This window comes from Bacillus sp. FSL H8-0492 (genome assembly GCF_038006145.1).
Classification (GTDB): domain Bacteria; phylum Bacillota; class Bacilli; order Bacillales; family Bacillaceae_G; genus Bacillus_A; species Bacillus_A mycoides.
This window is the reverse complement of the sequence record NZ_JBBOUP010000001.1, coordinates 3,826,841-3,942,183: the sequence shown is the minus strand read 5'-3', so window position 1 is coordinate 3,942,183 and position 115,343 is coordinate 3,826,841. Positions and strand designations below refer to the sequence as shown.

The 115,343-nt window shown below is 34.8% G+C and carries 114 protein-coding genes, 1 tRNA gene, 3 pseudogenes and 2 riboswitches (1 of these 120 cut by a window edge); of the genes and pseudogenes, 85 read left to right on the top strand and 33 right to left on the bottom strand.

The genetic code is table 11. From position 1 onward, the window contains the following. A protein-coding gene (locus tag MHH66_RS20240) for an L-lactate permease (protein WP_078184110.1) crosses the window boundary here: on the top strand, positions 1-260 show its 3' end. 1,240 nt of this gene lie to the left of the window's left edge; the window shows 260 of its 1,500 coding nt (coding positions 1,241-1,500); its start codon lies beyond the left edge, outside the window; it ends in the stop codon at positions 258-260. A gap of 142 nt (positions 261-402) precedes the next feature. Beyond that, positions 403-1,086, top strand: a complete 684-nt coding sequence (locus MHH66_RS20235) for a DUF2278 family protein (protein WP_078184111.1) — start codon at positions 403-405, stop codon at positions 1,084-1,086. A gap of 14 nt (positions 1,087-1,100) precedes the next feature. Here MHH66_RS20235 and MHH66_RS20230 read toward each other — a convergent pair whose 3' ends face one another. After that, positions 1,101-1,934, bottom strand: coding sequence for a hypothetical protein (locus tag MHH66_RS20230; protein WP_078184112.1), 834 nt, complete (start codon positions 1,932-1,934; stop codon positions 1,101-1,103). A 200-nt stretch (positions 1,935-2,134) separates the two neighbouring features. Here MHH66_RS20230 and MHH66_RS20225 point away from each other — a divergent pair, with 200 nt between their 5' ends. Together MHH66_RS20225 and MHH66_RS20220 are read left to right on the top strand one after the other, a co-directional pair. Next, positions 2,135-2,917, top strand: coding sequence for a zinc ribbon domain-containing protein (locus MHH66_RS20225; RefSeq protein WP_078184113.1), 783 nt, complete (start codon positions 2,135-2,137; stop codon positions 2,915-2,917). 19 nt (positions 2,918-2,936) lie between these two features. Beyond that, entirely contained in the window at positions 2,937-4,169 is a 1,233-nt protein-coding gene (locus MHH66_RS20220; protein ID WP_078184114.1) for a TcaA 3rd/4th domain-containing protein, read from the top strand. Between the two features lie 44 nt (positions 4,170-4,213). Here the strand turns inward: MHH66_RS20220 and MHH66_RS20215 are convergent, their stop codons facing one another. Further along, positions 4,214-4,645: a hypothetical protein gene (locus tag MHH66_RS20215; protein WP_078184115.1), complete on the bottom strand. Its 432-nt coding sequence runs from the start codon at positions 4,643-4,645 to the stop codon at positions 4,214-4,216. A 199-nt stretch (positions 4,646-4,844) separates the two neighbouring features. Between MHH66_RS20215 and MHH66_RS20210 the strand changes: the two genes are divergently transcribed. From MHH66_RS20210 to MHH66_RS20200, 3 genes are all read left to right on the top strand, one after another. Beyond that, entirely contained in the window at positions 4,845-6,179 is a 1,335-nt protein-coding gene (locus tag MHH66_RS20210) for an FAD-dependent oxidoreductase (protein WP_078184116.1), read from the top strand. A gap of 100 nt (positions 6,180-6,279) precedes the next feature. Further along, complete coding sequence (locus MHH66_RS20205; RefSeq protein ID WP_078184117.1) at positions 6,280-6,768, top strand: GNAT family N-acetyltransferase; 489 nt, start codon at positions 6,280-6,282, stop codon at positions 6,766-6,768. A 239-nt stretch (positions 6,769-7,007) separates the two neighbouring features. Next, positions 7,008-7,418 (top strand): DUF3908 family protein, encoded by a 411-nt coding sequence (locus tag MHH66_RS20200; RefSeq protein WP_060751881.1) that lies wholly within the window; start codon positions 7,008-7,010, stop codon positions 7,416-7,418. 31 nt (positions 7,419-7,449) lie between these two features. On the opposite strand, the gene MHH66_RS20195 is transcribed toward MHH66_RS20200, so the two are convergent. The 6 genes from MHH66_RS20195 to odhA all read right to left on the bottom strand — a co-directional run bounded on the left by MHH66_RS20195 (position 7,450) and on the right by odhA (position 17,962). Further along, positions 7,450-8,040 (bottom strand): class I SAM-dependent methyltransferase, encoded by a 591-nt coding sequence (locus MHH66_RS20195; protein WP_078184118.1) that lies wholly within the window; start codon positions 8,038-8,040, stop codon positions 7,450-7,452. A 92-nt stretch (positions 8,041-8,132) separates the two neighbouring features. After that, positions 8,133-9,695, bottom strand: coding sequence for a SagB family peptide dehydrogenase (locus MHH66_RS20190; RefSeq protein ID WP_078184119.1), 1,563 nt, complete (start codon positions 9,693-9,695; stop codon positions 8,133-8,135). Positions 9,696-9,717: 22 nt separating this feature from the next. Further along, positions 9,718-11,667, bottom strand: coding sequence for a TOMM precursor leader peptide-binding protein (locus tag MHH66_RS20185; RefSeq protein WP_078184120.1), 1,950 nt, complete (start codon positions 11,665-11,667; stop codon positions 9,718-9,720). Then, entirely contained in the window at positions 11,664-13,583 is a 1,920-nt protein-coding gene (locus MHH66_RS20180) for a putative thiazole-containing bacteriocin maturation protein (RefSeq protein ID WP_002168868.1), read from the bottom strand. Before MHH66_RS20180 ends, MHH66_RS20185 begins: the two co-directional genes overlap by 4 nt. 125 nt (positions 13,584-13,708) lie before the next feature. Beyond that, positions 13,709-14,965, bottom strand: coding sequence for a 2-oxoglutarate dehydrogenase complex dihydrolipoyllysine-residue succinyltransferase (odhB, locus tag MHH66_RS20175; protein ID WP_078184121.1), 1,257 nt, complete (start codon positions 14,963-14,965; stop codon positions 13,709-13,711). A 129-nt stretch (positions 14,966-15,094) separates the two neighbouring features. Continuing rightward, a complete protein-coding gene (gene odhA / locus MHH66_RS20170) occupies positions 15,095-17,962 on the bottom strand; it encodes a 2-oxoglutarate dehydrogenase E1 component (protein ID WP_078184122.1) in 2,868 nt (955 codons plus the stop codon). An 826-nt stretch (positions 17,963-18,788) separates the two neighbouring features. Between odhA and MHH66_RS20165 the strand changes: the two genes are divergently transcribed. From MHH66_RS20165 to MHH66_RS20135, 7 genes and pseudogenes are all read left to right on the top strand, one after another. After that, positions 18,789-18,998 (top strand): helix-turn-helix transcriptional regulator, encoded by a 210-nt coding sequence (locus MHH66_RS20165; RefSeq protein WP_050000091.1) that lies wholly within the window; start codon positions 18,789-18,791, stop codon positions 18,996-18,998. 2 nt (positions 18,999-19,000) lie between these two features. After that, on the top strand, positions 19,001-19,378 hold the full coding sequence (locus tag MHH66_RS20160) for a hypothetical protein (RefSeq protein ID WP_002117153.1): 378 nt from the start codon (positions 19,001-19,003) through the stop codon (positions 19,376-19,378). Between the two features lie 28 nt (positions 19,379-19,406). Beyond that, a complete protein-coding gene (locus MHH66_RS20155) occupies positions 19,407-19,589 on the top strand; it encodes a DUF3976 domain-containing protein (RefSeq protein ID WP_002011459.1) in 183 nt (60 codons plus the stop codon). Between the two features lie 127 nt (positions 19,590-19,716). Continuing rightward, a pseudogene (locus MHH66_RS20150) lies at positions 19,717-20,079 on the top strand (hypothetical protein). 257 nt (positions 20,080-20,336) lie between these two features. Continuing rightward, entirely contained in the window at positions 20,337-20,507 is a 171-nt protein-coding gene (locus MHH66_RS20145; protein ID WP_078184123.1) for an SDR family oxidoreductase, read from the top strand. Positions 20,508-20,525: 18 nt separating this feature from the next. Further along, complete coding sequence (locus MHH66_RS20140; RefSeq protein ID WP_050000093.1) at positions 20,526-21,425, top strand: ABC transporter ATP-binding protein; 900 nt, start codon at positions 20,526-20,528, stop codon at positions 21,423-21,425. After that, positions 21,418-22,659, top strand: a complete 1,242-nt coding sequence (locus MHH66_RS20135; protein WP_078184124.1) for an ABC transporter permease — start codon at positions 21,418-21,420, stop codon at positions 22,657-22,659. The genes MHH66_RS20140 and MHH66_RS20135 overlap by 8 nt, the downstream gene beginning before the upstream one ends. A gap of 317 nt (positions 22,660-22,976) precedes the next feature. Here MHH66_RS20135 and MHH66_RS20130 read toward each other — a convergent pair whose 3' ends face one another. Together MHH66_RS20130 and MHH66_RS20125 are read right to left on the bottom strand one after the other, a co-directional pair. Beyond that, complete coding sequence (locus tag MHH66_RS20130) at positions 22,977-23,450, bottom strand: hypothetical protein (protein ID WP_078184125.1); 474 nt, start codon at positions 23,448-23,450, stop codon at positions 22,977-22,979. A gap of 445 nt (positions 23,451-23,895) precedes the next feature. After that, positions 23,896-24,543, bottom strand: coding sequence for a phage integrase SAM-like domain-containing protein (locus tag MHH66_RS20125; protein ID WP_340867159.1), 648 nt, complete (start codon positions 24,541-24,543; stop codon positions 23,896-23,898). Between the two features lie 1,030 nt (positions 24,544-25,573). Here MHH66_RS20125 and MHH66_RS20120 point away from each other — a divergent pair. The 13 genes and pseudogenes from MHH66_RS20120 (at position 25,574) to MHH66_RS20065 (ending at position 38,956) form a co-directional block, all read left to right on the top strand. After that, entirely contained in the window at positions 25,574-26,110 is a 537-nt protein-coding gene (locus tag MHH66_RS20120) for a hypothetical protein (protein WP_340867156.1), read from the top strand. Positions 26,111-26,343: 233 nt separating this feature from the next. Then, positions 26,344-27,969, top strand: coding sequence for a hypothetical protein (locus MHH66_RS20115; RefSeq protein WP_207553930.1), 1,626 nt, complete (start codon positions 26,344-26,346; stop codon positions 27,967-27,969). Between the two features lie 704 nt (positions 27,970-28,673). Next, positions 28,674-30,032, top strand: a complete 1,359-nt coding sequence (locus MHH66_RS20110; protein WP_078184128.1) for an LAGLIDADG family homing endonuclease — start codon at positions 28,674-28,676, stop codon at positions 30,030-30,032. A 37-nt stretch (positions 30,033-30,069) separates the two neighbouring features. Further along, a pseudogene (locus MHH66_RS20105) lies at positions 30,070-30,360 on the top strand (recombinase family protein); the annotation flags it as partial. 231 nt (positions 30,361-30,591) lie between these two features. Further along, a complete protein-coding gene (locus MHH66_RS20100; RefSeq protein WP_078184129.1) occupies positions 30,592-31,179 on the top strand; it encodes a hypothetical protein in 588 nt (195 codons plus the stop codon). Positions 31,180-31,373: 194 nt separating this feature from the next. Then, the gene (locus MHH66_RS20095) at positions 31,374-31,997 is read left to right on the top strand and encodes a hypothetical protein (protein ID WP_078184130.1); all 624 of its coding nucleotides are present in this window, start codon (positions 31,374-31,376) and stop codon (positions 31,995-31,997) included. Positions 31,998-32,025: 28 nt separating this feature from the next. Further along, positions 32,026-32,373 (top strand): recombinase family protein, encoded by a 348-nt coding sequence (locus MHH66_RS20090; protein ID WP_407060698.1) that lies wholly within the window; start codon positions 32,026-32,028, stop codon positions 32,371-32,373. After that, complete coding sequence (locus tag MHH66_RS28645) at positions 32,366-32,464, top strand: hypothetical protein (protein WP_407060699.1); 99 nt, start codon at positions 32,366-32,368, stop codon at positions 32,462-32,464. Before MHH66_RS20090 ends, MHH66_RS28645 begins: the two co-directional genes overlap by 8 nt. A gap of 259 nt (positions 32,465-32,723) precedes the next feature. Continuing rightward, positions 32,724-33,599: a DUF2726 domain-containing protein gene (locus MHH66_RS20085; protein ID WP_078184131.1), complete on the top strand. Its 876-nt coding sequence runs from the start codon at positions 32,724-32,726 to the stop codon at positions 33,597-33,599. Between the two features lie 114 nt (positions 33,600-33,713). Then, the gene (locus MHH66_RS20080) at positions 33,714-33,905 is read left to right on the top strand and encodes a hypothetical protein (RefSeq protein WP_078184132.1); all 192 of its coding nucleotides are present in this window, start codon (positions 33,714-33,716) and stop codon (positions 33,903-33,905) included. A gap of 344 nt (positions 33,906-34,249) precedes the next feature. Further along, complete coding sequence (locus MHH66_RS20075; protein ID WP_340867736.1) at positions 34,250-35,944, top strand: DUF262 domain-containing protein; 1,695 nt, start codon at positions 34,250-34,252, stop codon at positions 35,942-35,944. Between the two features lie 531 nt (positions 35,945-36,475). Beyond that, positions 36,476-38,233, top strand: coding sequence for a DNA/RNA helicase domain-containing protein (locus MHH66_RS20070; protein ID WP_078184134.1), 1,758 nt, complete (start codon positions 36,476-36,478; stop codon positions 38,231-38,233). Positions 38,234-38,602: 369 nt separating this feature from the next. Continuing rightward, positions 38,603-38,956 (top strand): nucleotide pyrophosphohydrolase, encoded by a 354-nt coding sequence (locus MHH66_RS20065; protein WP_340867153.1) that lies wholly within the window; start codon positions 38,603-38,605, stop codon positions 38,954-38,956. 283 nt (positions 38,957-39,239) lie between these two features. Here MHH66_RS20065 and MHH66_RS20060 read toward each other — a convergent pair whose 3' ends face one another. Further along, positions 39,240-39,998: a class I SAM-dependent DNA methyltransferase gene (locus MHH66_RS20060; protein WP_078184135.1), complete on the bottom strand. Its 759-nt coding sequence runs from the start codon at positions 39,996-39,998 to the stop codon at positions 39,240-39,242. Then, a complete protein-coding gene (locus MHH66_RS20055; protein ID WP_078184136.1) occupies positions 39,998-40,603 on the bottom strand; it encodes a hypothetical protein in 606 nt (201 codons plus the stop codon). The genes MHH66_RS20060 and MHH66_RS20055 overlap by 1 nt, the downstream gene beginning before the upstream one ends. A 744-nt stretch (positions 40,604-41,347) precedes the next feature. Here MHH66_RS20055 and MHH66_RS20050 point away from each other — a divergent pair. After that, positions 41,348-42,460, top strand: coding sequence for a tyrosine-type recombinase/integrase (locus MHH66_RS20050; protein WP_078184137.1), 1,113 nt, complete (start codon positions 41,348-41,350; stop codon positions 42,458-42,460). Positions 42,461-42,558: 98 nt separating this feature from the next. Here the strand turns inward: MHH66_RS20050 and MHH66_RS20045 are convergent. Beyond that, a tRNA-Val gene (locus tag MHH66_RS20045) sits at positions 42,559-42,631 on the bottom strand. A 191-nt stretch (positions 42,632-42,822) separates the two neighbouring features. Continuing rightward, positions 42,823-43,047: a hypothetical protein gene (locus tag MHH66_RS20040; protein WP_002188839.1), complete on the bottom strand. Its 225-nt coding sequence runs from the start codon at positions 43,045-43,047 to the stop codon at positions 42,823-42,825. Positions 43,048-43,330: 283 nt separating this feature from the next. Here MHH66_RS20040 and MHH66_RS20035 point away from each other — a divergent pair, with 283 nt between their 5' ends. The 6 genes from MHH66_RS20035 to calY all read left to right on the top strand — a co-directional run bounded on the left by MHH66_RS20035 (position 43,331) and on the right by calY (position 48,489). Further along, positions 43,331-43,558: a hypothetical protein gene (locus tag MHH66_RS20035; protein ID WP_000251865.1), complete on the top strand. Its 228-nt coding sequence runs from the start codon at positions 43,331-43,333 to the stop codon at positions 43,556-43,558. 154 nt (positions 43,559-43,712) lie between these two features. Further along, positions 43,713-44,999 (top strand): D-alanyl-D-alanine carboxypeptidase family protein, encoded by a 1,287-nt coding sequence (locus MHH66_RS20030; RefSeq protein WP_078184138.1) that lies wholly within the window; start codon positions 43,713-43,715, stop codon positions 44,997-44,999. 197 nt (positions 45,000-45,196) lie between these two features. Continuing rightward, positions 45,197-45,766: a signal peptidase I SipW gene (gene sipW / locus MHH66_RS20025; RefSeq protein ID WP_078184139.1), complete on the top strand. Its 570-nt coding sequence runs from the start codon at positions 45,197-45,199 to the stop codon at positions 45,764-45,766. Between the two features lie 64 nt (positions 45,767-45,830). Next, a complete protein-coding gene (locus MHH66_RS20020) occupies positions 45,831-46,418 on the top strand; it encodes a CalY family protein (protein ID WP_063217402.1) in 588 nt (195 codons plus the stop codon). A 164-nt stretch (positions 46,419-46,582) separates the two neighbouring features. Continuing rightward, positions 46,583-47,452 (top strand): DUF4047 domain-containing protein, encoded by an 870-nt coding sequence (locus MHH66_RS20015; protein ID WP_078184140.1) that lies wholly within the window; start codon positions 46,583-46,585, stop codon positions 47,450-47,452. A 443-nt stretch (positions 47,453-47,895) separates the two neighbouring features. After that, a complete protein-coding gene (gene calY / locus MHH66_RS20010; protein ID WP_002011472.1) occupies positions 47,896-48,489 on the top strand; it encodes a biofilm matrix protein CalY in 594 nt (197 codons plus the stop codon). Between the two features lie 81 nt (positions 48,490-48,570). On the opposite strand, the gene MHH66_RS20005 is transcribed toward calY, so the two are convergent. Together MHH66_RS20005 and MHH66_RS20000 are read right to left on the bottom strand one after the other, a co-directional pair. Then, entirely contained in the window at positions 48,571-48,894 is a 324-nt protein-coding gene (locus tag MHH66_RS20005; protein ID WP_002064339.1) for a helix-turn-helix domain-containing protein, read from the bottom strand. 79 nt (positions 48,895-48,973) lie between these two features. Then, positions 48,974-49,108, bottom strand: coding sequence for an anti-repressor SinI family protein (locus MHH66_RS20000; protein WP_002011474.1), 135 nt, complete (start codon positions 49,106-49,108; stop codon positions 48,974-48,976). Positions 49,109-49,449: 341 nt separating this feature from the next. Here MHH66_RS20000 and inhA1 point away from each other — a divergent pair, with 341 nt between their 5' ends. The 11 genes from inhA1 (at position 49,450) to MHH66_RS19945 (ending at position 62,584) form a co-directional block, all read left to right on the top strand. After that, positions 49,450-51,837: a M6 family metalloprotease immune inhibitor InhA1 gene (gene inhA1 / locus MHH66_RS19995; RefSeq protein WP_061688800.1), complete on the top strand. Its 2,388-nt coding sequence runs from the start codon at positions 49,450-49,452 to the stop codon at positions 51,835-51,837. Positions 51,838-52,008: 171 nt separating this feature from the next. Continuing rightward, positions 52,009-53,376, top strand: a complete 1,368-nt coding sequence (locus MHH66_RS19990) for an aldehyde dehydrogenase (RefSeq protein ID WP_063217404.1) — start codon at positions 52,009-52,011, stop codon at positions 53,374-53,376. Between the two features lie 236 nt (positions 53,377-53,612). Beyond that, positions 53,613-54,596 carry a spermidine/putrescine ABC transporter ATP-binding protein PotA gene (potA, locus tag MHH66_RS19985; protein WP_002011479.1) on the top strand — a complete coding sequence of 328 codons (984 nt, stop codon included), beginning with the start codon at positions 53,613-53,615 and terminating at the stop codon, positions 54,594-54,596. After that, the gene (gene potB / locus MHH66_RS19980; protein WP_002126118.1) at positions 54,593-55,441 is read left to right on the top strand and encodes a spermidine/putrescine ABC transporter permease PotB; all 849 of its coding nucleotides are present in this window, start codon (positions 54,593-54,595) and stop codon (positions 55,439-55,441) included. Before potA ends, potB begins: the two co-directional genes overlap by 4 nt. Before the next feature lie 6 nt (positions 55,442-55,447). Beyond that, positions 55,448-56,248, top strand: a complete 801-nt coding sequence (gene potC, locus MHH66_RS19975) for a spermidine/putrescine ABC transporter permease PotC (protein WP_002011483.1) — start codon at positions 55,448-55,450, stop codon at positions 56,246-56,248. 38 nt (positions 56,249-56,286) lie between these two features. Then, positions 56,287-57,336: a spermidine/putrescine ABC transporter substrate-binding protein PotD gene (gene potD, locus MHH66_RS19970; protein ID WP_063217405.1), complete on the top strand. Its 1,050-nt coding sequence runs from the start codon at positions 56,287-56,289 to the stop codon at positions 57,334-57,336. A 59-nt stretch (positions 57,337-57,395) separates the two neighbouring features. Then, on the top strand, positions 57,396-58,043 hold the full coding sequence (locus tag MHH66_RS19965; RefSeq protein WP_063217406.1) for a phosphatase PAP2 family protein: 648 nt from the start codon (positions 57,396-57,398) through the stop codon (positions 58,041-58,043). Positions 58,044-58,153: 110 nt separating this feature from the next. After that, complete coding sequence (locus tag MHH66_RS19960) at positions 58,154-60,346, top strand: MMPL family transporter (RefSeq protein ID WP_063217407.1); 2,193 nt, start codon at positions 58,154-58,156, stop codon at positions 60,344-60,346. 100 nt (positions 60,347-60,446) lie between these two features. Then, the gene (locus MHH66_RS19955; RefSeq protein WP_002011605.1) at positions 60,447-60,863 is read left to right on the top strand and encodes a hypothetical protein; all 417 of its coding nucleotides are present in this window, start codon (positions 60,447-60,449) and stop codon (positions 60,861-60,863) included. 100 nt (positions 60,864-60,963) lie between these two features. Continuing rightward, positions 60,964-61,887, top strand: coding sequence for an RluA family pseudouridine synthase (locus tag MHH66_RS19950; RefSeq protein WP_063217409.1), 924 nt, complete (start codon positions 60,964-60,966; stop codon positions 61,885-61,887). 91 nt (positions 61,888-61,978) lie between these two features. Further along, a complete protein-coding gene (locus tag MHH66_RS19945; RefSeq protein ID WP_063217410.1) occupies positions 61,979-62,584 on the top strand; it encodes a DUF1648 domain-containing protein in 606 nt (201 codons plus the stop codon). A 35-nt stretch (positions 62,585-62,619) separates the two neighbouring features. Here the strand turns inward: MHH66_RS19945 and MHH66_RS19940 are convergent, their stop codons facing one another. The 4 genes from MHH66_RS19940 to MHH66_RS19925 form a co-directional block, all read right to left on the bottom strand. Continuing rightward, entirely contained in the window at positions 62,620-63,450 is an 831-nt protein-coding gene (locus MHH66_RS19940; RefSeq protein WP_002030537.1) for a CAP domain-containing protein, read from the bottom strand. 455 nt (positions 63,451-63,905) lie between these two features. Further along, entirely contained in the window at positions 63,906-65,234 is a 1,329-nt protein-coding gene (locus MHH66_RS19935; protein ID WP_063217411.1) for a (Fe-S)-binding protein, read from the bottom strand. Continuing rightward, complete coding sequence (gene glcD / locus MHH66_RS19930) at positions 65,231-66,643, bottom strand: glycolate oxidase subunit GlcD (protein WP_002030532.1); 1,413 nt, start codon at positions 66,641-66,643, stop codon at positions 65,231-65,233. Before glcD ends, MHH66_RS19935 begins: the two co-directional genes overlap by 4 nt. Positions 66,644-66,760: 117 nt before the next feature. Then, a complete protein-coding gene (locus MHH66_RS19925) occupies positions 66,761-67,876 on the bottom strand; it encodes a CdaR family transcriptional regulator (protein WP_078184141.1) in 1,116 nt (371 codons plus the stop codon). A 288-nt stretch (positions 67,877-68,164) separates the two neighbouring features. Here MHH66_RS19925 and MHH66_RS19920 point away from each other — a divergent pair, with 288 nt between their 5' ends. From MHH66_RS19920 to MHH66_RS19880, 9 genes are all read left to right on the top strand, one after another. Next, positions 68,165-69,136: a YncE family protein gene (locus MHH66_RS19920; RefSeq protein WP_078184142.1), complete on the top strand. Its 972-nt coding sequence runs from the start codon at positions 68,165-68,167 to the stop codon at positions 69,134-69,136. Next, positions 69,133-69,804 (top strand): response regulator transcription factor, encoded by a 672-nt coding sequence (locus tag MHH66_RS19915; protein ID WP_061688809.1) that lies wholly within the window; start codon positions 69,133-69,135, stop codon positions 69,802-69,804. The genes MHH66_RS19920 and MHH66_RS19915 overlap by 4 nt, the downstream gene beginning before the upstream one ends. 3 nt (positions 69,805-69,807) lie before the next feature. Continuing rightward, the gene (locus MHH66_RS19910; protein WP_061675908.1) at positions 69,808-71,208 is read left to right on the top strand and encodes a sensor histidine kinase; all 1,401 of its coding nucleotides are present in this window, start codon (positions 69,808-69,810) and stop codon (positions 71,206-71,208) included. Positions 71,209-71,437: 229 nt separating this feature from the next. Next, positions 71,438-72,127, top strand: a complete 690-nt coding sequence (locus tag MHH66_RS19905) for a FadR/GntR family transcriptional regulator (protein WP_201053587.1) — start codon at positions 71,438-71,440, stop codon at positions 72,125-72,127. A gap of 168 nt (positions 72,128-72,295) precedes the next feature. Next, the gene (locus MHH66_RS19900; RefSeq protein ID WP_002011587.1) at positions 72,296-73,015 is read left to right on the top strand and encodes a (Fe-S)-binding protein; all 720 of its coding nucleotides are present in this window, start codon (positions 72,296-72,298) and stop codon (positions 73,013-73,015) included. A gap of 16 nt (positions 73,016-73,031) precedes the next feature. Next, positions 73,032-74,453, top strand: coding sequence for a LutB/LldF family L-lactate oxidation iron-sulfur protein (locus MHH66_RS19895; RefSeq protein ID WP_002011586.1), 1,422 nt, complete (start codon positions 73,032-73,034; stop codon positions 74,451-74,453). Beyond that, the gene (locus MHH66_RS19890; protein ID WP_078184143.1) at positions 74,453-75,163 is read left to right on the top strand and encodes a LutC/YkgG family protein; all 711 of its coding nucleotides are present in this window, start codon (positions 74,453-74,455) and stop codon (positions 75,161-75,163) included. Before MHH66_RS19895 ends, MHH66_RS19890 begins: the two co-directional genes overlap by 1 nt. Before the next feature lie 112 nt (positions 75,164-75,275). Beyond that, positions 75,276-75,998: a prepilin peptidase gene (locus MHH66_RS19885; protein ID WP_033708915.1), complete on the top strand. Its 723-nt coding sequence runs from the start codon at positions 75,276-75,278 to the stop codon at positions 75,996-75,998. Positions 75,999-76,012: 14 nt separating this feature from the next. Continuing rightward, positions 76,013-76,324, top strand: a complete 312-nt coding sequence (locus MHH66_RS19880) for a cyclic-phosphate processing receiver domain-containing protein (protein ID WP_078184144.1) — start codon at positions 76,013-76,015, stop codon at positions 76,322-76,324. A 27-nt stretch (positions 76,325-76,351) separates the two neighbouring features. On the opposite strand, the gene MHH66_RS19875 is transcribed toward MHH66_RS19880, so the two are convergent. From MHH66_RS19875 to phaQ, 7 genes are all read right to left on the bottom strand, one after another. Continuing rightward, a complete protein-coding gene (locus tag MHH66_RS19875; RefSeq protein ID WP_002011581.1) occupies positions 76,352-77,203 on the bottom strand; it encodes a formate/nitrite transporter family protein in 852 nt (283 codons plus the stop codon). Between the two features lie 209 nt (positions 77,204-77,412). Further along, positions 77,413-78,207, bottom strand: a complete 795-nt coding sequence (locus tag MHH66_RS19870; RefSeq protein ID WP_002011580.1) for a TerC family protein — start codon at positions 78,205-78,207, stop codon at positions 77,413-77,415. A 79-nt stretch (positions 78,208-78,286) separates the two neighbouring features. Continuing rightward, positions 78,287-78,459, bottom strand: a riboswitch (yybP-ykoY riboswitch). A gap of 38 nt (positions 78,460-78,497) precedes the next feature. Next, a complete protein-coding gene (locus MHH66_RS19865; protein ID WP_033708914.1) occupies positions 78,498-79,817 on the bottom strand; it encodes a TrkH family potassium uptake protein in 1,320 nt (439 codons plus the stop codon). 113 nt (positions 79,818-79,930) lie between these two features. Further along, the gene (locus tag MHH66_RS19860) at positions 79,931-80,116 is read right to left on the bottom strand and encodes an alpha/beta-type small acid-soluble spore protein (RefSeq protein WP_000241212.1); all 186 of its coding nucleotides are present in this window, start codon (positions 80,114-80,116) and stop codon (positions 79,931-79,933) included. 142 nt (positions 80,117-80,258) lie between these two features. Then, positions 80,259-80,702 carry a MaoC family dehydratase gene (locus MHH66_RS19855; RefSeq protein WP_001067911.1) on the bottom strand — a complete coding sequence of 148 codons (444 nt, stop codon included), beginning with the start codon at positions 80,700-80,702 and terminating at the stop codon, positions 80,259-80,261. Between the two features lie 101 nt (positions 80,703-80,803). Beyond that, the gene (gene phaP / locus MHH66_RS19850; RefSeq protein WP_002011575.1) at positions 80,804-81,328 is read right to left on the bottom strand and encodes a polyhydroxyalkanoic acid inclusion protein PhaP; all 525 of its coding nucleotides are present in this window, start codon (positions 81,326-81,328) and stop codon (positions 80,804-80,806) included. A 42-nt stretch (positions 81,329-81,370) separates the two neighbouring features. Continuing rightward, positions 81,371-81,823 carry a poly-beta-hydroxybutyrate-responsive repressor gene (phaQ, locus tag MHH66_RS19845; protein WP_000903018.1) on the bottom strand — a complete coding sequence of 151 codons (453 nt, stop codon included), beginning with the start codon at positions 81,821-81,823 and terminating at the stop codon, positions 81,371-81,373. 198 nt (positions 81,824-82,021) lie between these two features. On the opposite strand from phaQ, the gene phaR reads away from it, so the two are divergent. The 5 genes from phaR to MHH66_RS19820 all read left to right on the top strand — a co-directional run bounded on the left by phaR (position 82,022) and on the right by MHH66_RS19820 (position 87,230). Next, entirely contained in the window at positions 82,022-82,504 is a 483-nt protein-coding gene (phaR, locus tag MHH66_RS19840) for a polyhydroxyalkanoic acid synthase subunit PhaR (protein ID WP_000566956.1), read from the top strand. Positions 82,505-82,656: 152 nt separating this feature from the next. Next, a complete protein-coding gene (locus MHH66_RS19835; protein ID WP_078184145.1) occupies positions 82,657-83,400 on the top strand; it encodes an acetoacetyl-CoA reductase in 744 nt (247 codons plus the stop codon). An 83-nt stretch (positions 83,401-83,483) separates the two neighbouring features. Then, the gene (gene phaC / locus MHH66_RS19830) at positions 83,484-84,569 is read left to right on the top strand and encodes a class III poly(R)-hydroxyalkanoic acid synthase subunit PhaC (RefSeq protein WP_000206840.1); all 1,086 of its coding nucleotides are present in this window, start codon (positions 83,484-83,486) and stop codon (positions 84,567-84,569) included. A 94-nt stretch (positions 84,570-84,663) separates the two neighbouring features. After that, positions 84,664-85,857: an NAD(P)/FAD-dependent oxidoreductase gene (locus MHH66_RS19825; RefSeq protein WP_078184146.1), complete on the top strand. Its 1,194-nt coding sequence runs from the start codon at positions 84,664-84,666 to the stop codon at positions 85,855-85,857. Positions 85,858-85,880: 23 nt separating this feature from the next. Continuing rightward, positions 85,881-87,230 carry a TrkH family potassium uptake protein gene (locus tag MHH66_RS19820; protein WP_002126155.1) on the top strand — a complete coding sequence of 450 codons (1,350 nt, stop codon included), beginning with the start codon at positions 85,881-85,883 and terminating at the stop codon, positions 87,228-87,230. 38 nt (positions 87,231-87,268) lie between these two features. Here the strand turns inward: MHH66_RS19820 and MHH66_RS19815 are convergent, their stop codons facing one another. Beyond that, complete coding sequence (locus MHH66_RS19815) at positions 87,269-87,652, bottom strand: DUF3905 domain-containing protein (protein WP_002011568.1); 384 nt, start codon at positions 87,650-87,652, stop codon at positions 87,269-87,271. Positions 87,653-87,749: 97 nt separating this feature from the next. Between MHH66_RS19815 and MHH66_RS19810 the strand changes: the two genes are divergently transcribed. The 11 genes from MHH66_RS19810 (at position 87,750) to cbpA (ending at position 100,250) form a co-directional block, all read left to right on the top strand. Next, a complete protein-coding gene (locus tag MHH66_RS19810; protein ID WP_002011566.1) occupies positions 87,750-87,905 on the top strand; it encodes a hypothetical protein in 156 nt (51 codons plus the stop codon). Positions 87,906-88,133: 228 nt separating this feature from the next. Further along, on the top strand, positions 88,134-89,210 hold the full coding sequence (locus MHH66_RS19805) for a putative 2-aminoethylphosphonate ABC transporter substrate-binding protein (protein WP_002030507.1): 1,077 nt from the start codon (positions 88,134-88,136) through the stop codon (positions 89,208-89,210). A 19-nt stretch (positions 89,211-89,229) separates the two neighbouring features. After that, on the top strand, positions 89,230-90,231 hold the full coding sequence (locus MHH66_RS19800) for a putative 2-aminoethylphosphonate ABC transporter ATP-binding protein (RefSeq protein ID WP_002086828.1): 1,002 nt from the start codon (positions 89,230-89,232) through the stop codon (positions 90,229-90,231). Further along, positions 90,232-91,989, top strand: a complete 1,758-nt coding sequence (locus MHH66_RS19795; protein ID WP_063217413.1) for a putative 2-aminoethylphosphonate ABC transporter permease subunit — start codon at positions 90,232-90,234, stop codon at positions 91,987-91,989. 21 nt (positions 91,990-92,010) lie between these two features. Continuing rightward, on the top strand, positions 92,011-92,805 hold the full coding sequence (gene phnX, locus MHH66_RS19790) for a phosphonoacetaldehyde hydrolase (RefSeq protein WP_078184147.1): 795 nt from the start codon (positions 92,011-92,013) through the stop codon (positions 92,803-92,805). Between the two features lie 16 nt (positions 92,806-92,821). After that, positions 92,822-93,919, top strand: coding sequence for a 2-aminoethylphosphonate--pyruvate transaminase (phnW, locus tag MHH66_RS19785; RefSeq protein ID WP_078184148.1), 1,098 nt, complete (start codon positions 92,822-92,824; stop codon positions 93,917-93,919). Then, a complete protein-coding gene (locus MHH66_RS19780; protein WP_063217416.1) occupies positions 93,916-95,100 on the top strand; it encodes a saccharopine dehydrogenase family protein in 1,185 nt (394 codons plus the stop codon). The genes phnW and MHH66_RS19780 overlap by 4 nt, the downstream gene beginning before the upstream one ends. Before the next feature lie 40 nt (positions 95,101-95,140). Next, complete coding sequence (locus tag MHH66_RS19775; protein WP_002030497.1) at positions 95,141-95,923, top strand: DeoR/GlpR family DNA-binding transcription regulator; 783 nt, start codon at positions 95,141-95,143, stop codon at positions 95,921-95,923. Positions 95,924-96,361: 438 nt separating this feature from the next. Then, positions 96,362-98,620 (top strand): NEAT domain-containing leucine-rich repeat protein, encoded by a 2,259-nt coding sequence (locus MHH66_RS19770; protein WP_078184149.1) that lies wholly within the window; start codon positions 96,362-96,364, stop codon positions 98,618-98,620. Between the two features lie 249 nt (positions 98,621-98,869). Next, a complete protein-coding gene (locus MHH66_RS19765; protein ID WP_002011549.1) occupies positions 98,870-99,499 on the top strand; it encodes a class II aldolase/adducin family protein in 630 nt (209 codons plus the stop codon). Positions 99,500-99,626: 127 nt separating this feature from the next. Further along, positions 99,627-100,250: a cyclic di-AMP binding protein CbpA gene (cbpA, locus tag MHH66_RS19760; RefSeq protein ID WP_002086818.1), complete on the top strand. Its 624-nt coding sequence runs from the start codon at positions 99,627-99,629 to the stop codon at positions 100,248-100,250. Between the two features lie 67 nt (positions 100,251-100,317). Here the strand turns inward: cbpA and MHH66_RS19755 are convergent, their stop codons facing one another. Further along, complete coding sequence (locus tag MHH66_RS19755; protein WP_002011545.1) at positions 100,318-101,088, bottom strand: divergent polysaccharide deacetylase family protein; 771 nt, start codon at positions 101,086-101,088, stop codon at positions 100,318-100,320. Positions 101,089-101,576: 488 nt separating this feature from the next. Here MHH66_RS19755 and MHH66_RS19750 point away from each other — a divergent pair, with 488 nt between their 5' ends. Next, positions 101,577-101,858 carry an aspartyl-phosphate phosphatase Spo0E family protein gene (locus MHH66_RS19750; protein ID WP_002011543.1) on the top strand — a complete coding sequence of 94 codons (282 nt, stop codon included), beginning with the start codon at positions 101,577-101,579 and terminating at the stop codon, positions 101,856-101,858. Between the two features lie 29 nt (positions 101,859-101,887). Here the strand turns inward: MHH66_RS19750 and MHH66_RS19745 are convergent, their stop codons facing one another. Next, on the bottom strand, positions 101,888-103,384 hold the full coding sequence (locus tag MHH66_RS19745) for a DUF3149 domain-containing protein (protein WP_061675919.1): 1,497 nt from the start codon (positions 103,382-103,384) through the stop codon (positions 101,888-101,890). Positions 103,385-103,578: 194 nt separating this feature from the next. Here MHH66_RS19745 and MHH66_RS19740 point away from each other — a divergent pair, with 194 nt between their 5' ends. The 4 genes from MHH66_RS19740 (at position 103,579) to MHH66_RS19725 (ending at position 106,775) form a co-directional block, all read left to right on the top strand. Next, entirely contained in the window at positions 103,579-104,025 is a 447-nt protein-coding gene (locus MHH66_RS19740) for a MarR family winged helix-turn-helix transcriptional regulator (protein WP_002011538.1), read from the top strand. Positions 104,026-104,185: 160 nt separating this feature from the next. Then, complete coding sequence (locus tag MHH66_RS19735) at positions 104,186-105,880, top strand: M3 family oligoendopeptidase (protein ID WP_078184150.1); 1,695 nt, start codon at positions 104,186-104,188, stop codon at positions 105,878-105,880. Positions 105,881-106,019: 139 nt separating this feature from the next. Then, positions 106,020-106,553 carry a DinB family protein gene (locus MHH66_RS19730; protein ID WP_002030551.1) on the top strand — a complete coding sequence of 178 codons (534 nt, stop codon included), beginning with the start codon at positions 106,020-106,022 and terminating at the stop codon, positions 106,551-106,553. Positions 106,554-106,658: 105 nt separating this feature from the next. Next, a complete protein-coding gene (locus MHH66_RS19725; RefSeq protein ID WP_000038354.1) occupies positions 106,659-106,775 on the top strand; it encodes a DUF6254 family protein in 117 nt (38 codons plus the stop codon). A 9-nt stretch (positions 106,776-106,784) separates the two neighbouring features. On the opposite strand, the gene MHH66_RS19720 is transcribed toward MHH66_RS19725, so the two are convergent. Then, positions 106,785-107,993 (bottom strand): ATP-binding protein, encoded by a 1,209-nt coding sequence (locus tag MHH66_RS19720; RefSeq protein ID WP_063217419.1) that lies wholly within the window; start codon positions 107,991-107,993, stop codon positions 106,785-106,787. Between the two features lie 208 nt (positions 107,994-108,201). Then, a riboswitch (PreQ1 riboswitch) is annotated at positions 108,202-108,245 on the top strand. A gap of 93 nt (positions 108,246-108,338) precedes the next feature. Between MHH66_RS19720 and queC the strand changes: the two genes are divergently transcribed. The 4 genes from queC to queF are packed head-to-tail and all read left to right on the top strand — an operon-like array spanning position 108,339 to position 110,717. Further along, complete coding sequence (gene queC / locus MHH66_RS19715; protein ID WP_002168840.1) at positions 108,339-109,001, top strand: 7-cyano-7-deazaguanine synthase QueC; 663 nt, start codon at positions 108,339-108,341, stop codon at positions 108,999-109,001. Further along, the gene (queD, locus tag MHH66_RS19710) at positions 109,001-109,492 is read left to right on the top strand and encodes a 6-carboxytetrahydropterin synthase QueD (protein WP_002011526.1); all 492 of its coding nucleotides are present in this window, start codon (positions 109,001-109,003) and stop codon (positions 109,490-109,492) included. The genes queC and queD overlap by 1 nt, the downstream gene beginning before the upstream one ends. Further along, positions 109,485-110,201, top strand: a complete 717-nt coding sequence (gene queE, locus MHH66_RS19705; protein ID WP_063217420.1) for a 7-carboxy-7-deazaguanine synthase QueE — start codon at positions 109,485-109,487, stop codon at positions 110,199-110,201. Before queD ends, queE begins: the two co-directional genes overlap by 8 nt. A gap of 18 nt (positions 110,202-110,219) precedes the next feature. Next, positions 110,220-110,717, top strand: coding sequence for a preQ(1) synthase (gene queF, locus MHH66_RS19700; protein WP_002086808.1), 498 nt, complete (start codon positions 110,220-110,222; stop codon positions 110,715-110,717). Between the two features lie 50 nt (positions 110,718-110,767). Here queF and MHH66_RS19695 read toward each other — a convergent pair whose 3' ends face one another. Beyond that, positions 110,768-110,953 (bottom strand): YkvS family protein, encoded by a 186-nt coding sequence (locus MHH66_RS19695; RefSeq protein WP_002064385.1) that lies wholly within the window; start codon positions 110,951-110,953, stop codon positions 110,768-110,770. A 253-nt stretch (positions 110,954-111,206) separates the two neighbouring features. Between MHH66_RS19695 and MHH66_RS19690 the strand changes: the two genes are divergently transcribed. Both MHH66_RS19690 and MHH66_RS19685 read left to right on the top strand, forming a co-directional pair. Beyond that, complete coding sequence (locus MHH66_RS19690; RefSeq protein WP_002086806.1) at positions 111,207-111,365, top strand: hypothetical protein; 159 nt, start codon at positions 111,207-111,209, stop codon at positions 111,363-111,365. Positions 111,366-111,446: 81 nt separating this feature from the next. Then, positions 111,447-112,049 carry a histidine phosphatase family protein gene (locus tag MHH66_RS19685; protein ID WP_078184151.1) on the top strand — a complete coding sequence of 201 codons (603 nt, stop codon included), beginning with the start codon at positions 111,447-111,449 and terminating at the stop codon, positions 112,047-112,049. 61 nt (positions 112,050-112,110) lie between these two features. Here the strand turns inward: MHH66_RS19685 and MHH66_RS19680 are convergent, their stop codons facing one another. After that, a complete protein-coding gene (locus MHH66_RS19680; RefSeq protein ID WP_002011516.1) occupies positions 112,111-112,689 on the bottom strand; it encodes a GNAT family N-acetyltransferase in 579 nt (192 codons plus the stop codon). Between the two features lie 261 nt (positions 112,690-112,950). Here MHH66_RS19680 and MHH66_RS19675 point away from each other — a divergent pair, with 261 nt between their 5' ends. From MHH66_RS19675 to MHH66_RS19660, 4 genes and pseudogenes are all read left to right on the top strand, one after another. After that, entirely contained in the window at positions 112,951-113,145 is a 195-nt protein-coding gene (locus tag MHH66_RS19675; RefSeq protein WP_002011514.1) for a hypothetical protein, read from the top strand. Positions 113,146-113,170: 25 nt separating this feature from the next. Next, positions 113,171-113,488, top strand: coding sequence for a hypothetical protein (locus MHH66_RS19670; RefSeq protein WP_002011512.1), 318 nt, complete (start codon positions 113,171-113,173; stop codon positions 113,486-113,488). Between the two features lie 477 nt (positions 113,489-113,965). Then, positions 113,966-114,325 (top strand): class Ib ribonucleoside-diphosphate reductase assembly flavoprotein NrdI, encoded by a 360-nt coding sequence (nrdI, locus tag MHH66_RS19665; protein ID WP_000959445.1) that lies wholly within the window; start codon positions 113,966-113,968, stop codon positions 114,323-114,325. Then, a pseudogene (locus MHH66_RS19660) lies at positions 114,312-115,010 on the top strand (ribonucleotide reductase N-terminal alpha domain-containing protein); the annotation flags it as partial. The gene nrdI and the pseudogene MHH66_RS19660, both read left to right, overlap by 14 nt. Between the last annotated feature and the right edge of the window lie 333 nt (positions 115,011-115,343).

Genomic DNA, 115,343 nt, shown 5'->3' with positions numbered 1-115,343 from the left:
GATCAAATGCGATGTTTATTAAACTCCAAATGCAAACAGCGCAAAACGTAGCGCTCCCGTGGCAATACGTCACAACACTTCAAAACACCGCATCATCAGTAGCGACAATCGCTTGCCCATCACGCATTACACTTGGTGCTTATTTATGTAATATCCCTTATCGTGAAAACGAACTATTAAAGAAGACGACGTTAATGATTTTTGGTGCGGTGTTGCTTGTAGTGGTAGAGGTGATTTTTTGGTATATATTGATAAAGTGAGACTTTAATTAGTGGGGAGTCTTACTGCCCGTTAATGCGGGGAAAAGTGAAAAATCCTCTTATATTTAGGAGGATTTTCTTTTTATATGGATAATGCCTTAAGTATGAAAAGTTTCTACTAAATGAATAGGAGATGAAAGGTATGCCCTTGAAAAGCTACGGTGTATTAAAAGGTACAGTTGTACAATCTAAGATTGGAAAAGGGAAAACACCTCATTATCAAGTTCATTTACAAGGCGAAGCAGGAGTAGATTATCGTATTGCAATTAACGTAAAGTCGCAAAGTTATCCTTCGGAAGTTTTATATTTTGCAAGTAACAATATTCGATCAGAAGCTATTCAAATTTTACCAACATTACCGTTTGGGTTTACAGAAGTGAAAAACAATAAGCCGAAAATAGCTTTAGATTATGTAAGAGGTAATTTATTTGACTCAAAGCAAATGATTCCTTTGCCAGCTGAAAAAACGGGATTTGATAATGATTTAAATGAGAAAATAGAACATTATATAAAAAGAGCAATAGATGAGAAAGCAATTATTTATGCGTTTGGTGAAAGGTGGGGACCAGAAGAAGAGGTTCCGGATTCGTATTTTCATTTTACACCTGGAAACGGTATACATGATATTCATATGAATCAAGGGAATGTAGAGAAATGGCAAGGTGATGATGGTATATGGCAAGATGGTGGTTTGCTCATTCATTTTGAAAAGAAAGAAGAGTGGGTAGGTATTTTCCTTGCTTTTCAGTCGCAATCATGGTGTACGGATGAAGAAGGGCATGCTCGTGTTCCGGTTGAGCATTGTGATTATAAGAGGAATAATTAATAAGAAGAGGGCGTTCACAACGAACGCCCTCCTCTTATTTTATAAAACCCAAAACTAACAAGTGTAGAAATACAAGAGAAAAGAAGCGCTACACTAGAAAACGCGATGAGATACATATTATATTTCATCATTTTACCGATTAGTTGGTTACTATCGTACTGAAACAGTCCCGCTATTATATTGAATAAAAATAATAAGATAAACATGACGATGACGCCGTCTATTGATCCTTTAATGTCTGGTTTACTTAAAGCGATATGTGCGGAAATACAAATAGCGATAAATAAAAATAACCAAAAAGAAGGGGTCAATAAATTGTTCATTGTAAACAAGCTTTTTAATAAAAAGAATGTTGATAAAAACATGTTTTGGATCATGTCTAAGTTAATAGAAGTCGATGCAACAGTTTTTTCCAGATTCGTATTAAATAAATAATATGACTCTGGTACGAAATAGCGCATTAAAAGTATTAAGGCAGTAATACCAGAAATAATAGGACCGATGCCGATAAAGAAATTACCGATTCGTTGGTATATACTTTTTTGATTGTATTGATGTTGTACGTAACCTAAAGCTCCCTGACTTGTATCTGTTGGGAAAAACTGCGTTGCTACAATTTTATGACGAAATACTAGACACATAATTGCATGTCCAAGCTCATGAACGGGAACACCAATCCACGCGGTTAAAAGAAAACCTTTCCTACCAAAAGCTCTCGACCAATACGTTCGTGTGAGAGATTCTAAATAACCTAATATAAATCCAATTACAATGATGACACCAATTAAAGAAAATAATTGGATCACACTTGTAAGGAGTGTTTGAAAAATCGAGTTTACAAATTCCACTGTCTTCATCCAATCTGTTTAAAGTTTCACTTTATTTGCTCTGTTTCATAATACCATTATTTTTCTATAATACTAGCACACATAGTTTCGTTTAAAAGAAGGATTTCATATTCTTTTTCTTGTAGTCATGTTTTATGTACAAAGTCATATATTGAATTTGTAACACCCTATAAGGTATATGCTTAAGGAGGGATGAGAGAATGAAATGTCCAGCATGTAATACTGAAAATGCAGCGGAAGCAAGGTTTTGCGGGAATTGTGGACATTCGTTAACGGAAGAAGCGGTAGCGAGTGGTGGGCAGGAAGAAGGGCAGCTATCGCGCCCGGCACGAGTAAAGGAAACTCGTCCGAATGAAACGGTAGAGCAAGCGAAACAATTTGCAAGTGGCTATTTTCAGTTCTTTAAAAATGCTTTTAAATCACCATCGGCCATTATGGAAAGTGGAAATATTGAAGTGCGAAATGGAATTGCAAGCCTTGTACTTATTTGTTTTTTAGGAGCATGTATTTTTTATAGAATGATGAGCGCAGCGGCGACTGTTACGAGGACATTAGTGCCAGATATAGCTACTCCTACTTTCTTTGGAGAATCTGTAATGGTCTTTTTCTTTTTATTAATTTTAACTTTATTTGTCGGATTTATTATTTTTGTAAGTGGTAAGATGATGAAATCATCTTTTTCTTTTCTTGAAGCATTCGGTATATGGGGGACGATAGCGACGCCAGCTATTGCTATATTAGTGCTTTCTTTTCTTTTTAGTTTTTTATTAATCTTCTTCTTACCAATCTTATTAGGGCTGGCTACAACGTATATGGGAATTAGTATAATTGTAGCTATATTAAAACTAGACAACGGCGGATTAGATCCTGTTTACACACTTATGATTGCAAGTGTTTTAATCGGAATTGCAACGTTTCTTGTATTTTGGTCTTACATTAACACGATAATTCAAACCTTTACTGGGGGATTCACAGGCTTCTAATGAAAAGGTGGTTGAATGAATGAATGTATGTACTAAGTGCGGAGTTCAGTATGAAGATGGAGTGCAATTTTGCCAAAACTGCGGGATGAAGAGGGGAATTCTTGTAGTAAAGAAGAAAATGAGCGGTGGTACAAAAGTTGGCATTACACTCTTAACATTACTTGTTATAGTAATTGTTGGATTGTATTTGTATGGATCATCGTATTATAAGCAGACCGCACAAGTAGAACGAATGATTACTATTTTACAAGAGAGGGACGGGGAGAAATTAGCTGAGATCACCACGGCAGATGATCCAGCCGTTATTGTCACAAGAGAGAGTGTAACGCCTCTATTTTCATATATAAAAGAAAATCCATCTTACGTGAATGAATTGAAAGAATATTTGAGGCAAGGTGAAAAACAAGGGGATGGAATAGAAAGAGCAGATTTTTCTTTAACGAAAGATGGGAAACATTTCTTTTTATTTGATCGGTATAAATTGAAAGCGAAGACGTATTATACGACGCTGCTTACAAATGAAAAAGGGACATTTTTAAAAATGAACGGAAAAGAAATTGATAAGACAAATGATAAAAAGTTTGAGAAGCAATATGGACCATTTCTTCCAGGAACTCAAGTATTTCAAGCGGAATATAAAAATGACTATGTAAAACTATCACGTGAGGAAAAGGTTGTACTTATGAAACAAAGTCAAAATAATGTAACGGTAGATTTAACGTTGCAAGGGCAATATATTACAGTTCAAACGAATGCGTCTGGTGCAACATTGTACGTGAATCAAAAGCCAGTTACTGCGTTGACTGGAGAAGAAATTACGTGGGGACCGGTAGCGACTGATGGAAGTGCGGCGATTTATTTAGAGCGAAATGGAGAAAGTGGAAGGGAAACGACAAAGATAGAAACGGTAACGGCACTTTCGGCTTATAATCTTCCATTTCAAAAGAAAAGTGTAGAAAAAACAGTTGTTTACAATGTTACTCCGCCTACGACTGGGTATGTATATAATGGTTTCATCTTCCCTGATAGTGATATTCGAAAATTAACGAGTGCGGACTTAACATATTTATCGAAAGAACAGTTGAAAATTGCTAGAAATGAAATATACGCAAGACATGGACATATGTTTCAAACGAAAGATATGCAAGCGTATTTTTCAAAACAGTCTTGGTACAGAGAAAATCCGTATTTTACAGGAACGTTAACGGATATTGAAGTTTATAATGTTGAACTGATCAAATCAAGAGAATAGAGTGCATGATAAAGGTACAGTGCATAACTGTACCCTTTTTATGGTTATTTATCTGAACCAGGATCCCTTGAGAAAAAGATGTGAAAGAGAAATGTGACTTTACTTGATCCTCCAGATGTACTAGCTTGTATATGGGATAAAGGACCTGAAGTTAAAGCTGCCTCGGAATGGGGTGGTACGACTATTTTGAGCGCATCATCTGATTCTGGTGATGCAGTAACAGTTATTGTATCATCAGAAAAGTTCATAATTTTAACAGAACCGACTGGAAAGATGGACTTGCCAGCATGTGATGCTGAAGCGAATTGGGTGGCTTTCCAAATATCTTGCGCAAAAGTATCATCGTTAGATAACCAAGCACGAGCGCTGTATATTGTTGCATTAATGGAAAATTCTTGGTCAAGTGAGAGGGCGGGTTTCGGTTCTTTTGGTTCTTGCGGTTCCTCTGGAAGCCTAGCGAGAAGGCCAGCGCACATATATGTTTCACCTACTTTCAATAGTTACTGTTATAGCATATTAAACATCTTGTTTATAAGACACGACGGATACCTATTCATGCATAGGTTTGTGCACCAAATTTGTAGATAGAATTCTATTTCTTTACAATGGAAGTAGGTGTTATTTCTATAAAATATGGAAATCGTAAAGAGTATGTAAAAAAAAAGGAGTGGTAAAGTGAACTATGTCATTATTGGCGGAGATGCAGCAGGTATGAGTGCAGCAATGCAAATTGTTAGAAACGATGAAACTGCAAATGTTGTAACGTTAGAAAAAGGTGAAATCTATTCATACGCTCAGTGCGGATTCCCGTATGTGATTAGTGGTGTTATTGCTTCTACTGAAAAATTAATTGCACGCGATGTAAAGACGTTTCGTGATAAATATGGAATTGATGCGAAAGTACGTCATGAAGTAACGAAAGTAGATACGGAAAAGAAAATGGTGTACGCAGAGCATACGGAGACGAAAGATGTTTTTGAATTTCCGTATGACCGTTTATTAATTGCGACTGGAGTGCGTCCTGTTATGCCAGAATGGGAAGGGCGAGATTTGCAAGGCATTCATCTTTTAAAAACAATTCCGGATGCTGAGCGCATATTAAAAACGCTAGAAACGAATAAAGTTGAGGATGTAACTATTATTGGCGGCGGTGCAATTGGACTAGAGATGGCAGAAACATTCGTCGAACTTGGTAAGAAAGTAAGAATGATTGAGCGAAATGATCATATCGGTACGATTTATGATGCAGATATGGCTGAATATATACATAAAGAAGCAGATAAACACAATATTGAAATTTTAACGAATGAAAATGTGAAAGCATTTAAAGGAAAAGAAAGAGTGGAACAAATTGAAACAGATAAAGGTACGTATAAAACAGATCTCGTTTTAGTATCTGTCGGTGTACAGCCAAATACTGATTTTCTTGAAGGGACAAATATACGTAAAACTCATAAAGGTGCAATTGAAGTAAATGCTTATATGCAAACGAATGTACAAGACGTATACGCTGCTGGTGATTGTGCAACACATTACCATGTTATAAAGGAAATGCATGATCATATCCCGCTTGGAACGACTGCGAATAAACAAGGGCGACTTGCCGGACTCAATATGGTTGATAAACGAAGGGCATTCAAAGGTACGTTAGGTACGGGCATTATTAAATTTATGGATCTGACGCTCGCAAGAACAGGCTTAAATGAAAAAGAAGCGAAAGGGCTAAACATCCCGTATAAGACGGTCAAAGTAGATTCAACAAATATGGCGGGCTATTACCCGAGTGCTTCGCCACTTCACTTGAAATTACTATATCACGCCGATACGAAACAATTATTAGGCGGTCAAGTAATTGGAGAAGAGGGCGTAGATAAACGTATTGATGTTATCGCGATGGCACTTTTCAATAAAATGAGTATTCACGATTTAGAAGATGTCGACTTAAGTTACGCACCACCATATAACAGCGTTAGGGATCCAATTCAACAAGCAGCAAGGAGAGCGGAATAGCACTTTTTAAGTGCTATTTTTTTTGCAAAGGTAGGTAAACTTTTTTAGCGAATAATAAAGAGGGAGAAACAGTTACATATAGGGAAGGGGATTATTAAAAATGTTTGTAACACTTCAAACAGTTCAAGAATCAGAAAAAGAAATATTACGTAATTTGTACGCACTATATCTTCATGACCTCTCTACATTCACTCCTAATATAAAGATTGGGGCAAATGGATTTTTTGAATACGAAGATTTGCATATGTTTTGGGTAAATGATGGAATCACTCCGTATTTTATTAAAAGTGATACTGATATCGTAGGATTTTTATTACTATTGGAACGCCCGTTGTTGAAGAAGGAAAACGACTTTGGTATAAATGACATTTTCATATTGAATCAGTACAAAGGAAAAGGAATCGGTAAACAAGTTATTGAGAATGTATTAAAAGAGAAAAGAGGGCAATATTTCGTTATCGAACTTGTGAAAAATATACCAGCAGTTTCTTTTTGGAAGAAAGTATATAGGGAGCTAAACATCGAATTTGATGAGAAAACACAGTTAATCGATGATGAAGAATGTCTCGTTCAAACGTTTAAAATATAATAAAATCGGTGCCCCTAGTAGATTACTTTGAAATTTAACTTTATCCCGCTATTTGCGGGCAGTAAGAGCCCGATTAGTGAGGGCTGATAATCAGTGGGGGATGAAGAAAACCTCCACTAATTAAAGTTTCACTTTATTTCGAATATACCTTTCACCCTTGAAAACATAGTACGTATCGCTTATATTGTCATATAGTATTTATTTTTTAATAAAGCAATGAACGAACCAGGAGGCACAGTATGGCAATTAACATGAATACAATCGAAGAATGGATTGCTGAATCAAATGCAAGAAACGAAGAAGACTTAGGAAACGTTGTTGAAGAGATGAAGGAAGTATGTGTCGGACTTGATAACGCGACATTAATTTATACGAAAAACGTATTTTGTTTCGGTAAGAAAGTAGAAGTATTGTTCTTCTTCCAAGATCACGTCGTTATCGGAGAAGAGAAGGAAGAGTATATTGAGATTGAAAAATTAAAGTATGATGACATTACAAATAGCAACTTAAAAACAAATGACAAAAATACAACGTTAGAACTAAAGTTTTCTAACGGGAAAGCTATTAATTTAGATAGTCTAAATGATAACTACGGTACGAAAAACTGGTTATTTGCAAGACAAATTAAGAGTATTTTTAAAGTAATCTAGTAAAAAAGCAGACCCCTAATGGTCTGCTTTTTTACTTATTTCCTATTAAACAAAGGCACCCCCTTTCTTCGTAACATTTCACGCTTGTAAATCCCGTCTCATAAAAAAGGTTTACTAATTCTTCGGTCGTCTTAAATGTATCCATATGATATTGGATTTTGAAAGTTTCAGCGACTAGTAAAAAGGATCCATTCGGTTTTAAGACGCGAAATACTTCTTTCATATCATTCTCAACATCAGGCCAAAAGTAGTGGGTTTGAAAAGCGGTAATGAGATCAAAGAAGTCCGGATGATATGGAATAGAGGAGACGCTTGCTTGATGAATAATTACTTTCGCTGCTTTGACATCCTTCATATTTGCTTTCTTTGAGTTTTCAACAGCTTGATTGGAGTAGTCGATCCCGTATATTTTCCCAAGCGGAGTTCGTTTTGAAAGAGTCTGTATGGTTTTACCACCCCCACAACCAATATCTAAAATAACTGCATTTTCACGTATATGTATTTTTTGTAAAGCCCAATTTGTTAGTCTCGTATGCGCAGCATTCATAATGCAAAGCATAGAGGAACCAATTGTCCCGTGAGGATTTTTCGCTTGCTCGATTAATTTTTGTAAAATACTCAATTCAAACTCTCCTTTTATATAAGAATATGTATTTATTTCGCTTTTAATAATTTAACTCCTTTAAAAAAAGCACGCCATTAATCGGCGTGCTTCTAATTATGCAAGGACCCTTTTAGCCAATTTCGCGCTCGATACGCCCCAACCGGAATTTGAATGAGTGAAGTTTCATTTCCGGCATCAATCCCGTACAATTGATCGCATGAATTTGTATCAAAACTAAGTAAAGGATGCCCGCCCATCCCCATAGCGGTCGCAGCTAAAACGAGTTTATGAACGAGCATGCCAGCTTCCATTTGATGAATGCGATATCCTCTATAACCTAATTTATTTTTATAGTAATCTTTATTTCCGATTACATGTAGACAAAGTGGTACTTGAAAAAGATTGACGTTATCCATCGTCATACTAGATTGAAGCGGATAACGAAGGTCTCCATACCGAATTGGCTGTATGGAATGTGTCCTACTGTTATAAGCGTAAGCGCCGTTTTCTATGTCTTTTACGTTATAAAAACATCCATATAGTGAGACTCGTGCATTTTCATTTACATACTTGCCATCAAGGTCGTTGTAACAAGGGAAGGAGAGGCTCGCTTCTTGTAGTAGAGTAGCAAGCTCGGCTGCATCCCATTTTGTTAAAATGAAGTCAGAATCAGGTGAATATCGTTTTTTACAAAGTTGTAAAAAATCATATGATAAACGTTCCGCTTTAGGTAGCTGCATAGCGTGTGCACTATATTGTTGTCGTTCTTCACAGGTAAATGTTTGGAAGTGTTCTGTTGATTCAATCATAGAAGCCACGTTTATTTTTTTTATCATCGGATATTCATCTACATATTTTGAGCGAACGAAATGCTCATGTGTTAACGGCGGGATTTGCTGCAACAAGTCATGAGAAGTAATAGTTTTATTTTCGTGATGATCATCATGAAACCAATCTGTATTCGGTTCTGTACTTAAAGGAATAACAGCATACACACTTTCTTCACCTTCTGACAGTCCAAGTAAATGATTCATTGCCCGATCTAGAAACTGAAAATATACACCATTTGTATAACCAAATTGTTTTGCGCATTCAAGTAATTGACCGATTAGAACACCACTATCTAATCCTTGCAGACGATACGAAAAGTTATTGTATTTAAAGAAGTTTTTCCAAAACATAGTGGATACAAATGCAGCACCAAAACAAGAATGTATGTTACAACGATTGCCGAGTGCTTCTGTAAGATAAGAATCAAAATTTCCTTCACGAAGTAAGATAAGACGGTGGTGCGCGGCGTCGTAATGGTAAATGCCGTCTGGATAATGATCAATTTTTAAATAAATATATAATTCATTCGGATATAAAGCACCCCCAGAAGGGATGAATCTTCGAAATAGAGTCGTTGTTTTATTATTTTCTAGGTTAGTAGTAGGCTGACATAATTGTGTTAAACCAAATGAGTACCAAAGATAATGACCGATTTCCTCTAAGTTAGGTTTAGTAGAAGAATTCCGCAAAGTTAATGGGATTTCTAAAGAGAGAGGGATTACTGGTAAATTTCGATATAATTTATAAGGAAGTGGTGCGTCTTCCCAGTCAATCTCTTTATCGGACGACATAATTTCATTAATAGAAAAATGGAGATGATGTAAAAAAGTATCAGGTTGCATCAAATTTCCCCCTCACTATGAATTATGGAAACGGATGCGGATGTGGATTTAAACTTTCATTCGTTAAAGGCTCAGCCCAATATCCAAGTGTCATCGGTACGGTATACACTCTATCCAGTCCTGTAACCCGAGTGAGATGGTGACCGAACGTCATCGGTAACATGCCTGGAATAATTACTTTTACACAATGTAAGCCGTTCTTTTCTATAAGGGGGACCGTTTGATTTACAACAAGTACTTCAAGTCCAGATTGATGTAACCTGTTTAAAAGTTGATGAAGATCAGATGTTAAATCCATATCAAATGATTGTAATGCATTCATTTCTTGGAACGTTTGCACTGGAGCATCATCACGTAAAAGGAAGTGAAGACGTTCTTCCGCTTCTTTCAATCCGTACAGCATACTATGATCTTCCATTTGCGAAACAAGATATGGATCTTGTAAACCGTTTTCATATTTCTCTCTTTTTTGTTCAAGCTCTTCATCTGTTATAAGTAACATGCCCGCTATTTCATGAATTGCATTTTTTACAGCTCGAATTGGTTCCATATGTGCGCCGCCAGCACAGACGAGATTCATACCATCTTGCCTTGTATTTTTCGCAATGACCCATATGCTCGGAATACCATGTTCCATCGTCGCGTTGAAAACGTATAATTCATATCCAGTAATTGTGCGTAAGCGTTCCAACATTAGTTGCAATTCAGTATCATTGGCTGAACTAAGATCGAGACGGGGAAGAGGTAATTCGGCATACCAAGTGAGCAAAAAGGCGTCACGCTCTACAATTTCTAAAATGCCGTGAAAAATTGCTTCTTCTAAACTACCACCAATTGCACATCCATTTGATGTTTCATACACGAAAGCATCTCTATGACCAAGGCTATAATAAGCGATTGATTCTGGAACTAGAAGGGGCCTGCTTTGTAATAAAGAATATCCCCATACCCAGTTTTGCTCATAATCAGGATCAAACGGCTTAAATGGAAAACTATCACGATTGTAATGTTCATTTGTATGCACACCAAGTGTGAGGGGATTCAGTGCACTATCTTCTAGCTCACGAAAACTGCCATGTACATTTGTTTTTTTTCCACGAGGCGACATACCGCAATAGCGTTCTAAACCTTCTAAAATAGCGGTTGCTTCACTAAGTGAAAATGAATGAGTCCGGCCCGCGACACCTTCATTTCCAAACAGTAACGGCATGTTTATAATGACATCAGCAAACGGTAATAAAGAATGTTGCATTTTGCCGTTTAAAATACCAGTCCGGTAATCTAAATAGTCTCTCGTTAAAAATGTGTTTAGCTCATGAATGGAACGACAGCGATACGTTTCAGTACTCGTTTTCAAACTTGGTTGTAAAGAAATTTGCGCTGCATCTGCTGTATCGTCAGGCAAATTGCTGCATACCGGACAGAGAGGGTCTGGAAGAAACGAATTCCGGGTACATTGTAACGTTTGTAAGTCCAGTAAAATGAGTTCGTTTTCTAAAGAAGAATATCCATGAGCTAATATTTTCTCTGTTTCGGCATGAATGAGCTGGCACATTTGTAACATTCCATTTTGGGTGGCACGTACATCACGCCTCGTCACGTTCTCTGCTTTTAATGCATATTTTCGTTGTAGTTCCCACATTTCTTTTTGATCAAAGCCAGCTATAAACCGGCGTCCATCAGCGCAGTGGGAACATCCAGTTGTAAGAGGCTTCACGTAAGGACCGATAATACCTTCACCAAACGAAGTAAACGCGCGAAGCCACGGAATATTATTTGAGCGAAAGATAAGCTCTGCATCATGATGTACGGAAGAAGGAGACCCGTCATGTAAAACGAGAGCAAGATGAATGTTTTCAGGGAGAGCTTCTGTAATTGTATGCTGGCGGATGAGTGAATATTGCTTACACAATTGCTCATGTACATAGTCTGTGAGTAGGCCATCTCCTATAAGTAGTATGTTTTGAGTCATTGGTCATCCTCCTTTGCAATTAATACCCCATATACACCGTCTAAGTTGTCTCTTAAAAATGACTCAATAGCTAAATCAAAAACGAATGGATACAAGTTGTTTTCCGTTAAATTTTGCAAAGCAACTTGTAAAGACTGTACGCCTGGAATTTCTTCCTCTTCTTGTATTGCTACTCTAACAGGATCCGTACTATATAAAACAATGGATGATTCCGGTAACATATTAGCTTTATAAGGAATCTCTTCATTTTGAATATGAAGGAGTGCTTGTTGCAGAGCATTTCTTAATGCGAGTGTTATATTAATATTTGCCGCACCATACCATCTATCATTAATACCGATCCAAACGACAGGAAAACCAAGTAACTCCTCACTCATTCCTACTTTAGGTATTTCATGAATTGTAGAGAGAGCATCGTAGTAAAACCTACAATGTTTATCATGAATTTCGGTTAAATAAAGCTCTGTAATCTCTTCTAGCATATGTGATTGGCGTTCATATAACTTATTATTTAAATGTTTTTGGAGTGCTCGGTATACACCTTCTGTCATCGTTTCCCCAGCACCAATACCGATATCAGTATGTTCGGGGATAAGACGATGAATCATTTCAGCTACATATGTTTCAACTCCTGTTAAACCAGCTTCGCGGCGTGCTTCATTATGAGTTAATCCACCGCAAGTTATAGTAGGAAGGGGAGAGGTAGGTCCGTCTGATAATGGATTTGCAACTTGAATATTGCACTGTGATAAAGGCAATTGGTGTAAATCTTGTTCATCCCACATGTGGAATATACCAGCTTCTTTAGAAGTTAACGTATCAAAAAAACGAAAAAGTTCAGTTGAAGTATATTGTCCGGAACGTTGGGCAAGGTTTTCTTGAAGATTTTGCACCGTATCAATTGTAAAGATTTCATCGGTTGCGAGAAGATGTTTTATGAAAGGGTGCCACTTTCCTTCAAGTGTTTCCAAGTTTAATAAAAAGAATTGAGGATTATGCTGCCTATGTGAACCTTCAGCGACATGTTTAAATAACTCAAAAACGATAACATTTGCTAACATTGCAGATGCAATTGGTGAGAAAAGTTCAGGTGGATTTTCACTTTGTAAAGTAGTTTCGTGTAGACGATGCCAAGCTGATTCCCAGCATTCTTCACGGTCTGCGGTTACGACGGGTCCAGCTAAACCAATTCTTGATAAGCAAATAGCTGGTATGAAATTTTTCTTAAACTCTCTACAAATAGTATGGATTGCTCTTAAACTTTCAATATCTCCATTTTGGGAAACGTATAAAATCCAGTCGAAAGGCTCGAATACTTCATGTAAAGGGCGATCAATTGTAATATCTATTTCTTGAATAAGTACATTGTCATCATTTGCATATGCACGTTCGCTTAGTTCGTGAATTCGATCGTAGTTTGTTTCAGCACGATCTGTAACAAGATAATGGAATGTAGGTAAACCAGATTCTAATAAAGAAGAAACTAGGGAAGTAAGCATATCGCCAGAACCAATTATAAGCACATTTGCTGCGCGGTACGTTTCGAATTTTAAAGCGCCTGAATGGGAATCAGCTTCTAAAAACTCAATTTGCGAAGCGTATCTGTCGAGTAATGCACTGTTTAATTCGTGGGGAGCATCTTGGCTTACATCACGAATGAAACCATTTTCATATAAAATCTCTCCAATTTCAAATACACGATTTTGATAGGGGAGAGGGAGACCATCGGTTATTTCTGTCAAAGAATGATTACCGTTAAACATAGGCATTAATTTCTCGATCCAGTCATAAATTCCATCACCATCCATACGGAATGAACTGGAGTTATTTCGAAAGTAAACACCCCCGTTTGAATCGGGGAGGAAGAAAGTATCCTTATTTGCTTTAAGTTTTGCATGAACTGGAAGGTTATTCATGTTTATCCCCCTTACGTTTTAGGCATACATTATTAGTCTATGTATTGTGATTTGTCCCGTATGAACATAATAAAAAAAGGCTGTAGAATGATTCATTCTACAGCCTTTAATAGATTAATAATCTATCAACCTTCTAATAATAATGATTTTGGATCTTCAAGCATATCTTTAACAGCAACAAGGAAGCTAACTGCTTCTTTACCATCAACAATACGGTGATCGTAAGATAGTGCAAGGTACATCATTGGACGGTTTTCCATACGCTCTGCATCAATTGCAACTGGACGTACTTGGATTTTATGCATCCCTAGAATACCTACTTGTGGACTATTTAGGATTGGTGTCGACATTAGAGAACCGAACACACCACCATTTGTAATTGTAAATGTACCACCTTGTAGCTCTTTTAATGAAAGTTTATTATCGCGTGCTTTCAGACCTAAATTACGAATCTCGCTTTCAATTTCAGCGAAGTTCAATTGGTTAGCATCGCGTACAACTGGAACAACTAATCCATCTGGAGCTGCTACTGCAATACCGATATCATAGAATTTTTTAATGATAAGCTCATCGCCTTGAATTTCAGCATTTAATAATGGGAACTGTTTTAATGCTGCAACAACTGCTTTTGTGAAGAATGACATAAAGCCAAGACGTACATCATGTTTTTTCTCGAAAGCATCTTTGCGTTCTTTACGTAATTCCATGATTGCACTCATATCAACTTCGTTAAATGTAGTTAACATTGCAGATGTTTGTTGAACTTCTACAAGACGTTTTGCAATTGTTTGACGGCGGCGGGACATTTTCACACGCTCAACTGGTTTTTCAAATTCAGTTTTTGCAACTGGAGCCGGAATTTGTTTTGGAGCAGCTGGTGCTTCTTTTGGCGCTGCAGCGTGAGCTTGTACATCATGTGGTCTCACACGTCCAAGTGGATCTGTGCTACGTACTTCGTTTAAATCGATTCCTAATTCACGAGCCATTTTGCGAGCAGCTGGTGATGCGATAGGACGATTTGTATTTGGTAAACCTTGCAACGCTTTATTTTGTTCAGCACTTGGAGCTGCTGCTTTCGGTGCTTCAGTAGTTTCTTGTTTTGGTTGCTCATTAGCCGGAGCAGGTGTGCTTACTTCAACCGCTGCGCCGTTTGCATCTAAAATTGCGATAGTAGCACCAACTTCAACTGTATCTCCAGGTTCGCCTAGTAACTTCGATACAATACCTGAATCCTCTGCAATGATTTCTACATTGACTTTGTCAGTCTCAAGCTCAACAACGCTGCCACCTTTCTCAACTTTGTCGCCTACGTTGATAAGCCATTGTGAAATAGTTCCTTCTGAAATAGATTCTGCAAGCTCAGGTACTTTAATTTCGATCATTTTAAATGTCCTCCCCTTATTTGCCTAACGGTGTGTTTTATCTTCTTTAATCTTCGGTAATCTCCATTTGTTAGCCTGGCTGTGGCAGACTATCTGCCACAGCCAAGCCTGAAAAACTCATTGTTACTTTCAGTTGCTGAAAACTTCAATTTCTTGTTTATCTTGACGGAAGTTGTACTTCACATCTAAAGCGTGTGCAACGATTAATTCTTGCTCAGCTTTGTGAGCGAATGGATCGCCACCAGATGGGCTAGAACGATCCGGGCGTCCAATGTAACCTGTTTTCACTTTATCCCCAGCTAGTTCGAACAGAATTGGAGCCATGTAATGCCATGCGCCCATATTACGAGGTTCTTCTTGAACCCAAATGATTTCTTCTAAGTTTTTAAAGCGTTTAATAATAGATTGAACTTTTTCAGCAGGGAATGGGTACAACTGCTCGATACGAACCATATGAACTTCATCTAGGCTGTACTCATGCTTACCACTTTCGATTTCTGCTGCTAAGTCAATTGCCATTTTACCTGTACTTAAAACAAGACGTTTTACTTTATTTGGTTTCGCACCAAGGTTTCCTTGTTCTAAAGCAGGTTGGAAACGTCCTTCACTTAACTCACTACCTGTAGAAAGTGTAAGTGGGTGACGTAATAAGCTTTTCGGCGTCATAATTACTAATGGTCGAACAGCTTCTGTTCCTAAGATAGATGCTTGACGGCGCAAGATATGGAAGTATTGTGCCGCGCTCGTTAAGTTTGCAACTGTCCAGTTGTTCTCCGCAGCTAATTGTAAGAAACGTTCTGGACGTGCACTAGAGTGTTCTGGCCCTTGACCTTCATAACCGTGTGGTAATAGAAGAACTAAACCAGATTTTTGACCCCATTTTGCTCTTCCTGCTGAAACATATTGATCAAATAATGCTTGCGCAGTATTTGAGAAGTCACCGTATTGAGCTTCCCACATCACAAGAGTTTCTGGAGCAAATACGTTGTAACCATATTCGTAACCAACAACAGCAGCTTCTGATAACGGACTGTTATGAACAGAGAATGATGCGTTAATGTTCGGTAAACGGTGTAATGGTGAATATGTTGCGTTTGTATCAGTATCGTGTAATACGATATGACGGTGCGCGAATGTACCACGCTGTGAATCTTGACCAGTTAAACGAATTGGCGTACCTTCTTGTAAAATTGAAGCGAATGCTAACGATTCAGCAAGTGCCCATTCAATTTTACCGTTCTCTTCAAGAGCATCTTTACGGCGCTCAAGAATTTTCTTCACTTTTGGATATACGTTAAAGCCTTCAGGCCAAGATAATAGTCCTTCATTAATTGCACGAAGTGATTCAATTGAAACACCAGTGTCAATCGGCTGGATTCCTTTTGCAACAACCTCTGGAACTTTAACGTGAATTGTTGCAGCACTCGTATCAGCTGGTGGCACTTGTGCGTATTCAGCCTTTAATTCCTCTTGTATAAACTGAGTAATTGTTTCAACCTCATCTGCATTCAGAACGCCAGCAGATTGTAATTGATCTGCATAAATTGCTCTTACAGTTGGGTGATTTTTAATTTTTTTGTACACTTGTGGTTGCGTAACTGCTGGATCATCCATTTCGTTATGACCATATCGGCGGTAACCGATTAAATCGATTAAGAAGTCCTTTTTGAACAGCGTACGATATTGGATCGCAAGGTTTGCAGCAGCAAGACAAGCTTCCGGATCATCAGCATTCACGTGAACAATCGGAATATCGAAACCTTTTGCAAGGTCGCTTGAATATTTAGTAGAACGAGAATCATAGCTATCAGTCGTAAAGCCGACTGCATTATTTGCGATAACATGAATAGTTCCGCCAGTTTGGTATGCATTCAATCTACTTAAGTTGAGTGTCTCAGACACAACACCTTGACCAGGGAATGCAGCATCACCATGAACTAAAATTACGAATGATTTTGTAGTATCTTGTTCTGGAAGACCAGATTTTTTACGATTCTCTTGAGCTGCACGTGCGAAACCTTCAACAACAGGGTTAACGAACTCAAGATGACTCGGATTATTTGCTAATGTAACACGAGTGCTAACCTCTTCATTACCAACGACTTGTTCTCTACCTAAATGGTATTTCACGTCGCCAGTCCAGCCAGCATTTGCCACTGCACCTTCTATTTTTGCATGTTTGAATTCTGCAAACATGTGATTATATGGCTTTTCTAATACGTGAGCGAGTACGCTTAGACGACCACGGTGAGCCATACCAATCATGACATCTTCAACGCCGCCTTTAGCACCTTCTGAAACAATTTCATCTAGTACAGGTACAAGCATATCAACACCCTCTATTGAGAAACGTTTTTGACCAACGAATGTTTTATGCAAGAATTGCTCGAAACCTTCAACAGCAGTTAAACGTTTTAAAAGAGCAGTTCGTTTTTTATTTGATAATGGTTGACGCAATGAATTTGATTCCACCATTTGATGCAACCACGCGCGTTCTTCACTATCTTGTATATGTGAGAATTCATAAGCTAAAGATTTTGTATAAACGTCTTTTAATCTATGAATTACATCAAGTGCAGTGTGAATACCCTCTGGTGCATCTTGCCATACTGTTTTTGCTGGAATCGCTTTCAAGTCAGCATCGCTCAGTTCGTTCATTGTTTTCTCGATAAGAGATTGTCCGTTTGCAGCATCTTCCATCGGATTAATGTGGGCCAATGTATGCCCGAAAGAACGAATCTGTTCAACAAGTTGAACGACTTTAAGAATCTTTTCAATGTTCCCTGTGTTTTGAGGAGAAAAATGTGTTGCTGTGTTGTCCCCTGTTACGACATCATCTTGAAACGAAGGAGCTCCAAAAATTTCAAAAAGCTCTTGTAATTCCGGATCAACAGAACCTGCTCCAGTTACGTAAAGATCATACTGCTCAATAACATAACCAAGGTTCGGACCATGGAACTTGGCCCAAGGGTTTGTCGTTGTATTCTTCCTCGTCATTTGTTTAAACCTCCCAATGCATATAATCCTTTTTCCATACAAAAAGGTGCATTTTGCTCTTTTCAATAATTGATGAACCAATAATCAATGTAAATGTTTTTCTTTACTCTTATGTTATTACAATAATTTACATAATACCAAACACTATTACTTATCTGTTTTGTAAAAAAACATTCACAATAACTTATCACCCAAGTTAATCTTTCATGTTATAAAGTAATTTCACGGGAAAACGGGGTGGATATATTTGGTATACCTACATTAATACCTATAATTGTTGCATTTAAATATAAGTATAACTATCAGAATGTTTCGATAAAGTTTAGTTCGAATTATGTATATTGGAATAATAAGCGCTTTCATTGATATTATACAACAATATAACGGAATATAGTATAAAAAATAAAAAATTATGAATTTACCATAAACTTTATCTCGATAGTGTTAAATATCGAAAGGAAAATGAAGGATTTCTACAAAAAAAGTGGCTATACATAAAAAATGCTTCATAAACCGTTAGTTTCTATAAATATGGCGAAAAACAACGTAAAAACAATAGCGTATTTCACCCGATAAAGAGCAGAATGAAACATTTTAAAAGGATAAAACAAATATGGAGATATTAAATTTTCATAAAAACGGAGAGGAGATATAGTAACGGCTATATACATTGTTCCATGTTTCATTTCAAAATAGACGTGCTGAATTTGAAAAAGTTTCTTCTATATAAATAGAATGAAAAATAGACGAAATGAATGTAAAGGAAACTTGACGTAAAGTTTCCTTTACATATATACTCGGTATAAGGAAGGAGGGAGAAATTTCCTTGGAAAATAAAATGGTTGAATACCGAAAAAAATTTGGACTATCTCAAGAAAAATTTGCTGAGAAACTTGGAGTTTCCAGACAAACCATCATTTCAATTGAAAAGGGAAAATATGATCCATCACTTCCGTTAGCATTTGAAATAGCAAAAACATTTCAGACAACGATAGAACATGTATTTATTTATGAAGGAAAAGAAGGGGAGGAATAGAGATGAATTATTCACAAAAGTACTTTGTAATTATGGGAATTATCTTTTTAATTATGAGTGGAACTATGATATTAGCAGGTATAATGACACATTCCGCGCCGCCAATTCCAACCTATACAGTACTTGCAATGATGATCATGTGTTTTTGCCTAAGCTACTTGCACCCGCAATTTAAAGAAAAAGATGAGCGAATGAAACTCATTCGTTATAAAGGAATGTTCTTCAGTTTTTTTGCACTAACGGCATACTATCTTCTTTTCTCTATTGGCTTAAACTTAAAAGTAATTACGCTATCTGCGGTTGAACTATTGAATATATTAATGGCACTTACGATGAGTACAGTTTTTATATCGTTTGTTGTTTTATCGAAAAGATATTAAGATGTAAAAGAGAAAGGAAGATTAACATATGCAAATGATGTATGCTTTTGGCATGGGGCTTGTATTATTTTTAGCCGTATTCTTATTTATTCGTAAAGACGTTCAGGGCGGAACGTTAACGAAACGAGGATTTTATAAAATGATCGGCTGTTTAGTTGTTATGTTTATAGCGATTATCGTAATGATCGTTCTAATTAATAAAACATTATAGAATTTAAAAACGGAACCTTACTTTTGTAAGGTTTTTCTTTTTGAAAATAAAACTAAAAATTTCCATAAAATCCATTTACTATATATACTGTATATTATATAATCCAATGAAATGATAGGTAAGGAGAATAGTATATGAAAAAAAGGCTATCTTCTTTATAGCAATATGTCTACTACTGATAGCTAGTATTACTTATATAATATGTAACAAACGAGAACAAGTGCCACCTATGTTAGTATGGGAGGATCAAGAATACTACGTTACGAATGAACCTGCCAAAGCAGAAGAAGTTGGGCAAAAGCTTGGCGAAGTGACAAAGAAAATTGAAGCAAGTAAAGCACCTACTAAAAATAGCTAAATACATTACAAGAAAAAACAAAAGTATTCACAATGATTGAAGAAAAAAGATGATCAATCACCTTTAATCATAAAGGAACCTTTTGGTGACGAATATAGAATCGTAAGAACGATGTTAAAACAAGTATTATAATATAAATGAAGAAACAAATTTTTAATAGAGAGTAGTGAGCGGTATGGGATGGAAAGCAGGAAATTTTGAAAAGATAGAAGCGAATGATTTATCTATTGAGCAGCTTAAATGTGCATATAAGTTATTTTAAAGTACATAACGAAAATTTTTTCAAAGAAATACTTTATGAAAATATTAAAATATGCAAAATTGCATATTGGTTATTCTAAATCTTATGCTAACCTTATAATGAAAAATATAACATTTGTTGGTAATGAATGATTTTTGAAGGAAATAAGTTATTAAAAAAGATACCATATAGGAAAAATGTTGAAAATTCAGATTTTACAAATGTCATTTTATTTTTAATGTCTGATAAAAGAGATGTCATAAGAGGTCAAAATATTGTGGTTGACTGGATATACAATTGTATAAATAAATCATCTTGAGAATTAAGGGTGTGGATAATGAGTTTACTAATTAAAGATTTAATAAAGAAATTTGACGAACATGTTGCAGTTAATAATTTGAATATCGAGATACCAAAAGGTGAAATATTTGGATTCTTGGGCGGGAATGGAGCAGGTAAAACGACTACATTTCGAATGATACTTGGACTTTTATCGAAATCAAGCGGAACTATTTCATGGAATGGTAAACCTATAAATTATGATGTTACGGATAAGATTGGGTATTTACCAGAAGAACGTGGGCTTTATGCGAAAATGACTGTCAAAGAACAAGTTAACTTTTTTGCAAAACTAAAGAACATGAAAAGTAAAGATGCAGAAAAAGAACTTCACTATTGGCTGGAGCGTTTTAATATAACTGAGTATCTGAACAAAAAGGTAGGAGAACTTTCAAAAGGGAATCAGCAAAAAATTCAGCTGATAACAGCGATTATACATAAGCCTGAACTCTTAATTTTAGATGAACCATTTAGTGGTTTAGATCCAGTAAATGTTGAAATGTTAAAAGAAGCTGTTCTTGATATGCAAAAACAAGGGGCGTCGATTCTTTTTAGTTCACATCGAATGGAACATGTGGAAGAATTATGCCAACACATTTGTATCATGCACAAAGGAGTACCTGTTGTTCAAGGAGACATTGCCAAAATTAAAAGTGACTTTGGTAAAAAGAATGTTGTAATCGTTGGCGATCATGACTTTGACCATTTGAAAGAAATAAAAGGTGTAGAAAGTATGAAGAAACGTAAGAATGCAGTTACTCTTAAAATCTCATATGAAGAAGTTTCGCATGTTTTATTTAAAGAGATAACGAAATTAGGGTATGTTAAAAAGTTTGCAGTAGAAGAGCCTACATTAAATGATATCTTTATCGCGAAAGTAGGTGCGCAACATGAGTAGTTTCTGGACAATTTTTTTACAAAACTATAGATCTAAGGTGAAATCAAAATCATATTTTGCTATTACAATAATAATTTCTATGTTAATTATAGGATTGATGAATTTTGACAAGATTTATAACTATTTTGCAGGTAACGAGGACGATCAAGTTGTTGTTGTTACAGAAAAAGAAGAATTATATACAACTATTAATCAAGTGTTTAAAAATGTCGATAGTAAGATACATGTTAAGCGTAGTGCGGATAAACCAAAAGCAGAATCAGGTGTTAAAAATGGTGATTATACATATGCAATCGTTGTAGAGGAATTGGATAATAAACAACTAAAGGCTACGTATATAACTGAGACAGATGTAAATCAGCAAGATGTTAGCAAGGTTCAAACTATTTTATCTCAAATACAATCTTCTAATTTCGCTCAGCAATTGAATCTATCGCAAGATGAATTAAAGGTGTTAACAATGCCAGTAGAAATACAAACCAAAACTGTTTCAGATAAGGTTAAAGATGGAGAACATACAGAGGGTGTAGGAATTTTAATTAATACCTTTATCATGCTAAATTATGTAATGATATTAATGTATGCTGCACAATTAGCTACAGATGTTGCAACAGAAAAATCTTCTCGTGTAATGGAGTTAGTTGTTTCAAGTATTTCGCCTACAAAACATTTATATGCGAAGCTCTTCTCAACATTATTGGCAGGTATTACACAAATAATAATTTGGGGTTTGGTCGCAACTGTAGGGTATAAAACAGCAATTAATGAATCGAAAAATGATATTTTAAATAGTATTGATTTAAATTCTGTTGCTCCTACTCTAGTAGTGTATGGGATTCTATTCTTCGCATTAGGATTCTTATTATATGGCTCATTATCTTGTCTACTCGGCTCTGTTATTAGTCGTATAGAGGAATCTTCTCAAGCTGTTATGCCACTGATGTTTATGTTAATTGCTGCTTTGTATATCGCGCTTTATGGAATGTCAAATCCAAGCAGCACGGTTGTTACCATTACTAGCTATATACCTTTCTTTACTCCTATTGTTATGCTCGTACGAATTGGATTCCTCAATATCCCAGTATGGGAGATTGCGCTCACATTAGCGATTCTATTAGTAACAATATGTATGATGATTGGTTTAACGAGCCGTGTTTACCGCGGTGGTGTATTATTATATGGTAAAGGTGCATTCAGTAATATAAAAAAGGCAATCAAGTTAGGGAAGAAATAAGATTAGCCCATTCATTTTACAACAACAAAGAACTACATGGTTAATCTATGTAGTTCTTTGTTGTTGTAAAATGCATATAAATAAATATAAAAGAATGTGTTGTCAATTTAGAAAGCGTTGATAATTTAAAAAACCTTATGTTGCAAACGATAGAAAAAGAAGAAGTAGGATCATAAACACATATGCACCATTAGGTAAATACGTGGAATTTATAAAATAGGTAGGGACTGTTTCGTTCCCTACCTATCTATTTCTGAATATTAATATTCAATTTTATATATAAAAAAATAAGCTCCGAAAAGCTTATTTTTTCATGATTATTCTCCTCTTCCTGTAACTGTCATTCCTGCTGTGTAAATTGTATCTACAGAACCGTCAGCACTTACAACTTCAACTTTATAGCGATATGTTCCATTGTCGTAAATGTTTTCTCCATATCCTGTGAAAGTTGAAATTTCATCATTTGCTCCAGCTGGAACCCATTGATTTTGCCAATGGAAATTAGTTTCAAACTCTCCCCAGCTGTCTCCACGTTTCTTTTCAAGAGTGACATTGTAATGAATGTCTTCAGCTCGGTCATTTGTAATTCTTGCAATTGTGCTGTTACCAAAAGTAACTTCTGTAGAATGTACTTGAACTGTAACACCGTTCACTGTTTCGCCAGGACCACAGATATAATGACAACCTTCACTTGCTCCGTCAGCATGTGCCTCAGGTGTGTTAATGTTCATAGCCGTGAAACCGCCCAATGCTAAAGCTCCTGTTAATAATACTTTACCAAATGTTTTCACTTAAAATTCCCCCTAAGTATATTCTCAATTCGTTCGATAGATGTCACATTAAGTAGTTTTATAACATTAATCTAATCGAACGCTGTTTTTCCTCGAGTGTATTCGCTATTAATCTTGTAGTGATCTAATCTCTACATAAAATTGCATAGTTTTGATTCCATATATGTATCATGATTTACATAGAATAAATCTATTAATACGTTTTGGTTATTTACTTATCCCACCTTCCTCGTTACCTTTTATTGGTAAAACATTATTTTTATTATATACTTTTATTACCTATTTACAAGAGAGAATAATCCTGTATGCAAAAGTGCATAATAAAAAACGAACCAATACTATAGTTCGTTTTTCACCATGCTAAGCCCGATAAAGTCTCATTAACATTTTCTTTAATTTTTTGATGATACGATTTTTTAACATCTTTAATTATAGATTTGTACCTTCATTCCATATCCTTTAACCATTCTTCACGTAGAAAAACGCCCATTGCTGAATGAACATTTTGCCTTTTCATTCGTTTTATCTCGTAATTACCGTATATTGGTAAAAAATCAATTTGCGTATTATCTTTACGAAATCCCTCGAATTTATTAAATGGATTTTTGGTGATGATTTCTTGTCGCAAACGCCAATTGATGAATGTTTTCAAACGCTTGATTCTACTAGCGATAGTTTCATCCGCTAATCCAACAGTTTGAGCACTTTCAGGAACGTAAATATGGCCATCAAAGCGTACATATTCATTTTTTAACCAATAAACCCAGTCATAAATAAAATTTGTTGTAATATCGGTCATATAGAATATTTGAGCATTTTGTGTTTCATGAAATGCTTTTATACTATTAAACATAAGAAGGAATTGATTCAATGATTTGGGGCGTAAATTCTGTTTTACTTTGCTGTCAACAACTCTTTCAAATACACGCTCAACAGAATCTTCTTTTGAAATTTTACTAGTTTTTCGTTTGTGGGGTTGTCGTTTTTTTACGATTTCTTTTTCAGTGAAGTATGTTAAAGATATAAAAAAAACTCCTTCATTCTCATTTAGAATTAAAGGAGGAGTTTCAATCAAAACTTGAGCGGTACTCACCGTTAGTTTTGGTCAAAATATGAAATTATCACAGTTGATACAAAAGTAATGACCCCGGAGAGGCTCGAACTCACGACCTCCACCCTGTCAAGGTGGCGCTCTCCCTGCTGAGCTACGGGAGAAACGTTGATTTAAAGGCATTTTCACGGGTTTGTATAAATGGAATTCTATTAAAAAAGCAATGGTTATTGTAAATTCTGTGACCATTTGTGACCACAAAATTTATGTCCTTAACTGTCTGTATAATGGTAAAGGGAATGAGGTAACTCATTCCTTTTTTTGTGTAGTGGGGGCTATTTTGCACATTTTACAGCCCTCTTATTAAAGAAGGGATACATAGCTCCCTAATTCACACGATACTGTGTACTGAAAACCTCCGAGACGAGACTTATATTTGAAACATTTTATCCAATAAAAATGTTTCAAATATAAGTATTTCTAAAGTAAATGTCGAAGCGTGTATACATCATTTGTTCATGCTAAGATCCTAGGTATCGAAGTAGTTTGATATTGATGATACTAATGTAAGTAATGCTTGATGCAAGGATTAATGAGAAGGCGTTACTTACAAGTCCTTTAGAAGATTATGTTGGATATAAGGGGGGGGTATCAAGTTATTGATAGAATCCATTGCATTATGCCATTGATAGTGTTATAATTTTTGGATAAACATTGAAAATTAAATAAAGTATTAAACAAATACATTGTGTAAGGAGTGAATTTACATGCAACCGCCTCATAAGGAGGCACACTAATTCTGTATGCCTATGATGTACTCATAGGGATAGGTTAATTTTAGCCTATATTGGACAGGGGTAAGTGTGCTTTCTGAAGAGTTAGGTTGTGTGTAGATTCACTCCTTTTTTGTTTTGTTTAAGGAGTGGCTAAAACAAGTAATCTAAAACAACAATAAATTAAATTCAATTAGAGAAAGAGAGGTGATGAAGTTGCTGAAAATCGTAGTGTCGGGCAATGATATATTGTCGAGAGTGAGGGCTTACACTAGCTTTAAATATCAATGTCGAAACAAATGTTTAGAATTAAGTTTACCGAGATAAAGAATTGTCAAAAACAATTGGATAAGGTGAGTGGGCTATACTGCTATCACGTGAATAGAAATTTAAAGTATGTGGGAATAAGTAATAATCTATGGCACAGATTTGAAGGTGGATATCTTAAGGAATGTAGTACACAACATCGTAATTCTAAATTAATGCAGCTAATTGAAACTAATCAAAATGATATTGAAGTAATATTTAAACCTATAAACAAGGAGTTATTAAAGGAGGAAGAAACAAAATTTATCCAAGATTGGATTCCCCTTTACAATGCGAAAGAGAATCCTAGATATGAAATACGTCCCATTCAAAAGGTGATTGGTAGATTTGTTAACAAAGAAAATCGAGAGGTAACATTCTCAGAGGTCAGAGAATACTTATTCCATAAATGGCATAGTGAAGTGTCCTATGAAAAAATAGATGAAGCACTCAGAGATGAGAAGCACAACCTTGGTAAGTATTGTAGTAAAAAACGAGGACAAGAGGTACTTATGCCTAAGAGAAAGTGAGTGTTAAGTTTTGAGATGCATTTTTTAAAGAGCCAAAACCAGAAATCATTAATTAAAGCCTGTTCAATTAAATACGACAAAACTGTACCGAATTGAGGTATTAGATATTTAAATATTATAAGGGCGATTCGGTACAGAAATTTATAGCTAGAAGCGTTAATAAAACTATAAAGGAGTGAACTTACATGGCAACCAATTATGGAAAATCTTAGTCATGAGAAAAGAGAGTTAAGTTGAAACGAGAATTTACATTAAAAGAGTTAGTTAAGAAGTACGGAAGTGATGCTCAGAAGGAATCATTAAAGAAAAAAGGTAATCTTTCGGGAAAGGAATTTAGTATTCTAATTAAATCGGTTGAGCAAGAGTGGGAATCTTATACAGTTGAAGGTAGAGGCTCGAAACGTATTATCATCTGCACTGGGAAACGGTCTAGAAAGGCTGAACGAGTTGATAAGCGTTCTAATAATGGTAAAGGGCAATTAATAGGTGAATTTGAATTGAGTTCACTTGTGGTAAACTATCTAATTCAGAATAATAATAAAGTAAGTCCTATGAGTACGACTAGATGGATTACTGAACTAACTATAGTTGATAATAAGCTTATCGGTGCATTATATGGTGAAAGAAGTATACATTTACAAAAACTCCAGGGGCAGTTTAGAAAGGGGGTTAAGAATTACAATCAATCTGATTCTGATATTGATATGCTGGATGAATTTTTACAAACTTTTTTTAGGCATTTAAAGAGTAGCTTGGTCTCTGTTTTCAATAAATTATCTAAAGCAAAGGTTATTTCTTATAAAAAAGAACAGTGGTGTTGTACGAATAAGGGAAGATATAGGAAATTAAAAAAGCAAGAGATTAAGACAATAGCAGATATTAGAAATAAACTGTTGTTTTTTCATGAGCTTGAAGTAAAGGACTTATTTAAGAAGAATATGAAGGAAGTTAAGGCTTTTAAAAAGGATTTTGATAAACAATTAGAGGAGCAATTGGGGCTTAAGTTTTACTATGATGCTCATTTATGTGTGTTGCAAAATGGTGATTTAGATATACGGGAATACCTAGATAGATTGCAAGAGAAAGATGTTTTGAACTTTACACATAATTTAACAGAGCGGTATGCGTTAATCATGATAGAGGTGTTCAAGGACATGCACGGGGAACGTTCATTAGAACTTGCTAAGGTTAGGCAGGAAAATAATACTAACAAATCTGATTCATCTAGAATTAAGTGCTTAAAGATATTGAAGCAATATGCTCCGATGTGGGAACAGCTTTTAAAGTATTTTAAATGTAAGAGCAGTATGAAATCTAATCCAGCTGCATTTGAAAAAGTAGTAATTCAAGCGAAGGTTAATGAATTATCGATTTCACACGGTATATCTGAAGTAGAAGGTGTTACATCTATTGAAAAATGGGAAGAAGCTGCTTATATAAATGAAAAAGAGGCGTCCTTTCGTATTACTTTATCTAGGAAAGATGGAGATGGTGAGTGCATTAGAAATGCTGTTGTAACTAAATCAATTGCGGAGACTTTCGAGTATTGTAATATAGAGCAAAACTATGAATATCTAGCTGCAATGGAAGACATTAGAGGCGAGATTCGAGAGTATGAAGACAAGTATGGTGATAAAGCAATGGATCATATGACACTTGATGCAGTTATTAGGGATTTAACAAGGAATGTTACAGCGGAAGAGATGATAGCTGAGTTTGAACATGAATTGCAATGTAAAAAGGAACAAGAAAAGAAGGAATGGGATAAGTTGTTTGAGGGAGGATGGTCTGCTAAACAGGAAGTAACTACCAACAATCCCCTTGAAACGTTTCAGGGGATTAGATATGGTCGTATTTGATGGGAGTCTTTGAATTGAGGCTCTCCTTTTTCATATGTTGGAGCAGATGATTGAACATGGTGTTGAAATTTAAGATGTTGTTATAAAAACTAATAAAACCCGTCTTTTATGTTGTTTGCCATAGAATGAAATGTTACGTGTCTAGAACTTCGAATTTGGAAACTCTACAGGAGCAAAATATGTCTAGGATAGTATAAGACAGTATAGCGGAAGGTAAAGGGTTTACTGCAGAGGTGCAAACAGAAAAGCACATGGCAATTCATATATCTCATGTGCTTTTTTATAAAGGAATTGAGTTTTTCTGTTGAAATAAGCTATATATTAGTTGAAATACATGAATTATTCCTCACAAAAAGATCTGCGAAAATTGTCGAAAAATTTTAAAGCTATCAAAAGTGACCCCTCCGATTTATGATTGTTTAAACCATGCTATAGTTAAATAAAGTTGACATAAGCTGCAAAGTTTGAATATATCCAAACTTAAATACTAGCAGAGCTTAATGGAATGACAGTAAAAGAAATATAGGAAGTACGTTAGCTATTGTTATTCGAATCTAAGAGATTTATCAGGAGAACAGAACGAATAGTATTAAGATCATGTGAAAAAACAATAATAATTTGAATTATATTTTTAGTGTTTACCTAAGAATAGACCTGTTTTCGTAAGGGATGTAAAATGTAAAAAAACATTATTTGGAGGGACTATGCCATACATCAATGTTTGCTACCATTGTAAAAGAGAATTTGAAGTACAACGTAAACCTCAACATGAACCTAAGAATGATAGGAAGTTTGTAAAGTATTGTTCGAAGGAATGCCGTTCTGTCGTACAATCCCAAAATACGACTCTCAGAAATAGACAAAGGGAAAAGAGACGGCCTGTAGCATATGTCAATGTTTGCTGTGTATGTAAAAGAGAATTTGAAGTGTTTGACAAGCGGAAAAATACTTCTGAGAATAAATCCCATTTCAAAAAGTGTTGTTCAGATGAGTGCGTTTCTAAAATGCGTTCGGATACGGCTAAAAAGAATGCTGAGAAAGGTATATTTGAAAACAATGGGAATTTTCAAAAGGAGAGATGGCTAAAAATAGCGGAAGAAAGAGCTGGTATGACGATAAATGAAGCAGTTGATCTTTATGTTGTAAATCGAATGTCCATAAATGAAATCGCAGAAAAATATGGATTTTCAAGAAGTAGAATGTCTATGGAGCTGGAGAACAGAGGGATTGAAAAAGATAATCACTACAGGGAAATCCAAAACAGAATAGATTTGGCTGTAGCCGAGTATGTAAATAACCCAAATGTCACCATAACTGAATTAGAAGACAAATATAAAGTTACCCGTCTAACAATATCAAAGCATTTAAAGCAAAATAAGATAGAAATTAGAGATCCACTTCAAAAATATCAATATAATGGAGATTACTTTGAATTCATTGATACAGAAGAAAAAGCCTATTGGCTTGGGTTTCTAGGTGCGGATGGGTGCATAAATGAATCGTCTACTTATAAATCTGTTGAATTGGGTCTAAAAGCTGAGGATAAAGAGCATATTGAAAAGTTTGTTGCAGCTATTGGTGGTGACCCAGATATGATCAAAGAAAGAACTACACAAGCCGCTGGTAAACATTTTCATTCGAATAGAGTGACTGTTTCTTGTACAAAAATGGCTAATGATCTGATTGAGAAAGGTGTCACACCTAGAAAATCCTTTACACTTCAGTTTCCTACGTTTCTTTCATCTAATCTTTTAGGTCCTTATATGCGTGGATATTTTGATGGTGATGGGAATGTCCATCTAAGAAACAATGCCATTACCATTAGCATTGTTGGCAACGATATGTTCATTAAGGGATACATAAACAAATTAAATGGAATATTGGGAATCCAGTTACCGAAAATATATAAAAAGCAGAAGTCTGAATGCAGAACGGTGTATTACTATGGACAGAATGCAAGGAGGATACTAGACTTCTTTTATGGTGATGCAACAGTCTTCCTTACAAGAAAAAAGAAAAAGTATGTAAATGGTTTGAAGAAGGTTAAGGAAGATAAACAATAACAATTGGAGTTATTCCCTCTATAGCAGGGAGGCCTGATTTGCAAGAGGTGTGAAAGTTCATATCCTCAATATGTGGTTAGTAGAAAGCACACCAACAAGTAGGTTAATTTTTAATATACTAAGTTAATTCGCAGAGTTTAAACGAGATATGATTGTGGAACGAAATCAAGAAAGTAAAGCATTGGCAAAGCAGCGTAATGATTTTCGAGAAGGTGGACCTAGAAAACATTTCAAGCAACAAGTACAACACGCATTAGAATCGCTTAAGTCTCATACATACAAAGAAGTTGCAGCAATGACGGTGTCCAAATCACGATTCTTTATTTGATAAGGGTTATATTAGCTTTGATGATGATGGAGTAATATTGATTTCAACAAATTTAGATGATAATTCAAGATTGTTCTTAAACATCAATAATAAATTAAAATTTTAATGAATGAATCCCAGAAGCAGTATATGAAGTGGCATTGGGAAAATCTACTTAGAATTTGATTAACTGCTAAAGTTTGTTTACTTGTCTCATTTAATTTAATAAGTTGCGTGGAGGGTTGCTTTTATATGAATAATTTAATAAAGGATATAGTGTACTCTTCTATAATAAATCTATTTCAAAATCAACCAGATATTTTTGAAAATACTGACCAGACGAATTTTACCGAATGGAATCTTAATTATCATTTGTCTAACGAAATTGCAAAGTATATTTTTTGGTTAAATGTTGATTTAGATGTTACAAAACGTAATTATCAGAATAGGAGACCAGACATTATTTTTCATAAGCGAAAGACAAATACTTTGAATTTTTTAGTAGTGGAACTGAAAAAATCGAGAAACGATAATCAGTCCGATATTAATAAGATAATAGAGGAATGGATGAGGAAGCCGTTAAATTATAGATATGGAGTGTATGTTAATATATGGAAGATACGTGAGTATCGAGCGATATTGTTGAAAGATGGGGAGAGATGTGAAATAAATGAATTTTGCAATTATATTAGTGTGCCGAATATAAACAATCAATTATTAAACGAGTATAAAAAACTTACGGATGAGATTGTTTCTAAAAATAATGAAAATGATTCAAGTAAAATTATTCATTTAATTGATAGCATGGTACTTAAGACTTATGAAAAAATGATTCTTTAAGGAACAATTAAGGATACCGTCATATTGATTATAAATGTAGGATAATTTAATAAAATTTTGATTTTAATAAGAATAAGCAATATTTTTGTGAAAGAATGTTTTTAACTAATAGGTAGTTTAGTTAAGGAAGAATGAGTATAATACAGTTTACTGATGGAAGAATATGCTTAATGATTGAAAGGAGATTTAACCGTATGTCTACATACATTAATAATGAAATTTCTAAAGATATTTATAATAAGTATGAACGCCAAGTGGATGAAGAGATAGCAACTGCATTTTATTTTCACGATGTCATGTTACAGTCTAAATTAGGAAACATGTACATTGATGGCAGGGTATCCATGTTAGAAACCACCCAAAGTACCATAGATGCTTCACAAAAAATGAGGTTTATTTATCTTTTAAGTATCTTTGAAGCTTTTGCAACCGAATTTATTAGAAGACAATCTGGGATCACAGACAACAAGATTCGTCCAGTATTTAGTCATGTGCAAAGCTATTGGAATTCAAATGTAGACGAAGCTACTAGTCTAGTAAATATTAATTTTGTAGGGAGAATTTTTAAAGATGTGTATGAAATTGATATACTTTCTGGTTTGAAGAACGTTACCAAAGAAGCGGGCTATCTAAGGAATATTACGGTTCACCACAGTAGTGAAATAGTTAGTGAACATTTCCTTAAATCTCTAGATGGTACATTAAGTGATTGCGGGCTTGAAAAAAAGATCGGCACAAAGGTTCCAGTTACAAGCGAAATACTGAACGTTATGTTGCAAGACTTTAGGATTATTTTCAAACGGATTATCGGTAAGTGATTATTCTTAATTAAAGAAGTTCATATGATTGATAAAATCACTGATAAAACAAATCCAAGCGTTACAAACGGAAGGATGCGAGGTCATATATAAGGAGAAGTTCACAGACACTAAAACAGATAGAACAGAGTTCAACAAGGTGATTGAGGCATTACAAGAAAGAGACACATTAGTCGTAACAAAACTAGATAAATTTGCTAGGTCGGCAGTCGAAGGTATTCAAACAGCTAAGGCTCTATTTGTAAAAGGGGTGAAGGTTCACATCCTTAATATGGGTTTAGTTGGAAATATTCCAAAAAGGTTGGCTAAGCAACGTGATGATTTCAAAGAGAAAGCATTCAAAGCAATAAGTACTACACGTATTAGAATTGCTTAAGGCTCATACATACAAAGAAGTTGAGACAATGACGGAAATAAAGAAGCGAACACTTAATAATAGAAAAAATGAATTAGAAGCAAAGCAATGATAAGGTACTCTCTAAAGAGGATCTCTTTTCTTTATGTTGAGATAGGAGGCATATTTTCCACGCTTTTAGCGGGATTATTGAGAGGGTATGCCCTATGTACCCTCTCTTATTCGTCACAAATTTTTAAGAAGAGTAACACTTATACTCACATGGGCGAATAATATTGATAATTTCATAAAATTTGTATCTTTTAATTGTTTGGGGAAATTTCTTCTATGTATAATTTGGTAAAAAATAAAAAAATGGTAGGTGAATTTAGATGGTATTGAAAAAGATTATGAATAGGTCTGAAGACTTCACTTATAGAACTGTTAAAGAAATATGTGATAAGTATAATACAGCAGTTTATCCAAAAGTAAGGCTTGCAGACATTTTTCCAATTGAAAATAGTGGAATAACAGATGAGTTATATTCTTTTGCTTTAAAGTCTCATTTTGATGTAATTGTGATTGATGAATTAGGCTATCCCTTATTTGCTGTTGAGTTCGACGGGGAACTTCATCAAACACTAACTCAAGTTAAAAGGGATGAAATGAAAAATGCCCTTTGCCAAAGGTTTAATTTCCCTATACTTAGGATTACCTCAGAACATCTTACCAACCAAGACACCAATATGAACTTATTAAGTTGGTTTATTGAGGTTTGGTTTGCAGCGGAATGGTTTGAACAAGCACAAAAGGCTGGTCAATTTGTTGATGAGTCATTTTTGCCAATGAGCGTTGCACGATTACCAGAACGAACAGAGCCATTTCCACTTTGGCTTTCGAGGAAGATTAGGGGTAAAATATTTAATTTAAAACTGAAGGGTCTCATAGAAAATTCAGCACCTTCTTGCTTAGTTTGGAGAGATAATCGTGGGAGTTTTTATAGTCTATCATGGCTTGTTATTGATCAGAATACAGCAGTTATGGTTGAGACCCAAATGGCAAGTCAGGATTTCCCTGCACCTATGCATGAATTAATTGAAGACATGACAATAAATCAACTTTATGAAAATTTAACATCCGTACTGGGCGGGGATATGGACAAAGCGATTGTTCCAGACATCATAAATCTAGCAATCGATGAAATAAAGGAGAAGTATGGAATTCCATTTTCAGGCGGGATTGTTAAGGGAGTAAATCCTCGGGGATGAACCGCTTTTTGTATGTTTGTAGTATAATAGACATAAACTACCTTAAAAAAAACGATGATATCAATGAATAGCAATTTTTCATTTTTTAAAGGGAAATAGGGTATACTTGCTGACTTGGGGGAGACAGCGGAGAAAAGTGTATATCGTGATCCTCATACAACGCTAATGAAGCTGCGACTTTTTGCAGAGACATTAACAAAGTTTATACTTGCATCAGTTAAAGAAGTAACTGGTACGACACAAGTTGATCGTATAAAGTTAGCATACCGCTTTTCTATTTGGTTTATAGAAGTATATGATGATTAGGAATCTCAACCAACATAATATGTAGAACCACAAGAATAAGTTGAAATTGATAAGGAAAAGCTTCAACAGGAGCTTGAAGAAAAGGTAAAGAAACAAGAGTTATGAATAATTTGCCAGGCGGTTGATGAAGAACAAGCTGAATTAAAGAATCACCGAAAAAAGAAATCAAAAACCCTCATGTGTGGGCATCATTTAACAGAAGCGGAGACATGTGGCATATATTGATGGGAAATCATGCATAGTTGGATGAGAAGATGATATAAATCAAGTTAATAAGCTATGTGTTTACAAATTTGAGGGCGACAATGGATTCCTTAGAACTTATATTAAAATCTGAAGAAGGAGTGATTATATTGGAATCATTATTAAAGGCTGAAGATCTAAACTTAAATTCATATTTAAATCTAGCTAATGGTAAATTTTTAATTCCTTATACACAAAGGCCATATGAATGGAACTCAAGTCAAGTTAGTCGTTTGTTTTATGATATTATTGCAGTTCATGAAGAAAAAAAAGAACAACATATTTTAAATTTTATAACTTTGTATGAAGATGAGGATGGATACCAAAATATTTATGATGGTCAACAAAGAACAGTAACACTTTTGTTAATGATTTGTGCGATTATTCATAAAATTGAAGAGTTTGGTAATCAAGAATTGGCTAAGCAAATAAAAGAGGAATACATACAAAAAAAAGATTGGAGATCTCAATCAAGCAATAATACAAAGGTAGTTTTTGGGAAAAGCGAAACGAATAATTTTTTTAATGAATATATTATAAAAAATAATATAGGTGAAATAGATTTTATAATTTCAGATAATGAAAAACATTTGAAAAGTAATTATGAATTTATAAAAAAATTATTAGAAGATTACATTGAAGATAATGATATAGGTATAAATGAAATTAGAACTTTTTTAGAGAACATGACTGATAAAATTTATGTTATTGTATTACATACTCCAAATGAAGAAATTGCAAATCAAATGTTTGAAACATTAAATAATACTGGGAAAAAGCTTGCAGATTTTTATGTATTAAAAAACACTTGTGTAAAAATGACATCTGAGGAAGAAACCGCTAAGTACTGGGATGTTATTGAAGCGAATACAGATCTACTTGATAAAAGCACTTTTTTAACGCAATTTGTTTCAATTTATAATGGCAAAACTTCCGCAAAACAAGCCTTTTCAATCTTAGAAAACAACGAGAATTTTAAATCTAAAGAATCAGTATTAAAATTATTGTATGACATGGAGAAAGTTTCAAAGTATTATTTGGAATTACAAGAACCAGAGCAAAGGAGAAGAAGGGATTCAGAAGGCAAAAAAGATTTGAAAAAATATGTTAATTTAGTATCTACTTTAAAACTATTTAAGGCAACTCAATATATGCCAGTAATATTGGCAATGAACTTAAAAAACTATAGCATACTTGAAATTAATTTAGCATTAGAAAAAATTTCGAGTATACAGTTAAGAAACATTTTTGTTTCACAAGATAAAGCAAATACTATCGAATCATTTTATCCAAACTTAGCCAAAGAAATTTATATTAAGAAACCATCTATAGAAATAATATTAAAAACACTTCAAGATAAAATGAAATCAGATGAAATTGTAAAACTTGAGTTGAAATCTAGAAAAATAACAAAGAGCGAGCATCCTCGTATACGGTATATCCTAAGAAGAATTTATGATTTTGAGAATTCAAGTGAAATTAAGGTGAATGGTGATACTCAATATGTTAATTTAGAACATATACTTCCACAAACACCTAAACCCGATAGTAAATGGAGAGATACCTTTAGTGAGGATATAATAGAGGACTATATATATAATATTGGAAATCTTACACTACTTTTAGGAAAGAAAAATACTTCATTAGGTAACAAGGAATATTCTGAAAAAAGAGTTGGATTACAAAAAAGTGACATTAAGCAAAATAAACAGATAGCTGAAAATGAAAATTGGACACGTAAAGAAATAGAAAATCGTGTACAAAAGCTTGAGGATACATATGTTGAAATATGGTAAATGTAACGATGGATTCCTCCTTATATTTAAAAAGTTTACAATATTAACAAATCACTCCCTATAAAGATCTAGACAGTGTGGATATCCCGCTGTCTTTTTTACTTATTTAGGACAATAATTAAAATCCATCAAGAGCCAATTCATTCTTTATTAGGATTAAACATTTTTTTATAAGCGTAAATAGCTTCTAACAATTGAAGAGTTAAAATAACACGCTGGTCTTTTAACTAGCTATAAAAATGTTTGGTTATAAAATGATTGTGATTATAGTTAGGTATGATTGACTAGATAAGCATCAGACATGTAGTTGAAATAACTCAATATTTTAGCCGCTTGTGTCGTGTGAAGAAGGGGTTAAAATACTTTTATGTATACATAAGCTTTATCAAGCGCATATATAGAATTGCAAATTACTTATATGAATCGAGTAAATTGCATGCTTTAGAATGTGAAATTCAAATATCCATACGTGATTAATGGTAAAATAGTTTTATTAGAAGTGAAATTTTTAGATTGTTATGGGGGCTTTTTATGAATGGGAAACTAATTATTAAGGATTATTTTAATGCCTATGATTTTGCTATTGAAGATTTAAAAAATGGAAGTATAGATGAAGAATATATGGATGACATTGCTAGTAAAACTTGTGTATATATTCAATATACGTCTGATAAGAAAAAATATTATATAGGTGAATCTGATCGATATTTAATAGATGGAAGTAAAAAAAGTCGTTTTTATGAACACCTTCAAGAAGGAGAAAATGTAGCTGGAAATATAACTCATAATATGTTTGATAGAGTATTAATAATTATTAGTAGATTGCTCAAAGGAAATGGGAAAATTTTAGAAACACAATTATTAAAATATATAGATACAGAATTTAAAGTAATCAATAATAGGAGATTAGTGAATGAACGAATAAATCAATTGCATGCGGAAGGATTGTGTACAAAAATAGAAGGGGATCTGTTTCCAGAATTATGGAGCTTGTTAAAAGAGATGGATTTTGTAAAAAATGATATGAAAGATGTCGAAAAAAATCCAATCAAATATTATTCTCCTTTCGGTAAATCGTTTGATAACATTCAAGAGGAGTCTATTGAAAAATTAGTAGATATTGGTCAAAGTGAAAGTAAGGACAGTAGACTTTTGATTAAAGGGGAGCCTGGGACTGGTAAAACATTTATTGTTGCCACTGCTGTAATAGAATTAATTAGATTAGGCAAGAAGGTTGCAATTATAGTTAATCAGACGTCGATGTCAAAAATATATACAGACTTATTTAAATTAATTCCTAAATCTAAAAAACCATTTATCGGTTCCTTAGCTACTTTTAAAAATCATCTTCAAGATAATAAAATAGTATTAAGTGAATTTTCAATGATAGTTGTCGATGAAGCACATAGGTTAAAACAGCCACAAGGAAAACATAATTATTTTCGTAGCACTTACGTATTAGATAGAAATGATATGGAAAAAACAGAATTAGATATAATTGAAAATTGTGGATTAAATATCGTTTTAATGTATGATGAATTTCAGTTGATTAGAGACAGTGATATCGATATTCAAAGATTCAAAGATCGTGTTAGAAATTATGAATCTATTGAATTGAAAGTTCAGTACAGAATAAAATCTACTTCAAATATCCAAGCGGAGAATTATACAAATGGATTGAGAAATATACTTCAGTTAGAAAATGTTGAATTTGATAAATCGATATTTAGTACTGGATATAAATTTGAAATTGTAAATTCTTTATCGGAACTAGTAGATTATATAAAATATAAGACAAATGCTAGTAATAAAAATGCTAGATTACTAAGTGGATTCTATAAACAATGGATATCTAATGGAACAGATTCATTTGAATGGAAAGAGGCATTATATGGTGTTAATTTAAAATGGAATACACCTAATGATAAGTTAGGAACAAAGAATTGGCTTACTTATACATCAGAAAAAGAATTACAATTCAAAGAAATAGGGAGTATCCATATAGCACAAGGTATGGATTTAGATTTTGCTGGAGTTATCATAGGAAAAGATTTAGATGTAATAAAAAATGCTAAGGGAGAGGAAATATTAGTTGCAAATAGAGAAAGCTACTTTGACACTAATGGTATTCCTATTAATGGAACAGACGAAAATAATGAGCGATTAACGGAATATATAAAGAAAGTATATTATATTTTATTAACTAGAGGAATTTATGGTACCGTAGTATTCTTTGAAAATCCTAAAGTTAGAGAGTACTTTCAGAAAAGAATATATGACCAATATTAAGAAAAAATATAAAAATTTTAAAAACTAATGATAAAGCACATTAATAATATTGCTGTGCTTTATATAAATGTTTAAATGAAAACTTACTTTATAATGTTTCGGATAGCTTGATTGATAGGTTACTGTAAAGTAAGTACAGAAGAAAAAAGTTTAGATATCAAAGTACAAGCAATTAAGAAGTTGTAGAAGATAAAGGACTTGCACTCTTTTTGTATTATTACAGATTAAATATATGGATAAAAGTGGAGTGTGGTATTATAACACACAATAAATTTGACTAATATAAAGTAGAGGAAAATGATGTATTTATAGGTGTAAGCTATAATGTAGATTTTTAAAATTTATGTAAATGTTTTATTGAACGAATAAATGAAATTAGGTGTGATTATGGAAATTAAAGAACTAACAGATAAAGTGATTCAATTTAGAGATGACCGCAATTGGAAGCAATTCCACAATCCAAAAGATTTAGCAATTTCATTATCTCTTGAAGCAAGTGAGTTACTTGAAAATTTTCAATGGCAAAGTAGCGATGAAGCGGTAACAAAAAAACATGAGAATATGAAAGAAGAACTTGCGGATGTATTGATGTATGCACTGCTATTTGCACATGAGGTAGGAATTGATATTCAACAGGCGATTGAAGAAAAAATTCAGAAGAACAATAAAAAATATCCTGTAGAGAAGGCATACGGAGTGAGTACAAAGTATACAGAGCTATAGGGGATATATTCCAATAGTGAGGCTGTTTAAAAGCAACCTTAGTTAAGTGGCTGTAAAAGGCAGTAAGTAAAGATTGAACTGCGCCTCCAATTGATAGTCTGTGTCTAACAATTGGGACGCAGCTTTTATTAACAAAGAGGATAATACGCATCATTTATCTTCCATTGTTTCTACAATAATATCATGAAATTATTGTAAGATATATTTGAAAACTCAAGCTCAGGATTGTTAGGTGTACATTAATTTTAACCCACTAATATAGCAGCGTATTGGTCTATAAACATTAATTTTTACTAACTGTAATACCTAAAAAACGTGGATATTTAAAATTATTGTTAAATAAGTGAGAGTGGTTATTCTGTGGATATAATTCTTTTATCTCTTCCAGAATAAAACCATTTTGAATCAAAGTATTAATATACTGCTCTAATGGACGATGAGTATGAGATGTCTTAAATCGATTATCAGGATCTAATGTAATAGTGAAATTTCCTATTATGTTAAATTCCTCCTTATATTTAAACCAATGTTCATTATTATACTGTTTGTATTGAGCCCAAAAACATGGGTGAATAATTGTAAAAATGAATTTGCCATTGGGTTTTAAAATTTTATAAATGGAATCTACTACACAGTTAAGATTCTGAACATCCATTAAAACCATATTAGAAATAGCGAGCGAGAATTTTTCTGTAGTACTAGATGCATATTCTTCAATGTTTATTTGTTGAAATACCATTTTTGATGAATCTTTGTTTGTTTCTTGAGCTATTTTAATACTTTCTCTACTTAAATCTATTCCTAAAAGAAAACTTACATCGTTTATAAGTTCACTTGCTAGATTTCCTGTGCCACAGCCAATTTCTATTACTTTTGTATTATCTAGATTTTTAACTTTTCCTAATATAAAAGGTTTAAGAATGTAGTTATAACTCAAATCTCTATTTGAAGTGAGTTGCTCATAACGTAATGGTGAAATTTCATCCCATTCTTTAGCGATTTTGTCATTGTTTTTCACTTCTACCCTTTCAAATTTACACATTAGTCATTCTCCTGTAATTTATTAAACTGCTTTATGATATGAATTAAGTCATTTGCTATATGTAATGGGTATCCATCAGATGCTCCGAATTCTTCGATATAATGATTCCCATCCTTTTCTGAACCAATTGCTACCTTGCTATCTACTCTATCTGTTCTTACAATTGTAAATCTTGATTTGGGTGTATATCCTAAATCTCCATATGTATAAATTGAAGCACCTTTGTCTTGCAATTCATTAGTAAAAGAATTTTTTTCAAGCAAAACAATCTCGAGTTCATTATCTTCAGCCTTGTTTATAAGCATCCTTTTGACATTGAGATCAGATTGTGCCCAACTCATATCTCTAGTAAAAACAATAACTCTTCCACCTTTTTTAATCCAATTAATCATGTACTTATTGATTTCTTTCTCATCTTTACATTGTAAACCAGGCTTTTTATAGGTTTTTATTTCAAAGTATATGGTTAGTATAAAAAGAACGACTGCAAAAAAAATCAAGATATAGATGAAAAAAACAGACTTAGGAGAATCACCTTGCAACAGTGAAATTATACCTATCAGTGAAGCTAGAGTTCCTAAATGTCCAAACCACTTAACTATCATAGTATCCCCTCTCAATTGTGTGAAATTTGTAAATGCAATTTAACTTTATCTTAGCTACCTTTTGAATGTTTTGCTTCTTACTACTTTAATTCCTAAACTATTAGTATATGTGATTTTTAATTCTCTTGCTTATATTTATAAAAGACTACTGGTGTATACGACCATTTATCCCCTTGGTAATAATATCATTTTTTTGAAATAATCCCAAGTTTTTAAAAGTGCTGTATAAAAACTTCTAGAAGTAAACATTTTGATAACTTCCAATGAATTAAAAGGTTATTCGCTTTTCCCGCATCTAGGAATTGTTACGAGATGAGGAGGATTTATTGGAATGAAATATTTTACAATAAACTTTTTTAATGAGAAATCATATTAGTTTTGTTATAATACAACCTTTTATAACAATTAATGAAATATCGCTTTTAAGAAATTAATCAATCAGAGGTATTGATAATACGTAATTACTCTTTCTAATGACTAAATTGGTCATGATTCAAAAATCTCAAGTAGGCTGTATTTTGTAAAGATGTTTCTTTTAAAGTTCTAATTATGCTTCCGATAATGTGTTTGAATTTATGGATTTTTTATTATTTTCCTGTCAATTATTAGAAGACAATTGAATATAACGTTCAGTTATAGTTATGCTTGTGTGGTGCGAAAATATAATCCATAATATCAAGATTATCCCTTATAATAAAATTATCATATACAGCACAGTTAAGGATCCCAAGGAGGTTCTTAACAATGAAAGGAAGCATCAAAAAAGATAAAAAAACAGGAAAGTATTATTATACTGTAGATATTGGTATTGACCCTTTAACAGGTAAAAGAAAGCAAAAGAAGAAAAGGGGATTTACTAGTAAGAAAGAAGCAGAAAATGCTTTAACAAAGTTACTCTCAGAAGTTCATACTGGAATATACGTAGAACCTAGTAAATTGCTTTATGGTAAATATCTCGAGAGCTGGTTTAATACAAAGAAGCACAGTGTTGGTATCCAAACAGCAAAAGTACTAAAAGAGTACTTGAAGAGTCGCATCATTCCATCTCTAGGCAATATCAAACTAGCTAAGTTAACATCATTGCACATGCAAAACTATGTTAATTCACTGCGAGACGAAGGGTTAAAGCGAGGGACAATCGAGAAGATAATCAAAGTCATTCGGAACTCTCTTGAACATGCAATTGATTTGGAGTTAATAAGTAAAAATGTTGCAGTTAAGACCAAGTTACCTAAAGATGATAAGGAAGAGTTAACTGTGTGGAATGAACAGGAAGTACAGTTGTTCTTAAAAGCTGCACAGGATAGCAGGTATTCTATTGTCTTTCATATGGCTCTTGTAACTGGAATGCGACAAGGTGAATTGTTAGGCTTGCGGTGGAAAGATATTGATTTAGAAAAGGGACATTTGACTATTAGCCAAACGTTAAGCCATGATGGGAAGACGTTCTTGCTTGGAGGAAAGACAAAATCAAGTTTACGAAAGATACTATTACCTGCATCAACAGTAGCGAAGCTAAAGAAACACAGAGCAGTCGTATTGAAAGAGAAGCTGAGTCAAGGTGAGGAATACCAAGACAATGACTTGGTGATGTGTACGCCTTCTGGAACACCAATTAATCCTGCTAATGTGAGAAGAAGTTTAAACGCTTTGATTAAGAAAGCAGCTGTGCCAAAGATTCGCTTCCATGATTTACGTCATACGCATGCAACGTTGTTATTGGCTAAAGGTGTGAATGTGAAGGTGATTTCTGAGCGGCTAGGACATAGTAACATCAAAATTACATTAGACACTTATTCGCATGTGCTGCCAACGATGCAAGAAGATGCAGTTAATAAAATAGAAGAGATTTTGTAGGAAATGTGACCAATTCTGTGACCACTGGCTTTATAGAGTATGAAAGTAAATAAATAAAAACCGCATCAACTTAGCGTTTGATGCGGTTTTTAAAACTATGACCCCGGAGAGGCTCGAACTCACGACCTCCACCCTGTCAAGGTGGCGCTCTCCCTGCTGAGCTACGGGATCTTCAATAAATGCTTATGTAACAGCATCTTTAATCATTATGCTAAAGCAATTATATATAATTAACTGAAATTTTACAATATTTTCGTGGTAATTTTTTAAAGGTAAAGTATTTGGAATCACGCTAGTAGCGTATTAAGGAATATATAAGAAGAGCATTTAATTGAAAGTGGATTTTGAATAAACCGGGTATATTATGATTTCCGATACCAATCCAAAGGACCTTCATCACTTAAATCAACAAGAAAAGGGAATAAGAAATGTAAAGGTAAGCTTATAAGTTCTGGCATAGCGTTCAATGTTTTCTTTGATAGATATTGTCTTCCGAAACAATACGGACAATCTTTTTCAAATGTCACGAGTATCGACCATACATCTTTTACTTTCCACTTCGTTTTACAATATGTACAACGCGCCATGGAGTTCCTCCTCATTTTAAGGTGTTTTCTAATATATTCTATTTGATCGTACTAAAGTCAAGTGTATTTAGTGTGATAGAATATAAGTTGGTTTGTTTTTTTATATGGATGTATTCCGTAATTTATGACTAAATGAATGTAGTGTGAGGGTTATATAATAAGAGATTTTCATTTTTAATATGCAAATTGGCCAATATATCCTTTTTACAATTTTTAAGAAATCATGTATAAAAGAAGTACAAGATATTTATAAATATTCAGAAGTAGAGGGAGAATTATTGTAATGGTAAGAAAAACGTTCAAGATGCGCGTATCTAGAAATAGGACGATTTCGATTAATGGCTCAATTCTTGATGTGGATGTTACACATGATGAGTTTTTACAAGAGTTTGTTGAGTGGGTCGATTCTAAAGGTTGGTCGTTTATGGGGATGACAGATGAGATTACACCTGAGGAAGCTAGTCAAAATTTAATAGACTCATTGATTGATGAGAAGGATAAGAAAGAGTAATTCCTTCTTATTTTTTGTTGTATATTTATGTTCCTAATCGTAAAAGTGTGATATAGTAAAAAAAGTGAATATTCTTCCAAATTAATACAAATTACATATAGGTTGGTAGAGGTATTTTATAGAATGTGAAAGTAAAGGGAAAAGGGAGAGTCATATGGTAAATTTTAAGAAAATTTCGGTTTTTGTTATGGTTATTTGTTTATTTTTTTTGACACCTATGACGTTATATGCGGAGACGAATATTGGAGTAAATCCGGAGCAAGTGGCACCTCCACCTGCGGAAGGGCCGAATGTTTTTAGTCAGTTTGCGACTACGATTGATGCGAAAACAGGAGATATGTTGTACGACAAAAATGCACATCATCGTGCGTTCCCTGCTAGTATGACGAAAGTGTTAACGGCGATTTTACTGATGGAGCATACGAAGCCAGAGGATCAATTTACGTTTTCACAATTGGCATTAGATCAAGAGAAGAGTAATTATCAAATTGAGTTTCACCCTGGTGAGACTATTAATAGAAATACTGCACTTATGATTTTAATGGTGCTGAGTGCGAATGATGTATCCTATGCGATTGCGGAGCATATTGGAGGAAGTGTTGAAAATTTCGCTAATATGATGAATGAAAGGGCGAAGCAATTAGGGGCTAAAGATAGTCATTTTGTAACGCCAAATGGATTGCATGATCCAAATCATTATACGACGCCATATGATATGGCGATGATTACGAGAGGTGTGCAAAAGTATCCTGAAATTTTACAAGCGATGAATACGAAAAGAACGACGGTTACGACATCTACGCAAACAGTTTCTATTTTTAATAAGTCTACTTATTTTGAAAATCCATATAGCATTGGTGGTAAGACAGGATTTACGAATGAAGCGCGCAATACGCTCGTTTTATTAAATGAGAAGGATGGAAATCGTATTATAAATGTAGTAATGGCTTCTCAAAGACCTGAAATTTATGAAGATTTGAAGCAGATGACGGAATATTCTTTCGGGCAATTTACGAAGCAAACTGTACTAGATAAACATAGTTGGCATCAAAAGACAACGTATTTAAATAAAGATGTTGATTCTGAGCTCGAAAACAGTGCTGAGCTTATGTTAAAGAAGGATGAAGGGAAAAATGTAAAAACGGCTTTTCGGGTTAATTCAGTGGATAAAGAAGCTTTGTACCAAAAAGGAATTCATCGCGGTGAAGTAGTTGGTGCGGTAGATATTATAAAAAATAATCAAACGATTGCGACTATAAATGTTCTTTCGAAAGAAGATGTTACTTTTGCGATGCCTAAAAAAGATACAGTTGCACCTGAAGTAAAGGAATCGAATGTGAAAGTGATAAGTGTTGGAATAGGTGCGATTGTATTATTTGGAGCGATTTTATATGTAGTGCTGCGCCGAAATAACCAAGGGATGAAATCAGAAGAAAAATAAATTGCTAGTAGACCGTGATGAGATTTTGTCACGGTCTTTTTTGCATGCATTTCAAAAGTGATTTAACTAATAATTGTAAATTTTCACCTTGCATTTCTTATTTGTTCGTTATATTATTTGTGTATGTTCTTGTTAAAGAACAATTAGAGCGTTATTAATTTCAAAATGATATAAAACAACAGAGAGGGAGAGAGACGATGAAATTAATTTGGAAGGTGATTAGCAACGTTATCTCATTTGTTTTATTTGCGGTAATGATTTGTTTAGCTTTTGTAGTTATTTCTTCAAAAGCGAGTGGTGGTGATCCAACAGTGATGGGATATCAATTTAAGAGCGTTCTTTCAGGATCGATGGAACCAACATTTTTAACAGGATCAATCATTGCGATAGAGCCAACGAAAGATGGTTCTAAATATAAAAAAGGTGATGTTATTACGTTTAAAGAGAAAGATGACAAAATTATCACTCACCGTATTATCGGTGTGAAAGATACAAATGGAAAAGTAATGTATGAAACAAAAGGAGATAACAACAACGGACCAGATTTAGCACCAGTACTTGCAGAGAATGTAATTGGAAAGTATGCAGATATTACAGTTCCATACGTTGGTTATGGACTGAATTATGCGAGTTCAAAAGCGGGAGCAGCATTACTTCTCATTATTCCTGGAGTCTTTTTACTTGGCTATTCCGCAATTTCTATTTTTGGCGCTATTCGTAGCATTGACGGAGAAAAGAAAGATAAAAAAGTAGAACAATCCGTCTAGTTCGTTTGGTTATACTTTCCGTTTAGGAAGTTAACAAATATATATATATTAAGGGGATATGGACATGACTTTAAAGAAAAAATTAGGAATGGGTATCGCATCAGCAGTATTAGGAGCAGCATTAGTTGGTGGAGGAACATTTGCATACTTTAGCGATAAAGAAGTGTCAAACAATACATTTGCGGCTGGTACACTTGATTTAGCGGCAAACCCATCAACAGTTGTTGATGTATCGAATTTAAAGCCTGGCGATACAATTAAAAGAGATTTTAAACTAGAAAATAAAGGCTCTTTAGATATTAAAAAAGTTTTACTAAAAACAGATTACAAAGTAAGCGATGCGAAGGGCGACAATAAAGATGATTTTGGTAAACATATTAAAGTAACATTCTTAAAAAATGTAGATAAGCATGAAACAATTGTAAAAGAAACAACGCTAGATAAATTGAAGGGTGACACACTTACAGCGGTAGACAATGATTTATCTGCTTGGTTCTGGGATGAAAAAGGTATTTCTGCAGGTAAGTCAGATAAATTTACAGTGAAATTCGAGTTTGTTGATAATAAAAAAGACCAAAATGAATTCCAAGGCGATAAACTAAATTTAACTTGGACGTTTGATGCACAACAAACAGATGGTACAGAAAGATAAATATATTATAAAAGGGGCTATCAATTTGATAGCCCCTTTTACAGTTAAATAGCGTGGATTGGAATGTATTTTTCTAGGATATGGCTATCATTTTGTACAGGTCTTTATTATAATAAAAGTAACGTTCTGTATAAAGAACACATTGTTCGATGGGAGAGATTAAGATGCTGAAAACACCTCGCAAATTAAAAAGGATGCTTATATTGCCGTGTATGTGCTCTATTACGTTTTATTTAGGCTCTCAAGTGATGACGTATACAGAAGCTTCATTTATTCACGAAACGAAAGTAGAAGCCACTCTTTCTACAGCGATTATATTTCCGAAAACAGTTGATACGTTAAAAGAGCAAGCTGAGCAACATAAACAGCTTATTGGACATGAGTATGGAGAAATGAAAGCGAAATTGAAAGTTACTTCTATTGAAGAAATAGAACAAGCAATTGTTGTATGGCAGCAAGGGCGTGAGAAAATTGCTTCTGAGAATGAGGCTTTACAAAAAGTATATACTTTAATAGAAACGCCTTATAATCAAATACAAGAAGAATTAAAAGTGAACAAAAGTGAATCAATTCATCAAGTATCCTTGTATGTGAACGAAGGTTTTCATAGTATTAAAGAGAAGCGTGATTATGTTGATAAAGAAGCTAGTTTGCAAGCCATTGATGAACAAATTCAGGCTCTACAACAACTATTAAAAGATGAAACAGTAAAGAAACAGAATGAAACAGAAGCGCAAAAGAAAGCAGAAGAACAGAAAAAGTTAGAAGAACAGAAGAAAATAGAAGAACAGAAAAAGTTAGAAGAACAGAAGAAAGCAGAAGAACAGAAAAAGTTAGAAGAACAGAAGAAAGCAGGAGAACAGAAAAAGTTAGAAGAACAGAAGAAAGCAGGAGAACAGAAAAAGTTAGAAGAACAGAAGAAGTTAGAAGAACAGAAAAAATTAGAAGAGCAGAAGAAAGCAGAAGAACAGAAAAAGCTAGAAGAGCAGAAGAAAGTAGAAGAACAGAAAAAGCTAGAAGAGCAGAAAAAATAGAAATAGATAAACAGCCTGATCAAGTGGAGCATGAAAAGGCACTTCAACTGATCCAGTGAAACAGCTGGAGAATAACAAAGTGGTGCAAGGTGAATACGAATGCATTAGCTGTAAATAGCTTATAAAAAGATAATGCTTATATGAGTGTGAGGAAACGTCAGTCCTCACCTCTTTGTCTTATTTTCTTTTCTTTTCTTATAGGATTAAATATGAATAATGGTTAAGTTATCAAATTATATTTATAAAAAATCAGAAAAATCAAAAAGATATTGATAAATAAAAAAAAATGAAATATATATTGTATTTATATAGTCTTGTTCGTTATAATGAACTTAAGGTTTTCAAAAAAGAACAAATATTAGCTAAGCTAATATAGTTTTAGTTACACCTCTTATTTTGAAATAAGAGATAAAAATACAAAAAACAGCTAGGGGGAATTGATTGTGAGTCTGAAAAAGAAATTAGGTATGGGAGTTGCATCAGCAGCATTGGGGTTATCTTTAATTGGTGGAGGAACATTCGCTTACTTTAGCGATAAAGAAGTATCAAACAATACATTTGCAGCTGGGACGTTAGATCTTACATTAAACCCTAAAACGCTTGTAGATATTAAAGATTTAAAACCAGGGGATTCTGTTAAGAAAGAGTTCTTATTAAAGAACGACGGTACTTTAGCAATTAAAGATGTTAAATTAGCGACAAAGTATACTGTGAAAGATGCAAAGGGCGATAATGCTGGTGAAGATTTTGGTAAGCACATTAAAGTGAAATTCCTTTGGAACTGGGATAAACAAAGTGAGCCTGTATATGAAACAACTTTAGCAGATTTACAAAATGTGGATCCAGATGTTTTAGCTAAAGACATCTTTGCTCCAGAGTGGGCAGAGAACGGTGGTCTAGCACCAAATTCAGAAGACTATCTATGGGTACAATTTGTATTCGAAGATGATGGTAAAGATCAAAACAAATTCCAAGGCGATTCATTGAACTTAGAATGGACATTCAACGCAAGCCAAACAGATGGCGAAGAAAAATAATAAAGCAAAAAGCGGGGATTTCCCCGCTTTTTTTTATAAAGAAAAAAAGAAGTGCCCGTTTTAAGCACTCTTTCATATGTATTATTGTTGATTTTTCTTCCATTGTGTAAATTCAAGAAATTCACGAAACTGTTCTTTTGAGACACCGGAGCTCATCGCATCTTTAACGAGTTGTGTCCATTCGGAGTCTAGATGACTTTCTGTTGTTGTTTCATCGTGAAGTAACGTATCAACTGGAATTTGTAGAACAGCTGAAATTTTTTCGAGAAACTGAATGGAAGGGTTTTTTTGTAAATTTCGTTCTATAGAACTAATGTAAGATTTAGCTACACCAGCTTTTTCGGCGAGTTCTGTTAGTGAAATGCCCTTTTGTAAACGAAGGCGTTTTATACGTTCTCCTATCATATTTGCGCACCTTTCTATCAATATGTAGTCGTCTTATGATGTGATTATTATAACATAAACTTCGTTAAAAAGAACGAGGCTATTGAGCCTGGCTCGTATGCTTCATACGTTGGAAAAAGTGTTCAATATCTTGCAGGGCAATGCCAGCATCTAGAGCTTCAAGTATTAAATCAATCCATTCTTGATCTAGTGAGTCAGCCTTATCTTTGTACAAATGTAATTCCTCCCTAATTATTGGTCATAATTGCTGCTACATAGTAGACGATAATTAATCGAATTTTATATTTTATGTATCAAATTATCGAATATTGTGTAGATGAAACAAAGATAAAATCCCCATTAAATTCTCTCTATGGAAATTATAAGGTTTCTACCAAAAATTTTCAATATTTTCTGAAAACATTGTTGAATTGTGATATATTCGTATACTAACTATGAAATTTTTACAAATATATTAAAAAAATTACATAATATAACTAAATATTGAAAATATATTGAATTTTTAATAATATAGAGTATGTAATACATATTTTATATTAGGGGAGGCAATAAGGGATGAACAAGAAACCATTTAAAGTGTTATCATCAATTGCTTTGACAGCTGTTCTAGGCTTGTCGTTTGGTGCTGGAAGCCAGTCTGTATATGCTGAAACGCCGGAGAACAAGACAGCTACAAGCCCAGTTGATGATCACTTAATCCCAGAAGAGAGATTAGCAAATGCGCTAAAAGAACGTGGGGTAATTGATTCGTCGGCTTCAGAGACAGAAACAAAGAAAGCTGTCGAAAAGTATGTAGAGAAGAAAAAGGGTGAAAATCCTGGAAAAGAAGCGACAAATGGGGACCAACTTACGAAAGATGCATCTGACTTTTTAAAGAAAGTGAAAGATGCGAAAGCAGAAACGAAAGAAAAATCAGAGCAACCAGCAAACGGGACTGCAGCAGGAACAGGTCCAGTTAAAGGGGGCTTAAATGGTAAAGTACCAACTTCACCAGCAAAACAAAAAGGATATAACGGTGAAGTTCGTAAAGACAAAGTACTCGTTTTACTTGTAGAGTACGCTGATTTCAAACATAACAATATTGATAAAGAGCCTGGCTATATGTATTCGAACGATTTTAATAAAGAGCATTATGAAAAAATGTTATTCGGTAACGAGCCGTTTACGTTAGATGATGGAAGTAAAATTGAAACGTTTAAACAATATTATGAAGAGCAATCTGGTGGTAGTTACACAGTGGACGGAACAGTTACAAAATGGTTAACAGTTCCAGGTAAAGCAGCTGATTACGGCGCTGATGCTGGTACAGGTCATGATAATAAAGGACCAAAAGGACCACGTGATCTAGTAAAAGATGCATTAAAAGCAGCTGTAGATAGCGGCCTTGATTTATCACAGTTTGATCAGTTCGATCAATATGATGTCAATGGTGATGGGAATCAAAATCAACCGGACGGTTTAATCGATCACTTAATGATTATTCATGCAGGTGTTGGACAAGAAGCTGGCGGTGGTAAATTAGGTGATGATGCAATTTGGTCACATCGCTGGACAGTTGGACCAAAACCATTCGCAATTGAAGGTACAAAAGCGAAAGTTCCATATTGGGGCGGAAATATGGCAGCATTCGACTACACAATTGAACCAGAAGATGGCGCGGTTGGTGTATTCGCACATGAATATGGCCATGATTTAGGTCTTCCAGATGAGTATGATACACAGTATAGCGGTCAGGGTGAACCGGTTGAAGCTTGGTCTATTATGAGTGGCGGAAGCTGGGCTGGTAAAATCGCAGGAACAACGCCAACGAGTTTATCACCACAAAATAAAGAGTTTTTCCAAAAAACAATCGGTGGTAACTGGGCGAACATCGTAGAAGTAGATTACGAGAAATTAAATAAAGGTATCGGTCTTGCAACATACTTAGACCAAAGTGTTACGAAGTCAGATCGTCCAGGTCTGATTCGTGTTAACTTACCAGATAAAGATGTAAAAGGAATTCAGCCTGCATTTGGTAAACAGTATTACTACAGCACAAAAGGTGATGACCTTCATACAACGATGGAAACGCCACTATTCGATTTAACGAAAGCAACGACTGCAAAATTCGATTATAAGTCATTGTATGAAATCGAAGCAGAGTACGATTTCCTTGAAGTACACGCTGTAACAGAAGATGGACAAAAAACGTTGATTGAAAGAATTGGTGAGAAAGCAAATAGTGGAAATGCAGCTACGACAAATGGAAAATGGGTTGATAAATCATATGATTTAAGTCAATTCAAAGGTAAGAAAGTGAAACTAGTATTTGAATATATTACAGACGGTGGATTGGCGTTAAATGGATTTACACTTGATAATGCGTCACTAACTGTAGATGGAAATGTTGCATTCTCTGATGATGCAGAAGGTACACCACAATTCAAATTGGACGGTTTCGTTGCATCTAACGGAATGGATAAGAAAAAGCATAACTACTATGTAGAGTGGAGAAACTATGCGGGTTCAGATAACGCATTGAAATTTGCTCGCGGTCCAGTATATAACACTGGTATGGTTGTATGGTATGCGGATTCAGCTTACACAGATAACTGGGTTGGCGTACATCCAGGACATGGTTTCCTTGGTGTAGTTGACTCTCATCCAGAAGCAATTGCAGGAACTTTAAATGGCAAACCAACATTTAAAAGCAGTACGCGATTCCAAATTGCTGATTCGGCGTTCTCATTCGACAAAACACCAGCTTGGAAAGTGGTATCTCCAACGCGTGGAACATTCGTATACGATGGATTACCAGGAGTACCGAAGTTTGATGACTCTAAAAAGTATATTAATGAGCAAATTCCAGATGCAGGACGTATTTTACCGAAGCTTGGTCTGAAGTTTGAAGTAGTAGGACAAGCTGATGATAACTCTGCAGGTGCTGTTCGTTTATATCGTTAATACAGTAAAACTACCGGGAGATTTTCTTTCGGTAGTTTTTTTGTGAGCAATGAATTTTATATAAAGGGAAAAGTTATATATAATGTAACTTTAAGAATAGAAATTTGTTACATATGAAGTCTATATAAATAATGAAAGAATTGGATAAAAATAGTGGGAGAAGGTGAGTGCATGAGTATTTCCTCTATTGTAAATAAACAAAAGGAATATTTTTATAAAGGACATACGAGAAGTGTAGAGACGAGAAAGAATAATTTGAAGAAGCTTTATGAAGGGATTCAGCGTTTTGAGGATGAGATTTTTCAAGCGTTGAAATTAGATTTGAATAAATCAGTTCACGAATCATTTACAACAGAAATTGGATATGTACTAAAAGAGATTTCTTTTCAAATGAAGCATATTTCATCTTGGAGTAAACCAAAGCGTGCTCGCACAGCTCTTACTCATTTTGGATCGAAGGGGAAAGTAGTGCCAGAACCGTATGGTGTGACGCTTATTATCGCACCGTGGAACTATCCTTTTCAATTAGCAATTGCCCCACTCGTAGGAGCATTGGCAGCTGGCAATACAGTCGTTTTAAAGCCGTCAGAGTTAACGCCAAACGTTTCAAAAGTGCTTACGAGAATGCTAGGTGAATTATTCCCAGAAGAGCTTGTATCGGTAGTAGAAGGCGGTGCTCAGGAAAGCACTGCACTTTTAAAGGAACCGTTTGACTATATTTTCTTTACAGGTAGTGTTGGTGTTGGAAAAGTTGTGATGGAAGCAGCGGCGAAAAAATTAACGCCTCTTACGTTAGAACTTGGCGGGAAAAGCCCATGTATTGTACATAAAGATGCAAAGCTAGATGTAACCGCAAGACGTATCGTTTGGGGCAAGTTTTTGAATGCTGGGCAGACGTGTGTAGCGCCTGATTATATGTACGTTCATTCTTCAGTGAAAGAGCAGTTAATCGAGGCATTACGACATGAAATCGCAGAGCAATATGGAAAAGATGCTTTGCAAAATGACAATTATGTGCGAATTGTGAGTGAGCGTCATTTTGAACGCTTATGTACATTTTTACAAGACGGTAAACCTGTGATTGGCGGGAATTATACGAAAGAAACATTACACATAGAGCCTACAGTGTTAACGAATGTTACATGGCAAAGTGCTGTTATGGAAGATGAAATTTTTGGACCTATTTTACCAATTATAGAATACGACAAAATAGAAGAGGTAATTGAAACGATTCAGCACCATCCAAAGCCGTTAGCACTATATGTATTTTCTGAAGATAGAAAAGTGCAAGAGAAAGTGACGAGTAATATTTCATATGGCGGAGGATGTATAAATGATGTCGTATATCATCTTGCAACGCCATATTTACCTTTTGGGGGCGTTGGAAGTAGTGGGTTAGGCAGCTATCACGGTGAACAAAGTTTTCGGACTTTTTCACATTATAAAAGCATTTTGTCCCAATCTACAGCATTTGACATGAAAATTCGTTACTCTTCTACAAAAAGTGCTTTAAAATTCATACGAAAGTTGTTAAAATGATGATGGTGTTTATCAGTAGGCGTAGCCGTATGATAAAAACCCCTTCGCAACTGAAGGGGTTTTTCTGTTCGACATATGTATCATGCGAAAATGAATCAAACATACTACATAAAGAATAGAAGAGAACGCTGCTAAACAACCATTTTTGTTTGGATCGAAACAAAAAATAGTCTATAGAACATAAATATTTATTCATGAATATAAAAATTAAAATTTAAGGTAGATAGGACGGGAAAATGAAAAAGATTATTAAAGTTGAAGCAGTAGAAAAACATTTTGGAAATCAAGTGATTATCCCCCCTCTTTCTTTAGATATTAAAGAAGGAGAATTTTTAACAATTTTAGGACCGAGTGGTTGCGGGAAAACGACTTTACTTCGTATGATCGCAGGATTTGAAACGCCAACTAAAGGGAATCTTTTATTAGATGATGAAAAGATTAACGATTTGCCGCCATACAAGCGTCATATGAATTTAGTGTTCCAACATTACGCACTATTCCCACATATGAATGTTGAAAAAAATATTTGTTTCGGTATGAAAATGCAAAAAGTATCAGCAACAGAACAGAAAGAACGTGCGGAAGAGGCAATGCGTTTAACGCAGTTACTTGAGTTCCGTAATCGTAAACCGTCGAAGCTTTCTGGTGGACAGCAACAGCGTGTAGCAATTGCAAGAGCAATTGTAAACAACCCACGTGTATTACTATTAGATGAGCCACTGGGAGCGCTTGACTTTAAGTTAAGAAAAGATTTGCAACGTGAATTGAAAAACTTACAACGTAATTTAGGAATTACGTTCATATATGTAACGCACGATCAAGAAGAAGCAATGAGTATGAGTGATCGTATTGTCGTTATGAATAAAGGGCATATCGAACAAGTCGGCACGCCTAAAGAAATTTACAATCAACCGAAAACATTGTTTGTTGCAACGTTCATCGGTGAAAATAATATCGTGAAAAATGGGGAAAACTACGTAGCAGTTCGCCCTGAAAATGTAAAAGTTCGCTCGGTTGAAGAGCCAATTTTAAAAGAATACCACCTTGGGCATATTGAAGATATTGAATTTGTTGGAAATATGGAAAAGCTATATGTACGTGAGGAGAAAACATCGGAATTACTAATGGCATATCAAACTGCTGAAGAAGCAACGCAGTGGAGCATTGGAGATAATGTATATGTAGGCTGGGAGCAAGAGGACGAGGTGACCTTAAATTGAAGAAAGGGAAATTACTCGCATTACCTACAGTCGTATGGCTGTTACTCTTCTTCCTAATTCCACTTCTGTTCGTATTAGCATTTGCCTTCATGCAGCGCGGAGCATACGGGACAGTGGAAATGAAATTTACATTAGATAACATAGCGCGTGTGTTTGATCCATTATATATGGGGACGTTATGGGAAACAGTGAAGATAGCTGTTATTACGACAGTACTATGTTTATTAATCGGTTATCCATTCGCCTATACAATTACAATTGTTGATCGTAAATATCGTTCTATCCTTCTATTATTGGCAACGATTCCGTTCTGGATTAACTTTCTTGTTCGTTCATACGCATGGATTGTTATTTTACGTTCACAAGGTCTTGTAAACACATTGCTATTGAAACTAGGTATTATTAGTGAACCTTTAAATCTGCTATATAATACGCCTTCTGTAATACTCGGAATGGTATATTCTTTATTACCATTTATGATTTTACCAGTGTATGCAGCAATTGAGCAGCTTGATAAGCGTAAGCTAGAGGCGGCTTATGATTTAGGAGCAACACCAGTAAAGGCATTTTGGAATGTAACAGTACCGATGACGATGTCAGGGATTACAACTGGTTCTATTTTAGTATTCGTTTCTTCTATCGGAATGTTTGTTGTATCAGACGTTATGGGTGGATCGAAAGTAGCATTAATCGGAAACGTAATTCAAAACCAATTCTTAGGTTCACGTGACTGGCCGTTTGGTTCCGCGTTATCTATGATTGTTGTTCTATTCTCTGTTCTGTTAATTTACTTATATTATCGTGCAACGAAAGTATATAAATATGATGGAAACGGAGGGGAATAGGCAAAAATGAAGAAGTTTTTAGTTTCTTATTCTTGGTTAATCTTATTGTTTTTGTATTTTCCAATGATGGTTTTAATGGTATATTCCTTCAACGATTCTCGCATTAATGCGGAATGGGAGGGCTTTACACTCCATTGGTATACAGATTTATTTCAAAAACAAGATGTTATTGATGCGTTTGTAAATAGTATGACGATTGCTGTTATAACGACAATTGTGACGACAGTTCTTGGTGTGATTTTTGCTATTGCATTACACCGTTACAAATATCGTTTTGAAGGGGCTATTAACGGTCTTGTATATTTACCAATTTTAATTCCTGATATTTTAATGGGATTATCTTTACTTATCCTATTTAGTCAATTAGGTATGGAACTTGGAAAAACAACAATTATTATTGCACACATTACATTCAGTATTTCATTTGTTGTTGTTATTTTAGCGGCACGTCTTTCTGGTATGGGACGTGATTTAGAAGAGGCTGCAAACGATTTAGGAGCAACGCCGTGGCAAACGTTTCGTTATGTAACGTTTCCAGCAATTGCACCAGGAGTTATTTCAGCCGCATTATTAACATTCACATTATCGATTGATGATTTTGTAATTAGTTTCTTCGTATCAGGACCAGGATCAACAACATTGCCATTATACATTTATAGTATGGTTAAGCGTGGAGTATCGCCTGAAATTAATGCTCTTTCTACAATATTAATTGTTGTAATTGTAGGATTAATGGTGCTATCGGAAATTTTCCGTAATAAAGGTGCAGACGGTGAAGAGAACTCTGGAGGACACCTTCCTTTATAATACGAATGATATAGAAAGAACGAGGAGGTAATAAACCGATGAAATTAGTGAAGAGATTAGCTGGTATAGCAATTAGCTTCAGTCTTGCTGCAGGTGTACTTTCTGGTTGTGGTGAGAAAAAAGAAGAATTAAACATTTATAGCTGGGCTGACAATTTTGATGAGCAAGTTTTAAAAGATTTTGAAAAGAAATATAACGTGAAAATTAACTACGATAAATATGCAAGTAATGAAGAAATGCTTGCGAAATTACAAGCTGGTGGCGCGACATATGATTTAATTCAGCCATCTGATTACATGGTGAAAACGATGGCGAAGATGGACTTATTAGCGCCTTTAGATAAGAAGAATATCCCGAACATCGAGAACCTTGTTTCTAACTTTAAAACACCTGCGTTTGATCCAGAGAATAAGTATTCTCTAGTATATACTTGGGGTGTAACAGGAATTGCATACAATAAAAAGTATGTGAAAGAAACACCTACAAGCTGGAATGATTTATGGAACGAGAAATATAAAGGACATGTTACTTTATTAAACGATTCTCGTGAAGTATTAGGAATGGGACTTAAGAAAAATGGTTTCTCTAATAGCACGAAAGAGGATGCACAGTTAAAGACAGCGTCTGCTGATTTGCAGAAGCTACTTCCAAACTTATTAGCATTCGATACAGATAACATTAAACAAAAATTCATTACAGAAGATGCTTGGATCGGGACTGTATGGTCTGGAGACGCAGCATTCATCGCGAAAGACAATAAAGATGTAGGATACGTTGTACCAAAAGAAGGCGGCACAATTTGGGCTGACACGTTAGCAATTCCAAAAGGTGCAAAAAACAAAGAGCTTGCAGAGAAGTTTATGAATTACTTATTAGATGAAAAAGTAAGTGTGAAAAACTACGAGTCAATTGGTTACAGTAATCCAAATGAAAAAGCTCATCCTCTTCATAGTAAAGAATATCGTGATAATCACATGATCTTCTTAACAAAAGAAGAATTAGATCGTACAGAGTGGCTTGTTGATGTAGACGATAAGTTAAAAGACTACGATCGCTACTGGACAGAGCTGAAAACAAAAGGTAAATAAGTAAGAAAATGCGGTTTCTAAAGTAGAAATCGCATTTTTTCATAGTAGGAGGAAATCGATTGAAGAAAAAGTTACATCAGTATGAATTAATGTGTATCATTTTGTTGTTTGTTCTATTTAGTATCATCGCTTGGAGGGTATATGTAGGTGGTGTTACAATGATGGATACATACGTACGTGATATGGTAAAAGGATTGCAAACGGAAAGCTCACTTACATTCTTCTCCTACTTTACAAAGCTAGGATCTGCAATTGGAGTTATAACGACACTAATTATAAGTTTGCTCGTTTTTTGGAAAAAGCGTTATTATGCTGCTATGATTGTGTATCCAATGGCTATATTAACGACACACCTTGTTAATAAGGGAATAAAAGAAATTGCAAAAAGAGACCGCCCATCATTAAATGAGGCACTTGACGCACTTGGGTATAGCTTCCCAAGCGGACATGCAATGCTATCTATTATAACATTCGGTTTTCTTGCCTATATCATTGCTGCCAATTTGAAGAGTGTAGCTGGAAAATGTGGTATTACGATTTCGATGGGCATATTAATTATATTGATTGGATTAAGTAGAGTTATTTTAAATGTTCATTACCCGACTGATATTTTAGCTGGTTACTGTGCAGGTGGCATTTTGTTAATCATCGCAATTTATTGTCATCGTTTACTTACCGAGAGATTGGGAATTAATAACGAGAGATAAAAAAACGTCTAGAAAAACTAGTATTATAGTTTTTCTAGACGTTTTTTGTTTATGGGGAGATGTGATAAAGTATAAATGACAAGTGAATTATATAAAGTAGGTGAAAATGTGTGAAGACAAATGTACATAAAATTGATAAGTGGGGGAAGTTAGGAACTTTTTTGTATCAATTTCGTTATACAGTAATTGTAGCATTACTACTACTTGCGATAGTGCTCGGTATTTTTGCTCCAAAACTTCCAGGAGTACTGGGCGGTGATGGTTTCAAAACAGAAGGGGATTATCAAAAGACGAAAGAAATTTTAGATAAAGATTTTAAGCAGTCTCAAGATACACTTTTACTCGTTTTTGAGAAGGAAAAGGATACTTCGCATGAGGAGTTCCAAAAGCGTATAGAGGGGATAATAAATCAAATTGAAGAGAAAGAAAAATACGAATCTTTCCATCATCCAATGCAAAATAAAGAGATGTTACAAGATGATATCGGTTATGCGACGATTTTATTTTCCGGGAAAACAAATAAAGAACGAATGGAAAAGACATTACAATTTGCCGGGAAAATCGAGAAGGAAAGTAATAGCGTATTAAAAGTAACACCGACAGGATATCCGAAAATTAATCAAGAGATTAATGAAAGAACGCAAAATGATTTAAAAGTAGCAGAGATGATTGGATTACCTATTGCTTTTCTCGTACTATTATTCTCATTTGGTAGTCTGATTGCGTCTATTTTACCGATTGTAAATGGCGCGCTTAGTGTCATTAGTACGATGGGGATTTTATATTTTATAGGTAGTGATAAAGAGCTATCTATTTTCGTGTTAAATGTTGCACCGATGATTGGACTCGCATTATCAATTGATTTCGCACTGTTATTTGTAAATCGTTTTCGAGAGGAAGTTGCGAAGAGAACAGTGAAAGAAGCGATAGCGATTACGTATCAAACGGCAGGGCGTGCTATCGTATTTTCAGGGTTATGTGTATTCGTCGGTTTATCAGGCTTATTTTTCTTTAAGATAGATTATATTCAGTCTGTTGCTATTAGCGGGATGATTGTCGTTATTATGAGCATTTTGTTTTCGCTCACACTTCTTCCGGCGCTATTATCTTTAATTGGTAAAAGGATATTAAAAAAGAATCAGGCGGCGCCTACGCCATCAAATGTATGGCGTAAATTTGCACAGTTTGTAATGAAACATCCAATCGTCATGATTATTGTTGTTACAACATTTATTGTTATTTGTTTATTACCGCTACGTACAGCTAACTTGCAATTTCCTGGTGTTGAAGCGTTACCTGAAAAGAGTGATACGAGAGTTGCATTTGAGAAGTATGAAGAAGCCTTTAATAAAACTGTCCAAACACACGCTGATGTGACATTAGTAGTAGAGACGAAGAAAGATATAACAGAAAAAGAAAGTTTACAAAAGATAGAAGCTGTTGTTCAAAAGTTAAAAGACGATAAGCAAGTATATAAGGTGAAAAGTGTATATGACGGGCTAAATGGAATGAAAGCAGATCAAGTTGCTGGAATGTTACAGTCGCCAGAGGCTGCGAAAATAGCTCCTGTATTTGAAGCGTATACGAAAGGGAATAAAACAACAATGGAAGTCTTTTTGGATACGAAGCCAAGTACAGAAACCGCAAAACAATGGGTTCGTGATTTCAAAAAGAATTATAAAGAAAATGATGTTACTTATTATTTGGGCGGTATGACGACGTTCCAGCAAGAGTTAGAAGATGAAATTAAAGATAAAGTTGCAATTGGTATGTCTGTTATATTTGGATCAACCTTTGTCATTTTATTATTCGCATTCCGCTCTATACTCATTCCAATTAAAGCTATTATTATGAACGTACTTAGTTTAAGTGCAACAATTGGAATTGTAATTTGGTTATTTGAAGGTGGTCATTTCGGATTAGAAGAGAGTTCAGTTTTATTTGTATTACCAATCTTTATTTTCGGCCTCGTATTTGGGCTTAGCATGGATTATGAAGTATTTCTTATTTCACGTATTCATGAGCTTTATGAAGAAACAGGAGATAACGATCAAGCAACGTTAGAAGGGCTTGTTTCGACAAGTAGGATTATTACGTCCGCCGCTTTAATTATGATTGTTGTTACCGGTGCGTTCGCCTTTACTGATATTTTACCAGTAAAGCAGATGGGGCTTGGGGTTGCATTAGCAATATTTCTTGATGCAACAATTATCCGTCTCATGCTCGTACCAAGTTTAATGAAATTGTTTGGGGATTGGAACTGGTGGCTACCATTTCGAAAGAAAAGAGAAAAATCATCATAAAAAAACTCATCTATAAGATGAGTTTTTTTTTATGAATAGCAGGGCCTATATTTTGCGCATAGTATGTGATAAGAAGATTACATACAAGTAGGTGAAGGCAATGTTTCGTTATTTTAAGTTTAAGCTAAATGATACAGTACAGTTTGCTGAAAACGATGGGCATATGTATCGCATTGTCGGTTATCGGTTAGAAAAAGGGTTTTACCCAAAAGATGAATGGACTCATATTATTTATGAACTACTTAGAGAATTTGACGGGTATACGATGGACGCGGAAGAAGAGGAAATTGTAAAAGTTATTCAAGTAGAGGATGAGTATTACAAAATACAAGAAGTATCGGGGTATCGTTATCCAGTAAAAATGAAGCAAAAGCAGCAAGTTATGAAAGGAGAGAAAATAGACGACTTATTAGATACGTACAACGACTATAAACGATTGGCGGATTTCTTTAAAGATTTGTTGTATGAACAAAAAGCTGAAGAAGTGTTGCAGGAGATGAAAAGGCTTAGAGCGTGAGGGGACAGTCGATTATAAGACTGTCCTCTATTTTTGACGGTGCATCAAAGTATGTTTTCCGTTACAATGAGAGAATCAATAGAAATAAGGTGATTATAGTATGGAAACAAAGAAAAAGGGCGAATGGTGCGAAATTACAGTTCCAGCGACGTGGAATGGTATAAGTATTGAGTCGTTGTTAAAAATGGAATGGGAAGTACCAAAAAAGTTATTACATCAGCTTCGTATGGAAAAAGGTGTTACGGTTAACGGAGAACAAAGGAGATGGAATGAACTTTTAAAAGAAGGAGATAAGTTACAAGTTCATATGTTTATGGAGGAGGAGTACGGCGTAGAGCCGGAATATGGTGAATTAAATGTAGTGTTTGAAGACGATCACGTACTCATTGTAAATAAGCAGGGGCAAATGGATACACATCCTTCTGAAAAAAATGGGACGGGAACACTTGCCAATCTTGTTGCTTTTCATTTTCAAATGCAAGGTTTAGAGACGAAGGTTCGGCATATCCATAGATTAGATAAAGATACGACAGGTGGTGTTGTATTCGCAAAACATAGAATTGCGGGTGCAATTATGGATCGTTTATTAATGGAACGGAAAATCAAAAGAACGTATATGGCACTTGTTGAAGGAAAAGTAAAAAAGAAGCAGGGGACAATTGATGCAGCTATCGGAAGAGATCGACATCATGCTACAAGGCGTCGTGTTTCTCCAAAGGGAGACCAAGCTATAACGTATTATAAAGTAGAGAAATATTTTAAAAAACAAAATGCGACGCTCGTAACGTTACAGTTAGAAACCGGTAGAACGCATCAAATTCGCGTTCATATGAGCTATAATGGAAATCCATTAGTTGGGGATGTATTATATGGTGGGCAAACAACATATATGTCCGGGCAAGCGTTACATGCGATGAAGATTAATTTTTTGCATCCGATTACGAAAGAAGAGATCGTTGTTGACGTACCTTTCCCTACAAATTTAAACGATACAATGAAAAAATTTGAAAGAGAAAATAGGTAAAGTGTAAGTTTAAAGTTGAAAAAGGTAGATTTTTGCAGGGATTTCTCTGAAAGAGGCGAAGCCGTTAAGAGAAAAGAGAGGTGAGAATTACTTGATCAAATATAAATATATGCTAGGGATATTTTTCGCTTGTCTCTTACTTACTCTATGTATTTATCCATATTTACCAACTCGTATGGCAGTACATTGGAACGAGAATGGTGGAGCGAACGAGTTTATGAGTAAACAAGTTGTCGTATTATTTATCCCTGTCCTTATTATTATTTTACATGGATTAGTATATGTTATTTTACATAATATATATAAGTTTAATGAAGGGGAGGATTTCATTATAAATGGATTTATAAAGAGTATTACTTTATTTATGATGTTTGTCCATATACTAATTCTCTTTATTAATTTGGGAAGTATTATATCCTTTCAGACAGGACTAACGATTGGAATTAGTATGTTTCTTTTTATGTTTAGTAAAGTGTTTAAAAAGGTGAAGGATAGAGAGAAAGAACCGATCAAATTACAAAAAATCCGTTTAGTTAGTAGGCGAATCTTTCAAGTGATGGCATGCAGCATATTATTTTCGTTGCTTTTGAGCCTGAAGTGGGGATTTTACTTGTTAATTAGTGTAATAATTTGCGGGGCTATTTTGTTTATGTTCTACATTTTATACGCATACATATTAGAAAGCTATGAAACATAAAAAAAGAGTCTTCTCCTAGAAGACTCTCTTTTTATTTACTTCGTAATAAATTGTTGTGTCCAGTAGTTGCCGCTTTCTACATAGCCAACACCGATATGAGTGAAGCCACTATTTAAGATGTTTGCACGGTGTCCGGCACTGTTCATCCAAGCTTGTACAACTTCTTCTGGAGTACGTTGTCCTTGGGCGATGTTTTCGCCTGCAGATTTATAAGAAATACCAAATTTTTTCATCATGTCAAACGGAGACCCGTATGTAGGGCTGTTATGATCAAAGTAGTTGTTTTTTTGCATATCTTCAGACTTAATGCGTGCTACTTTGCTTAATTCAGTATCGATTTGTAATGCTGATAAGCCTTGTTTTGTACGCTCTGCGTTTGTTAATTCAACAACGCGTTGTTCGAATTCGCTTAAAGATTTTGCTTCTTCAGCAGGCTTTTGCTCAGCTGGTTTTTGTGTTTCGTTTTGAGTATTGTTGTTTTCAGCTGGTTTTTGAGCTTCTGGTTTAGCAACTTCTTCAGCAGGCTTTTGTTCAGCTGGTTTTTGAGTTTCCTCAGCAGGCTTTTGAGCTTCTGGCTTAGCTGTTGGTTGTTCAGTAACAACATTTTCAGTAGGCTGTTGACCAGGAATGAAGCAATCTTGTTGGAATTGTCCTTGGTTCCATTGTGCTAATGATTCAACTCCCATAGATTGTAAGAATGCTTGTAATTCTTGTTGGCTCATTTGCTTCATCATCATTTTTGAATGCTGAATATTTTGAACCTTTATGTTAGATGGTTGTACTGTTGCAGCTTGTGCATCTAAAGAAGATACTCCTAAAGTAAGAGCTGTTGCAGCAGCTACAGATAATAAAACACGCTTTTTCATGATGTGTGTCCCCCTATATAAAGTTTTAATTTGTTTTCACACGATTTGTTTTTGACAGCCTGTCTGACTGACCAATTCATCGTAGCATACAATTTGCGAGAAAAAAGATGGAAAAAAATTCATAGACTTAAAATTTTCCTAATTTATCCTAAGAGGAGGAAAGGGATGAAATAAGAGAAACATAGAGTATAAAAGGAATTTTCAGCATTTTTATACTTGGTTTTAAGAGGGTGTTTTTGGATAAATGTACCTATATTAAAAATGAAGAATCCTATTGTATCAATGATTTTAGCATTTTTTTGAGGAATATACTGGATGTATTTTTACAAAACTGTAATGTTTCTGTTGTTCTTTTTTATAATAAAGTAACATATTTTTAATGTTGTAGCGGACAAAAAAGCGGCTATCTCTTTACATAGACGAAGGAGATAGCCGTTTTCCTATTATTACGTATGTTACGAGTTGGTTTCAATTGCTTCTAATAATAGATCAACAATGTGAATTCCTCTCATTTTATGAGAAAGACCTTCACGTTCAATACCTAGTTTCATTTGTAATAGACACCCAGGATTTGCAGTAACAATTGTCGCTGCATCTGTTTCATGTACACGGTCCATTTTGTAATCTAGAAATTCCATTGATAACTCCGAATGGACAATATTATAAATACCAGCAGAACCACAGCAACGGTCCGCATCTTTCATTTCGCGGTATGTTGCGTCTTGAATGGCCTCTAGTAACATACGAGGTTCCGAAGATGTTCGCATAACATTGCGTAAATGACAAGAGTCTTGATACGTAATGATTTGCGGCGTGAGTCGTAAGTCATTACGTTTATGGAAATCTAGTTCTACTAGTATAGCAGTAATATCTTTAATTTTAGAAACAAATTGCTTTGCGCGTTCAGACCATTTGGGATCATCTTTTAGCAGATAATCATAGTCTACGAGGTAAGCTCCGCAACCACCTGCATTCGTAATAATATAGTCGATGTTTAAATCTTCGAATGCTTCTATATTTCGTTTTGCTAATTCTTTTGCTCCACTCTTTTCACCAGCATGCCCATGTAATGCCCCGCAGCAACTTTGTGTTTTCGGAATAACGATATCACAACCAGCTAACTGAAGAAGTTTCATCGTTGCGTTATTTGTTTCTAAAAACATCGTATCCATTAAACAGCCTGTGAAGAATGCAACTTGTTTCTTCTTTGCCACCTCAGCAGGTAAAAATTCAGGACGATCTTTCATTGCTTTCATTTTAGGGACTTTTGGCAAAACGAGGTCCATCGTTGCAAGTGTTTCAGGGAATAACTTCATAATACCTGTTTTATGTGTTAGCGTTTGTAAACCAGAACGCTGGTAAAATCCGATTAGTCCTGTTAATATTCGCATTCGGTTTTGATGCGGGAATAGTCCTTCAAAAACAACTTTACGAACAGCTCTCACGGGCATGGAGAACTTTTTATTTTGATTAATAATATCACGAGCTTCTTCTAATAAATGTCCATAATTCACACCAGATGGACAAACAGGTTCACAAGCGCGACAGCCAAGGCAAACATTTAATGTATCTTCAACATCTTCATCCGGCTCAATTAAACCATCAACGACGGCTTTCATTAAGGCGATACGTCCGCGTGGGGAATGTGATTCTTTATACCCAGATTGAATGTAAGTAGGGCAAGTTGGTAAGCAAAAGCCGCATCGCATACAGTTTAGTAGTTCATCTTCACTTAATCGCTCTTTAAATTCCTTTTGAATGTTTTCTTTATTTAATGTGGTCATCGCTCAACCACCACTCTTTTACGAGAGTCTTTCGCGAACATCTTTCCAGGATTCATAATGTTGTTTGGATCGAAGGCTTGTTTAATCCCTTGCATAGCAGCAATACCTTCTTTACCTAATTTCATTTCTAAATACGGAGCTTTCATTGCGCCAACACCATGTTCGCCAGTAATCGTACCACCAAGCTCAATCGCTTTCGCAAATATTTCAGCAAAAGCTTGTTCGGCACGATGCATTTCTTCTTCATTACGGGCATCTGTCATACAAGTCGGATGCAAATTACCATCACCAGCATGACCAAAAGTACAAATAGGAATATTATATTTCTTTGCAATTGCATTAATTGCTTCAACCATTGGAGCGATTTGTGAACGTGGTACAGTTGCATCTTCTAATATTGTTGTCGGTTTTAGTCTTGCAAGTGCTGATAGTGCACTCCGGCGTGCTGTACGAAGCGCATCTGCTTCGGCTTCATCTTTTGCAACGCGAACATCGACCGCATTCATAGCACGGCAAACGTTAGCCATTTTTTCGATATCTCGATTGACAACCTCGGGCGGGCCATCTTGTTCAATTAATAAAATTGCTTTAACGTCAGTTGGTAAACCGATTTGTGCAAACTCTTCTACAACTTCAATTGTTGGTTGATCTAAAAACTCAAGTGTCGCCGGAATAATTTTATTTGCAATAATAGCAGAAACAGCTCGAGCAGCTTCGTTAATATCTTCATATAGCGCAAGCATCGTTTTCTTCGTTTCAGGCATAGGGACAAGTTTTAATATAGCTTCCGTAACAACACCAAGTGTTCCTTCAGAACCAATAAATAAACGAGTTAAATCATAACCAGCTACATCTTTTGCTAATTTACCACCAGTGCGAATGATATCGCCGTTCGGTAAGACAAGTTCAAGCCCCATTACATAATCACGTGTTACGCCATATTTTAAACCACGTAATCCGCCGGAGTTTTCATTAATGTTACCGCCGATTGTAGAAATTTTCATAGAGCTTGGATCTGGTGGATAAAATAAACCTTTTTCTTCTACTGCTTTAATAATATCAAGTGTAATAACACCAGCTTGTACAGTAATTGTTAAATTCTCTTCGTCAATTTCTAAAATATTGTTCATATGGCGGAAAATAAGGACGATACCACCTTCAAGTGGACACGTTCCAGCGCAAAGATTTGTTCCAGACCCGCGAACGTATACGGGGATTTTATGAGTGTTACACACTTTTAACACGTCTGCTATTTCATTTGTATTACGAGGAGCAATGACTGCATCAGGCATCGCTTGGAAGTTTGGAGTGGCATCATAACTATAAGTTAAACGCCCCATATTGGATGTATCTACATTATCTTCGCCAACAATAGATACGAATGAATCAATAATTTGCTTTTCTAACATTGGAAATCCCCCTCAAACTGTTAACGTATTTCGTCATAATAAAAAACGTTGTAACAGTGCTTTCATTATAATGATAAAAAAGTTGGAGGATTCTTTCTATGTGCAATCACCTAAAGATTAATCTGTTTTATCGTTATTTTTTGTATGATTATCTAATAAAAGGAGTGCGAAGTATAAAATATTTAAATCTTTGAATTGTTTCGGGTCAAGTCCTGTATGTTCTTCAATCTTTTTTAGCCTGTAATGCAATGTGTTAATGTGTATATGTAATTGCTCAGCTGTCTGTTTATAAGATTGGTTATAATCGATAAATAAACGTAAAGTGTGCATAAGCTCAGGAGATGATACTAAGTTTTCAATGGTACGCTCTAGAAACTGTTCTCGAGTTTCAGTAGAAATATCTTGTAAGCACATTTCTAAACGTAAATCTTCATTAAATACAATTTTTTTCGTTTCAAGTGATACTGAAAGGGCGCGTAATGCTTGTTCGTACGATAAGTTCATATTGCTTGGCGTAACTGTTTGTCCAATCCCGATATATAAAGTAATAGAAAATAAAGTTTCACAGTCTTGTTTTAACCGTTTTAAAAATTGAAAGGTTTGCTCTTTGGATTGGATTGTTGTAAACAAAATAAACCGATCATTTCCCCAGCGAACAAATAAATTTTCTTTTGCTAAAATGTTGCGCATATGTTGCCAAATTTTACGCTGGAGCATCGTATTATCTTGGGCGATTGATAATAAAATAAGTTGTTTCTTCTTATATAAATCAATGCCAAGCGTTTTTGCACGATCGGGAAAACTTGGAGACCAGTCTGTACTTTGAAGCCAATCAAAGACAAATGCTTCATAAGAACGGTGCTCAAGTTCTAGTTGTTCTAAAAAGTAGTTTTCATGAATTAATAATTCGGTCATCTTACGTAATATTTCTCCGTATTGTGAAATATTTTCAGGTTCTCCTGTAATTCCAATCACGCCGATTACTTCGTCATGGAATAGTAAAGGAAGGTTCATCCCAGCTTTTACACCTTGCAGTCGTCGTTCATCATCTTTTGTAATAATGACAGTTTTCTTTTGTTTCGCACAGCGGAGTGCACCTTCATGAAATTGACCGATTCTTTCCGCATCTGTACTTGCGATAATAACGCCTTGTATATTAATAATAATAATGTTTTCAGTAATTAATCTGCGTACTTCACGTACAATTTTATTCGCTAAATCAGGAAAAAGCATAATTTACACACCTCAAATTCTATTTGTTGTACATTATATATGTAAGTTTATCCCGCATTAATGGGCAGTAAGACCCCCACCTCAAAATTCAGCGAAAGCAAAGAAGTTAGATGGGGGATCAACTGCCCATAAAAGCCCGATTGGTTCAACTAATAATCAGTGGGGGATGAAGAAAACCCCCACTGATTAAAGTTTCACTTTATTAATAAAGGAAGATTTCACATTTTCCACACATTTATTTGTTATTTTACAATTATAACGAAATCATCCGAAGATGGAGGGAATCTTTTGAAAAAATATGTTTTTCTTCTCTGTTTTTTATTTCTATTAGTAGGGTGTCAAGGAAGTTCGTATACACCGATTGCTAAAGATAAAAGTGTTATTATAACAACGAATATAAAGGAAGGTAGTATTAGTTTTATTGATAAAAAAACAAAGAAGCTATTAACAACATGGGAATTAAATGAGCCGATTGCGGGGGTTACGCTACTTCCAAATGGCGAGGAAATACTTGTTTATGGTAAGCAATTAGAATATATGTATGTATATTCATTAGCAGAAGGAAGACAAGTGGACAAGTATAAGATTGGAAAAGGAATTGCTAATGTTATCGCATCAGATGATGGAACACAATTATTTGCTGCCGATCAAAATGAACAAAAGGTAAGGTTCTTTACGATAAAAGGAAAAGAGACAGGGAGGGTTTCAACAGGAAAAGGGCCGATAACGATGGTAGAGCATCATAACCAGTTATCTGTACTCAACTTTTATGATACGAAACTAACGACCATTGATACAAAGAAAAAAGAAGTGATACAGTCCTTTATGATTCCACCAGCATCAACAGGAGCAACGGTTAGCGCTGATGGGAAAGAAATATGGATTGGTGGACATGGTGATGGAAGTCAAGTGAATGAGAAAGTATTAGTGTATTCTTTACAGAGCGGAGAGATGATGCGTTCTTTACATGCTCCGTTTATGCCTGTGAATATAACAAAGGATGATAAGTATGTATATGCGCTAAGTCACGGTTCAAATACGCTTAGAAAGTTTGATGCAAGTACGTATCAAGAGGTAGGATTTGCAGAAGTAGGGTCTAATCCATTTGCATTTTTGAAAAGCGGTGCAGAAGGATATGTAGCTAGTTATGATAGCGATGAAGTATGCGTAATGGATATGAAGAATATGAAAATAAAACAAACAATTAAAGTCGGAAAAGGACCGTTTCAACTCATAGAGAGAGAAGGGGAAGGACAATGAGTAAATATAACGTGCTAGTCGTAGATGACGAAAGTGATATGAGGCAACTTGTCGGAATGTACTTAGATAACTTCGGATACGAGTGGGGAGAAGCTGAAAATGGAAAAGAGGCACTTCGAAAATTAGAGACGGAACATTACGATTTCGTTGTACTAGATATTATGATGCCTGAGATGGATGGGCTTTCAGTTTGTAAAGAGATTCGAAAAACGTCGGATGTACCTATTATATTTTTAACAGCAAAAGGTGAAGAGTGGAATAGGGTGAACGGCTTACGTATGGGAGCAGATGATTATATTGTAAAGCCATTTAGTCCTGGGGAACTAATTGCTCGTATGGAAGCTGTTTTAAGACGATATACAAAGCAAGAACAGCAAGAAGAGATTCAATTTGGACCGATTCTTATTAATGAAAAAAGTAGGAGGGTCGAGACGAATGGTGAGACGATTCCTCTTACGGTAAAAGAGTTCGATTTACTATATTTTCTTTGTCAACATAATGGACAAGTATTTAGCCGGGAACAATTGCTTGAAAAGGTGTGGGGATATGATTATGCAGGAAGTACAAGAACGGTAGATACGCATGTGAAAACGATGCGTCTAAAGCTAGGAGAAAGTGGAAACTACATTCAAACCGTTTGGGGTGTAGGTTATAAATTTGAGGTGTAACGTATGTTTACGATGGTACAAAAGCTTTGGCTTACAGTAGTATGTGCAGTATGTGTAACAGTTTCCTTTCTTTATTTTGTATCTTTATACTCATATGAAAAGTTATACGTTGATAATTTAAAAGATTCATTAGTAATGGAAGGGAAACGTCTTGCCACGCAATATGATAAACGTGAAGGAGTATCCACTTTTGAAGAGAAAGTAAGGGCATATGATCAAATATCTAGTTCAGATGTCCTTTTCGTATACAATCCGCGTGATTTAAGCGCATGTTTGCCTTTTGATGTTCACCATCATTCTCTTATAAGTGAAGGGGATAGACAGGCGCTATTAGATGGGAAAACAGTGACAAAGATAGGGTATGAAGAACATTTTGATCGTAATATTATGGGTGTTGTCATCCCTGTTTTAGATAATAAAAAATTAGTTGGTATTGTATACTCTTATATTCCTTTAAAAAGTATAAAAGACTTAATATTTGATATGGGTCTTATTTTAGCGCCGTTAGCACTTGCAATGATTTTAATTACAATATGGATTGGTAGAAAAATTATTATCGCCATTACGAGACCGCTTTCGCAAATGGAACGAGTTGCAAATCATTTGGCTACTGGAGATTTCTCAGAGCGGATTACAATTTCTTCAGAAGATGAAATTGGACGATTGGGAAAAGCCTTTAATAAAATGGCAAATTCCTTAGAAACAGAAGATGTAAAGCGTAAGGAATTTTTAGCTAATGTTTCGCATGAACTTAGAACACCGCTTAGTTATATTAAAGGATATAGTGAAGCTATTTTAGACGGTGTAGCGAAGGGACCGCAGCAGGAAAAAGTAACGCAACTTATTCATAAAGAAGCAGGTCGCATGCAGCGCCTCGTTCATGATTTATTAGACCTAGCGCAGCTAGAAGGTGAACACTTTCCCTTAAAGAAACAACCTATCGTTTTTTCACAGCTTATTGAAGATGTACTAAATACGTACGAGTTGCAGTTTGTAGAAAAAAAACTTCGTATTTCAACGAATTTAAATCCTGAAATTATCGTGATGATTGATGAGGATCGTATGCAACAAGTACTTCATAATGTATTAGATAATGCGATACGTTATACAAATCAAAACGGGGATATCATAATAACATTAAAGCAAATCGATGATTATTGTGAATTGCACATAAAAGATACAGGAATAGGTATTGATAGAGAGCATTTAGAAAATCTGGGGGAACGTTTTTACCGAGTAGATAAAGCGAGAAGTCGTCAACACGGTGGAACAGGTTTAGGTCTTGCAATTGTAAGGCAAATTGTTCATATACATGACGGTGAGTGGAGAATAGAAAGTGAAAAAGGTAAGGGCACGACAGTTAGTATTAAATTAAAAGCACAAGATGAGGAGAGCATATTCTAACTTTTGGAATATGCTCTTCATATTGAAGGTAAATAGTTACGCGTAAATGTATTAATTAATATCAAACAAATATCAAAAATTTGACTATTTTATGAACAAAACATTTGTACTTCTTACTAATTCGTTCTAAAATAGTTATGGATGCTAAGTTCTTATAAAACGTTACAATTGTTGTTTGGAAGATACTGAGGTGATTTAACTGGAGTACAAATCTATTAAACCGAAAAAAATTTACGAAGAAGTATCTGAAGCTATTTTAACAATGATTAAAAATGGTACGTTAAAACCTGGTGACAAACTACTTCCTGTTCATCAATTAGCTGAGCAGTTTCAAGTTGGCAGATCTGCTGTTCGTGAAGCGCTAAGTGCGCTAAGAGCAATGGGCTTAATTGAAATGAAACAAGGAGAAGGTACATATGTAAGGAATTTCGATCCTTCTTCATTAACAAAATCACTAAATAACAAGTTATTAATGAAGAAAGAGGATATTTTGAATTTATTAGAAGTACGGAAGGTGCTCGAAGTGGGGGCAGTTCGAGCGGCAGCGGCAAAACGTACGGAAGCTAATTTGCAAAATATGAAGCAGTGGTTAGATGAAATGGCAAAGAGCATTGGAGATGAGAAGGCTGGCGAAAAAGCAGACTTTCATTTTCACATGGGAATTGCAGAATCTTCGCATAATAACATCTTGCTTGAGCTCATGAATCATGTTTCAGAGATGATTGCTGAAACGATTGGTGAATCAAGACGCATTATTTTATATGGTGAACAAACAACATCAGAACGACTTTTAGAAGAGCATCAATCTATATATGATGCGGTGTTAAAGCAAGATGTGGAATTAGCGCAGCAAGCGATGCTAGATCATTTAACAAATGTAGAACATATTGTCACAGGTAAAAGCGATATAAATTCGTAATTTAATCTTTTAAAAATCTAATTTTCTGATAAAATAGAGGGAGATTAAGTAAGCGTTTTCTTTAGAAGAGGGAGAGGATAGGCCATGGTTGAGCCTACTTCTTCTAATCTTAGTCATCTGATGACCATATGATTTTTGGCGGAGTTGTAATGAGGGGGAATTATAGTTATGAAAGTTACTTTATTTGTTACTTGTTTAGTCGATATGTTTGAAACAAACGTCGGTAAAGCAACAGTTGAAGTATTGGAGCGTTTAGGTTGTGAAATTGAATTTCCAGAAGCACAAGTTTGTTGTGGTCAGCCTGCTTATAATAGCGGCCATGTAGAAGCAGCAAAAGAAGCGATGAAACATATGATTGAAACTTTCGAAGATGCAGAATATATCGTTACGCCATCTGGATCTTGTGCGACAATGTTTCATGAGTATCCGCATGTTTTTAAAGATGATCCGAAGTGGGCTAAACGTGCACAAAAGGTTGCTGATAAAACATATGAATTTACACAATTTATTGTAGATGTTTTAAAAGTTACAGATGTTGGTGCAAGTTTACCAGGGATAGCTACTATTCATAAATCTTGTCATATGACACGCCTGCTTGGAGTAAAAGAGGCACCAGGAATTTTATTATCAAGCGTAAAAGGATTAATTGTGAGAGAACTGCCGAACGTGCAAAATTGTTGTGGGTTTGGGGGAACGTTTTCAGTTAAGATGACTCCAATTTCTGAGCAAATGGTAGATGAAAAAGTAGATAGTGTAATGGAAACAGGTGCTGATTATTTAATCGGTGCAGATTGTGGGTGTTTGTTAAACATTGGCGGACGTATTGAGCGTTTAGGAAAAGAAGTAAAAGTAATGCATATTGCTGAGGTCTTGAATAGTCGCTCATGAAGGGGGAACATAAGCTATGTCTATGAAAATCAGTGAGAAAAAATTTAATGATCGCGTTGGCGATGGAATTCAAGATTCGTTTATGCGCGGAGCGGTATCTTCTGCACAAACGCGTTTATATACAAATCGATTAAAAGCAGCTGACGAGTTGGGAAACTGGGAAGAGTGGCGTGAACTAGGTGAACAAATTCGTCAACATACGTTAGAAAATCTTGATTATTATTTAATGCAGTTAAGTGAAAATGTATCAAAAAGAGGCGGTCACGTTTACTTTGCGAAAACGAAAGAGGATGCAGCAAAGTATATTCAAGACGTTGCAAAAAAGAAACAAGCGAAGAAAGTTGTAAAATCAAAATCAATGGTAACTGAAGAAATTAGTATGAATCATGCCCTTGAAGAGATTGGTTGTGAAGTGTTAGAGAGTGACTTGGGAGAGTATATCTTGCAAGTAGATAACGATCCACCATCACATATTATTGCGCCTGCACTTCATAAAAACAGAACGCAAATTCGTGATGTATTTAAAGAAAAACTTGGATATGAAAATTCTGATGATCCATACGAAATGACAAAGTTTGTTCGTAAACAACTTCGTGAGAAATTTATGGATGCAGAAATTGGTGTGACAGGTTGTAACTTCGCTGTTGCAAATACTGGCTCTCTTTGTTTAGTGACGAACGAAGGTAATGCCGATCTTGTCATGTCGATTCCGAAAACACAAATTGCAGTAATGGGTATGGAACGTATGGTTCCGACAATGGAAGAATTAGATGTTTTAGTTGGTTTACTATGTCGTAGTGCGGTAGGTCAAAAATTAACAAGTTATGTAACAGTAGCAGGACCAATTCAAGAGGAAGAGGTAGATGGACCAGAAGAGTTTCATTTAGTCGTTGTTGATAATGGCCGCTCTCAAATTCTTGGATCGGAATTCCGTTCAATATTGCAATGTATTCGTTGTGCCGCTTGTGTTAACGTATGTCCCGTATATCGTCACGTTGGTGGACATTCGTATGGATCTATTTATTCAGGACCAATCGGTGCGGTATTAACACCACTTTTAGGTGGGTATGACGATTACAAAGAGCTTCCTTATGCATCTAGTTTATGCGGAGCATGTACAGAAGCTTGTCCAGTAAAAATTCCATTACATGATTTATTATTAAAACATCGTCAAGTCATCGTTGAGCAAGAAGGTCGTGCCCCACTTGCAGAAAAATTAGCAATGAAAATGTTTAGTATGGGTGCTTCTTCAGCAGCTTTATATAAAATGGGATCGAAAATGGCACCGGCAGCAATGAGTCCATTTACATCTGGTAACCGTGTATCAAAAGGTGTTGGACCACTTAAAAACTGGACGGATATTCGTGAATTCCCAGCTCCAAGTAAAGAACGATTCCGTGATTGGTATAAAGATCATAAGAAAGGCGGGGACAAATAATGACAGGATTAATTCAAAACCGTGAGTCCTTTCTAGATAATATCGCAAAAGAACTTGGGCGCGCGCGTAAAACAGAAGGCGTAGAACGTCCAGCATGGAAAAGTAATGTGAATGTAGAAACGTTAAAAGATTATTCACAAGAAGAATTGTTAGAAGTATTTAAAAAGCAATGTACAAACATTCATACAACTGTTGTGGAAACGACAAACGACCGCTTACGTGAAGATATTCAAAAAGTAATCGTTGAAAACGGCGGAGGACCTATTATATTATCAGCAGATGAACGTTTTGATTCCTATGGATTGACTTCTTTATTTAAAGAAGAGCTTCCAAAGCAAAATGTTGAGGTAAATGTATGGGATCCTGAGAAAAAAGAAGAGAATATGCGTATAGCGGAAAAAGCGAATATCGGTATTGCATTTAGTGATTATACTTTAGCTGAATCTGGTACGATTGTTGTACAAAGTCATAAAGGACAAGGGCGTTCTTTACACTTTTTACCGACTGTATACTTTGCTATTATTCCACGTGAAACACTTGTACCGCGTATTACACAGGCAGTTCAACATATGAACTCACGTGTGGAAAAAGGTGAAGCAGTCGCATCTTGTATTAACTTTATTACAGGACCAAGTAACTCTGCGGATATTGAAATGAATCTTGTTGTCGGAGTACATGGGCCGTTAAAAGCAGCATATTTCATCGTATAAAATAGGGGAAAGCAGGCCGGAAAACGGCCTGCTTTTTTAATAGAATAAAGATAATATGAAGTAGAAGTTCTCTCCTTTTTTTGTTATGTTCTTTTGGAAAGGAGAGGAAGGGATGTTCACTTATTTATATGCATTGTTAATAGGTATGGTGTTTGGTTCTTTTTTTATGGTGATTGCGATGAGAGTTCCAGTAGGGGAATCTATTATTACACCGCGTTCGTACTGTCATTACTGCAAGTATACGTTACAGCCGAAAGAACTTATTCCAATCATTTCATTTTGTATACAAAAAGGGCGTTGTACGAATTGTAAGAGCAAAATCTCAAGTTTGTACATAGTATTTGAATTTGTTACAGGCAGTTTATTTTTTCTTACTGTATATGTAATTGGAATGGAAAGAGAGCTCATCATCATTTTATCGCTTTTTTCGTTACTTCTAATTATTTCAGTTACAGATTTAGTATATATGCTAATACCTAATCGTATTTTAATTTGGTTTGCGCTTTTGCTTATTTTAGAATGTATTTTTGTACCGTTAGTCACTTGGACAGATAGTATAGTTGGTAGTGGCGTTATATTCATTTTGTTATATTGCATGCAAAAGATATATCCAGAAGGGCTTGGTGGAGGGGATATAAAATTACTTTCGCTGCTTGGATTTATAGTGGGACTGAAAGGGATTTTTATGATTTTATTTTTAGCATCTTGCTTTAGTCTTTGTTTCTTTGGAGCTGGTATAGTATTAAAACGTATGAAAATGAGGAGCCAAATTCCGTTTGGTCCTTTTATTAGTCTTGGAGCAATATGTTACATGCTGGTCACGTATACAAAATAGAGAGGGGATAGAACATGAATGTATATATGGATGATCAAAGAAGTTGTCCATACGGGTATGTACTCGCCACTACAGTAGAATGTGCTTTGCAAATGGTTCGGGATTATGATGTAAATATTCTTTCCCTTGATTTTAATATGGGATGGGGAGAAAAAAGTGGGTTAGATTTCGTAGAAGCTTTCTGCAACGAAGGTTTATATGTTAATGAAATTCACCTTCATACAAATGATGTCGTCGGTATGCATCAGATGAAAAAGAGCATAGAGAGAGGGAAGGAAAACGGGGAAATTAATCCTTATATTTCCTTGAAATATGTAGGGAGCTAAAAACTCCAAAGTAAAACTTTGGAGTTTTTAATGTTTCATATGTGCTTGTAAAGGAATAATTTCCTCCGTTTGAGCTCCAACTAATTGAGTTTTCTCTTGTTCAACAACAGGTGCTTTCTTTGTTAAGTAATGATATACCATACCGACAAATACGGATCCGCCAATAATGTTACCGATTGTAACTGGAATTAAGTTATGAATAGCGCCCGCAAAAGAAATTGTCTCAGGATGTGGTGATACTAAAGATAAAGCAAACAGTGATAAGTTTGCAATGCTATGCTCATAACCAGATAAAAAGAAAGTGAAAACGAGCATCATCATCATTAATATTTTTGCTGTGTCACCTTTCACTTGAGAAGGTAAGAAGCAGGCAAGACATACGAGCCAGTTACATAAAATCGCTTTAAAGAATAATTGCATTGTAGGTGTATTCATCTTTCCTTCAACAACTTTATTCATTAAATGACTGTGATCAATTGCTTCGAAAATTCCAGTTGCGTAAAATAGTAAGGCAAAGAATAAAGCGCCAGCTAAGTTACCTGCATAACAAGCAACCCAGTTACGAAGTGTATCAGAAATCGTTGTTTCTTTTCTTAAAGTTGCCACTGTGAAGTACATCGTATTGCCAGTAAATAATTCAGCGCCGCCATATATAATAAGTACGAGAGCAATTCCGAAAAACATGGAGGAAGCTAAATATGTTGCTGGTGAATCTGCAATATGAAAAAAGTTACCTAATTTAAAACATAGTACAATAATAAAACCGATATAAATGCCCGCAAGTGCAGCACGAATGAAATATTGCATTGGATTTATATCTAGCATTTGTTTTTTGCTCTTAGCCAGTTTTACAACGTAATCTAATCCTTGTTCTAGCATGAGTAATACGCTCCTTTAATACATCGTCTATAAATACTCCTTATATGAATAAGGTACATGGATTTGTTCATAGTTTCAATAAGTTTGTGCAATATTTCACAAAAAGGACATACATCTATAAAGGAAGCGTTTACAAAAGGTAGTATAATGGAATTTTTTCTAAAAATAGAGAGGGGAATTGAAACGAGAAAAAAGAAAAAGCGCTGTAATTACAGCGCTTTTTCGTCTAAATTCTTTTCTACTTTTACTTCTACTTCTTTCGAGAAGAACCAACCGCAAACTGCGATTCCAACTAATACAATCCAGAATGTAAGCTTCCACGGAGTGGATTCTGGGAATGAATGCGGAAGGACATTTAAAGCAGGGTGTGCTAACGTATAAACTGTTAATTTCACACCAACCCAACCTACAATTAAAAATGCTGCAGTTTCAAGTCCTGGTTTACGTTTTAATATTTGTACGAAAGCAGTTGCTGCAAATCGCATTATAACTAATCCGATAAGTCCACCTGTAAAGATAACGATAAATTGACCTGTATCAAGACTACCAATCGTACCTAATCCTGTTTTCGGTAAAGTCACTGCTAATGCAACAGCAGCTAAAATTGAATCAACTGCGAAGGCGATATCAGCAACTTCGACTTTAAATACAGTCCACCAAAAGTTCTCTTGTTTTTTCTTTGCTTCTTTTTCTTCTGTTTCTTCATGTGTATTCTTTTTAACATACGTTTTAAATAAGTGATTCCCCGCGATAAACATAAGATAAATCGCACCAATTGCTTGCACTTGCCATACATCTACTAGGAACGAAATCATAAATAGTGATCCGAAGCGGAAAACGAACGCTCCTGCTAATCCATAAAATAGTGCTTTCTTTCGTTTTTCTTCTGGTAAATGTTTTACCATAATTGCGAGAACGAGAGCGTTATCAGCCGCTAAAATCCCCTCTAGTGCAATTAGGATGAGTAATACCCAACCATACTCCAATAATAATGATACATCCATGTACATTCTCCTCTCATTTCTATAAAGACTAAACAAGTGAAGAAGTTCCCCACTGTTTAGTTTCCCCATACTCCTGCGTATCAACGGTGGAAGGAATTTGAAAACAAAAAAGACCTCTGCCGTTGATAGGCAAAGGTCTTGCTAGACATATGTAATGAAAATGCCAACAAAGCCGGAAGAACTAAGTTCTACGTAATGACGACTTTGTTTCCAAGAAATAGTTCTTGGACGCTACTCCCCTTTGGAGATATGCTATTGTACTCTCATTATATGGATAATTTATACGGTTGTCAACCTGTTAAAATATCTTCGTTGGGATATTTTATTTTTCTTTGTTTTTTACGTGCAAATGAAAAGGCTAATGTTAAAGGCCCCATCTTTCCAAAAAACATCATAAAGATAATAATTGTTTTGCCGATGATTGTTAAGTGTGGCGTCAAATTCATGCTAAGGCCGACAGTTCCAAATGCTGAAAATACTTCAAAAGCACTCATTAATAAAGGAACCTTCTCAGTGATGCTTAAAATTAAAATAGAAAGAAAAATAAACGAAATTGAAATAATAGTAATCGTTAATGATTTGACAATGAGCGTATCTTTAATGGATTTTTTAAACACGACAATATCATCTTGTTCTTGCAAAAATTTAAATACGCCGAAAAACATAATCAAAAAAGTCGTTAACTTAATCCCACCACCAGTTGAAGCACTGCCAGCACCAATAAACATAAGAAGCATCATTAATAAAAGTGAAGGTTTTGATAATGCAGAGATATCAACAGTATTAAACCCGGCAGTACGTGTTGAAACCGCTTGAAAATAAGCAGCCATACCTTCTTCAAATGGTGTAAAACCTCTCATGGAAATTGAATTATGGAACTCAAATATAAAGATAAAAGCTGTAGCAATAATATTGACGATTAGAGTAGAAGAGAGCATAAGCTTTGAGTGCAAAGTAAGGTTTTTAAAGTTTTTCTTTCTTTTTATATCTACGATAACCGTAAAACCAATCCCACCTAAAATAATGAGGGAAGAAATAACGAGATTGACGAGAATGCTATGGGAGTGCGACATTAAATTATCGCTCCACACAGAAAACCCAGCATTGTTAAAGGCTGAGATAGAATGAAAAAAGCTATAATATATACCTTTGGCAACCCCGTATTTTGGTACCCATTCAAAAGAGAGAAGTAAAGTAGCGATACATTCTACAGTAAAAGAAAATAAAAATAATGCTTTTGCAAGACGAATGATTCCGCCGACATTTGTTTGATTTAATGCTTGTTGTAATAAAATCCGGTTTTGAAGGCCGATTTTTCTACCGAGCATAATTGCGATTAAAACAGCAAAGCTCATAATGCCAAGCCCGCCAACTTGTATAAGTGTTAAAATGACACATTGGCCAAATAAGGTAAATACTTTACCAGTGTCCACAACACCAAGCCCTGTAACCGTACAAGCAGAAACCGTTGTAAATAAAGCATCGAGCCATGAAATAGACGTTGTTGTAGCAATTGGCAATTTCAATAGGCATGTACCGATAATTGATAGCATAATAAAAGATACAGTAAGAACACGGGGAGGACTCATGCTAATGTTAATCCGTTTCATTTCACATATCGTTCCTTTCGATTTGCTCTTACTAGTATGTGAAGAAGCACTATTATGTATGTTAAAAAAGAAAGAGGCAGAGAATATCTGCCTCTAAGCCATAGGTTATATAGTTATCCGCGTAATTGTTGTTGAGCTAAAGCAACAAGACGTTTCGTTACTTCACCGCCAACTGATCCGTTAGAACGAGATGCTGTATTAGATCCTAAGCTTACACCGAATTCTTGTGCGATTTCATATTTGAATTGTTCAAGTGCTTGCTCTGCACCCGGAACTAGTAATTTGTTTGTTTTCACCATGTTGATACACATCCTTAAAGAGTAATCCAGTTTAGCTAAGTGCTATCTGGTAATGTTATTTTATGTGTAAACGACGTACTCATACACGGAAGTAAACGGTGTGATTAGAAGTTCTTGGATAGAAAAAAGAGTAGCAAATTTGCTACTCTTTTTTCAGTATTGTCGCTGTACCTTCTACGACAATATCATCAGATTGATTATATATGTTTGTTTGCAATGTGATAATTTTTTTATCGTCCCGTTTTTTAATAACTTCTGCCACAACGCGAAGTGTATCACCGATTTTGACAGGAGCACGGAATGAAACGTTTTGTGATAAATAAATCGTATTTTTGCCAGGAAGTTTCGTTCCAAGAATGGTAGAAATAAAACTTGAAACGAGCATGCCATGGGCAATACGTTCTTTGAACATTGTCGTTTTTGCAAAAGAGTCTAGAATGTGAATAGGATTTACATCTCCAGTCAATTTTGCAAAATTGATAACGTCCTCATCCGTAATTTTTTTTGTAAGTGATGCTTGATCACCGACTTGAATCTCATCGTAACGAAGCTCCGGAACAGTTTGTGCTTCTTGAAATGGATTCATTTTGTCCTCCTTCTTTTCCATATCGAAAAATGTAAGCCATCTTGATGTAGTAGGAGGAAGAAAGAGTTTTGTTTGTGCTGCAGTTAGTTGCCACATTTTTCTTACTTGATGGAAGTAAATAGATTTTTTGAGTTTTCCTCGAACTGCTTTGCGAGTTCTAGTTGTTTGGACTTGAACTCTCCCAAAAAAACTTCTAACTGTTTTTGAACCTCTTCACGTTGCGACTGTTGTTGTTCGATAAAGTGTTTTGTTGTTTCTTCAAATTGGCCGCTAGTTTGAGTAAGAATAGACAAAGATGTTTTTGTAGGCGAAACAGTAAGTTGGTGCATTTGATTAGAAAGCTCATTCCACTTTTCTTGCCACTCGTTAATTTGATCATTTAAGGAGTTTCCAGTTAATTGCTTCACATAGTCTGTATATTGGTTATTGAACTGAGCAGTGAATTGGTGTAGTTCTTTTTCTAGTTCATCTACTCCTGATGTTAATTTATGCAAAGCGTCTTGTTGTTGTTTTAACGTTTCTAAAGTAAGTTGCTCTAATTGTTTCCCAGCTGAAGAGAAGAGGGAAAGAGATTGAGACCAGTTTTTCCAAAATGCATCGACTAATTCGTATGGCTTAGTTTCCATTGTTTGACCTCCAAATGTTTTTTTGCATATTGTGAACGCAGATTACTCTGCTGTACCACCAGGTGAAGATGAAGAATCCTTTTCATCCTTTTCTGGAGAAGTAGAAAATGGAAAGAATGCATTGGTGTATAACGTGAAAAACGTCCGCAACATATTTTGATAATGTTCAAAAGAAGTCGCACATGTTGTTAAATATTGCTCTCCATATTCTGTTAAAGAATAAATTCGTTTCGCTGGCCCGCCTTCGCTTGTATCCCAAGTAGAAGAAATAAGATTTTCTTTTTCTAATTTGCGTAGTGTCCTATACACATTACCTTGGTCAACAGAAGAAAAGCCGATGTCCATTAGCATTTGAATAAGTTTGTAACCATGAAGACTCCAGTCTTTTAGACAGAGAAGTAAGAAAGGAACTAAGAAGTTTTTTGGCATGGAGTTTGGTTGTTTCGCTTGGTTTTTTTCCAAACTTTCTGGGTGTTCTGGTTCATTATGTAGCATGATTGTACATCACCTCATGAATCAGTTAGATGGAATTTTTTGCTTATAAGTGCAATTTACACCTATCTGTTTTTAATGTCAATACATTTGTTAGAAAATAAAGAAAAATAAAATATATACTTGAAGTTTTATTCGGAATATTAGAAAATAGTGAATAGGTTGAATTGTTTCAAAAACGAAAAAGGGAGTGTAGTCGAAGTGATTGATCAAAAATTCGATCCATTGCAAGCATGGAAAAATGCTTATGAACAAACCGAAACATTTTGGGGAAAAGCGCTCAATGAAACAATTAAAACAGAAGAATATTCTGCTTGGATGGGCAGCGTTCTAGATTTGAATTTGTTTTATCAAAAAGCATTAAATGATACGACAAAAAATTATTTAGAACAGGTGAATGTGCCGACGAGAGAGGATATCGCTAGAGTAGCTACGCTTGTTATTAACTTAGAAAATAAAGTTGATAACATCGAGGAAATTCTAGAAGAGAAAGTGGATTCATTAGGACAAGCTCCTACATTAAAGCGTGATGTTACGAAAGTAAAACAAGATATGCGCACGTTAGAAACGAAAGTTGATCAAATTTTAGAATTGCTAGAAAAGCAAAATGCAGTACTAGCTAAACTACAAGTACCTGTAAAAGAAGAAGTAAAGCCTGTAAATAAGCCAGAAAATAAAAAATGATAATGGCGTTTGTTTATAACGTGTAAAAGAGGGAGGGAGAATCTCTTTTCATGTATAAACAACGAAACATAATTAATATATGGACTCAATTAGTATGAGTACCAAAATGATTCATAACAATCGTTCACAAATTCATTTAAGGGGGAAAAGAAATGGTTCAATTAAATGGCAAAGTAGCAATCGTAACAGGTGGGGCAAAAGGAATTGGAAAAGCAATCACAGTAGCATTAGCACAAGAGGGAGCAAAAGTAGTTATTAACTATAACAGCAGTAAAGAAGCAGCTGAAAACTTAGTAAATGAATTAGGAAAAGAAGGACATGACGTTTATGCAGTTCAAGCGGATGTTTCTAAAGTAGAAGATGCAAACAGACTTGTAGAAGAAGCTGTGAATCATTTTGGTCAAGTTGATATTCTTGTTAATAATGCTGGTATTACAAGAGATCGTACATTCAAGAAATTAAATCGTGAAGATTGGGAGCGCGTAATTGACGTGAACTTAAGCAGTGTATTTAATACGACAAGCGCGGTACTTCCATACATATCGGAAGCAGAAGAAGGAAGAATCATTAGTATTTCTTCTATTATTGGCCAAGCTGGTGGATTTGGACAAACAAACTACTCAGCAGCAAAAGCAGGTATGCTAGGATTTACAAAATCATTAGCGTTAGAATTTGCAAGAACAAATGTAACTGTAAACGCAATTTGCCCAGGATTTATTGATACTGAAATGGTAGCAGAAGTACCAGAAGAAGTGCGTCAAAAAATCGTTGCGAAAATCCCGAAAAAACGTTTTGGTCAAGCTGATGAAATTGCAAAAGGTGTAGTATATCTATGCCGTGACGGTGCGTATATCACAGGTCAGCAATTAAACATTAACGGCGGATTATACATGTAATGAAGTAAGAAAAAAGTGCATATCCATAGCAGGAATGCACTTCTTTTTTTAGAAAGAAATTGACCAAAAAGGAGATAGGAAAAATGACTACATTCGTAACGGAATGGGAAAAGCAATTGGAGTTGTACCCAGAAGAATATCGTAAAGCATATCGCCGTGTGAAAAGAGCGAGCGAAGTTTTATTACGCGAACCAGAACCACAAGTTGGTTTAACACCGAAAGAGGTTATTTGGACGAAGAATAAAACGAAGCTGTATCGTTACATTCCAAAACAAGAAAAAACACAGAGAGTTCCAATCTTATTAATATACGCTCTTATTAATAAACCGTATATTATGGATTTAACTCCAGGAAATAGTTTAGTGGAATATTTAGTAGATCGTGGTTTTGATGTGTATATGCTTGATTGGGGCACATTCGGTTTAGAAGATAGTCATTTGAAGTTTGATGATTTCGTGTTCGATTATATTGCAAAAGCAGTGAAAAAAGTAATGAGAACTGCAAAATCGGACGAGATTTCTTTACTTGGTTATTGCATGGGTGGAACGTTAACATCTATTTATGCAGCGCTTCATCCGGACATGCCAATTCGTAACTTGATTTTTATGACAAGTCCTTTTGATTTCTCTGAAACAGGATTATACGGTCCTTTATTAGATGAGAAATATTTCAATTTAGATAAAGCGGTTGATACATTCGGAAATATTCCGCCAGAAATGATTGATTTCGGAAATAAGATGTTAAAACCAATTACAAACTTTGTCGGTCCATATGTTGCTTTAGTCGATCGTTCAGAAAATGAGCGCTTCGTCGAAAGTTGGAAATTAGTTCAAAAGTGGGTAGGCGATGGTATTCCGTTCCCAGGTGAATCGTATAGACAATGGATTCGTGATTTTTATCAAAATAATAAATTAGTGAAGGGTGAACTCGTTATTCGCGGACAAAAGGTAGACCTTGCAAATATTAAGGCGAATGTCTTAAATATTTCTGCGAAACGTGATCACATTGCTCTGCCATGTCAAGTAGAAGCTTTACTTGATCATATTTCTAGCACAGATAAACAGTATGTATGTTTACCGACAGGACATATGTCTATCGTGTATGGTGGAACGGCTGTAAAGCAAACATATCCGACGGTTGGAAATTGGCTGGAAGAGCGTTCTAATTAAAGAGAAGAAATCCAACTAGCGTATGTTAGTTGGATTTTTTTATGGAAAATGACGAAACATAGAAAGGAGAAAATTACATTGTAGGAGTATAATTATGAAGCTTATGACTGGTAAGTTGTTTTGGAATGCTGGAGTTTCTGTACCTTGTTATCCAACGTTAGAAAATGATATGATATGTGATGTACTAGTAATTGGAAGTGGAGAAGCAGGTGCTCATATAGCGTATTCGTTAGCTAAAATTGGAATGCGTGTTATGCTCATTGAAAAAAGAGCAATTGCATGTGGTAGCACAGCTGCAAATACAGGATTATTACAATTTGTTCATGATAAATCGTTAACCTCTCTTATTCATACATTTGGTGAAGAGAAAGGGGTACGAGCATATAGACTTTGTTATGAAGCGCTGCAAACAATGGAGAAGGTTGTGCCAACTCTCGATATTGATCCCCATTTTATTCCGCGAAATAGTTTGTATTATGCAAGTAGAGATGAGGATGTTTCATTTTTACAAGAAGAATATAATACGTTACGCCATTATGGATTTCCGGTTGAATATTTTACAGAGTCTGATATTAAGAAACGTTATTCATTTGCAAAACAAGCAGCGTTATATACAAGCGGTGATGCAGAAGTGAATCCGTATTTATTAGCACATAGTCTTTTGCATAAAGCGAAACAAATGGGCGCTACTATATACGAACATACAGAGGCATTACATATTAAACAAATCCAAAATGATTTAATTTGTTACACGAAAACAGGAAATAAAATTGTAGCAAAGAATATTATTATGGCGACAGGTTATGAAGCAATTTTTGGAAAGAAAGAAAAAAATACAACAGTAGAAACGTCTTATGCCGTTGTGACAAATAAGATAGATTATTTTGAAGGCTGGCATGAGCAATCGTTAATTTGGGAAACAGCACGTCCGTATTTGTATAGTCGAACGTATCAAAATCGCATTGTTATAGGCGGATTAGATGAGGCGCTGAAAATTCAAAAAATCGGCGATACGAAATTATTGCATAAGCGTGATCTTCTTATTAACATTGTAAAAGAAATGTTCCCCCAGTATAAAAATATACGGGCAGAGTACTATTGGGCAGCAGCATTTGGTGGCAGTCATGACGGTCTTCCTATTTTAAAAGAAGATAAAAAAATACATAATTTATATTACGCACTGCCGTATGGGGGAAATGGAACTGTATACGGAATGGTATTTGCGAAACTATTTCAGCAGTTATTTACAAATGAAGAAAGTGATGATTTTTCTTTATTTAATCGATAGAAAAAAGGTAGCGAAGTGATGGAATGAGAGATATAAAAAAGTTTTTACAAAAGTTACGTCCCGTACAACTTATCGTTGTATTTTATTTACTAGCCGTAGTCGTATCGGTAATTTTGCTTAGTTTACCATTTGTTACGAAGCCTGAAGTGAAATGGACATTTATCGATGCACTATTTACATCTGTTAGTGCGGTAAGTGTTACGGGACTGTCTGTTGTTACGATTTCAGATACGTTTACAACGGCAGGAATTATTGTTTTAGCCCTTATTTTACAATTAGGCGGATTAGGAATTATGGCGCTTGGTACATTCGTCTGGATTATAACGGGGAAAAAGATTGGTTTGCAAAGAAGAAGATTAATTATGGCAGACCATAACCAAGGGAATTTATCGGGCCTTGTAGAATTGATGCGTTCTATTTTAATTGTAATTATTTCGATAGAACTCATTGGAGCAATACTGTTAGGTACAAGGTTCTTACTATATTTCCCGACTTGGCAAGAAGCTTATTTTCACGGTTTCTTTGCCGCTGTGAGCGCAACAACGAACGGAGGATTTGATTTAACAGGACAATCACTTATTCCGTACAAAAAAGATTATATTGTTCAAATGATTCATATGTTGCTTATTATTTTAGGAGCTATCGGTTTCCCAGTGTTAATGGAAGTAAAACAATTCCTTAGTAAAAGGCGACAACAACTATTTCGCTTTTCGTTATTTACAAAATTGACGACAACGACATTTTTTGTACTCGTTATTGTTGGAACAATTATGATTTTTCTATTGGAACGAAATCATTTTTTAGTAGGAAAGTCATGGCATGAAACTGTATTTTATACATTATTCCAATCTGTGACGACGCGAAGTGGAGGACTGGCTACAATGGACATACGTGAATTATCACAACCAACGCTTTTATTTATGAGTATATTAATGTTCATTGGGGCATCTCCAAGTTCAGTTGGGGGCGGAATACGTACGACAACATTTGCAGTTAGTATATTATCGTTATATACATTTGCAAGAGGCGGGAGAACAGTCCGAGTTTTCAAACGTCAGCTACATGAAGAGGACGTGTTGAAAGCATCTGTCGTTATGACGATGGGGATTTTATTATGTGCCTCAGCGCTATTCATTTTATCTATTACGGAAAATGTACCGCTTATGAGCTTAATCGTTGAAGTTTGTTCTGCTTTCGGGACGACGGGACTATCAACAGGTGTTACTCCTGATTTAACAACTGTTGGTAAACTTGTACTTATTGTACTTATGTTTATCGGACGCGTCGGTATTTTAACATTTATATTAGCTAGTGGCGGAAGAGAGCAACCGCCTCGCTATAAATATCCGAAAGAGAGAATTATTATTGGATAGTATGAAACCATTCTACCTATGTTAGGTAGAATGGTTTTTTAGTCGTTAATTCCGAATTGGGGATGCATAAAAGCATCATTTTTATTATCAACTTCGTTTTTAAGTAATTCTTGATTTTCTTCTGCAATCCATCCGATATCATTTGTAGGATGGATCCATTCTTCCCCAGCCATAATAGCAGGATCTACCTCATCACTCCAATTATTAAGAGGACTGTTAGTGGAATCGTATTTACTGTCTCCAATTACAACATCATATTGATTTATAAAAGGTTGTTGCATCTTTTTGCCTGTGCCTTTAAAAGAAGGAAAGTTCATTTGATGAGGGAGCGTCTCGTCTAAAATTGGCGATTGTATCGTTTCTTTTTCTTTCAAAGTAATCGCTCCTTTTTGTAATGGCTTGTTCGTATGTAGTATTTCCATCTATAAGCTCTTATGTACTTGTTAACACTTCCCAGTAATAATTACTGTAAGTTGTTTCAAACTAGAATAGAAAGTTATTTCGTGAGAGCAGGTGAATATGTTGGTAAAAAGAAAAGTAAAACAAAATGCAGCAATTAATAATAATAAAACTCCGAAAGAAAGCTTACCAGATGCAGAATTTGCATTAGAGTATGAAGGAGAAAATAGTGCGAAGTATGCAAATCGTAATTCAAAAAAAGGTAAACAAAAATGAGGCGTTTTTTACAAACGCCTCATTTTTTTGTGGGATTATAAAGGTTTTTTTAATTATTTGTAAATTTCACGTTTGATATTAGCAGAAAAATGCGAAAAAACATAGAAGTAGCAACGTATTACACAAAAACAAACAACAAACAAAAGATTAATGTTGGTTTAATACTGCTTTTACACTAGTTGTTTATATTAGAGTTGTACATAAGATTTGTAAAAGGAGAGAGAGACAGTGAAAAAAACAATCTTTAAAGCTGTAGCAACTGGAATGGTATTTTCGTTATTAATGGGGTGTGGTGCAAAGAAAGAAGAAAGTGCTGGAGCAAAAGTAAAAGATGATAAATTATCTGGATCATTAACTGTTTACACAGCGATTGAAGAAGAGCTTGTACCGATTTATCTTGATTCTTTTAAACAGAAGTACCCAGACGTGAAGTTGAACATTGTTCGTGATTCAACAGGAGTTATTACAGCGAAATTGCTAGCTGAAGGAAAAAATACACAAGCAGATGTTGTATGGGGAACTGCAGCGTCTAGTCTATTAGCTTTAGAGAAAAAAGATATGTTAAAAGGATACTCTCCAAAAGGAGCAGATCGTGTCCTTTCGCAATTTAAAGACGATAAGAAACCAGAAAAATGGGTAGGAAATACTGCATTTATGACGGGGATTGCTGTAAATAAAGAAGAATTGAAGAAGAAAAATTTACCGATGCCAGAATCATATGAAGATTTAACGAAACCAGAATATAAAGGAACGCTAGTTATGCCGCATCCGGCTTCTTCTGGAACAGGATTTTTAACAGTTTCTGCATGGCTACAAATTATGGGAGAAGATAAGGGCTGGGATTACATGAAGAAACTTCATGATAATATGGCAACTTATACTCATTCAGGTTCAAAACCAGCGAAATTAGCAGGCGCAGGTGAATATCCAGTTGGTGTATCAATGGTTTATAGTGCTTTGAAAGAGAAACAAAAAGGTGCACCAGTTGAAGTTGTACTGCCGAAAGAAGGATTAGGCTGGGAAGTAGAAGCGAACGCACTTATTAAAAAAGATAATGCTAAAAATGATAAATTAGCGCAAGCATTTTTAGATTGGGCAATTACAGATGATGTAATGAAGTTATACTTCGAGAAAAATGGATTTGCGACAATTAAAAATGATTATAAACTTCCAGATGGATTCCCTAAAGATGTGACAGAAAAGTTATATAAAAAGAATGACTTTAAATGGGCAGCAGAAAATCGTGACAAAATTTTAGAAAAATGGGAAAAAGAGTTTGGCCAAAAAGCAGAACCGAAAAAGTAAGTGAGTGGGAGAGAGAAAAATGAGCGAATATTTATCAATTCAACACATCCAAAAACAGTTTGATGCATTTACAGCGTTAAAGGATATTTCTTTTACTGTGAAAAAAAATGAGTTTGTTTGTTTATTAGGCCCAAGTGGTTGTGGGAAAACGACATTGCTCCGAATTTTAGCGGGGCTAGAAGAGGCAACAACAGGTAGTATTGCTGTGAATGGAAAAGATATTACAGCATTACCACCTGGAAAGAGGAACTTCGGAATGGTTTTTCAATCGTATGCATTATTTCCGAATTTAACTGCACTTGAAAACATTGAATACGGCTTAAAAACAAAAAAATATGGAAAAGCAGAAGTAAAAGAAAAAGCGCTATCGGCGTTAGAACTTGTGGATTTGCTGAATGTAAAAGATAAATATCCTGCTCAAATGTCTGGTGGACAACAGCAGCGAGTAGCACTTGCACGTGCGCTCGCTCTGTCTCCCGATATTTTGTTACTTGATGAGCCGTTATCTGCTTTAGATGCAAAAGTGCGTGAAAAGTTGCGCAGAGAAATGCGTGATTTGCAAGAAAAAGTGGGAGTAACAACTATTATGGTAACGCATGATCAAGAAGAGGCATTAACGATGGCTGATAAAATTGTTGTAATGAATCATGCGGAAATTATGCAGATTGGAACACCAGAGGAGATTTATCAAAGACCAGCCAATCCATTTGTGGCAGATTTTATTGGTTCTATTAATTTCTTTTCGAAAAATAACGAAGAACATGCGATTCGTCCTGAACATGTAACAGTTGTACAAAATAATGGTATTAAAACAGTTGTAGAAAGCATGGAATTTCGCGGTTCTGTATACCGGACGGAAGTGCGGGTCATAGAAGAGAAAACACACCTTTATAATGAGAAAATTGTAGTGGATATATTGGCATCAGAAGTAGAGGAAACTGCTATTAGAAAAGGAAAGCCAATTCAAATCTCTTTCTCAGAAAATCATATGTTGTCATATGGAAAGAAGGTCATTGTATAGATGGAGATGTTAGAAAACTTTAAGGCAGAAAGTACAAAAAAAAAGATTAAGAGACGTATCGGTAAAGAAGAGTGGATACAAAGACTATTAATTATTGGTATGCTTCTTTCATTTTTTATCATGCTTGTATTGCCTTTATTACAACTGTTTACACAAGCCTTTTATGATAAAGATGGAGCTTTTGTTGGTGTTGCGAATTTCAGTAAATATTTCACAACACCAACGCTAGTTCAATCACTACAAAATACGATATGGATTTCGGGCGCTACAACAATTATTTCAGTTACACTCGCTTTCGCTTACGCATATGCGATTGCTCGTACAAATGTTTTTGGAAAGCGCGTATTTCAATACATAGCATTATTACCATTATTCGCACCAACGATGATGCACGGTATTGCGCTTACATATTTATTTGGTAATCAAGGGTTAATAACAAAAGGAATGTTTGGTTTATTTGAAGGAATACAAATACCGTTATACGGACCAGTAGGAATTGTAATGGCTGAAGTTATGTATACATTTCCGCAAGCATTCCTTATTTTATTAATTGCTCTCCAAGGTTCTGATTATCGTTTATATGAAGCTTCTAATATGTTGGGTGCAAGTAAAGTGAAACAGTTTTTTACGGTTACTTTACCTAGTGTGAAATACGGATTAATTAGTGCGATGTTCGTTGTATTTACACTTAGTTTCACTGATTTTGGGGCACCTAAAATTGTTGGAGGACAATATAACGTACTTGCTACTGACGTATATAAGCAAGTAATTGGACAGCAAAATATGTCCATGGGCGCAACTGTCGGAATGATTTTATTGATCCCAGCTATTTTCGCATTTGCAGTTGATCGTATTACGCAAAGAAAACAGGCGAATCTCTTATCTTCAAAAGCAGTACCTTACAGAATAATAAATAATAAGAAAAGAGATGTTATTTCATTCGTATATTGTAGCGTAGTCACGTTTATGATCATTCTTTTATTTGTGGCAGTTGGTATTGCTGCAAGTGTGAAAGTATGGCCATATAATATGAGTTTTACACTTGAGCATTTTAATTTTTCAAGTTTGACAGGAGACGGAATTGAAGCATTTAAAAATAGTGTAATTGTCTCAGCTATTACGGCAGTTATCGGGGCGATTTTAACATTTGTGTTCGCTTATGCGATTGAAAAAATAGAACAGCTACAGTTTTTCAGAAAAGTAGGCTACTTTTTCTCTATTGTACCGTTAGCGATTCCTGGATTAGTACTTGGATTAGGATATGTCTTTTTCTTTAGTCAACCAACAATTCAAATTCTAGGACTTTCAGTAACAAATCCGTTTCATTCCTTATATGGCACAATTGCTGTTTTAGTATTAGTAAATATCATTCATTTTTACTCTGTAACGTTTGTTACCGCAACGACTGCTTTAAAGAAACTGGACCGAGAGTTTGAACTTGTTTCACAGTCGATGAGCGTACCGTTTTATAAAACTTTCTTTCGAGTAACAGTACCAATGTGTTTACCAGCTATGTTAGAAATGGTTATGTACTATTTCGTAAATTCAATGGTGACTGTATCGGCAGTAGTGTTCTTATATGCGGCTGATTTTAAACTAGCTGCTGTATCAATTGTAAATATGGATGATGCAGGAAATGTAGCACCAGCAGCTGCAATGAGTGTACTTATTGTTGTTACAAATATTGTAGTGAGGGTTGTATATGAATGGGGAACGAAAGCACTTCGTAACCGAACGTCACAATGGCAAAAAAGATAAGTAAGAAGGGTGATGGATAGAATGAAAATTGAAGCAGTTATTTTTGATTGGGCAGGTACGACAGTTGATTACGGATGTTTTGCACCATTAGAAGTATTCATGAAGATTTTTCATAAACGCGGTGTTGAAATTACAGCAGAAGAAGCTCGTAAACCAATGGGGTTATTGAAGATTGATCATGTTAGGGTATTAACGGAAATGCCTCGTATTTCGAATGAGTGGAAGCATGTCTTCGGACAATTACCAACAGAAGAAGATATTCATGAGATGTATGAAGAGTTTGAAGAAATTCTCTTTGCTATTTTACCGTACTATGCCACGCCAATTGATGGGGTAAAAGAAGTGGTTTCTTCACTACGTGAAAGAGGTATTAAAATTGGATCAACAACTGGTTATACGAGAGAAATGATGGACATTGTTGCAAAAGAAGCAGAAATACAAGGGTATAAACCTGATTTTCTTGTGACGCCAAATGATGTTCCAGCAGGTCGTCCATATCCGTGGATGTGTTATAAAAATGCGATGGAACTCTGTGTATACCCAATGAATCATATGATAAAAATTGGAGACACCGTGTCAGATATGAAAGAGGGTAGAAATGCTGGAATGTGGACAGTTGGTGTAATCCTCGGTAGTAGTGAGCTTGGTTTAACGGAAGAGGAAGTTGAGAATATGGATCCGTTAGATCTTCGTGAAAAAATAGAAGTAGTTCGTAATCGTTTCGTTGAAAATGGGGCTCATTTTACAATTGAAACGATGCAGGAGCTCGAAAACATAATTGAACATATCGAGAAACAAGAACTTATTATTTCATAAAGGGGGGCACACGATCATGAATGAAAATCAATATTTATTATTAACACCAGGACCATTAACGACAACAAAAACTGTAAAAGAAGTTATGTTATACGATTGGTGTACGTGGGATGTTGAATATAACACGATGGTGCAAGATGTAAGAAATAGGCTTGTATCGTTAGCGACAAAGGAAGAAGAAAAGTACACAACAGTTTTAATGCAGGGAAGCGGTACGTTTGCGGTTGAAGCAGTAATTGGTTCTGTTATTCCTAGAAACGGAAAGCTGCTAGTTTGTACAAATGGTGCGTATGGTAAGCGGATTGTACAAATGGCAGAGATGTTACATATAGATGTGGTGGTCAGTCAAACAGAAGAGTGGGAGCCTACTAATATTGCAGAAGTAGAACAGTTATTACAACAAGATAAAGAGATTACGCATATTGTAGTTGTTCATTGTGAAACAACTACAGGTATTATTAATCCAATTGTAGACGTATGTAAATTGGGAAAACAATACGGAAAAGTTACACTGGTTGACGCAATGAGTAGTTTCGGTGGTATTGAAATAGATATCGCTGAGTTGCAAATTGACTTTCTAATTAGTAGTGCGAATAAATGTATTCAAGGTGTTCCCGGATTCGGTTTTGTCATCGCAAATCGTGATGAACTATTGAAATGTAAAGGGCAAGCTCGTTCTTTATCATTAGATTTATATGATCAGTGGGAAACGATGGAAGAGCAAAATGGGAAATGGCGCTTTACTTCACCTACACATGTTGTGCATGCTTTTTATCAGGCATTACTTGAATTAGAAGAAGAAGGCGGGGTAAGAGCCCGTTACAATCGATATTATAGCAATCAAAAACTACTAGTGCACAAAATGAAAGAAATGGGCTTTAAGCCATTAGTAGATGAAAAATATCAATCTCCTATTATTACATCTTTCATTTATCCAGAAGCAGGATTTGAATTTTTGCAGCTATATAATGAATTAAAGCGATATGGATTTGTTATTTATCCAGGCAAAATTTCGAAAGTAGATACGTTCCGCATTGGGAATATCGGTGATATACATGAAGAAGATATAAACCGTTTAGTTGATAGTATTGCTAAAGGAGTTGTTATAGGATGAAAGTATTTTGTTTAGGTGGAGCAGGTAAAATTTGTCGTGAAGCAATTTTAGATTTAGTTCAATTTTCATCTTTTGAGACGATTACGGTAGCCGATTTTAACGAAGAAGAGGGCCGTAAAGTAGTAGAGTGGTTAAATGATCCTCGTGTTGATTTTGTGAAAGTCGATGTGACAAATCATGAGGATACGGTCGCAAAAATGAAAGGCTATGACATTGTAATGGATGGTACGACGATAAAGTTAAATGGATTGTCTACTCGCTGTATCGCAGATGCCGGCTGCCACGGTGTGAACTTAAATGGATTCGGTGAAGAAAATGAATCCCACTCTAAATTTGTTCAACATGGAACAACATGTTTACCTGGGTTTGGTATGACACCAGGTGTAACGCAAATGATGGCCATGCATGCAGCAAATCAGCTAGATACTGTAGAGTCAGTTCGAGTAAGTCATGGCTCGTATCGTCCAATTGCTTTTTCTGCATCAATTACAGAGACAACGACATATGAATATGATCCACATTTGCCGACGCGTACAGTGTATGAGGAAGGTGAATTTAAGCAAGTACCTCCGTTTGCGCGCCCGAGAGAAATTGAATTACCAGCACCTTACGGAAAAACAATGCAGTATATAATCCCGCATTCAGAAACGATTACGTTAGCGAAGGCACTGGAAGATAAAGGTGTACAGCTTATTGAAACAAGAGGAACTTGGCCAGAGCAAAATATGCAGCTCGTTCGTGCTTTATATGATTATGGTATATTGCGTAATGATCAAATTGAAATAAACGGTAAAGAAATTGGTATTATGGATTGTATTTCGAAGTATCTATTAAAATCGAAAGAAGGACAAGCAACAGAGCTTTATGGTTATGCACTTCATGTAGAAGTAGTAGGTATGAAAAATAATCAAGAACAAAGGCATGTGTTATACCATACGCATCCGCTATCTGACGGTTCTGTAGTAGGTTGGGAGAAATTAAGGGCCTATACAAGAAATGTTGGTATCCCATTTGGAATCGCTACAGAGTTAATTGCAAAAGGAGTAGTTAATAAGGCCGGTGTTATTACTCCTGAAGAAGCTTTCGAAAATCCACAAATTATTTTTGACGAACTAGAAAAGCGCGGTATTTATATTCATGAAGAGATTTCTACTTACAAAGAAAATTATAACTTTGTATAAGTAAGACAGTTTATGAGGTAGATATAAATGGGGTGAGGCTATGTCTGTAGTAGGTGAAGAGAGAAAGAGGACAATTCTTGAGAAGGTAGAGTTTAAAGGAAAAGTAAAAGTTTCAGAATTAGCGAGAGAGTTCGCAGTATCAACAGAGACGATTCGTCGGTATTTAGAAGAATTAGATCGTGAAAAAAAATTGAAGAAAGTGTACGGTGGAGCCGTTCAACTTCCGGGAGCTGGGATAGAGGCACCGATGTTAGAACGAGAGATGCTGCATATAGAAGAGAAGAAAAGAATTGGGTATAAAGCAGCAACGTTTGTGGAAGATGGAGATGTTATTGCGATTGATGATGGAAGTACACCACTTCAAATGGTGCCATATCTTGTTCATCGTAAAAATTTAACGATTGTAACAAGTTCATTTCCAGTAGCAACACAATTAATTTCTTCTATTAATAAAAAGATGTTTCACGGTGAAGTTTTATTTATAGGCGGGAAAGTATCTCCAAAACATTCACGTGTGTCGGGATCTATTTCACAGCAAGTAATTCATCAATTTCATTTTCATAAAGCATTCGTTTCGATTGATGGGTTGTTGCAAGGTTTTGGGGTTTCTAGCTTTGAATTAGAAAAGGCGAAACTGTCAGAAGCGATGATGAAATTAGCTGAGAAAACGTATATTTTATGCGATCATACAAAGGTAGGCGTAAAAGGGAACTACCGAATAGCAGGATTTTCTCGTATTCAACATATTATTTGTGATAAGAAAATGCCCTATAGTTTTGAAGAAGAAGTCAAAAAGCATAATATTCAATGGACAGTTTGCTAAATGAATTGAATACGTTAAAACTCCCACCTAATTTTTAGGTGGGAGTTTTACTATCAGCAAGTAAAAAAATAAAAGCTTTGTATTTATGCAAAAAGTGGACACATTTTCTCATCTCGTTCATATAATTTACCAATACAAAAAAAGTTGGTCGAAGGAAAGAAGGGAAAGTATGTCGGAACGGATATATAATAAACTTGTATTGTATGCAAATATTTTGCAAAAAATTGGTGTTATTAATGAAAAAGAAAAAAGTGAAATCCTTCATACGATAGGCAAAAAAGCCCTTTGAGTAAAGGGTTTTTTATTTTTTATCTATGGAAATATAAACTTAATGTAATATTCTTGTTGACAATGATAATGAGATTCATTATCATTTATTATGTTAGCAATTGATAGTGATTATCAATTGAAATATATATAAGATAAGGGGATATTATTTTGAAAAAAAGTTATATTAAAGCTCTAGTAGTAGCAACAACATTAGCTATTCCATTTGCTGCGTATTCTACTCCAGCGTTAGCAGCAATAAAAATTGAAGCAAACCAGTCGGTAGCAGTAGCCAGTGATCGCACGTATGATACTGAGATTAAAATATATAAGGATCAAAAAGATGAGCCATCTATGGTTTCTCAGTACATAAAAAATCCTAAAGTAGCAATTGAAGATGGGAAAAAAATCGTTACTGTAACAATACAAGATAGCGATTATTTTCAATATCTTAGAATAGAAGATAGAAATCAACCTGGTGTATTTCATGATGTGAAAGTTCTGTCAGAAGATAAAAGAAAAAATGGAACGAAAGTAGTCCAATTTGAAATTGGCGAATTTGAGCAGAAGCACAATATGCAAATGCATATATTTATTCCGGCTATTGGATATGATCACAAATATCAAGTTCAATTTGAAATTAAAGATCCAACTGTAGGTGAAAAAGAAACAGAGAAACCAGATGATAACTCTAATTCAGGCAATACGGAAACAGATAATCCAGTTGATAATCAAAATATGATAACAGATAACAAATTAAGAGAACTTGTTAATAAAAAAGTATTTAATAGAAAAGATTTAAATACACCAATTACGAAAGAAGAGTTATTACAAGTAAAGGACTTGTTTTTAAACACGAATGAGATTCTGGATTATAGTGCATTAAAATATATGCCAAATTTAAAATCTTTAACAGTTGCGAATGCGAAGATAACAGATCCGTCGTTCTTTGCGAATTTAAAGCAATTAAATCATTTAGCTTTGCGTGGTAATGAATTTTCAGATGTAACACCACTTGTTAAGATGGAAAATTTAGAATCTCTTGATTTGAGTAATAATAAAATTACAAACGTTGCACCACTAATTGAAATGAAAAATGTAAAAAGTTTATATCTATCAGGCAACCAAATAGAAGATGTAACAGCATTAGCGAAAATGGAACAACTAGATTACTTGAATTTAGCAAATAATAAAATTACGGATGTTGCTCCATTAAGCGCATTGAAAAATGTAACATACTTAACTTTAGCAGGTAATCAAATTGAAGATATTAAACCGTTATATTCATTACCTTTAAAGGACTTAGTATTAACGCGTAATAAGGTTAAAGATTTATCGGGTATTGACCAAATGAATCAATTAAATAAATTATTTATCGGTAAAAATCAAATTGAAGATGTGACACCACTTGCTAAAATGACTCAGCTTACAGAATTAGATTTACCTAATAATGAGTTAAAGGATATTACTCCATTATCAAATCTAGTAAACTTACAAAAACTTGATTTAGAAGCAAATTATATTTCAGACTTATCGCCAGTTAGTAAGTTGAATAAGTTAGTATATTTAAGTTTTGTTGCAAATGAAATCCGCGATGTTAGACCAGTAATAGAACTAAGTAAGAAAGCTTATATTAATGTCCAAAACCAAAAAGTCTTTTTAGAGGATACAGAAGTAAATAAAGAAGTAAAAGTACCTATATACGAAAAAGACGGCGAGGTATCTACAAAAATTCGTCTGAAGAGTGATGGTGGTACGTATAGTAATGGTGTAGTGAAATGGAGTACACCAGGTGAGAAAGTATATGAATTTGGTGTGAAAGATCCATTTGCGGATACAGGAATCTTCTTCACAGGGTCTGTTATTCAAAATGTTGTAAATGAAAAAGTAGTGGAAGAAGTAATTGAATTTAAAGATGTGCCAAAGGGTCATTGGTCAGAAGAAGCAATTAACTATTTAGCGAAAGAAAAGTTATTTATAGGCTATGGAAATGGGCAATTTGGATTTGGTGACAACATTACTCGCGGGCAAGTAGCACTTCTAATACAAAGGTATTTAAAATTAGACACTGATTTAGAACAAAAAACGATGTTTACAGATACGAAAGGAAATATGTATGAAAAGGCTATTGATGCAGTGGTACAAGCTGGAATTATGACAGGATACGGTAATGATAAGTTCCGTCCAGATGGAGTATTAACTCGTTATGAAATGGCAGTGGTATTACAAAGAGTATTCCAGTTAAAGGAAAATGAAAATAGTGTAGAGAGCTTTAAAGATGTGCCATCTGGTCATTGGGCGGAAGGATATGTGAAAGCTTTAGTGGATAATAAAGTATCAAAAGGTGACGGCAAAGGTAATTTTTCAGGTGATGATTTCGTAACACGTGAACAATACGCACAATTTTTATATAACGCAATAATTAAATAACAAATGAGAAAAATACGTTATTCTTTAATAAGAAGAATAACGTATTTTTTATATGTACAAAATCAAATGCTAAATAGACAGGAGTGTTTACATGTGATAGGCCTATTTTTCCGATAGGTGCTGAAACCATATTGACAAAAAGGCATTCTCGTGTGATAATTCAATTAAATTTTTAGAATAATCAAAAAACATTCCTTTTATATAGAAAGGATTTGAATATTATATTAATATTACGCCGGGGGTGACGAAATGTTATTTTTTCTGAAAAAATGGAACGAATTAAAAGATGTGAAAGCAGAATTGGCACTTCGCGATTGGTTTTATGGTACGAAAATTAGTTTATCTATGTGTACGTCAAAAGAGCCATTAACATTTTTAGTGAATGTAGAGGGAAGAGATAAAGGGGTATTTTCTGAAGAAGATTTTATTGTCGTAAATTGCATGTGTGAGCCAGTATTTGAAAACGAAGAAAAACCAGCTATAGAGTCATTTATGCATGCGGATATTTATAAAAAAAGTAGTGCAGAATGCATTTTACAAGTACAGACTGTAGATAGTCATTTAATGTCAGAGCTATATGGGAAAGAAGGAGAAGTAACATTTGAAAAACGTAGTGTGGAACGTGTTTTTGGAAAAGACGGTATTACAGAAATGACAATTCCAATTGTAGAAGATGAAAAGAAATTCGCTAATTTATTAGAAAATAATGTTCCGAATTTTATTGAAGGTGGAGGAGTAGTCCTTGTTCATAATTACGGAATGATCGTGTGGGGGAAAACTCCAGAAGAAGCGAAAAAATGGTTGGAAGGTATAGAGTATTTAATGAACTATCACGTAAAGCTTTTAATGATAAAAGGGGCAAAAAGTTCTGTTATATAAAGATGTATTCACAGAGATTACCATCCCTTAAAAAAATGAAAGCGTTTTAAAAAGAGATTTTACTCATAAAATATAGGTCTCCTTATTATATATAGATTACATGTTGACATGTAAGGAGGAACATATTTTGCGAGTTAAATATCATTTTCTGCCAAAACAGCAGGTGACATTTTGCAAAACGAATGATTCTGGTGAAAAGGCGTTACAAATTATGAATGAAACGGGATTTCGCGCAATTCCTGTATTAGCAGAAAATGAGAAGGAATTCACGGGGATTATTTATAAAGTAGATCTTTTAGAAAAGAAGTGTAATAGCAGATTAGAGGATGTAAGTACAGAAGATGTACTGGAAAGTCCAAATTCGTTTATTTTTGAAAAGGATTCTTTTTTTAGAGCTTTTTACGTTATTCGTCGTCTCCCGTTTTTAGCGGTTTTAAATGAGTATAATGAATTTGTCGGCATTTTAACACATTCTAATGTATTTGATGTCATTGAGGATTCGTTCGGTATGCGGACGGGTGGTTATATATTAACAATTGCAACACAAGATTGTAAGGGAACAATTAAAGAACTTGGGACATTATTAAAAGCATATAATATCGGTGGACTGTTTACTCTTGATAACGGTGATCAATATATTCGCCGTGTTATCGTAAATATATCGGATGAGTTAAATGAAAAAAAATTAAAGCAATTAATTGAAAAGATAGAGAAAAAGGGATTCAGGGTGAGTCATGTAGATTATATTTAAGTTGAAAAGGAAAGGTACCTATCTGCTATGTGTAGATAGGTATCTTTTTTAGTGCAAGAAATGAATTTTATTTTGAAACAGAAGGTGGAGACAATGCTAAATCAGATAAAAAAATAAAGTCTGCATGCTCACGAATTTTAGGAATAGAAGTTTCGATAATACGTGATGTAATTTCACCTGGAGCCCCAACGTGTCCGATAGCTACCATAATGGGTTTGTCTTGGATTTTTTTTATGAGTAATTGTGCTTGTTTTGAAATGTGACTTACCGTATATACATCATCAAAAAATAATTGGTTTTCAATAATAGGAACGCCTAATTCTTTACCGATTTTTGGGACAACACTATTAGGGTTTGTTTTACTATCTAAATAAAATAAACCGTGCTTTTTACAGGCAGAAAGTATAAGACGTACAATTCTTTCATCAGCGGTTACTTTTGATCCCATATGATTGTTCATTCCTATTGCATGAGGTATTTCTTGAATTGCTTGTTCGAGTCGGTTGTTTATTTCTTCATCGCTTAAATCTGTTGTAATCGCTTTTGGTCCAAGCCACTCTTTTTTTCCTCTAATTGGTTCCATTGGCATATGTATAATAACTTCATGCCCTTTTTTATGGGCAGCTATTGCATCTTGTTTAGTAGAAGGAAGAAATGGCATAACAGCAACAGTGAGTGGAATAGGAAGTGATAACATCTTATCTGTGCCTTTCATATTATTGCCGAAATCATCGATGACAATAGCAACTTTATTCGTATGAGCGTTTGCTTGAATAGGAAAGAGGAAGAATGGTATGAACAGGGTGAAGATGAGAACTGTAATAGTATATTTGCGCATATAAATATTTCCTTTCTATTTTATCCCGCTATTTGCGGACAGTAAGACTCCCACCTCAAAATTTGGCTGGAATAAAGAAGTTAGGTGGAAAATCCACTGCCCGTAAACGCCCGATTGGTGAAGGCTAATAATTAGTGGGGATGGACAAAACCCCCACTGATTAAAGTTCACTTTATCAATCATCATTATGTTTTGCGTTTTTACATAAATTAAACAAAAAATGTCGAAGAAAAGTACATTGAAAATAGAGAATCCACTGTTTACGGAGTATTTACAAAAAAGAAGATGAAAAAAATGTCTATTATTGCGAATGTATTTACAAAGATAGAATAATTTGTAATAATTCTCAAAGTGAGGGTAAAGATTTGTAAATTACAGGAGAAAAATGTTAAATTTTCTGATTCTTCAATTTTAAATAGAATTAAGTGTTTAAAGGGCTAAAGTAGAAGAGGCGTTGAGAGTATGGAAGAAAAATAAGGGGGATATGAATGTTTACTGTAAAAAGGAAGTACACATTAGAAAAGCTTTCGCATGATATTCATATGAAACGTGAAGAAATGATTCATTTAGGATTAACAAGTGGGTTAAATAGTATGGAGACAATTCAAGTTAGTCAAGAATTGGACAAGCTTATCGTACAGTATCAGCGTTACAAAGAAAAACAAACACCGAAATGGTTTTCAATTATAAAGGTTCCTATTTTTCAAATTGGGTATGAAGGGAAATCAAACAATTTTTGGAGAATGTTTGTAGCTGGTTTTATGAAATAAGTATAATTACCCTTTTAGGATAAGGATAATTATACTATGTGTAATGGAATCTCTATATGAACTGTCGTTCCTTTGTTTTCTTTACTATCAATAAATATATGCCCATTGTACATCTCTACAATTCGTTTACATATAACAAGCCCAAGACCTGTTCCAGTATCTTTATTAGTAAAGAACGGATGAAAGAGGTGTTTTTGAATATGTTTAGGAATCCCTTTTCCAGTATCAATAATTTGCAAGTGTGCGTGTTTTTCGTTGTTTGTTACTACAATGGTTAATGTATCACCAGAAGCCATAGCTTCAATTGCATTTTTTGTAATGTTTAAAACCACTTGTTTCATATGGTCTTTTGAGCAACGTATATGAACAGGGTGGTCTGGCAAATGTAAATGAAATACAATGTTATGTAGATTCGCTTCAGATTGGATAATTAATGCTACCTCATTAAGAATCGTTCTTACATCATATGTTTGTTCAATGATGGCAGTTGGTTTTCCAAGAATAAGAAATTCGCTTACAATTTCATTAATTCGCTCTATTTCTTGTTCGATTACGGAAAAGTAGAACTGATCCTGTTCATCTTTATATTTCTCTTTTAACAGAGCAACGAGTCCTTTAATTCCAGTAAGAGGGTTACGGATTTCATGAGCTGTACTAGCTGCAAAAGTTCCAACCAATTCAATTTTTTGTAGTTCATTTTGTTGTCTTTCTAGTTTTGTTTGACGTTTTAATAACATATATTGAGCAAGTAAAAATAAAATAGACATTAAAAATAAAGTAGCTATACACTCTATTGAAACTAACTGGTATAAAGTTTGTTGATGAATAGGTAACGGAGAAACAGAGACTTTCCAATTTAATCTTTGGAGTGGGGTAGTAAGCATGTTAGAATGCCCATCGCTTGTTTCGTTATTATCATCGGTTAGAAAAACTACATCATGTTTATCAGTCACTTCGAAATGATATTGTGGTTTAATAGCATTTAAAGAGGCTGAAATGTAGTCAAAGCGTAAACTTGCTAATAATAAGCCTGAGAGTTCCTTTTGTCTATTAAATATTGGAGACGCAATCATAATAGCTTGATGTCCAAGAACGCGATCTGTAATAACTGATGATACAGTTGTTTTCTTAGATTGCAATGCATCTTGGATGTATTGGCGGTCAGAAACATCAATAGGCGGCGAATCGCCTTGGGATGCGAGTGTAATCATCCCATCTGTCGTAGCGTAATATAGACCGGAAAAACGTTCATCATTTCCATCGGTATCATGTACAATCTGTTTAATCCCATTGATGTTTCCAGTTTCGGTCCCTACGACTTTTGCGAGCATTTCTAAGGCAGATATAGCTTCACCAAGGTGATGGTCTAAATAGTCTCTATATAAAAAGAGAACAGTGTGAGCAGATAGTTTGTTTGCCTGTTTCATTTGATAAGTGTGATATGAAAAAAATGTGGCACCAATCCCTATCGTTGGCAGTATAACAAGCAGTATGTAAAAAACTATGCTTTGTAATTTGACTTTCAAATTTGGTACTCCTTCTTTTTTTATTATCATTATATATAAACTATGTTAAAATTGTCATGTTTTTATTCAAGAATCATTTGTATTACATTAGGGAAAGGAAAAGGAATGAGTGAATATTCATTCGGAAGTTGTAATGAGGTGCTACGTTGCTTTTCTTTTTGTTGCGGAGAATTTAAGTGAAGGGTTGAAATGGTATGACATCAAATAATGAGCGAGAAGACATTTCTCAATCTTTAAAAGTATTTATTGCATTATCCCGTGTACATCGTTCTGTTATGGATACTACAAATAAATCCATACAAAGTAACGGATTAAATCCAACTGAGTTTGCTGTATTAGAATTACTATATCATAAAGGAGGCCAACCACTTCAGCAAATCGGTGAGCGTATTTTAATAGCTAGTGGCAGCATTACATACGTTGTAGATAAGCTAGAGAAAAAAGGGCTTGTAAAACGAATTCCATGTCCAAATGACAGGCGTGTTATTTATGCACAATTAACGGAGTCTGGAGAGAGCTTTATTGCTTCTATTTTTCCAGGTCATGAGCAAGTTATATATCAGTCTTTTGAAATGTTAACGAAGGATGAGAAGGATGAATTACTCGAGCTATTGAAAAAAATTGGAAAGTATGAAAAATGATGATATGTTCCAAAGGAGCTTTGGATAAAGAAATCCAAGGCTTTTTTGTATGCATGTATTTATGATATCATCTACCGCATTTTGCTGAAGAATAAGAGGAGATTTGTAAGTAAGAATTGAATTATAATAATGATGCATATAATGGAGAGGGGGCTCGTTCATGTCATTTAAAGACTATGAATATAAACGGCCAAATATTGAAGAATTAAAAGGGAAATTTACTGTTGCTTTAGAGAAGTTTGATAACGCAAAAACTGTGGAAGAACAAAAACAAGTTATCAATTCAATTAACGAAATTCGTAATGACTTTGGTACAATGGGTAACCTTTGTTACATTCGTCATTCTGTTGATACGACAGATTCCTTTTATAAAGATGAGCAGGATTTCTTTGATGAATTCTCTCCAGTTGTACAAGGGTATGGTACAAAGTATTATAATGCGTTAATTCATTCTCCATTCCGCGAAGAATTAGAAGCGTATTATGGAAAGCAATTATTTGCTCTAGCTGAATGTGATTTAAAAACATATTCAGATGAAGTAGTGAAAGATTTACAATTAGAGAATAAATTGTCTTCACAATATACGCAGTTATTAGCATCTGCAAAAATTGACTTTGCAGGAGAAGAAAGAACGTTATCGCAACTTATTCCGTTTATGCAAGGAAAAGAAAGAAGTGAACGTAAAGCAGCAAGTGAAGCATACTACGGATTTTTAGCTGAGAACGAGGAAGAGTTAGATCGTATTTATGATGAGCTTGTTAAAGTGAGAACGAAAATCGCAAAAACACTTGGTTTTAAAAACTTTGTTGAATTAGGATATGCAAGAATGTATCGTACAGATTATAATGCTGAAATGGTAGCGAACTATCGTCAGCAAGTATTAGATTATATCGTTCCAGTTGCAACCGAGTTAAGAAATAGACAAAAAGCACGCATTGGTGTAGAAAAGCTCGCTTATTATGATGAAAACTTTGAGTTTGCTACAGGTAATCCAACTCCAAAAGGCGATGCCGATTGGATTATTAATCACGGGAAAACGATGTATAAAGAATTATCAGCTGAAACAGATGAGTTTTTTAATTTCATGCTCGATAATGATTTATTAGATTTAGTTGCGAAAAAAGGAAAAGCTGGTGGTGGATATTGTACATATATCGAGAATTATAAAGCGCCATTCATCTTCTCAAACTTTAATGGAACGTCTGGGGACATTGATGTATTAACACATGAAGCTGGTCATGCTTTCCAAGTATATGAAAGTCGTAAGTATGAAATTCCAGAATATAATTGGCCAACATATGAAGCATGTGAAATCCATTCAATGAGTATGGAATTCTTTACATGGCCATGGATGAAGTTATTCTTTGAAGAAGATGCGGATAAATATTATTTCTCACACTTAAGTTCAGCACTTCTATTTTTACCGTACGGTGTATCTGTAGATGAATATCAACATTATGTATATGAAAATCCAGAAGCATCGCCAGCAGAACGTAAGTCAGCATGGCGTAACATAGAGAAGAAGTATTTACCACATCGTGATTATGAAGATAATGATTATTTAGAGTGTGGTGGTTTCTGGCAACGTCAAGGTCATATTTATAGCTCACCTTTCTATTATATTGACTACACGTTAGCTCAAATTTGTGCACTGCAATTTTGGAAACGTGCAAGAGATAATAGACAAGAGGCTTGGGAAGATTATGTGAATCTTTGTCAACAAGGTGGAAGTAAATCATTCTTAGAATTAGTAGAAGTTGCAAATTTAACATCACCATTCGCTGAAGGGTGTGTAAAAAGTGTAATTACAGAAATTGAAGCGTGGTTACGTGCTGTTGACGACACAAAATTGTAAAAAAACATGCACTTTTTTCCTATGTTTAACATCGACATAATAGAAAAATGATGAGATAATAAAAGAAAATTCAGAATTATTTTAGGGGTGTTTCTAATGGGGAGCGCCCCTTTTCACCAACAAAAGGGGGGAAAGCACTATGCTTCAATCTAATATGGATGTTAGTTTAGAAACTTTAGTCCACTCATTACAGTCTACACGAAGCACGCTGTTATCAGAAATTGAAATGTTAAATGATACGGAGGTGAATGTAAAGCCACGCCGTGATAAATGGAGTATTATTCAAATTTTGCATCATTTGCATTTAGTTGAACAGTCTGTCACATCTGCCCTTGTATATGCTTTGCAAAAAAAAGAAAGAAAACTTGCTCCATTTAAAGACCTCCAACTTACGCTTGATCGCACACATAAAAGGGAAGCTCCTCAACAAATGAAACCAACAGAAACATTAATGAAAAAACTGCAAGGAATTCAATTACTAGAACATTCACGACAAGAATTATTACATGCCCTTCATAGTGTAATAGATGAAAAAGAATTATTTGAAAATGGATTAAAACATCCTATTTTTAATGATTTGAATTTATATCAATGGGTTCAATTTCTAGATTTACACGAACAAAGACATCTTACACAGCTAAAAGAAGCGAAACATGCAATTTTACAGCGTTAAAATGAAAGAAGTGGGGAACCGCTTCTTTTCTTTTTTACTCATGCATAGTTTTCTTTCTCATTTTGGAATACTACATGGAGAAAAGAAAAGAAGGAGTTGAAAAGCATGTCAAAGAAAAAGAGAGAAGAAGAGCGCGCCTGGAAAGCTCGGAAAGAAAATCAAAAGCCACATGGGAAAGTGAAAGCTTTTGCAGAATTAGTTGAAGGAACAGAAAAAACGTGATGAAGTTCATCACGTTTTTTGTATGAGTGGGAAAGTTAATAAGAAGGTTGTACCTGTCCCTTTTTCGCTTATAATATCAATCTTTCCATCCATTGCTTGAATGACGCTGAAGACGACCATCATTCCGAGTCCGGTCCCTTTTTCTTTCGTTGAGTAGAAAGGTGATCCAAGGCGTTTTATTTGTTCTTGATCCATACCAACTCCTGTATCTTTTATATATAATTGTATATGTTTATGGGCTGGAACTAATGTAAGAATAAGGTCGCCACCTGTAGGCATAGCCTCAATACAATTTTTAAAAATATTTAATAAACATTGGTTCAGCTTTTGCTTTTCGCCAGCGATAAAGAAAGATGTACTTTGTTTTATATAATTTATACGAACATTTGCTAAATTGGCGAGAGGTGTGATCAAAGACAACGCATGAAGTAATTCTTCCTCTACTTGTAATTGTTGTTCTTTTTCAATACTCGGTTTTGCAAAAGTTAAGTAGTCTGTAAGAACGTGATTTGCTTGTTCGATACCATTAATGGCTATGTCGATATATAATTTTCGTTCTTTCTCAGAACATGCATCTGACTGTAAAAGTTGTAAAAAACCTTTCGTTGCAGTTAAAGGATTACGAATTTCATGAGAGATAGAAGCTGCCATTTCGCCGATTAAATGAAATTTCTCAGCGTTCATAAGTTCATTTTGGAGACGAACTTGCATTTGTAATATGTGTAGTAAATATAAAATAAGGATCGTACCAATCATCGTACATAGTTCGTACACAATGATATGTGGTATATAATCTGCCTCATTTGTAACACTTGCAAGGAAAAATGGTATCCAACCAAATCCATAAGTAAGACTGTAAAAAATAGCAAGTGTTATTTTTATATGATTAGAACTTCGATTAAAAAATTTGTATGTTAATAGTAGAACAATAAATAGGAGAATAGAAGCGATAAAGGATGGAAACGCACCTATTCCTCCCAATAAAAAGCGATAAATGTTTAATACAGCTAAAATAGAACCACCAGCAATAGGCCCTCCCGTTAACGTGCCGACAATTAATACGATATGTCGCATGTCGAACTGAAAACCATTATTTGTTTTTGCTGCGAAAGTGATACATAGTATGGTAGCGAGGCAACACAATACAATAAATATGGCTGAATTTAATTTAGGAGATCGTTTCCCTTTCTGATTCCAAAATAAATGATATACGAGCATTGTAACGAGAATAGATAATATATTTAAAAAGAGGTAAATAATAAAGAGTTCCAGTGGGATGCCTCCTCTCTTCTAACATTAAATTAATCATACTATAAAATGAAATAAATGAAATGCGAAATAGCGGAAAAAATCAGAAATTTTTTCTGGTAGTATACAATATGTTACAATAATCTTTGTCAATGAAAGAAGAAATTCCGTGCACTGCATGGGAGAGGTTCGCGAACTCCCTCTATAAAAAACTATGGAAACAACAATATCATTAGGTATTGTTTTGTTTTTTTATTGTGACAGTTCAAGAACGTTCTTTCTTCTTATTCGTAGTAGAGAAGGAGAATGAGTGAAATGAAAAAAGAAAAAGCAGTTGTTGTTTTTAGTGGTGGACAAGATAGTACAACATGTTTATTTTGGGCGATACAGCAGTTTGAAGAAGTGGAAGCTGTAACATTTAACTACAATCAACGTCATAAATTAGAAATTGATTGTGCAGTGGAAATTGCGAAAGAGCTAGGAATTAAACATACGATACTAGATATGAGCCTATTAAATCAACTTGCTCCAAATGCGTTAACGAGAACGGATATGGAGATTACACATGAAGAAGGTGAATTGCCATCAACATTTGTAGATGGACGAAATTTACTATTTTTATCATTTGCGGCTGTATTAGCAAAACAAGTTGGAGCACGTCATATTGTAACGGGTGTATGTGAAACTGATTTCAGTGGTTATCCAGATTGTCGTGACGTGTTTGTGAAATCATTAAACGTTACATTAAATTTATCTATGGATTATCCGTTTGTTATTCATACACCACTTATGTGGATTGATAAAGCAGAGACATGGAAATTATCGGATGAACTTGGAGCATTTGAGTTTGTTAGAGAAAAAACATTAACATGTTATAACGGAATCATTGGTGATGGTTGCGGTGAATGTCCAGCATGTCAACTTCGTAAAGCGGGATTAGATACGTATCTACAAGAACGCGAAGGAGCGAGCAACTAATGGATAACTTTTTTGGATTTCGCATCGTAGAAAATTTGCAAAAAATGGACAAGGATATTCAGCGTGAACAACTCAAATATCATAATAAAAGAGTAATGGTCAGCAAGGAATTTACATTTGACGCAGCGCACCATTTACACTGCTATGAAGGGAAATGTAAAAATTTACATGGACACACATATAAAGTTGTATTTGGAATTAGCGGATATGTAAATGAAATAGGCCTTGCAATTGACTTTGGAGATATAAAAGAGATTTGGAAAAATGAAATAGAAATTTATTTAGATCATCGTTATTTAAACGAAACATTGCCAGAAATGAATACGACTGCTGAAAATATGGTCGTTTGGATTTATGAAAAGATGGCAGAAGCATTAACGAAAGATAATCGTGCGAACGAATATAAGGGAGCTCGTGTTGAATTTGTTCGTCTTTTTGAGACGCCGACTAGTTATGCGGAAGTAAGACGGGAGTGGATGCTCGATGAGTAAAATCCCCGTCTTAGAAATATTTGGTCCAACCATTCAAGGAGAAGGGATGGTTGTAGGACAAAAGACAATGTTTATCCGTACAGCGGGCTGTGATTATAGCTGTGCTTGGTGTGATTCTGCTTTTACATGGGATGGATCGGCCAAAGAGCAAATTAAACAAATGACACCGGAAGACATTTGGAATGAGCTTGTAGAAATTGGTGGAGAAAATTTTTCTCATGTTACGATTTCGGGTGGAAATCCTGTTTTGCTGAAAAATATGCAATTTCTTCTTTCTATATTAAAGGAGAATGGAATGCGAACAGCGGTAGAAACACAAGGGAGTAAATGGCAAGATTGGTTGCTTCAAATTGATGAGGTAACGATTTCTCCAAAACCACCAAGCTCAACTATGAAAACAGATTTTCAGATGTTAGATTCTGTTATTCATAAACTAGCAGGGAAAGATTTTAGTTTAAAAGTAGTAGTATTCGATGATCAAGATTTTGAATATGCAGTTAAGATGCACGAGCGTTATCCGAATGTACCATTTTTCTTACAAGTAGGGAATGATGATACGAAAACAGTGGATGATGCGGTGCTTATAAAAAAACTATTAGAAAAATATGAGTGGCTTATTGAAAAAGCTGTGAATTGTAAAGAAATGAATGATGCGAAAGTACTGCCTCAGCTTCATGCGTTAGTATGGGGAAATAAACGAGGGGTATAATGAGAAGGGATGTTTAAAATGGCAGGAAGATTAGATGAAGATTTAAAAGATGTAACATTATTAGGAAATCAAAATACAAAATATTTATTTGAATATAGCCCGGAAATTTTAGAGGTATTTGATAATAACCATCCAAACCGTGATTACTTTGTAAAATTCAATTGTCCTGAATTTACAAGTTTATGTCCGAAAACAGGACAACCAGATTTTGCAACAATTTATATTAGCTACATTCCAGAACAAAGAATGGTAGAGAGTAAATCTTTAAAGCTATATTTATTTAGCTTCCGAAATCATGGTGACTTCCACGAAGATTGCATGAACGTTATTATGAATGATTTAATTAAATTAATGGATCCACGCTATATTGAGGTATGGGGGAAATTTACACCACGTGGTGGTATTTCAATCGATCCTTACTGTAACTACGGCCGCCCAGGAACTAAGTATGAGAAAATGGCAGACTACCGCATGATGAATCACGATTTATATCCAGAAAAGATCGATAATCGTTAATATAGAAAGAAAGGATCTGTATGATATACAGATCCTTTCTTTCTATTATATTATGCATGTTGATTAATGACAGTATAGTTTTTATGGCTTACAACTGTAAGAGGTTCCATATCTAGTTCTCTAAAATTCTCCATAATTGTTATATCAACAATAACGGAGTTTTGATTTACCTTTTGAACACGGCCTTGCATTCCACCTTTAAATTCAATGATATCTCCAGTTTCTGCGATCTGCATAAGCAACTCTCCTTGTTCCAGTTTTCCCAAAAAAAGAATAATTTGGGCTTTTTTATTTCTTCTTATTTTGAACTATATTTACTACTTTGTAAATGTTTCCAAAGTAAAAATTCGAAAAATATTCACTTTTTGTAAGAAAATATGTAAAAAATATTGTTTAGGAGAAGAATGATGAAAATGCATACATCTTTATACGGGAGTATAATAAAAGATACAATGACCTACTAAAGTGGGAGAAATTAGGGGCTGGAAAATGATGTTTGAAATTGTGGGGAGCTTTATAGCGATTTTATTATTTTTATTTTCATATATACAGTTGAAGAAAGTGCGTCATCATGAAACAACTACATATTTTGATGGACTGGATGGTGTGCACACTTCGATAACACATGATAGTGGTGGGGATATATAACTTTCTTTTTATGCATGGTATGATGGCAAGAAGAAATAGTACGTAATATAGTTCGTAAGTGATGAATGGGGAGTGGAAAGAATGCGAATTTCTTTTATTCGTCATGGTCGTTTGGACAGTACTATAGAGCCAAGGACAATTATTTCATTTCGTGAATGGATGAAGCAATATGATTTAGGGACTACAGTAAAAGAAACTCCTATACCAATTGAAACAATTGAGGCGATTGAATCAGCGAAACTGGTTGTAACGAGTGATCAAAGGCGCGCTGTACAGTCAGCGGCTGAGTTATTGGATTCCCTATCTTTTGTGCAAAATCCTCTTTTTAGGGAAGCTGAAGTTCCAACGAGTTTTTATGCTCCAAAATGGTTGAAATGTAAACCGAATGTATGGATGTTTATTGGACGTACACGATGGATAGTTGGTTATAGTAAAGAGGTTGAGTCTTATAAGGAAGTACGAGAAAGAGCAAGGCAAGCCGCTAATATGTTGCACCGCTATGCGCTCGTACATGGACATATTGCCCTTGTAGGTCATAGTTATTTTAATGCGATGCTTGGGACTGAACTGAGGGCAATGGGGTGGTCTGGTTCGCCTATTTTTCATAGGAAGCCATGGGGATGTACAACGTATACATTTCATGAGGCGATGGATGGAAATGTATTAAATACAAAATTAATTTAAAAGAGGCTGTCCCTTTGGCAGCCTCTTTCTCTACATAACAAGTAAAAAAAGAATTGTCCTTTTAAGATATAGAAACCAATGACCGTAATGGTTTTATTAGATGGGCATACGGTTCACCGACGAGCATAACGGTTTTATCTTCTTTGTAACCAAGTTTTTCATATAGTGAAAAAGCGCGTTTGTTTTCTAAATTAACAAGTAAGGCGATTTTTTCATGCCCTTTTTCAGTTGCATGAAGTTCAGCTGCATCGATTAATTTAGAGCCAATACCACGTCCACTGTACATACTTGAAACTGACAACGTGTCAATATAATACTCATCAAGTTCAGCTTCTTTTTCTAACGTAATGGATTCATCTTCATGTAGTTCTCTTAAGTAGTGTATGATTGGTGCATCAAGTTGTTCAGCGTCACTACCGTGATAAACGACAATAACCCCAACTACCTTTCCACCTTGTTCAGCCACTAAACAGTTTTCATAGCTCAATCGATTATTTTCTTTTACGAACCATGTTTCAAGTCCTAGTATTACTTTTGCTTCAACTGTGCTACCTGTGATTTTTTCAGCAATTTCGTGCAGAGCGTTATACAATAAAGGTGCTACTTCTACCGCATCTGTCTTTTTTGCTTTCCGAATCATAGTATCCCTCCTAGTTCTAAATATATATTGTAGCATAAAATAAAATATCAAACAGTGATTTGGAACTTTGTTATACAGGGTATCAAAAAGTTTGATATAGAGAAGTAGCTATGTTAGTATATGATATTTAGTGCGAATATAATAAAGTGATATAGATATAAAAATAATGAAAGTGAATTACATAATAGTAACGGGATAATTTTACCGTTGTCGACCTATAGAAGATGCGATAGAATAAAATATTGCAGAGAGGTGAAATACATGGATAAACAATTAGCAAATACAATTTTGGATCAGCTGAAAAATGATGAAATAAAGGAGTATGTTGCGACGAAAGATGTATTTTATACGTTCAGAGAAGTTGTTGTAAATCGAGAAGATTTTAAACATATTATCGGGAACGCACAGCGCGGTGGACAGGTAATTTATACATATTCAGAAACACCACGTTCATAAATAGAAGGTAAAGGAGAGGAGAATTATGGGGGATTTTAAACAAGGCATATTGCCACATTGGGATTATATGTGGAAAGATAGAGCTGGGAATAGGTTTATGGGAATGGTTATGTATCCAGAGAAACGAAAATGTTCAGCAAAAATGCTTCAGAAAATAAAAAGGGCGTATGAACAAGCAGTAGAAATTAAAGTAACGGTACAAGTTCAACATACATATCAGTACGTAGAAGGAATGATCGTATACTTTGATGAAGAAGCTCCTGTATGTACAATGCTCGATAAAGATGAGAATCCACATCATATATTTGTAAGAGATATTTTGCGTATTGAGCACCCTGAATAATTTTTTTCATAAATAAATTGAAGTTCCATAATAATAATCTTTTTCTATAATAGTTATCTTTTAGTATGTAACGAGGAACGAAAGAATATGTATAATATTTAATAAAGTAAAATTGATAAATGTAATCGTTTGTTAGAACAGATTATCGTTTAATATCTGTTCTTTTTTGCGTGATGCTGGAGAAATATATTACTCCAGCATTTACTGTTTTATGACAAAAAATATTGGTAACTTTTTTAAAAATAAGGTTAAATTCGTTGACAACTTTTTTGAAAAGCACTTTATTGACATGAGTTTTAGAATGTTGTTTCATAGTCTTTGTATTGAAAAAAATCGACGGTCATGTCGAAAAGTAAAAGTTAAAAAAAGAAAGAATTTATACATATATCTTGTGTCTTATTTTGAAACGTAATACAATATATAGAGAAATCAAGAAACGACATACAGAGAATATAGATTGGAGAGGGAGGGTCGGAAATGTTAGTTGCATATGATTCTATGACAGGAAACGTGAAGCGTTTCATTCACAAATTAAATATGCCGGCCGTTCAAATTGATGAAGCTCTAGTATTAGATGAAGACTTTATTCTTATTACGTATACAACAGGTTTTGGAAATGTACCGGAACGTGTTTTAGACTTTTTAGAACGCAATAATGAAAAATTAAAAGGCGTATCTGCAAGTGGCAATCGTAATTGGGGAGACATGTTTGGTGCAAGTGCTGACAAAATCTCTACTAAATATGAAGTGCCTATTGTATCAAAATTTGAGTTATCTGGAACAAATAATGATGTAGAATATTTTAAAGAAAGGGTGCGGGAGATTGCGACACATTGAACTGAATAATGAAATCACGCAAATGCAGGACGGTTTTTATCAGCTTCATAAAGATAAAGAGGCATTAGAAGTCTTTATGGAAGAAGCTAGAGAGAATACCGTTCATTTTAATAGCGTGGCAGAGCGAATGGAGTATATGAAAGAACATGATTACTATTACAACGTTCTGGACGAGTATAGCTTGGAGGAAGTAGAAGGAGTTTATAACATCGCTTATGGTGAAAACTTCGAGTTCCAATCTTATATGGCAGCATCTAAGTTCTATAAAGATTATGCGTTAAAAACGAATGATCAAAAACAATACTTAGAAAGCTATGAAGATCGTGTAGCAATTGTGTCATTATACTTAGGACGCGGTGATGTTGCGAAGGCAAAACACTTCGCAAGCATGATTGTAAAACAAAACTACCAACCAGCGACACCAACCTTTTTAAATGCGGGACGAAGCAGAAGAGGAGAAATGGTGTCTTGTTTCTTGTTAGAGATGGATGATAGCTTAAATTCAATCGGCTTTAACATTAATACTGCAATGCAATTATCGAAAATCGGTGGTGGAGTAGCTTTAAACTTATCTAAGCTACGTGCACGTGGTGAGCAAATTAAAGGTATTGATAACGCCGCAAGTGGTGTAGTACCTGTTATGAAATTACTTGAAGATTCGTTTTCGTATGCGAATCAGTTGGGTTAACTTTATGGCTCAACTATAAAACCAGGTCAATTGCTGGAACGCCTGAGTATATCAAGGTAGGATACTACGAAGAAATTACGTAGCGAACCCTGAAAATCCAAGATTGCAGGAAATCAGCAGCCGAGCTCCTAAATTTATTAGATAAGGAGAAGGTTCAACGACCAAGTGGCTATGTAGGTGACTAAGTAGCTCGAACCTGGCTTCTCAAAACAACCAAATTCAAAGGGTGTATACATTTATTATAGTTTATGCCATATTCATGTGCATCAAACATATGATAAATGGTTAAATGAAGAATTTGGCGAGAAGAAGATATGGTCTGAACTCTAT

Excerpts from the sequence above, each read along its gene's own strand:
- MHH66_RS19720 (WP_063217419.1), bottom strand. The coding sequence starts at position 107,993 with ATGCTCGTATATCATTTATTTTGGAATCAGAAAGGGAAACGATCTCCT.
- sipW (WP_078184139.1), top strand. The coding sequence starts at position 45,197 with ATGAAATTAATTTGGAAGGTGATTAGCAACGTTATCTCATTTGTTTTA.
- MHH66_RS19800 (WP_002086828.1), top strand. The coding sequence starts at position 89,230 with ATGAGCGAATATTTATCAATTCAACACATCCAAAAACAGTTTGATGCA.
- MHH66_RS20185 (WP_078184120.1), bottom strand. The coding sequence starts at position 11,667 with ATGACTCAAAACATACTACTTATAGGAGATGGCCTACTCACAGACTAT.
- MHH66_RS19670 (WP_002011512.1), top strand. The coding sequence starts at position 113,171 with ATGGGGGATTTTAAACAAGGCATATTGCCACATTGGGATTATATGTGG.
- MHH66_RS20015 (WP_078184140.1), top strand. The coding sequence starts at position 46,583 with ATGCTGAAAACACCTCGCAAATTAAAAAGGATGCTTATATTGCCGTGT.
- MHH66_RS19725 (WP_000038354.1), top strand. The coding sequence starts at position 106,659 with ATGTCAAAGAAAAAGAGAGAAGAAGAGCGCGCCTGGAAAGCTCGGAAA.
- MHH66_RS20225 (WP_078184113.1), top strand. The coding sequence starts at position 2,135 with ATGAAATGTCCAGCATGTAATACTGAAAATGCAGCGGAAGCAAGGTTT.
- MHH66_RS20155 (WP_002011459.1), top strand. The coding sequence starts at position 19,407 with ATGCAAATGATGTATGCTTTTGGCATGGGGCTTGTATTATTTTTAGCC.
- MHH66_RS19775 (WP_002030497.1), top strand. The coding sequence starts at position 95,141 with ATGTCTGTAGTAGGTGAAGAGAGAAAGAGGACAATTCTTGAGAAGGTA.
- potA (WP_002011479.1), top strand. The coding sequence starts at position 53,613 with ATGAAAAAGATTATTAAAGTTGAAGCAGTAGAAAAACATTTTGGAAAT.
- MHH66_RS19810 (WP_002011566.1), top strand. The coding sequence starts at position 87,750 with ATGTTGGTAAAAAGAAAAGTAAAACAAAATGCAGCAATTAATAATAAT.
- MHH66_RS19690 (WP_002086806.1), top strand. The coding sequence starts at position 111,207 with ATGATGTTTGAAATTGTGGGGAGCTTTATAGCGATTTTATTATTTTTA.
- MHH66_RS19740 (WP_002011538.1), top strand. The coding sequence starts at position 103,579 with ATGACATCAAATAATGAGCGAGAAGACATTTCTCAATCTTTAAAAGTA.
- MHH66_RS20095 (WP_078184130.1), top strand. The coding sequence starts at position 31,374 with ATGTCTACATACATTAATAATGAAATTTCTAAAGATATTTATAATAAG.
- MHH66_RS20145 (WP_078184123.1), top strand. The coding sequence starts at position 20,337 with ATGATTTTTGAAGGAAATAAGTTATTAAAAAAGATACCATATAGGAAA.
- MHH66_RS19750 (WP_002011543.1), top strand. The coding sequence starts at position 101,577 with ATGTTTACTGTAAAAAGGAAGTACACATTAGAAAAGCTTTCGCATGAT.
- MHH66_RS19910 (WP_061675908.1), top strand. The coding sequence starts at position 69,808 with ATGTTTACGATGGTACAAAAGCTTTGGCTTACAGTAGTATGTGCAGTA.
- queE (WP_063217420.1), top strand. The coding sequence starts at position 109,485 with ATGAGTAAAATCCCCGTCTTAGAAATATTTGGTCCAACCATTCAAGGA.
- MHH66_RS20140 (WP_050000093.1), top strand. The coding sequence starts at position 20,526 with ATGAGTTTACTAATTAAAGATTTAATAAAGAAATTTGACGAACATGTT.
- MHH66_RS19685 (WP_078184151.1), top strand. The coding sequence starts at position 111,447 with ATGCGAATTTCTTTTATTCGTCATGGTCGTTTGGACAGTACTATAGAG.
- MHH66_RS19925 (WP_078184141.1), bottom strand. The coding sequence starts at position 67,876 with ATGCTTTTTCCTGATTTAGCGAATAAAATTGTACGTGAAGTACGCAGA.
- MHH66_RS20085 (WP_078184131.1), top strand. The coding sequence starts at position 32,724 with ATGGTATTGAAAAAGATTATGAATAGGTCTGAAGACTTCACTTATAGA.
- odhA (WP_078184122.1), bottom strand. The coding sequence starts at position 17,962 with ATGACGAGGAAGAATACAACGACAAACCCTTGGGCCAAGTTCCATGGT.
- MHH66_RS19815 (WP_002011568.1), bottom strand. The coding sequence starts at position 87,652 with ATGGAAATACTACATACGAACAAGCCATTACAAAAAGGAGCGATTACT.
- MHH66_RS19890 (WP_078184143.1), top strand. The coding sequence starts at position 74,453 with ATGACAGGATTAATTCAAAACCGTGAGTCCTTTCTAGATAATATCGCA.
- MHH66_RS19795 (WP_063217413.1), top strand. The coding sequence starts at position 90,232 with ATGGAGATGTTAGAAAACTTTAAGGCAGAAAGTACAAAAAAAAAGATT.
- MHH66_RS19755 (WP_002011545.1), bottom strand. The coding sequence starts at position 101,088 with ATGCGCAAATATACTATTACAGTTCTCATCTTCACCCTGTTCATACCA.
- MHH66_RS19680 (WP_002011516.1), bottom strand. The coding sequence starts at position 112,689 with ATGATTCGGAAAGCAAAAAAGACAGATGCGGTAGAAGTAGCACCTTTA.
- MHH66_RS20120 (WP_340867156.1), top strand. The coding sequence starts at position 25,574 with ATGTTTAGAATTAAGTTTACCGAGATAAAGAATTGTCAAAAACAATTG.
- MHH66_RS19865 (WP_033708914.1), bottom strand. The coding sequence starts at position 79,817 with ATGAAACGGATTAACATTAGCATGAGTCCTCCCCGTGTTCTTACTGTA.
- MHH66_RS20060 (WP_078184135.1), bottom strand. The coding sequence starts at position 39,998 with ATGTGTAAATTTGAAAGGGTAGAAGTGAAAAACAATGACAAAATCGCT.
- MHH66_RS19835 (WP_078184145.1), top strand. The coding sequence starts at position 82,657 with ATGGTTCAATTAAATGGCAAAGTAGCAATCGTAACAGGTGGGGCAAAA.
- MHH66_RS19900 (WP_002011587.1), top strand. The coding sequence starts at position 72,296 with ATGAAAGTTACTTTATTTGTTACTTGTTTAGTCGATATGTTTGAAACA.
- MHH66_RS20235 (WP_078184111.1), top strand. The coding sequence starts at position 403 with ATGCCCTTGAAAAGCTACGGTGTATTAAAAGGTACAGTTGTACAATCT.
- MHH66_RS19915 (WP_061688809.1), top strand. The coding sequence starts at position 69,133 with ATGAGTAAATATAACGTGCTAGTCGTAGATGACGAAAGTGATATGAGG.
- odhB (WP_078184121.1), bottom strand. The coding sequence starts at position 14,965 with ATGATCGAAATTAAAGTACCTGAGCTTGCAGAATCTATTTCAGAAGGA.
- MHH66_RS20100 (WP_078184129.1), top strand. The coding sequence starts at position 30,592 with ATGAATAATTTAATAAAGGATATAGTGTACTCTTCTATAATAAATCTA.
- MHH66_RS19875 (WP_002011581.1), bottom strand. The coding sequence starts at position 77,203 with ATGCTAGAACAAGGATTAGATTACGTTGTAAAACTGGCTAAGAGCAAA.
- MHH66_RS19955 (WP_002011605.1), top strand. The coding sequence starts at position 60,447 with ATGTTTCGTTATTTTAAGTTTAAGCTAAATGATACAGTACAGTTTGCT.
- MHH66_RS20205 (WP_078184117.1), top strand. The coding sequence starts at position 6,280 with ATGTTTGTAACACTTCAAACAGTTCAAGAATCAGAAAAAGAAATATTA.
- MHH66_RS19885 (WP_033708915.1), top strand. The coding sequence starts at position 75,276 with ATGTTCACTTATTTATATGCATTGTTAATAGGTATGGTGTTTGGTTCT.
- queD (WP_002011526.1), top strand. The coding sequence starts at position 109,001 with ATGGATAACTTTTTTGGATTTCGCATCGTAGAAAATTTGCAAAAAATG.
- MHH66_RS19825 (WP_078184146.1), top strand. The coding sequence starts at position 84,664 with ATGAAGCTTATGACTGGTAAGTTGTTTTGGAATGCTGGAGTTTCTGTA.
- MHH66_RS20050 (WP_078184137.1), top strand. The coding sequence starts at position 41,348 with ATGAAAGGAAGCATCAAAAAAGATAAAAAAACAGGAAAGTATTATTAT.
- MHH66_RS19820 (WP_002126155.1), top strand. The coding sequence starts at position 85,881 with ATGAGAGATATAAAAAAGTTTTTACAAAAGTTACGTCCCGTACAACTT.
- phaP (WP_002011575.1), bottom strand. The coding sequence starts at position 81,328 with ATGGAAACTAAGCCATACGAATTAGTCGATGCATTTTGGAAAAACTGG.
- MHH66_RS20200 (WP_060751881.1), top strand. The coding sequence starts at position 7,008 with ATGGCAATTAACATGAATACAATCGAAGAATGGATTGCTGAATCAAAT.
- MHH66_RS19870 (WP_002011580.1), bottom strand. The coding sequence starts at position 78,207 with ATGGATGTATCATTATTATTGGAGTATGGTTGGGTATTACTCATCCTA.
- potD (WP_063217405.1), top strand. The coding sequence starts at position 56,287 with ATGAAATTAGTGAAGAGATTAGCTGGTATAGCAATTAGCTTCAGTCTT.
- MHH66_RS20035 (WP_000251865.1), top strand. The coding sequence starts at position 43,331 with ATGGTAAGAAAAACGTTCAAGATGCGCGTATCTAGAAATAGGACGATT.
- MHH66_RS20020 (WP_063217402.1), top strand. The coding sequence starts at position 45,831 with ATGACTTTAAAGAAAAAATTAGGAATGGGTATCGCATCAGCAGTATTA.
- MHH66_RS20005 (WP_002064339.1), bottom strand. The coding sequence starts at position 48,894 with ATGATAGGAGAACGTATAAAACGCCTTCGTTTACAAAAGGGCATTTCA.
- MHH66_RS20180 (WP_002168868.1), bottom strand. The coding sequence starts at position 13,583 with ATGAATAACCTTCCAGTTCATGCAAAACTTAAAGCAAATAAGGATACT.
- MHH66_RS20215 (WP_078184115.1), bottom strand. The coding sequence starts at position 4,645 with ATGTGCGCTGGCCTTCTCGCTAGGCTTCCAGAGGAACCGCAAGAACCA.
- inhA1 (WP_061688800.1), top strand. The coding sequence starts at position 49,450 with ATGAACAAGAAACCATTTAAAGTGTTATCATCAATTGCTTTGACAGCT.
- MHH66_RS19735 (WP_078184150.1), top strand. The coding sequence starts at position 104,186 with ATGTCATTTAAAGACTATGAATATAAACGGCCAAATATTGAAGAATTA.
- phnW (WP_078184148.1), top strand. The coding sequence starts at position 92,822 with ATGAATGAAAATCAATATTTATTATTAACACCAGGACCATTAACGACA.
- MHH66_RS19950 (WP_063217409.1), top strand. The coding sequence starts at position 60,964 with ATGGAAACAAAGAAAAAGGGCGAATGGTGCGAAATTACAGTTCCAGCG.
- glcD (WP_002030532.1), bottom strand. The coding sequence starts at position 66,643 with ATGTTAGAAAAGCAAATTATTGATTCATTCGTATCTATTGTTGGCGAA.
- MHH66_RS20220 (WP_078184114.1), top strand. The coding sequence starts at position 2,937 with ATGAATGTATGTACTAAGTGCGGAGTTCAGTATGAAGATGGAGTGCAA.
- MHH66_RS20190 (WP_078184119.1), bottom strand. The coding sequence starts at position 9,695 with ATGCAACCTGATACTTTTTTACATCATCTCCATTTTTCTATTAATGAA.
- MHH66_RS19860 (WP_000241212.1), bottom strand. The coding sequence starts at position 80,116 with ATGGTGAAAACAAACAAATTACTAGTTCCGGGTGCAGAGCAAGCACTT.
- MHH66_RS19730 (WP_002030551.1), top strand. The coding sequence starts at position 106,020 with ATGCTTCAATCTAATATGGATGTTAGTTTAGAAACTTTAGTCCACTCA.
- MHH66_RS19990 (WP_063217404.1), top strand. The coding sequence starts at position 52,009 with ATGAGTATTTCCTCTATTGTAAATAAACAAAAGGAATATTTTTATAAA.
- MHH66_RS19855 (WP_001067911.1), bottom strand. The coding sequence starts at position 80,702 with ATGAATCCATTTCAAGAAGCACAAACTGTTCCGGAGCTTCGTTACGAT.
- MHH66_RS19895 (WP_002011586.1), top strand. The coding sequence starts at position 73,032 with ATGTCTATGAAAATCAGTGAGAAAAAATTTAATGATCGCGTTGGCGAT.
- MHH66_RS19675 (WP_002011514.1), top strand. The coding sequence starts at position 112,951 with ATGGATAAACAATTAGCAAATACAATTTTGGATCAGCTGAAAAATGAT.
- MHH66_RS20135 (WP_078184124.1), top strand. The coding sequence starts at position 21,418 with ATGAGTAGTTTCTGGACAATTTTTTTACAAAACTATAGATCTAAGGTG.
- nrdI (WP_000959445.1), top strand. The coding sequence starts at position 113,966 with ATGTTAGTTGCATATGATTCTATGACAGGAAACGTGAAGCGTTTCATT.
- MHH66_RS19765 (WP_002011549.1), top strand. The coding sequence starts at position 98,870 with ATGTTATTTTTTCTGAAAAAATGGAACGAATTAAAAGATGTGAAAGCA.
- MHH66_RS19940 (WP_002030537.1), bottom strand. The coding sequence starts at position 63,450 with ATGAAAAAGCGTGTTTTATTATCTGTAGCTGCTGCAACAGCTCTTACT.
- MHH66_RS19780 (WP_063217416.1), top strand. The coding sequence starts at position 93,916 with ATGAAAGTATTTTGTTTAGGTGGAGCAGGTAAAATTTGTCGTGAAGCA.
- MHH66_RS19880 (WP_078184144.1), top strand. The coding sequence starts at position 76,013 with ATGAATGTATATATGGATGATCAAAGAAGTTGTCCATACGGGTATGTA.
- potC (WP_002011483.1), top strand. The coding sequence starts at position 55,448 with ATGAAGAAGTTTTTAGTTTCTTATTCTTGGTTAATCTTATTGTTTTTG.
- MHH66_RS20030 (WP_078184138.1), top strand. The coding sequence starts at position 43,713 with ATGGTAAATTTTAAGAAAATTTCGGTTTTTGTTATGGTTATTTGTTTA.
- MHH66_RS20070 (WP_078184134.1), top strand. The coding sequence starts at position 36,476 with ATGAATGGGAAACTAATTATTAAGGATTATTTTAATGCCTATGATTTT.
- MHH66_RS20055 (WP_078184136.1), bottom strand. The coding sequence starts at position 40,603 with ATGATAGTTAAGTGGTTTGGACATTTAGGAACTCTAGCTTCACTGATA.
- phnX (WP_078184147.1), top strand. The coding sequence starts at position 92,011 with ATGAAAATTGAAGCAGTTATTTTTGATTGGGCAGGTACGACAGTTGAT.
- queF (WP_002086808.1), top strand. The coding sequence starts at position 110,220 with ATGGCAGGAAGATTAGATGAAGATTTAAAAGATGTAACATTATTAGGA.
- MHH66_RS20065 (WP_340867153.1), top strand. The coding sequence starts at position 38,603 with ATGAAATTAGGTGTGATTATGGAAATTAAAGAACTAACAGATAAAGTG.
- MHH66_RS19935 (WP_063217411.1), bottom strand. The coding sequence starts at position 65,234 with ATGACCACATTAAATAAAGAAAACATTCAAAAGGAATTTAAAGAGCGA.
- phaQ (WP_000903018.1), bottom strand. The coding sequence starts at position 81,823 with ATGCTACATAATGAACCAGAACACCCAGAAAGTTTGGAAAAAAACCAA.
- MHH66_RS19695 (WP_002064385.1), bottom strand. The coding sequence starts at position 110,953 with ATGCAGATCGCAGAAACTGGAGATATCATTGAATTTAAAGGTGGAATG.
- MHH66_RS20110 (WP_078184128.1), top strand. The coding sequence starts at position 28,674 with ATGCCATACATCAATGTTTGCTACCATTGTAAAAGAGAATTTGAAGTA.
- queC (WP_002168840.1), top strand. The coding sequence starts at position 108,339 with ATGAAAAAAGAAAAAGCAGTTGTTGTTTTTAGTGGTGGACAAGATAGT.
- phaC (WP_000206840.1), top strand. The coding sequence starts at position 83,484 with ATGACTACATTCGTAACGGAATGGGAAAAGCAATTGGAGTTGTACCCA.
- MHH66_RS20160 (WP_002117153.1), top strand. The coding sequence starts at position 19,001 with ATGAATTATTCACAAAAGTACTTTGTAATTATGGGAATTATCTTTTTA.
- MHH66_RS20040 (WP_002188839.1), bottom strand. The coding sequence starts at position 43,047 with ATGGCGCGTTGTACATATTGTAAAACGAAGTGGAAAGTAAAAGATGTA.